The sequence below is a fragment of the Frondihabitans sp. PAMC 28766 genome, from assembly GCF_001577365.1.
Taxonomy (GTDB): domain Bacteria; phylum Actinomycetota; class Actinomycetes; order Actinomycetales; family Microbacteriaceae; genus Frondihabitans.
Genome location: NZ_CP014513.1, coordinates 4133370 through 4248712, shown reverse-complemented (window position 1 = coordinate 4248712; position 115343 = coordinate 4133370). Strand labels below are relative to the sequence as shown.

The window sequence follows — 115343 nt, the reverse complement described above, 5'->3', positions numbered from 1 at the left end:
CGTGGTCACGACGAAGTAGCGGTCGTCGCCCTTCACCGGGCGCAGCAACTGGAAGCCCTCGAAGCCCTTCGAGCCGTCGACGGAGTGCTTGCGCGCCGCGAAGCGCTTCTCGAGCTCGGCTCCGTGGCCCTCGGGGACGTGGATGGCATTGATCTTGACGACGGACATCAGGCTTCCTCTGCAGACGGGGGCGGTCGAACGAACTGTATCCGGCTTGGCTCGGTGTCACCTCATGGTGTCGGGGATGCGGTCGCGGTCGTACGTGATCGTCGTGTACCCGTGCGGCAGGGGCACGCCCTCCGGCGACAGGTTGACCATCACGATCTTGTCGACGGTCAGGATGCTCTGGCGCGTCACCATGTTCCGCACCTCGGCCCGCATCGACAGCGAGGTGCGGCCGAAGTTCGTCGCGCGCAGACCCATCTCGATCAGGTCGCCCTGCTTGGCGCTCGAGACGAAGTTGATCTCCGACATGTACTTGGTCACGACGAAGCCGTTTCCGAGCTGCAGGATCGCGTAGATGGCCGCCTCCTCGTCGATCCAGCGCAGCAGAGACCCTCCGAAGAGCGATCCGTTCGCATTGAGGTCTTCGGGGCGGACCCACTTGCGCGTGCGGAAGGTGATCTCGTCGTCGGGGGTCGCTTGTCCTGACATGTACTCAGGCTAGCGGTCGACCCGGCTGGACCCGCTGCGGGCCCGCTCCCTGGACCGCGAGTGTGTCGTCGGGGTTCAACAGCGAGCAGGTGCCGAGCGAGAGGCAGCCGCAGCCGATGCAGTCGGTGAGCTTCTCGCGCATCCTGGCCAACTCGTCGATCCTGCTCTCGACCGTCGCGTTCCAGGCGGTCGAGATCGTCTGCCAGTCGGCTCTGGACGGCGGCCGGTCGGTCGGCAGCGCCTCGAAGGCGATCGCGATGTCGGCGAGGGGGATTCCGAGCTGCGCGCCGAGACGCACCATCGACACGCGACGAAGGGCGTGGCGGGCGAACAGGCGGCTGCCGCCCACCGTGCGGGTGGAGTGCACGAGCCCCTTCTGCTCGTAGAAGCGTATGGTCGCAACAGTGGCGCCCGAGCGCCGGGCGACCTCGCCGATGGTGAGGGTGTCTTGGCTGCTTTTCGTCACCTGTCGTCCAATTGCCTAGTGAATCCTTTGTGAATCCGCATGAATGCTGGACATCGCTTGACCTCAAGCGCACTTGAGATCCTAGGCTGGAATCACAATCGAGAGAAAGCGACAACCGTGGCTGAATACACCCTGCCCGACCTTCCGTACGACTATGCGGCTCTTGCTCCGCACATTTCGGCTCAGATCATGGAGCTGCACCACGACAAGCACCACCAGACCTACGTCACCGGTGCGAACACCGCGAACGCGCAGCTCGCCGAGGCCCGCGAGTCGGGCAACCTCGGAGGCGTCAACAAGCTCGAGAAAGACCTGGCCTTCAACCTCGGCGGCCACGTCAACCACTCGATCTTCTGGACGAACCTCTCGCCCGACGGCGGCGACAAGCCCACCGGCGACCTCGCCTCGGCGATCGACGACCAGTTCGGGTCGTTCGACAAGTTCACCGCGCACTTCACCGCCACCGCTCTCGGCGTGCAGGGCTCCGGCTGGAGCGTGCTCGCGTACGACGTCCTCGGCCAGAAGCTCAGCATCTTCCAGCTCTTCGACCAGCAGGGCAACGTCCCCTTCGGCCTCGTGCCGCTTTTGATGCTCGACGTCTGGGAGCACGCCTACTACCTCGACTACAAGAACGTCCGCGCCGACTACGTCAAGGCGTTCTGGAACATCGTCAACTGGGACAACGTCCAGGCCCGCTACACCGCAGCAGCCTCCAAGACCCAAGGCCTCCTCGTCTTCTAGGTTGTCGCGTTCCTGCCACGTCAGGATCCTGCGCCCGTCGCCCTCACCGGCGACGGGCGCTTTGCCGTGCGCGCGTACTTTCGCTGTGCGTGTTCTTGCTCGGCCCTGGGCCGAAGCCCTCGGCCGCGCGGTCAGCGGGGCAGGTGCGCGTCGCGGGTGAGAGTCTCGATGCGGTAGAGGCCGGTCGTTGCCGTGACGAAGAGCGTCGTCCCGTCGGGGCCGCCGAAGCACAGGTTCGCTGTGACCTCGGGAACCTCGATGCGGCCGAGCTCGTCGCCCTGGGGCGAGTAGACGACGACGCCGCCCCCGCACGACGACCACACGTTGCCGCGCTCGTCGACGCGGATCCCGTCCGGGCCGCCGGGGCGAGGAGTCGCGAAGACGCGGCAGCCGGTGGCCACCGGGGTCTCGGCGGTCTCGCCCCGACCCGGTGCGACGTCGTAGGCCCGGATCAGGCGCTCGTGGCCGTCGGAGTCGACGACGTAGAGCACGCTCTCGTCGGGTGAGAAGGCGAGACCGTTGGGGCGAACCGCGTCGCGCACGATCGGCACCGCCTCGGACGCCGCGCCCGGTGCAGGCCGGGCCACTCGGAACACCCAGTGATCGCCGTACTCGAGCTCGCCGGGGTGGCCCTCGAGCGGCTGCGTGATGCCGTAGTCGGGGTCGGTGAACCAGATCGCGCCGTCTCGCGCCACCACGATGTCGTTGGGCGAGTTGAAGCGGTGGCCCTGCCATTGCTCGACGACCGGCGTGACTACTCCGTCGCGGTCTCGCTCGACCCGGCGACGGCCGTGCGAGCACTGCAGCACGCTGCCGTCGTGGTCGAGGATGCGGCCGTTCGTGAACTCCACGCCGCTTTTGTAAATGGTCGTCTCGCGGCTGGCCCACGACCACTCGAGGATGCGGTCGCCCTTGATGTCGCTCCAGCGGAGGGACTGGCGGTCGGGCAGCCAGACGGGGCCTTCGGCCCAGGTCGAGATCTGCGACAGCATCTCGAGCGAGGCGCCCTCCGGCAGGAGGCCGAGGGTGGTCAGGGCGGTGCGGGTCATGGGCTCTCCTTCGAACACCCTCGACGCTACCGTGCCGCCGGGGCTGCCGCTTTTGGTCCTGCCCCTGTCGGCAAAACAGGAGTTCGCGCGGGGCGCCGCTCGCTTCGCTGGCGGCCCCAGCCGCGCGGGGCGCGAACTCCTGTTGTGCCGTCAGGGCGGGCCGCACTGCGGCGCGGAGGAGGGTGCTTCGGGGTGTGCAGCTCTCCCGTGAGAGGGGCGGCCGGAGGTGGCTCCCGCGCCGGCGCGGGCCGCCGGGCGGGCCCCTCTGCTGGCGAACCCTCGTGCCCGGGCGGGCCCCTCTGCTGGCAAAAGAGGAGTTCGGGGGTGGCGGCGCCGGGCGGCGGCCCGCGCGCGACGCGCGCCGCCCGAACTCCGGTTTTGCCGACGCGTGGAGCGACCGCGGTCGCGCTCCGCGCGCGTCCTGTCCTCCACATGCCGCCTCGCGTAGCGAGTTCTCCACAGATTGCCGAAGTGGCCCTCGCCGCACCGCGAATCCAGCGATCCTTGTCGCCATGACCAGCATTCACGAGTGGGTTGCCGAGGCAGGCGGGCTGCTGCACAAGCGCGATCTCGTCGCCCGAGGGGCCGGCGACCGCGACCTCACGCGAGCCGTACGAGAGGGCGAAGTGCGGAGACCCCGGCGGGGGTGGTATTCGACCTTCTCGCCCGACGACTTGCGTTTTCGAGCCGCTCGCGCCGGTGGGCGCCTCACCGGCCAGGCCGCTCTCGAAATCTTCGGGGCGTGGACCTGGAATCGCGCGTCGACTTTCTCGGTGTCTGTGCCGGCCCACTCGTCGCGCCTGACAGTCGACCGGAAGGCCGTCGTCGCCTACGACCCGCCGCGGGTCGAGCGCCGCGGCACTGCCAGCGTGGTCGATCCGCGCGACGCACTCGTGCGGGCCCTCGCCGAGGTCGACTTCGAGTCGGCGGTGGCTCTCTGGGATTGGGCGCTGGCGTGCGAGTGGTTCAGCGAGAGCGCCCTCGACGAGGTGGCAGCACTCCTCCCTCTCGATCGGCGGGGGATCGCAGAATGGGGCGACGCAGGATCCGACAGCGTCATCGAGAGCGTCGGTCGCGTTCGTCTCCTCCGCGAGGGTCACACGATCGTGACCCAGCACCCCGTTCCGGGCGCGTCCAAGGTCGACCTCGTGGTCGACGGCACTGTCGCGATCGAGCTCGACGGGCGGGAGTTCCATCAGGACCGCTTCGAGTCGGACCGTCGAAAGGACCTCGCGATCGTGCGGCAGGGCTGGTTGGTCCTGCGGGGCAGCTATTCTATGGTCCGGTACGAGTGGGCGAAGATCCTCGCGGCCGTTCGGTCGGCGCTCGAGCTGCATGTCAGGCCGCTGTCACGGTGGAACGAGGCACGACGGTCGATGCCGCCGGCCGTGACGACCTGGCCTCGACCGCAGGGCAGGCGACGGCTGTGGCGGTGCCGAGCGTCCGCCGGGCTGCGCCGGGTGGCGGAAGGGCTGGGCGCGTGAGCCGCGGAGGACGTCCTCCCGAGCGGGGCGCAGGAGGTCTTCGCGTGAGCGGTGCGGGCATCGCTCGTCGCGAGGCCGGACCGGCTCGGGGCTCAGGCGGGGATGGGCGTCCAGGCGGCCGAGGCGGCCGAGGCGACTACGGCGTCGATGATCCGCGCCGCGCGGAGGCCGTCGGCGAAGGTCGGGAGGCCGTCCGGGGGCTGGCCTCCGGCCTGTGCGGCGCGAACGGCCGCGTAGGTGTCGGCGAGGAAAGCGGCGAAGGCGTCGGGGTAGCCCTGCGGGTGCCCTGCGGGCACGAGGTCGAGGCGGGCCTGGTCGGGCGCGACCGCCCCCGAGGCGCGGTCGAGCAGCCGCGCTCCCTCGTCGGTGCCGATCCACACGGTGTTGGGGTTCTCCTGGTCGAAGACGGCGCTGCCGCGCGACCCGTCGATTTCGACCCAGAGGCGGTTCTTGCGCCCGGCCGAGACCTGCGAGATCACAGTGTTCGCCGTGATGCCCGAGGCCGTGCGGAAAGTGGCGACGGCGGTGTCCTCGGTCGTGACCTCGATGCGATCGGGCTCGCCGTGCGACGCGCGCTCGCCGTGCGATGCGGGCTCGCCGTGCGATGCGGGCTCGCCGTGCGACGCAGACGCAGACGACGCGGCCCCGGCGAAGGACGATGCCGCATACCCGCCGGCGCCCGCCCCGAACGACGGGCCCATCGGCCGGGGCCGGGTCGGATAGACAGTCGTCATCACCGCCGAGACGCTTTCGAACCGCTCGCCCGAAATGAACTCGGCGAGGTCGCACCAGTGCGATCCGATGTCGGCGAAGGCGCGCGACGTGCCGCCGGCCGCGGAATCCACTCGCCACGACGACGACGACGGGTCGAGCAGCCAGTCCTGCAGGTACGAGCCGTGCACGAGCACGACCTCGCCGAATTCGCCGGCCTGTCGGCGGGCCCGCAGCTCGCGCACGAGCGGGTGATAGCGGTAGGCGAACGGCACGGTCGCCACGACCCCGGCGGCCCGGGCTGCCGAGGCGAGCTCGAGGGCCTCGGCCGCGCCGAGCGCCAGCGGCTTCTCGCAGACGACGTGGATTCCGGCGCGGATCACGGCCAGCGCGTACGCGTGATGCGTCGCGTTCGGGGTGCAGATCTGCACGACGTCCGGGCGATCGGCGAGCAACTGGTCGAGCGACGCGTAGCCGGAAGGGACACCCCAGGCGGCAGCGAACTCGAGCGATTTCTCGGGCGAGGATGCGAGCACGCCGGAGACGACGGATCCTGCGTCTCGAGCGGCCCGCCGATGCACTGCGCCGATCATTCCCGTGCCGATGATGGCCACTCGCAGGGCGGAGGGAGTGGTCGGCGAGTCGCTCGGCATGGTTCTCCTTGATAGCAGGCGCCGGCTTGCCCGGCACTGCACTGTGCCGGCCGTCGTCTGATTCGATCTTGGTCAGACTTCTGACGACTGTCAATCAAAAGTACCGATCGAAACGCCAGAAGTGGGCGAGTGGCTGTCACAGGCACGCGAAGCGATGACGTCACACGCCCGTCAGAGTGGGCGAAACACCAGCGCGCTTGAACTTGCCCAGGAGCTATTTCGATTACTGCCGTTCGGACCGGAGCCCCTCGCGTGATCACTTCACCTATCAAACCCACCCACTCGCGGCGACCACCCGACAACCAGACCCGCCGCGCCTTCGAGATGGTGCGCTCGCTCATCCGTTCCGGGGTGCTCGTCAACAGCGAGCAATTCGTCGAGGACGAGCTCGTCAAGAGGTTCGATCTGCCTCGCGTCAGCATCCGCCAGGCGCTCGTGCAGCTTGCGATCGGGGTGCTCGTCATCCGTCAGCGCCACGTCGGCACCCGCGTCAGCTGCTCGTCCTGACAGATCAGGGGCAACAGCGAGATCGCCCTGAAGCACGGGCGCTACGCTCCGAAGCTCGACCCGGTGGTCGCCGCGTCGACGCTGGCCCACGCCACCGAGCACATCGGCATCATCTGCACGGCGTCGACGACGTTCGACAACCCGTACCGGCCGGCCCGCCAGTTGGCCACGCTCGACCACCTCACCCGCGGCCGCATCGGCTGGAACATGGTCACCTCGTCAGAAGACCGTGCATCCCAGAACTTCGGCATGGACAAGCTGCCCGAGCACGACCTCCGCCACGAGATGGCGAACGAGTTCACGGAGGCGGCCGAAGCCCTCTGGACTCGTGAGAGGAGGATGCCATCGTCGCCGACCCCGAGACCGGCTACTACGCCGACTACACCAAGGTGCACCGCGCCGACTTCGAGGGCGAGTTCTACAAGACTCGCGGGCCGCTCAACGTGCCGCGCTCGCCATAGCACTACCCGGCCTACTGCCAGGCCGACGGGTCGCCTGCGGGCCGGGACTTCGCGGCCGAGCACACCGACCTGATCCTGGACATCCCCAATGGGGCCGCGGGCATGAAGGAGTTCCGCGACGACATTCGCCGCCGTGCCGAGGGATTCGGGCGCGACCCCGACGAGATCAAGGTGTTCTTCGTGATCCTGCCGCTGATCGCCGACACGATAGGGCACGCCCAGGAGATGTCGGAGGCCTGGAACGCTCGGGGCGGGACGAACTTCGAGATCTCGATGTCGCACGTCGAAGCGACGCAGGAGATCGACAGGTCGCAGTTCGACCTCGACCAGCAGCTGCCCACCGGCGTGTCGACCAACGGGCACCAGTCGACCCTCGAGAACACGAAGGGTGCCTGGGGCGATAGGACGATCCGCGAAGCCGCGTCGGGTGGGCGCACCTCGTCGGTACCGCTCATCGGCATGGCCGAGTCGGTGGCCGACGAGATGGAGGCGATCATGGCCGAGGTCGGCGGCGACAGCTTCCTGATCCACAACCAGTCGCTCAGCCGTACGTACACCGCCTCGATCATCGACGACCTCGCCCCGGCGCTCAAGCACCAGCTGCTGCGCGACAGCCAGCGCGACATGGGCTGAGCCCGCGGGCTCGTCCTCCCTCCCGAGGCCGACGGCTCTCGTCCCGGCGCTCCAGACCGTGGGCGGGGGCATTCTGCGTGCGCGGTGGTCGCTCCGGTCGGCAAAACCGGAGAAACCCCTCTGCGCGAAGCCCGTGCGGCGATAGTTGGCAGCGGTCGGGCAGAGAGTCCGATTTCTCCAACAGGGCGCGCCCAGGCGGGCCCGGGGGCTGCGCCACACCGGAGGCAAGGGCGGGGCGCCGTGGCGCGGGTGGCGTGCGGCGGGTGGCGGGTGGCGTGGGGCGGACGAGCGTGTTGCGCCTGGGCAGTCTTGTTGGCAAAACCGGAGTATTCACGCGGCGGAGACCTGGGGGTGGAAGCCCCGAAGGCGCTGCCCTGGAATCTCCGGTTTTGCCAACGTCGGGAGCGGGCCGGGCGGCCCGGAGGCGGAGCGGGACGACGACGGGGCGGGAAGCGGAGCGGCCGGGCGGGAAGCGGAGCGGCCGGGCGGGAAGCGGAGCCGCCGGGTGGGGCGGGGCGACGGGTGGGGCGGGGCGACGGGAGCAGAGGGGCGGGGAGGGGCGGGGCGGCGCGCCGGTCAGGCGTGGTCGATGTGCTCGTGCGCGGCGTGCTGCTCGGGCTCGAGCTGGAAGGTGGAGTGCTCGATCGCGATGCTGAAGTGCTCGAGCACGCAGGCCTGCAGGTCGTCGAGGATACGCGGCGCGTGCCCGTCTTCGAAGCAGCCCTGCGAGACGACGACGTGGGCCGACAGGATCGGCAGGCCGGTCGCGATCTGCGACGCGTGCAGGTCGTGCACGGCCCGGACGTGGGGGAGTTCGAGCATGTGCCGGCGGACGTCGTCGAGATCGAGCCCCCGGGGCGTGGACTCGAGCAGCACGCCGGTCGTCTCACGCAGCAGCAGGACGGTGCGGGGCACGATCAGGACGGCGACGAGCATGCCGGCCACGGCGTCGGCCTGCGCCCAGCCGGTGAGGGCGATGACGACGGCCGCGACGATCACGGCGACGGAGCCGAGCGCGTCGTTCACCACCTCGAGGAAGGCGGCGCGGAGGTTCATCGTCGAGTTGCGCGCCGAGGCGAGCACGACGATGGAGGCGATGTTGCCGGCCAGGCCGATGGCGCCGAACAGCAACAGGGAGCCCGACGGCACCGACGGCGGCGCGAACAGGCGCTGCACGCCCTCGACGAACGCGTAGATGCCCACGGCAAGGAGCACCGCCGACTGCCCGAGCGCGGCCAGCACTTCGGCCCGTCGGTACCCCAGGTACGCGACGACGTCGCCGGCCGGGTGATCAACCAGGCCGCGACGAGGGCGGTCGTGAGGCCCGCGACGTCGGTGAGCATGTGGCCCGCATCGACGAGCAGCGCAAGGCTGCCGGTGAGCACCGAGCCGACGATCTCGGCGACCAGGATCAGCGACGTGATGGCGAGGGCTGTGGCGAGCCTCCCGGGGCTCGACGAGGGGGTGCCGTGTTCGTGCGACATGCTCAGCCTTCGGCGGGTGCTGCCGCGGGTCGCCCGAACGAGTCGTTGCGGTCTCGGCCCGCGATGTCGCGCCGGGCGGCGATGTCGTCGCGGCCGGTGCCGGGCTCGCCTTCGGCGGCTGCCGCAGCCGGGCTGCGTCGATCGGCGGGGCCCCTGCCGCTGCCGAGACCTTCGTCATCGAGGCTGCCGTGCACGAGGTCGAGGATGCCGCGCAGCTCGCACGCCTCCACCTGCCCGGGCGCGCTGGCCGCGCCCGACGACCCGAAGGTGAGGCAGGATCCGAACGTCTCGCCGGCCAGGCGCGTCACCACGCCGAGCGCGGCCATCGACATCGTGATGACGGGCCGGTGCGCCTGCTCGCGCACGAACTCCTCGGTCACCGTCAGCAGGGTCAGCACGTCGGCGGGGCTCTGCGGCATCACCGCGAGCTTCAGCACGTCGGCCCCCAGGTCTTGCTGGAGGGCGAGGCGGGCGATCAACTGGTCGTGGTCGGGGGTCTTCTCGAAGTCGTGCGACGACATGACGACCGACACGTCGTGCTCGTGGGCGCCGTTGACGATCTGCTCGAGCATGCCGAGCTCGGTGAACATCTCGACGTCGATGGCGTCCACCTGCCCGGTGGCCACGGCCGAGGCGAGGAGGTCGCGGTAGTGGCGGGGCTCGATGTCGCGGCTGCCGCCCTCGGGTCGCGACCGGAAGGTGAAGAGGATCGGCACGTTTTCGCCCACGCCCTCGCGGACGGCGTAGATGGCGATGCGAACGGCGTCGAGGTCGTCGACGTCGACGAAGTGGTCGATGCGCAGCTCGACGAGGTCGAAGGCCCCCTCGGGCAGCCCGGCGACGGTCTGGCGCAGGTCGTCGACGGTCGACGCGACCAGTGGCACGCAGATCTTGGGGCGGCCGGTGCCGAGTTCGAGCCCGCGCAGCGTGACGGGCCGGATCGTGTCGGTCATCGCACGACCTCGCCCGGGACCGGGAGCGAGACCGGCACACGGACCGGCACCGGCACCGGAGGCACGCCGACGGCGGCGCGCATGTCGCGGCGGATGGCGTCCTCGTCGGGCACCGAGACAGTCTGCGGCAGCCCGGCGAAGAGCCGGATCTGCCCGACGGCCTGCTCGATGAGCATGTCGAGCCCCGAGACGATGAGCCCTCCGGCGTCGGCCCAGCGGGTGGCGAGGGCGCTCGGCCACGGGTCGTAGGCGACGTCGAGCAGCACGGCGCCGGGGCCCGACGGGGTGAGCGGCAGGTCGTCGGCCGCGCCGCCGGGCAGCGTGCTGACGGCGAGGTCGGCCGGGCCCGCATCGGCCAGGCGGTCGAGGGGAAGCGCTTCGAGGGCGACGCCGAGCGAGGATGCCAGGCCGCTCAACTCGGACGCCTTGGTGACGTCGCGCAGGTACAGGCGCACGCGCCCCACGCCGAGCTCGGCGACGGCCGCGAGGGCCGATGCGGCGGTCGCGCCCCCGCCGACGATGATCGTCTCGTCGCCGCGGAGATCGTTCACGTCGGCCAGGCGCGACGACACGGCGCGAGTGATGCCGTCGACGTCCGTGTTGTGACCGGCCAGGTGCCGGGAGCCGTCGACCTGCGACAGGACGACCGTGTTCGCGACGCCGAGCTTCCGCACGAGCGGAGAGGCCTCGTCGAGCAGCGGGACGACCTCGCGCTTGAGTGGCATGGTGAGGCTGAGCCCCCGCCACGACTCGTCGAGCGAGTCGACGAACGGAGCGAGGGCACCCGAGGCGACCTCGGCCAGGCCGTAGTCGAAGGGCAGCCCGAGCCGGTCGTACGCGATGCCCTGCAGCCGCGGCGAGAGGGAGTGCCCGATGGGGGAGCCGAGCACGGCGAGCCGGCGGCGCGCATCCGGTCGAAGCGGGGCTGCAGGCACAAAATCCTCCGGTCGGTGGTGGGAGCGTCAGTTTATCGTCGAGGGCGCGGCGTTATCACGGCGCCGGGGCCCGGGAGCGGGCCGCGAGATCACGGCGCCGGGGCCCGGGAGCGGGCCGCGAGCCGCGTTATCACGCAGGCGACCGGATCCTGCGGCCCGCACCTCGAGGCGTCACCACCGCTTTACACCGGGTGCTCGTCGACGATTCACGCCGTTCGTAGAGTCGCCCGTGATGAGTGCAGATCCGTTTCACCTCGCCTGGCTCACCCCGTTCGAAGTGCCTGCCTGGAAGTCGCCGTGGGCGGAGGGCACCCCGCGGCGAGTCGCAGCGCACCCACTCGAGGCGCTACGTCGACGAGATCGCGTCAGGGCTCGCGCCCGAGCTGCGGAAGCGGGGGCTGATCCGGTCCGACTGCACCGAGGCGACGCCGACGGCGAACCTCGGGGCCATCTGAGCCTCGCGGCCGCATCTTCACGCCTCGGCGAGGCCGCTCGCGATGGTGCGCAGCCGCTCGAGCACCGTGCGCACGGCGGCGCGCTCGAGCGTCTCCGGCCGAGCGAGGCAGTCGATGTGGCGCCCGAGCCCCGAGGGCGACAGGGGCCGGAGGACGAGATCGGGGTGGTGGCGGAGGTCGCTCGTGTAGCGCGGCATCAACGCGATGCAGCCGCTCGCCTCGACGACTCGGGCGGCGACGAAGAACTCGTTGATCCGATGCAGGATGCGCGCGTCTCTCCCTCCGATGCCGGCGATCGCCGCGATCGCGCTCTCGAGCGGGAATCCCTCGTGCACGGCCACCCAGGCCTCGCCGTCGAGATCCGCCGGCTCGATCGTCTCCATCGCCGCAAGCCGATGATCGCGCCGGACGACGAGATCGAGGGGTTCGAACAGCAGCGGTTCGACTCGCACCGTGGCCGGCCACGGCGCGCTTCCCACCAGGCGGTGCGCGATCACGAGGTCGTGATCGGCCGTGAGCGACGGGAAGCCCTCCTGGGCCACGTCCTGATCGCTGAGGCCGACCCGCGGCTGATCGGGGCCGCTCAGCCCGATGATCAGGGGGCCGAAGATCGACAGGGCCGCGCTGTTGAAGGCGGCCACCGTCACCGTGCCGGCAGGCTCGCTCTGGAATCGCGCCACCGCCTGCTCGGCCCGTTCGAACGCCACCTCGACGTCGATCGCGGCGCGCGCCAGCACTCGGCCGGCATCGGTCAGCGTCAGCCGACGCCCGTCCTTGACGGTCAGGGGGACGGATGATCGGCGCTGGAGAGCGCTGATCTGCTGCGAGACGGACGACGGGGTGACCCGCAGCGCGAGGGCCACAGCGGCGATGCTGCCCCGATCGCCGAGCTCTCGGAGAGCGCGGAGCTGACCCTGTTCCATAAGCTGACACTAAACCAACGCGGTGCAAATTCGTGTCTTGTCTTACGAGTCGGGCCGAACGACCATGAAGCCATGGCTGCCTCTCGCTCACGATTCCGCGTCGACCTTCTCCTGCTCGTCGTCGCCGTCTCGTGGGGGTCGACCTACCTCGTGGCCAAGGAGCTGGTCACGCCGAGTTCGGTCGTCGCACTGCTCGCGCTGCGGATGCTGCTGGCGGCCGCGATCATGGCCGGCGTCGTGGGCGTCCGGCGGCAGCGCGTGACGCTCGCGGAGGTGCGCGCCGGCGCGCTGCTCGGTCTGCTGCTGAGCGCGGTGTTCGCGTTCGAGACGTTCGGCATAGCTCACACCTCGGCGACGAACGCCGGTCTCATCATCAGCCTGACGATCGTGTTCACCCCGCTCCTCGACTCCGTCGTCTCGGGCCGTCACCTGCCCGGCAGATTCTTCTCCGCAGCGGGGGTCGCCGTCCTCGGGGTCGTGCTGCTCGCCGGCGACGGCGGTGTCCGCCCGCCCTCGCTCGGCGACCTGCTCGTCCTCGGCGCGGCCCTCGCGCGGGCCGTCTACGTCACGTCGACGCACAGGATCACGATGGCCAGGCCGATGGACACGCTTCACCTCACCGCCGTGCAACTAGCGACCTGCGCAGCCGTCTTCACCGTGATCTCCGTCTTCACGGGCGAGTCGATCCCGAGCTACGTCGTGCGCCTCGACCCGGGCCGCGCGCTGCTCTTCCTGTATCTCGTTGTGGTGTGCACGGTCTTCGCGTTCTTCGTGCAGACCTGGGCGGTGCGTCGCACGTCGCCGTCGCGCGTCGGTCTGCTGCTCGGCACCGAGCCCGTGTGGGCCGCCATCGGCGGAATCGTGATCGCGCACGACCACGTCGCCGCCGTCGGCTACTGCGGCATCGCCCTGATCCTGGCTGCGACGAGCTGGGGTCGGTCCATCGAGCGGCGCCATCGCCTCCTCAGCGACAGGAAGGCGTCGCGGCCGAGCGAAGAGCCGCTGAGCGACAAGCCACTGAGCGAAAAGCCACTGAGCGCATGATCCGAGTGGCTCCCGGCGGGTGGGGCGGTGACCGGCTACGGTCACGCTATGAGTTTTCTCCGAAAAGCCCCGAGCGCGCCGCGCGTTCCGACCCCCGCGTCGGATCCGATTCCGAAGGGGCTCACGATCGGGGCGGGCTTCACCGCCCGAATCCTCATCATCGCAGCGGGGCTCGCGCTCGTGGGAGTGCTCGTCTACGAGCTGTCCGAGATCGTCATCCCCTTCCTCATCGGGCTCATCCTGGCGGCGCTCCTCATGCCGCTGGAGTCTCTCCTGCGTCGCCATCACGTGCCCAAGTGGCTGTCGATCGTGATCTCGCTTCTCGTCGTGGTCGTCGTGATCGCCGGCCTCGGCCTGCTCGTCACGCAGCAGGTCATCTCCGAGCTGCCGGCGCTCGAGAAGCAGATCACCGCGTCGGTGAAGTCGGCGGAGTCGCTCTTGGCGACGCACCCGTTCGGTCTGACCGACGACAAGGTCAACGGCTACGTCAAAGACATCGAGTCGTTCCTCACGAAGAACGCGTCCAAACTCGGGGCGGGGGCCGCCGCCGCCGGCACCTCGGCCATCCACATCCTCGAGGGCGTCTTCATCGCGTTCTTCGTGCTGCTGTTCACGCTCATCGACGGCGGCCGCATCTTCCAGTGGGTCACGGGCCTCTTCCCTCGCCGTGCCAGTGGTCGCATCCACGCCGCCGGTGACGCCGGCTGGCGCACCCTCACGGCCTTCATCCGCGTGCAGCTGGTCGTGGCGGCGACCGACGCCGTCGGCATCGGGCTGGGCGCCTTCATCCTGGGCGTGCCGCTGGCAGTGCCGGTGGCAGTGATCGTCTTCTTCGGCGCCTTCGTGCCCGTCGTCGGCGCGATCGTCGGCGGAATCGCCGCGGTCGGCATCGCCCTCGTCTTCAACGGCTGGCTGCACGCGCTGATCATGCTGGGCATCGTCCTGCTCGTGCAACAGATCGAGAGCCACGTGCTGCACCCGCTGCTGACCGGGTCGGCCGTGAAGGTGCACCCGCTGGGCGTCGTCCTCGGCGTGACCGCCGGCACGACGCTCGCCGGGATCGCCGGCGCCTTCTTCGCCGTCCCGTTCATCGCCACCGTCAACGCGATGGTCGTGGCCGCCTACCACCACGACCCCGACGAGATCACCGGGGCCGGCCACGACCCCGACCCCGAGGCCAAAGAGAGGGACGAGCCGCCTCACCGGGCGGTCTGACCTCACGGCTGGGCCTCGCGTGAGCGGGCCGAGGCCGACAGCGACCGCAGGTGGTCGATGGCGGCGTCGAGCGCGGCCTCGAGGGCGATCGTGTCGCGGCGGGTCTGGCTGAGGAGGAGCCCGCCCTGGACTGCCGCGAGCAGAGCGAGCGCCGAGCGCTCGACGTCGAGACCCGGCGGCAGGATGCCGCGGTCGCGCATGGTCGACAGCCCGTCTCGGAGAAGGCCCTCCCACGCCGCGAACGATCCCTGCAGCGCCTTTCGCGCCACGAGGTCGGTCTCGACCAGGTCGCTCGCGAGACTGCCGATGGGGCAGCCGCCGACGCACTGCTGCGCCTGAAGGACGTCGACGATCATGTTGCGCCACGCGACCAGGCCGTCGAAGCCTTCGACGCGCTCGAGGCTCGACCGATGGATGTCCAGCACCGTCTGGGTCTGGTGGTCGATGACGGCCAGGATCAGCGCGTTCTTGTCGGTGAAATAGTGGTACAGCTGCGAGGTGTTGACGCCGGCCACCTGCTGGATGTCGTCGATCGTGGCGCGCTCGACACCCACCTCGAGCATGAGTCGCGACGCCGTCTCGACGATGCGCTGCCGGGTGGCTCTGCCCTTCGCCGTCAGTGGGCGGCCGCCGACGGCGACGAGTTCGGCAGGAGGCGCGGAGGGCATACAGCCACGATACCGGTTTTAGAGTGGACATTCCATTTTTTGGTCGTCACGATTGGAGCAATCACTCCAATCGAAAGGCTTCACATGACCACGACAGACTTTGCAGGGCAGACCGCACTCGTGACGGGCGGCACCAGCGGGATCGGCCGCGAGGTCGCCCTCCAGCTCGGGGCCGGCGGCGCGCACGTCGTCGTCACCGGCCGGGATGCCGAACGCGGGGCAGCCACCGTGCGTTCGATCGTCGAGGCCGGCGGTTCGGCCGACTTCGTGGCCGTCGACCTCGCCGAGGCGGCCGCCGTCTCCCACCTCGCCGACGAGGCCAGTCGGCTCGGCGGCGGCCACGTCGACGTGCTGGTCAACAACGCGGGCATGTTCCCGTTCGGCCCGACCGCCGAGGTCGACGTCGAGACGTTCGACGCCGTGATGGCGGTCAACGTGCGAGCGCCGTTCACCCTGGTCGCAGCCCTGGCCCCTGCCATGGCCGACCGTGGTCACGGCGCGATCGTCAACGTCTCGACGATGGTGGCCTCCTTCGGCATGAGCGGCATGTCGCTCTACGGCTCGTCGAAAGCGGCGCTGCAGCTCTTGACGAAGGCGTGGGCGGCCGAGTTCGCCCCAGCGGGGGTACGGGTCAACGCCGTGAGCCCCGGGCCGACCCGCACCGAGGGCACCGCAGGGATGGGCGACGGGCTGGATGCGCTCGCCGCCACGACTCCGGCAGGCCGGGTCAGCACGCCGACCGAGATCGCGAACGCCGTCGTCTTCCTGGCCTCGGCTGCGGCATCGAACGTGCACGGCGTGATCCTGCCCGTCGATGGCGGTCGGCTTGCCGTCTGATCGTCGGGTCGTCGGATCCGACGGGCGGGCCTGAGGCGCCGACAATCGGCCTTCGGGCCCGCAAAAACTCAGGCCCGCAGCACGTCGACCATGCGCGACACGGCGAGGCGGGCCTCGGGCAGCACGCCGACCGCGGGGAAGACGTGGAAGCCGCCGCGCGTGATCCGCAGCTCTGCGGGCGTCCCCGCCCGCAGGAGGCGACGGGTCACCTCGTACGCGTCAGCCGCGAGGATGTCGCGGTCGCCCTGGTAGATGTGCACGGGCGCGAGCCCGGCGAGGTCGCCGTAGAGCGGGCTGACGCGCGGGTCGCGCACGTCCAGATCACCCGCCCAGAGCCGCCCGGCCTCGACGAGGCCGAGCGGCGCGATCAGGTGGTCGCGCGGCTCGAGCCGGGCGATGCCGGGGTTCGTCATCGTCACGTCGACCCAGGGCGAGAGGAGCAGGATGCCACGGGGCGCCTCCAGCCCCGCACCGCGATACGCGATCGCCTGGCCGAGTGCCAGGCCACCGCCCGCCGAGTCGCCGCCCAAGAACACGCGGCCGGGGTGCTCGGCGATCGCCTGCCGATAGACGGCCTCGAGCGCCGGATACTCGGTGGCCGCAATGTGCTCGGGGGCGAGCCCGTAGAGCGGAACGTCGATGCTGACGTGCGCTCCCTCGACGAGCCTGGCCAGGAGGTCCCAATGCAGGCCCCGGATCGGGAAGGTGTAGCACCCGCCGTGGGTGTAGATCAGGTGCGCGCGAGGCACCGCACGCTCTGAGTCGTCACGGTGGGCGTGCCGCGGTTCGAGCCGGACGACGCGCATGCCCTCGACCCGGCGCTCCGTCACGTGCGCTGCTCGGCGGGCGGCGTCGGTGACCGGCGCCTCGCCCTTCCGGTCGGAGATGGCTTTGGTGAGCGAGTCGGCCGTGTCGGTCGACCGCGGCAGGAGGCGAAGCAGCGAGCGGACGACCGCGAGGGGCAGGGACATGCGCTCGACCCTAGACCGAAGCCTGATCGGGGTGGCATTAGGTGATTACGACTTTAAGTGATAGGGTCGTGTTGACCTTAACCTCGCGGCGCCTCCTCGGCCGCACGACGAGAGCCGACACCATGTCGCAACAGCACGCCGAAGCCACACCGCAGGGGTCGCCGACGCTCGCCGTGTCGACCGTGATCTTCTCGCTGATGCCCTCCGAAGTCACCGCCCGCATGGCGCTGCACATCCCGCTCGTGCGCCGCATCCGCGACCCCTACCGCGGCCAGTGGGCCCTGCCCGGAGGGCCGCTCGGCGCGGCCGAGGACCTCGCCGAGGCCGCTCGCCGCCACCTCTACGAGACCACGGGGCTGTCGCCCAGCTATCTCGAACAGCTGTACGCGTTCGGGGCGCGGGGGAGGGGTGCGGACGAGCGGGTCGTGTCGATCGTGTACTGGGCGCTGGTGTCGCAGGGCGTGGCTGCCTCGCCTCCTGCGTCGTCGGATCCTGCGCTCGCCGTCGCATCGCCCGCCCCGTCGCTCGTGACGGGCGACCCGAACGTGTGCTGGTTCGACGCCGACGCGCTGCCGAAGCTGGCCTTCGACCACCGCACCATCGTCGACTACGCGCTCTGGCGGCTGCGCACGAAGATCGAGTACAGCCGCATCGCCCATGCCTTCGTCGGCGAGACGTTCACGCTCGCGCAATTGCGAGAGGTGCACGAGGCGGTGCTGGGGCGGTCGCTCGACCCGGCGAACTTCAGACGCATGGTCGAGTCGAGCGACTCCGTCGTCGACACCGGCGAGCGTCTCACCGGCACGGCCCACCGGCCGCCGAAGCTCTACCGCTACGACACCGCGGTCGACCTCGTCGACCCCGACCCGCTCGGCGTCTGACGCCGCGCTTCCTCCCGAACCTGCGAAAGAAGAACATCGATGACCTCCGTCGACACCACGATCCGTCGCATCACGAACGGCGAGCTGCCTGGCGAGGTGTGCGCCACCGACCTCCGGATCGCGCCGTGGAACTTCGACACCGGTACGCCGTCGTACGGCCCCGGCTCGTCGATGTTCGACTCCATCCCGCTGGGGTCGCCGCTGCAGGGCGAGATCCCGCTCGAATACCGCGAGGCGTCGCCCGCCGAGCTCGACCGGCGCATCCGCGCGGCTCGCGAGACGCTCGGCGACCGGGTGCTGATGCTGGGCCACTTCTATCAGCGCGACGAGGTGGTGCAGTACGCCGACTACGTGGGCGACTCGTTCCAGCTCGCCGTCAAAGCCGCGGCGTCTCCGCAGGCCGAGGCGATCGTCTTCTGCGGCGTGCACTTCATGGCCGAGACGGCCGACCTGCTCTCAGGAGCCGACCAGGCCGTGATCCTGCCGAATCTCAGCGCCGGCTGCTCGATGGCCGACATGGCCGACATCGACAGCGTCGAGGCGGCGTGGTCGCAGCTCGAAGACGTCTACGGCGACCTCACCGCCGTCGACTCCGACGGGCGGGTGCCGGTGATCCCCGTCACCTACATGAACTCGGCCGCCGACCTCAAGGGCTTCTGCGGGCGCCACGGCGGCATCGTCTGCACGTCGTCGAACGCCACGACGGTGCTCGAGTGGGCGTTCGCTCGAGGGCGCCGCGTGCTGTTCTTCCCCGACCAGCACCTCGGGCGCAACACCGCCAAGGCCATGGGTGTGCCGCTCGAGGCGATGCCGATGTGGAACCCGCGTCGGCCCCTCGGCGGCTCGAGCGTGCCCCAGCTCGTCGACGCGCAGGTGATCCTGTGGAACGGCTTCTGCTCGGTGCACAAGCGCTTCACCGTCGCTCAGATCGACGAGGCGCGCACGACGCACCCCGACGTGCAGGTCATCGTGCACCCCGAGTGCCCGATGCCCGTCGTCGACGCGGCCGACTCGTACGGATCGACCGACTTCATCGTGAAGGCGATCCAGGCGGCGCCGGCCGGGTCGACCTTCGCCATCGGCACCGAGATCAACCTCGTGCAGCGGCTCGCGGCCGAGTACCCGCAGCACACGATCTTCTGTCTCGACTCGGTCGTCTGCCCGTGCTCGACGATGTACCGCATCCACCCCGGCTACATCGCCTGGGCGCTGGAGGCACTGGTCGGCACGGCTGCACGCCCTTCGGAGGTGCTCAATCGGATCACCGTGCCGGCGTCCGTCGCTGCGCCCGCTCGAATCGCGCTCGAGCGGATGCTCGCCGCGAAGCCGAACCACACGGTGTCGGTGTGAGTGGCGCCGCGTCGGCCGCTCGCCTGCTTGCGCCGCGCAGCATCGTCGTGGTCGGCTCGGGGCTCGGCGGGCTGACCGCCGCGCTCCGGGCCTCGGCTCTCGGGCATTCGGTCACCCTCGTCACGAAGGGCGCCCTCGACGAGAGCAACTCCCGCTACGCGCAGGGCGGCATCGCGGCCGCCGTCTTCGACGACGACTCCGTCGAGTTGCACGTCGGCGACACTCTCGCGGCCGGGGCCGGGCTTTCCGTGCACGACGCCGTCCTGGCGCTCTGCACCGACGGCGCGTTGAGAATTCAGGATCTCGCGCGCTGGGGCGTCGAGTTCGACCGCGCGGAGGTCGGTGGCGGCGCGAATTCCGGTTTTGCCGACGCGGCTCGAGCTGGTGGTCCTGCCGCCGGTGGTGCCGCGGGCTGGGCCCGCGGGCTGGAGGCCGCGCACAGCCGTGCCCGCGTGCTGCACGCCGGCGGCGACGCGACCGGCGCCGCGATCGTCCAGGCCCTGCTGGCCCGCTTAGCCGCCTCCGACGTCAAAGTCGTCGAGCAGGCGTTCGTCGCCGACCTCCTGTTGGCCTCCAGCGACGAGCGCCGCGTCGTGGGCGTCTCGCTCGTCACGGCCGCCGGCGTCAGCGACCTCCGCGCCGACGCCGTGGTGCTCGCGTCGGGTGGGGCCGGGCAGCTCTACGAGTTCACGACGAACCCCCTCGCCGCGACCGGCGACGGCCTCGCCGCGGCCTGGCGGGCCGGCGCACGGGTGCAGGATCTCGAGTTCTTCCAGTTCCACCCCACGGCCCTCGCCATGCCGGGCTCCTTCTTGATCAGCGAGGCAGTGCGCGGCGAGGGCGCGGTGCTGCTCGACGCCGGCGGCCGCCGCTTCATGGCCGCCGTCGACCGCCGTGCCGAGCTGGCACCCCGCGACGTGGTCGCCCGCGGCATCTTCGACATGATGGCCGGCCAGGCGGGGCTTCCCGCCCTGCTCGACGCCACGATGATCGGGGCGGCCGGCCTCGCCCGGCGCTTCCCGACCATCACCGCGGCGATGAGGGCGGCAGGCCTCGACTGGGCGAGCGAGCCGATCCCCGTCACACCGGCGGCGCACTACTTCATGGGCGGCATCGCGACCGACCTCGACGGCCGCACGTCGCTCGAAGGCCTCTACGCCGTCGGCGAGGTCGCCTCGACCGGGGTGCACGGGGCCAACCGGCTCGCGTCGAACTCGCTGCTCGAAGCCGCCGTCTTCGGCTGGCGCGCGGCCACCGCGGTCGGCGCGGACGCGACCGGGTCGTCGGCTTTCGACGACGCGTCGCGGCACGACGCCGTGCGGCCCCCGTCGGTCGACGACGCCGTGCCCGAGCGGGCGGCGCTGCAGAGGCTGATGTGGGGCGCGGCCGGTGTCGAGCGCTCGGGTGAGACCCTCGCCGCCGCGCTCGACGCCCTCGACGAGGGCGAGCTGCCGGAGGCGGCTGCCGTCGGGGCCGCGGCGCCGGTTGGTCAAACCGGAGAATCCGCACGGTCTGGGCACGCCGCCCGGGCTGCCGCGGCGACGCTCCGTCAGAACTCCGGTTTTACCGACGGGGGCGCCGACGGGGGCGCCGACGGGGGCGCTGACGGGGGCGCTGACGGGGGCGCTGACGGGGGCGCTGACGGGGGCGCCGACAGAACCGCTGCGGGCACAGCCCCGCGCACCGCGCTGCTCGAGACCGCCAACCTCCGCGACGTCGCCCGCCTCGTGGTGGCCGCCGCCCTCGCCCGCGAAGAGTCGCGCGGCGCCCACTTCCGCCGCGACTTCGCTCGCACCGACCCGACACTCGCCCGCTCGACCAGCTGGGCCCGAAAGGTGAACGAACATGCTGACCGATGACGCCATCACCGAGGTCGTCCAGAGAGCTCTCCGCGAGGACGCGCCCTGGGGCGACGTCACCAGCGAGGCGCTGATCCCCGAGGAGGCCTCGGCGACCGCGAGCGTCGTGGCCCGTGAGGCCGGCGTGCTGGCGGGCACCCGCGTGCTGCTCTCGGTGGCGCGCGAAGTCGACCCGCTGATCGAGGTGACCTTGCGCGCCGCGGATGGCGACCACTTCGCCCCAGGGCAGACCCTCGCCGAGCTGAGCGGCTCGGCCCGTGGCATCCTGCGGGCCGAGCGCATCGCGCTGAACCTGCTGCAGCGGCTCTCGGGAATCGCGACGCTGACCTCGGCCTACGTCGCCCAGACCGAGGGCACGCGGGCGCAGATCGTCGACACGCGCAAGACCACGCCGGGGCTGCGCGCCCTCGAGCGCGACGCCGTGGTGGCGGGCGGGGGCCGCAACCACCGCTTCTCGCTGAGCGATGCGGTGCTCGTGAAAGACAACCACCTCGCGATCCTGCTGGCCCAGGGGCTCACGGTGACCGAAGCCCTCGTCGACCTGAAGCAGCGGCTGTCGCACACCACCCGCGTCGAAGTCGAGGTCGACCGGCTCGACCAGATCGAGGAGGTGCTCGCGGCCGGGGTCGACACGATCATGCTCGACAACTTCGGGCCCGACGATCTCGTCGAAGGGGTCGCCCAGGTCGCCGGCCGGGCGCTGGTCGAGGCCAGTGGAGGGGTGAATCTCGGCACGGTCGGCAGGATCGCCGCGAGCGGAGTCGACCTCATCTCGGTCGGCGCCCTGACGCACAGCGCCCGCGCTCTCGATCTAGGGCTCGACATCGCCATCGACGTGCCCGCAGGGCGTGCCCCCGCCGGGTTCGCCGCCGTCTGACGCGCCTCGTACTCTCATGCTCTATCTCGACGCCGCCGCCACGACGCCCGTCCGCCGCGAGGCGCTCGAGGCGATGTGGCCGTACCTGACCGGTGACTTCGGCAACCCGTCGAGCCACCACACCGTCGGAGAGTCGGCGGCGCGCGGGCTGGCCCGGGCTCGCTCGCAGGTCGCCGAGATGCTCGGCTGCCGGCCGGCCGAGATCGTCTTCACGGGCGGCGGCACCGAGGCCGACAACCTCGCGATCAAGGGCATCGCCCTCGGCAGGCCGCGGGGGCGCCACATCGTCACGACGGCGATCGAGCACGAGGCGGTGCTCTCGTCGATCGACTACCTGGTGCGCACGCACGGCTTCGAGGTGTCGTTCGCGCCGCTCACCGCGGAGGGCCTCGTGACGCCGGCCGCGCTCGCCGCCGTGCTGCGGCCCGACACCACGCTGGTCTCGATCGCCCACGCGAACAACGAGATCGGAACGGTGCAGGATCTCGAGGCTCTCACGGCCGCCACCCGAGCCCACCGTGTGCCGTTCCACACCGATGCCGTGCAGTCGGCCGGTCAGCTGCCGGTCGACGTCGGCGCGCTCGGTGTGCAGGCCCTTTCTCTCTCGGGCCACAAACTCGGAGCCCCGAAGGGAACGGGCGTGCTGTTCGTCGCCGGCGCGCTGCCGCTCGAGCCGGTGCTGCACGGCGGCGGGCAGGAGCGCGGGCGGCGGTCGGGCACCGAGAACGTCGCGGGGGCGGTGGCGCTGGGCGTCGCAGCGTCGCTCGTGTCGCTCTCGCCGGTCTCGGTCGCTGCGCGCGACGACTTCATCGCCGCTGTGCTGGCGCGGGTACCGGGCGCGCAGCTGACCGGGGCCGACGGCGCGCCCGGCGCCCGGCGCCTGCCCCGCCATGCCTCGTTCGTCTTCCCCGGCACGAGCGGCGAGTCGGTGCTGCTCGAACTGGAGCGGCGCGGCGTGGTGTCGTCGAGCGGCTCGGCGTGCGCGGCCGGCAGCGACGAGCCCTCGCACGTGCTGACGGCCCTCGTCGTTCCGGCGGAGGTGGCGCAGACGGCCGTGCGCTTCACCTGGGCGGCCGACGTGACCGCCGCTCAGCTGCTCGAGGTGGCCGGCCTGCTGCGCGAGTCGGTGGCAGCGGTCCGCTCCATCGTCGCCTGAGCGGCTTTCGTCGCGGAGTCTTCGCGTGCCGCCTGGTCGAGTGCAGCGTCACCCGGGTAGCTTCCCCGTTGATCGAAGTCGGGCTGCGCCGGCCCGTTCACTGCCCCCCTGTTGGCAAAACAGGATTTGACGCTGACCCTCGGGACTTCCGCGCCGACGGCCGCTCGGGCCGCGCGGTTTCTCCTGTTTTGCCAAGGGCCAGGCCGACGCTCCGCCCCGGTCAGCGCCCCGCGGGCGGCGGGCGGGATCGCAGTTCGGCCCGGGTACGGGAGGGTGGCCGGGCCGAACTGCGATCCCGGGGCGGGCCGCCGGTGCCCAGGGCGCAAGCGCCGCGACGCCGAAGCGCCGCTCTAGACGGTGATGGGCGTGCGCTGGTCGACGAGGTCGGCCGCCGCGGCCGCGTCGGCCGTCGCCTCGGCGTCACCGGCCGGCAGCGCCGCCGACCGCCGCACGAAGCGCTTCAGCAGCACGAGCACGGCGGCCGCGACCACGGTGCCGGACAGGATGGCGACGATCCACATCAGCAGGTTGCCGATCGCGAAGAAGACGAAGATACCGCCGTGAGGCGCCTCGGAGGTGACCCCGGCGGCCATCGAGATGGCGCCGGTCACAGCCCCGCCCACCATCGCGGACGGGATGACGCGCAGCGGGTCGGCCGCGGCGAACGGGATGGCGCCCTCCGAGATGAACGAGGCGCCGAGCAGCCAGGCTGCGGCCCCGTTGTTGCGCTCGACCTGCGTGAACCCCCTGCGGTAGAGCACGGTCGACGCGAGAGCCATGGCGAGCGGCGGCACCATGCCGGCGCCCATCACGGCGGCCATGATCTCGAGCGGTGCCGGGTGCGCGGCAGAGCCCGCCGAGAGGCCGGCGACGGCGAACGCGTAGGCGACCTTGTTGACCGGGCCGCCGAGGTCGAAGCACATCATGAGGCCGAGGATGATGCCGAGCAGCACCACGCCGGATCCTGTCAGGGAGTTGAGCCAGAGGCCCAGCTCTTTCGTGATGAATGCGATCGGGCCGCCGAGCACGAGAAGGAGCAGGCCCGAGGCGAAGATCGACGCCAGCAGCGGGATGATCACGACCGGCATGAGACCGCGCACGAAACGCGGCACCTCGAAGCGGCCGATGAACCACGCTGCAAGACCGGCGAGCAGACCGCCGACGAGACCGCCGAGGAAGCCGGCGCCGAGGAAGACCGCGACCGAGCCCGCGACGAACCCGGGCGCGATGCCCGGGCGGTCGGCGATGGCGTAGGCGATGTAGCCCGCGAGCGCCGGCACCAGGAAGGCCAGCGAGAGCTGCCCGATCTCGAAGGCGGCGGCGCCGAGGTACCAGTGCAGCCCCTCCGGCGGCAGGTGCAGCAGGTTGTAGTTCATGAGGGCGTAGACGGCGTTGTTGACCGTATGGCCCGTCGCGGTCTTCGCGATGCTGTCGGTGCCGATCAGGAAGCCCAACGCGACCAGGAGGCCGCCGCCTGCGACGAACGGGATCATGTACGAGACCCCGGTCAAGAGCCACGTCTTGAGCGACGATCCGAAGCCGCGCCGCCCCTGCGCCATGGCCGGCCCCGAGGCGATGCTCGACGAGACACGGGCGGCATGCGGGTCGGAGGCTGCGGCGATGGCCTCCTCGACCATCTTCGTCGGCTCGTCGACGCCGCGCTTGACGGGCCCCTGCACGACGGGCTTGCCCGCGAAGCGCCCCTTGTCGCGCACGTCGACGTCGACGGCGAAGATCACGGCATCGGCGGCCTGGATGACGGCAGGATCCAGCGGGGTCACCTGGCCCGACCCCTGCGTCTCGATCTGCAGGTCGGCTCCGAGCTTGGTGGCGGCCGCGACCAGGGCGTCGGCGGCCATGTACGTGTGGGCGATGCCCGTGGGGCAGGCCGTGACGCCGACCAGCCTGACGCGCGGGGTCGAGGCGGCCCGGTCGGATCCTGCGCCCGCGGCAGCGCCCTCGGTGCCCGCCGCGGCGCCGGCGGCAGCGGCAGCACCTGTGGCAGGAGCCGACGTGCCGGTGACCCCGCGCGCCTGATCGACCTCGCCGCCCACCTCGTCGTCGACGAGCTTGACGATGTCGGCGGGGGTGGCCGCGGCTCGCAGCGCCGCGGTGAAGTCGTCGCGGATGAGCGCCCGGGCGAGAGTCGACAGCACCGTCATGTGGTCGGCGTCGGCGCCCTCGGGCACGGCGATCATGAAGACGATGTCGGCGTCGCCGTCAGGGGCGCCGAACGGGACCTTCCGCGACAGGCGCGAGAAGGCGAGCGTCGGCTCGACGACCGACGCCGAACGGGCGTGAGGGATCGCGATGCCACCGGGCACGCCCGTGCCGACGGACGCCTCGCGGGCGATGGCGTCGGCGGCGAGCGACTCGGCCGACCCGGCGCGCCCGGCGCCGGCGACGCGCGCGGCGAGGGCGTGGATCACATCGGACGACGTGCCCCCGAGGTCTTCGTCGAGCCCGACGAGATCGGTGCTGATGAGTGAGGACATGGGCTGGAGCTCCTTTGCTGCTGCGAATGGGTGGTGCCAGTTCAGTGATGCGACAAGTGGTGCGACGCGTGGGCCTGGGGAGGGTCAGCGCGCCTCGGCGGTGCGGCCGAAGGCGACGACGTCGATCTGCTCGGGGTGGGTCTGGTCGAGGGTCGGCACGACGCTGCCGGGCAGCGACGCCGCGGCCGCCCCGGATGCGACGGCCTGGGCGAGCCGACGTGGTGCGGTCGCGCCCGCCTCGTCGGCGAGCAGGTAGCCCGCGAGCGACGAGTCGCCGGCGCCGACGGTCGAGAGGGCGGTGATGGCGGGGGCTGCGGCGAACCACGCGCCGTCGCCGTCGACCAGCACGGCGCCCTGGGCTCCGAGCGTCAGAAGCACGGCCCCGACACCTCGCGCCTGCAGGAGCCGGGCACCCGCCACCGCGGCGTCGCGATCCGACTCGTAGTGGGCCGGGTCGCCGCCGACGACCTCCGCCAGTTCGTCGGCGTTGGGTTTCACCAGGTCGACGGGCACGCCGGAGTCGAGAAGGCAGCGGAACGGCGCCCCCGACGAGTCGACGGCGATGCGCGGGGCGCGGTCGCCGTGGACGAGCCGCACCGCGTGCACGACGCCGGCGAGGAAGTCGTCGGGCAGCCCGGGCGGAAGCGAGCCGGCGAGCACCAGCCAGTCGGCGCTCGCGGCGTGCTCGACGACGAGGTCGAGCAGTGCGATCGAGTGCGGCCCGAGGTCGGGCCCGGGCTCGTTGATCTTGGTCGTGGTGCCGTCGGGCTCGGTCAGTGTGACGTTCGCTCGTAGCCGCCCGTCGATGGGCAGCGACACCGTGCTCACCGAGCGGGCGCGCAAACCCACCAGCACGGGGTCGTCGAGGGCGCCCGGCAGGATGGCGACGGTGTCGCCTCCTGATGCCGCGATCGCCCGCGACACGTTGACGCCTTTGCCGCCGGGCTCGTCCGTGGTGCGGACGGAGCGTTGCACGGCCCCGCGGGCCAGGGGTGCGGAGAGCTCGATGGTGCGGTCGAGCGAGGGGTTGGGGGTGAGGGTGATGATCACGCGACGATCACCTCGACTCCGGATTCGGCCAGGGCGCCGGCGAGATCGGCCGGCGGCGCGACCTCGGTGATGAGCGTGTCGACCTCGTCGAGCCGGGCGAAGCGGGTGAGGGCTTCGGCGCCGTGCTTGGTCGAGTCCACGACGGCGACGACACGCCTCGCCGCCCGCACGTACGCGGTCTTCACCGCGCCCTCGAGCTCGTCGGGGGTCGACAGGCCGAAGCCGGCGCTGATGCCGTTCGACCCGACGAACGCGATGTCGGGGCGGAGGGCTGCGACCTGCTCGACAGTCGCGGTGCCGACGGCCGCGCTCGTCAGGCCTCGGACGCGGCCGCCGAGCAGCCGCAGGTCGATGTGAGGGCTGTGCTGGAGCATCGCGGCGATGGGCACCGCATTCGTGATGACGGTGAGCAGGCGGCCCGCCTCGGACGGCTGCCACGACGCGAGCTCGGCCGCCACGGCCGCGGTCGTCGTGCCGGCGTCGATGGCGACGGAGCCCACGAACGTCGGCGGCACGAGGTGTGCGGCGGCGCGGGCGATGGCGGCCTTGCCCGGCGTCTGCTGCCCCTGCCGCTCGTCGAAGCTGAGCTCGGAGACGCTCGTGTGGCCGCTTGCGACCGCACCACCGTGCACGCGCTGCAGAAGGCCGGCCTGTTCGAGCGAGTCGAGGTCGCGCCGGATGGTCTCGGTCGTCACGTCGAACCGGGCGGCGAGGTCGGCGACGACGACGCGCCCCTCGACGCGGAGCAGCTCGGTGATCGAGTCGTGTCGCTCCAGTGCGTACATCCGGTGACCTCCGCGTCGCCTACTCGTTGCTTTGCCTGTGCTTGCAGAGACGATATGCCCGAATGACACAGAAAACAAGACAATCGCAGACAATGCCAGATGTGTCGAGTGAGGAACCCCTGCGTACGCTCGAGTGATGACCACCATTTGCACCGCTGACGAGCGCTTCGTCGGCCGCATCGCCGGCGTCGGCACGGCCGCGAAGACCCGCATCGTGATGGGGCTGTGGGCGGAGTCACCCCTCGGCCGCTTCGCCGACGTGATGATCGAGACCGAGGTGGGCCATCGCCTCCTGCTGGCCCCGGGCGACGACGTCGCCGAGTACGTCTCGTCGACCTACACGTTCGACGAGGTGCGGGTCGTGCCGGTCTCGTGGCGCAAGGTCGACGGCGGGCTGGAGGTCGTCGCCGGGCGCGCGGGGGAGGAGCCCCTCTTGCACGCGCGGCTCGGCGTCGGCCGCATCACCTGGCTGGGCGCCCTGCTGCGGGCCGTGCCGTCGGCCTTCGCCACGCGGCCCGGCTGGCTCGGCCTCGTCGACCCGATCGCCCGCATCCTGGTGCCCGGGGCGGCCACAGCCGGCACCGCCGGTCGCGGCCGCCGCGAGTACTACGGCGTCACACTCGCCCGCCGCATCACGTCACTCGAGGCGACGTTCGAGGGGCAGGATCTCGGGGCCCTCGCCCGCCTGTCGCCTCCCGTCCGCTTCGGCTTCGGTTCGGCCCCGGCCACCCCCGCTCTCGTCGACGTCACGACCACCATCCGCGCCGCGCGCCCCTGACGGCCCCGGCCCGCGCGCCCCTGACGCCGCGCGCCCGTGACGCCGCGCGCCCGTGACGCCGCGCGCCCCTGACGGCCGGCGCCCCTGACGCCCCGCCCGCACGCCCGCGCACCGTCGCGCTGCCGCCGCTCGCATCCGGCATTGCACCCCGCGCCGCTCGCCCGCTGCCCGCCCGCGCCGTCGCACCCCGCGCCGCCGCCCCCGGTTGGTACAACCGGAGAATGCGCGCAGCTCGGCACAAGCGGCCGGGCGGTCTCGGCGCACTCTGCGCGAACTCCGGTTTTACCAACCGGCCGGCGCCGGGCGCGAGCCGCCTGCGCGGCCTCGCTGGCGCTGCGCGGCCTCGGCGGCAGCGGCCCGCCGCTCGTCGGAGGACTGGGCCGTTGGTGAAACCGGATTTTCTGCACGCACGGGCCGTGCGCACCGCGGCCCTCGTCGCGGCGGACGGCCTTCCCCTGTTTTGCCAACGGGGCGGGCGGCACCCACCCGGGTGCCGCAATGGAGGCGCGGCGGTGGCGCACCGGGACTGCGCCGGAGTAGACAGGGCGGCAGGACAGTTCGGTGGGCCAGCGTCGTCGTCGACAGCCGCGACGTGCACGCTCTGGCAGCGTGGTGGAGCGAGACTCTCGGCTGGCCGATCACCTACGATGCCGACGACGAGGTCGAGGTCTCGCCGGCCACCACGCTCGACGTGGCCTCGGCGAGCGTGCAACCGAGCCGGCCCACGCTGTCGCCGACGCTCACTTTCGTTTCCGTGCCCGAGGGCAAGACCGTCGAGAACCGCTTGCACGTCGACCTCGCGCCCGGTCCCGACGACGACCAGGCAGCCGACGTCCAGGCGCTCGTCGACCGCGGCGCCACCCGCATCGACATCGGCCAGGGCTCGGACATCACGTGGGTCGTGCTCGCCGACCCCGAGGGCAACGAGTTCTGAGACAGCACTTCGCGCGAGACCCGGGCTTTCGGCCGACTTCCCAGCGCCGCGGCGCGGTGACGCAGGCCGAAATGCCGGGTGTCGCAATGTCGGGCAACACGTCAGGCGGCGGGAGCGGCGCCGATCGTGAACTCGAACGAGCCGATGCCGGCCACGCCGCCGGTGACGGCGTCGCCGGGCGACACAGGGCCGACCCCCGAGGGCGTGCCGGTGAAGATCAGGTCGCCCGGCGCCAGCCGCCACGAGCGGGAGGCCGCGGCGACGATGTCGGCGACGGGCCAGATCATGTCGGCGAGGTCGCCGTCCTGCTGCACGCCGCCGTTGACCGCGAGCCAGATCCGCCCGGCGCCCGGCCCACCTGCCAGAGATGCTGCCGGAATCAGCGGGGTCACCGGGGCCGACGCGTCGAACCCCTTCGACACGTCCCACGGCCGTCGGGTGTCTTTGGCCTGCTGCTGCAGGTCGCGCCGCGTGAGGTCGACTCCGACGCCGTACCCCCACACGTGGTCGAGCGCGGACGTCGCGGGGATCGACGAGCCGCCGACGCCGATGGCGACGACCAGCTCGACCTCGTACTCCAGCCGAGACGTCTGCGTCGGGTAGGGCACCGTGCCCGACGCCGGCAGGATCGCGTCTCCCGGCTTCGAGAAGAAGAACGGCGGCTCACGGTCGGGGTCGCTGCCCATCTCGCGGGCGTGGTCGGCGTAGTTGCGGCCGACGCACAGGATGCGCCGCACCGGGAACAGGTCGGCGGAGCCGGCCACGGCGAGCGACGGGACGGCAGTAGGCGAGAAGACGTAGGTCATGACACCAGCCTGCTACAGCACGCGCAGAGGCGATCCGGCGTCGAACGCCAAGACGTCTTCGACGGCCTCGCCGAAGAAGACGCGGTAGACGTCGTCGACGACGTAGCCGATGTGGGGCAGCAGGATCACGTTCGAGAGCTTCCGCAGAGGGTCGGCCGCGGGCAGCGGCTCGACGTCGAACACGTCGAGGGCGGCACCGGCGAGCGTGTCGACCATCAGCGCCATCAGGAGGGCCTCCCCGTCGATGATCGGCCCGCGCGAGGTGTTGACGATGTACGCGGTCTCCTTCATCGTGGCGAGCTCTTCGGCACCGATGAGGCCGCGCGTGGAGTCGGTGAGGGGCATGTGCACCGAGACGAAGTCGCTGGTCGCGAACAGCTCTTCTTTGCTGACGGCGGTCGCGCCGTGCGCAGCCGCACGCGCGGGGGTGAGGTGTGGGCTCCAGGCGACCACTCGCATCCTGAAGGCGTTCGCGAGCTCGGCCGCCCAGGCGCCCTGCTTGCCGAGGCCCACGAGCCCGAGGGTCTTGCCCTCGATCCGGGTGCCGACGGTGTGCTGCCAGCCGCCCTCGTGCATCGAGCGGTCTTCGGTGATGATGTGGCGGGCGAGTGACACGATGAGGCCCATGGTCAGCTCGGCGACCTCGCGGCCTGATCCGCCGGTGCCGCTGACGACGACGCCCTGCTCGTGAGCTGCCGAGAGGTCGATCGCCGCGTTCGCCATCCCCGTCGTGACGAGCAGCTTGAGGTCTGGCAGCTGCGCCAGCACCGAAGCAGGGAAGGCGGTGCGCTCGCGCATGGCGACGACGATCTCCGACGCCTCCAGCCGGGAGATCAGCTCATCGCCGTCGAGGTGCGTCGTCACGACGTCGATGTCGTGGCTATCGGCGACCGCGCTCCAGTCGGCGGAGGCGAGGGCGACCGACTGATAGTCGTCGAGGATGGTGAGTCGAGCGCGCATGACTCCAGGCTATCGGCCCCTGAGAATTCATTCGGGTACAGACTAGACACACTTGTCTGTCACCACAAAGCGTCATTGTGACCCCAAGGTTGGTCGCCTACCGTTGAACCAACCGATGCCGGCCCATCGGGGCCGGCCGCTCCCTCCGACTCGGAACCCGAACCGACAGGATCCCCTTGCGCGACCAGCGACCCCCTGCCCTCCCCGCACGCGCGGGTCGAGTATCGACAGAGCAGAAGCGATGAGCGCGCCCGAGACGGCCGAGATGTCGCAGGCCGCACCCGTCTCCGGCGCCGCCCGGACGGGCGAGCAGTCGCCTGCCGAGCAGGCTGCCGAGCACGGCACCGAGCAGACCACCGAGCCGACGAACTCCGGCCTCTTCGGCCGCGGCCTGCTCTACGTGGTGGTCTGGTCGCTGCAGCTGCTCGGCTCGACGATCGTGTCGCCAATCCTGGCGCACCTGCTCGGCCCGACCCAGTTCGGCTCGCTCGCCACGGCGATCGCGCTCTACCAGGTGCTCAGCGTCGTGGCCCTCCTGGGGCTCGACCAGGCGCTCGTGCTGCAGCGCGCCGAAGACGGCGACGCCCGTGACTCCCGCGGTCTCGTCGCCGTGGCCGTCGTCATCTCCTTCCTCGTCACGGCGCTCGCACTCCTGACGTCGCCGATCTGGGGCGGTGCCCTCGGCTTCACGGCCGAGCCGAAGCTCGTGATCCTCGTGATCCTGTGGACGGGGCCGTCGGCCGCCGTTCAGGTGATGCTCTCGCTGCTGATCGCCGAGGACCGCCTCCGCACCTTCTCGATCGTCAGCGTGCTGAGCGCCGTCGGCGGCTCGTTCGTCGGGCTGATCCTGCTCGTCACCATCCCCGGCTCCGACGCGATCACCTACGCCTGGGGCGGCGTCGTCTGCCAGTTCCTCGCGATGTTCGTCGGTTTCGCGGTCACGAAGCCCAGGATCCGCGGGCTCTGGCAGTGGAAGGTCACCGGGCGTGCGATCACCCTGGGCATTCCGCTCGCGCTCGGGTCGCTCGCCTACTTCGTGCTCAACGCGGGTGACCGCGTGATCGTGCAGCGCGACCTCGGGGCGACCGAGGTGGGTCGCTACCAGGTGGCCTACGTGGTCGGCTCCGCGGTGATCCTGCTGCTAAACTTCACGAACTCGGCGTGGACGCCGCAGTTCGCGAGACTCCGCAGCGAGGTCGCCCGGTACGCCCTGGCGATGCGGTCGCGCGACGAGCTCTACCGTCTGCTGATGCCGATCACGCTGGCCGTGACCCTCGTGTCGCCTCTCGCGCTGCGGATCCTGGCTCCGGCGAGCTTCAAGCCGAACGACCTCACCCTCGTCGTCTTCATCGTGGCGCTCACCGCCTTCCCGGTCGCCGCGAGCGGCGCCACCGACCGGCTGCTGATCGTGCAGCGGCGCGGCAAGACGCTCGGCGCGCTCGCCGGCGTGGCAGCGGTCGTCAACATCGCCGTCAACCTCGTGCTCGTGCCGATCATGGGCATCACCGGGGCGGCTCTGGCCACGCTCGTGGCGTACAGCGTGCTCGCGATCCTGCAGCTGCGAGCCCTCCGTGGCTGGCGGCGCGGCTCGACCGGGCGTCGAGCGGCGACGAAGCCGCCCTGGCGCGGGCCGTCCGCGACCATCACCCTCATGATCTTCGCGTCCGTGCTCGTCGCCGGCGCCTCCATCCTGCTTCCGCAGACCCTCGCCTGGAACCTCGGGCGCACGGCCGCGGCGCTCGCCTGTCTGCCCTGGTTCCTCGTCCGGCTCCGGTCGGCGCGGAGCGCGGGCGACGCCACCGAATCCACTTCCATCTCTGACGACTCCGACGGTGCGCCCGAAACGCCCGCCGACGTCCACACCACCGGGGGGACCCCAGCATGACCTCACACGACCACGCGGCACTCGAAGAGGCCGGCCCGAAGCCCCGCCGCGTCCTCAACATCGACCTCGCGCAGGGCATCCCCGACATCGTCGGCGACGACCGCTACTCGACGGCCCTGGTGATCGGCTGGCTCGACGAGGTGCCCGTCGGCGCCGTCGACATCGTCCTCGGCGAGACCCCTGACGTCGCCGCCGCGCAGCTCGTCGAGCTGGCCGCGACCCGGCCCCCGACACCGACCGTGACTACGACTCCGGGCTGCCGATGCCGAGCGTCTCGGTCGTGGTCTGCACGATGGTGGCTCGCGAAGACGACCTGCGGCAGCTGCTCACGGGCCTTGCCCGCCAGCAGTACGAGGGCGAGCACGAGTTCATCCTGGTCGACAACCGAGTCGTCGACCCCGAGTTCGACATCCTGCCGGGCCTCCTCGAGCCGTACCCGCACATTCGCGTGGTGCACCAGCGGAAGGCCGGCATCGCGGCCGCCCGCAACGCCGGCCTCGCCGCCGCGCGCTACGACGTCGTCGCCTACACCGACGACGACGTGCGGGTCGACGACAACTGGCTGCGGGTGATCGGCGAGCGCTTCTCGCGCCGCGACCGCATCGACGTGATGACCGGCATGATCCTGCCGGCCGAGCTCGAGACACCGGCGCAGTTCTGGTTCGAGCGCTATTACGGCGGCTTCAGCGGCGAGCGCCTCTTCGCGCCCGCCCTCCTGCGCGCCGTCGACGACGTGCCGCGCCTGATCCGCGGGTCGCGCATCGCGGCGTACGGGGCCGACGGGTTCGAGTCCGCCCGCTTCGCCGTCTACGGCGTCGGGGCGTACGGCGCAGGGGCCAACATGTCGTACCGTCGCGAATCGCTGATCGCCGCGGGCGGCTTCGACAACGCTCTCGGCACAGGCACCCCGGCTCTCGGCGGCGAAGACCTGGCCACCCTGATGACGATGCTCTGGCGAGGCGACAAGCTCGCCTTCGAGCCCGGCGCCGTGGTGCATCACCGGCACCGGCAGTCGCTCCGCGAGCTCGAGAGCCAGCTGCACGGCTACGGCCTCGGCTTCACGGCGTTGCTGTTCGCCCTCACCGCGGCCGATCCGCGCCACCTGCTGGGCCTCGGCTGGCAGGTGCCGCTCGCCTCCGTGACGATGGTCAAGCAGACGATCGGCCGCGTCGTCACCCGCTCGCGCGGCACGGCCGGCCCGCAGCAGACCGCTGTCGAGCAGGCCCTCGACACCGGCTACCCCGCGTCGCTCGTCTTCGACGAGCTCAGCGGCTACCCCAAGGGCCCCCTCGCCTATCTCCGCAGCCGACGCTGGTGGAAGTCGACGCAGGCGCTCAAAGCCGCACCCGAGGTCGTCCGCGAGGGCACCTCGGTCGGCGCGAGGGCGTGACGGTGGTGCTCGATTCGAGGCATGCGACCGCCGGCGGGCACGGAAGCCGCCGGCGCGACCCGCGTGCCCGCTTGCGCATCCTGACGTCGACCGAGTTCTTGGAGCCGGTCGGCGGCATCGAGCTGTGCCTCGACGAGGACACCCGCGCGCTCGTGGCCGACGGCCACGCCGTCGAGATCCTCTATGCGCGTGACGGGTCGATGCGGCGGGGCTTCGAAGCCGAAGGCGTCAGGATGACGGGTCCGTTCTCGTTCCTGTTCCGGCCGAACCACGCGCTGCGCGACCTCGCCCGTTTCGTGCGCGCCGCCCGCGCCGCTCGCCGCTCCCACGCCGACGTGCTCTGGCTCAACCGCCCGGAGTACCTCGTCTGGGGTCAGGTCGTCGCGCGGATCGCACGGCTGCCACTCGTCGTGCACCTGCATCACGCCCCCAATTACAACAACCTCGGCCTTCTCTCGCGGAGGGTCGCCCGGTTCGTCGCCGTCTCCGACTACATGAAGCAGGAGTGGGTCGATCGCGGCATCCCGGAAGACCGCGTCGCCGTCGTGCCGAACGCCGTGCCGCCCGACAAGTACCCCTTCGCCGACCTCTCCGACGAGGCCGAGGCCAAGATCGCCCTCGGCGTCGACCCCGGCACGCGCGTCGCGCTCTACCTCGGCCGCCTGGTCGAGAGCAAGGGCGTGGCGACGCTGCTCGACGCGTGGCGCGGCCTCGGCCTCGCCCCGTCGAAGGCGGTCCTGGTGCTCGCGGGCTCGGACGCCGACGGGCCCATCGCGCAGCTGCTGTCGGCGATGCCCGAGGGCTCCGTGCGCGTCCTGCCCGTGCAGAGCGATGTGCTGCCGCTGCTCACCGCGGCAGACGTCGTCGTCTCGCCCTCGATCGCGCCCGAAGGCTTCGGCCGCGTGCTGGTCGAGGCGATGTCGACCGGTCGCCCCGCCATCGGCACGCGCCAGGGCGGAATGGTCGACGTGCTCACGGGCGAGATGGCGCCGATGCTCGTCATCCCCGGCGACGCGGAGGGCCTGGCGACCCGGCTGTCGCAGCTGCTCGACTGGCACGAGAGCGACCCGCTGCTGGGCCTCCGTTGCCGCGCCTTCGTCGAGACGCACTTCTCGTACGAGAGGCACGTCGACGACCTCGAGAACGTCCTGATGGCTGCGAGCGCAGCCCGGAAAGCACCAGTGAACCGATGACCACCCAGCTCGAAGCGCCCCCCGCGACCGATCCCCGGCCGCGCCTCGCGCCCCTGCGCGCCGCCGAGATCGGCCTCGCCGTCTTCGGCATCGTCGCGGCGGTTCTGATCGGGCTCGACGCCCAGGGCCCCGTCCGTACCATCGTCGTGCTCGTCGCTTTGATGCTGGTGCCCGGCTGGACACTGCTGCGCCGCTTCGCCGCCATCGAACCGGCTGCGCGCGTCGCCCTGACCCTGATCGGCAGCATCCTGTTCGAGACCGTCGTTGCCGTCGGGATGGTGTGGACGCACTTCTGGCACCCGAAGCCCGCCGCCGTCGCGATCCTGGTGATCGCCGCCGTCCTCATCGCGCGAAAGCCCGCAGGCGCGCTCGCCGTCGATTCAGGATCAGGGGCCGAGCTCGACCCCGCCCCCGCCCGCCCGGCGTCGGCCCAGGGCCACCGGCTCGCCCGCCCGGTGCTCGGCGCGTGGATCGCCCTCGCGGTCGCCTTCGTTCTCTGGATCGTCGGCGTCTCGCTGACGAACTCCACGGACCTCGGCCAGCTGGGCCTCCTCGCCGCCTTCCCCGCCGTCTGGTACGTCTCGGTCGCCCTGGCCTTCGCGGTCGTGATGTTCGGCCTCTTCACGAAGCTGCGCTCGCACGGGCTCCTCGCCGGGAGCATCGCGACGCTGATCGTGATCCTCTACGCCTCGGCCGACGTGGTCGAGAACGCACCCCGCCTGCCCTGGGTGTACAAGCACATCGCCGTCACGAACTACATCGCCACGCACGGCAGCGTGAAGCCGTCGATCGACATCTACAACCGCTGGCCGGGCTTCTTCTCGTTCGCCGCCTCTCTCGGCACCTCGATCGGCCTGCCGAACGCGGTCGACTACGCCGCATGGGCCGAGGTCGCCTTTGCGCTCGTCGACGGCCTCCTCGTGCTCGCGATCGCCCGTTCGATCTCGCGCCACCGGCGCTGGGCCTGGACCGCGGTGATCGTGTTCACCGTCGGCAACTGGGTGGGCCAGAACTACTACTCGCCGCAGGCGTTCGCGTTCATGCTCTACCTGACGGCCGCGCTCGTGGCCGTCCACACCCTCGGGGGCGAGCCCCGGCGACCGCTGAGATGGCTCGAAAACGTGCTCGCGACCCCGGCTCGACGGTTTGGTCGCACGATCAACGGCGAGCTGCTGGGCGCGGGCCGGTCGCCCCGTGCACGCGTCCTGGCGATCGTCGCGATCATCGTGCTGCAGGTCGTCATCACGTTCAGCCACCAGCTCACGCCCTACGTGGCGATCCTGGCGCTTCTGCCTCTGCTGGTCTTCGGCTACCTGCGCCCGCTCTGGCTCGCCCTGGTCGTGGTCGTGGTGCCGGTCGTCTACCTGATCCCGAACCTCGGCTACGTCGAGACGAACTTCGGCCTGTTCTCGAGCTTCGATCCCGTCGCCAACGCCAGCACGGCGTCGGTGAGCACGTTCGGCGTCTCGGAGGCGGCGACACTGCAGAGCCACGGTGTCATCCTGCTGACCGGCGTCGCCGTCGTGCTGGCTCTCGCCGGGTTCGTTCGTCGCATCCTGAACGGCCACGTGCGCACGACGCTCGTGGTGGCGTGGCTGGCGTTCGCCCCGGTGTTCACGTTCTTCGGCCAGAGCTATGGCGGCGAGGGCAAGTTCCGGGTGTTCCTCTTCGGCCTGCCGTTCTACGCCATGGGCGTGGCCTGGCTCTTCTGGTCGGGCAAGCGCCCGGCGATCCGCATGACCGGGCTGATCGCCGCGCTCACCGTCCTGCTGATCCTGTTCGTCGGCACCTACTTCCAGCCCGAGGCGAGCCTCCGCATCTCGCGCGCCGACGTCAACGGGGCGCTGTGGCTCGACGCGCACTTCAACGACGACGACACCGTGTTCAGCGTCGACGACACCTTCCCGCTGCTGATCGGGCCGAACTACCCGAAGCAGCTGCTGCGCTACGCCCAGTCGACGGCCATGACCGACGTCAAGAACGAGGACCCGACCAGGGTGAACAACAAGCGCCTCGAAGAGCTCATCGCGCAGCGCTACGACGGCGGCACCACCTGGGTCGCCTTCTCTCCCAATCAGACGCACACGGCCATCGAGAGCGGCACGTTCACCCGAGCCGAGATCACCTCGATCGAGAGCCACATCGCCGCCGAGTCGACCCTGGCCTACAGCCACGACGGCACCGAGATCTACGCGCTGACCAAAAAATGACGCCCTACGTCCGAATTGCGAGGCGCCGCCTGGCGCGCCTCGCAGCGCAAGCCCGAGCGGCGAGGCAGCAGCAGCAGCAGCGGGCTGCGGCCGCCGTGTCGACGCTGCCCTCGGCCTCGGCCTCGGTGTCGGTCGGCGGCACGCTGCGCATCCTCGCGCACCAGGACGACGACCTGCTCTTCCAGAGCCTCAGCCTTCAGGCAGACGTCGACGAGCGCACCCCGATGACGACCGTGTACCTGACGGCGGGAGACGACGACGACGAGGAGTGGTACTGGAAGGCGCGCGAGGCCGGCGTCCGCGCCGCCTACGCCGCCATGCTCGGAGTCGGCGACGTCTGGCTCGACGAGGAGCGCTCTCTGTCCGTCGGACCCGGCGCACCGGCCATCCCGGTCGCGCAGGCGACCCTGGCCGCGGCCCCACGGGTGCGCCTGCTGTTCCTGCGCCTGCCAGACGGCGGCGTCGACGGCGCGGGCGGCCGGCGGTCGGGCGGCGCGAGCCTGCGGCGGCTGTGGGAGGGCGGCCAGTCGACCATCACCGCCGTCGACGGCAGTGCCACCCACACCCTGGCCAGCCTGCACGCCGCGCTGCGTTCGATCATGGACGAGACCCGGCCGACCCGCATCCTGACGCTCGATCACATCGGCGCTTTCGGCGACGGCGACCACAGCGACCACCACGTCGCGGCCTACCTCGCCGAGCGTGTCCATGCCGAGGGGCGGCCGGCCGGGTCGGGCGCGCCGAGCTTCGCGGGGTACCGCGGCTACACGCTCGAGCGCTTTCCTGCGAACCTCAGCTCGAAGCAGATCGCGGCGAAGGAGGCGGCCTTCTTCGTCTATGCGCAATCCGACTGGAAGACCTGCGCCACCGAGCGGGCCTGCATGGTGCGGCCCGAAGGCGCCTGGCTGACCCGCGAGTACGAAGTGAGCCGGGTGACCGCCTAGGGCGTCGGATCCTGCCGCCCTGCGCTTCTGCGCGCCTGCGCGTCTGCGCGTCTGCGCGTCTGCGCGTCTGAGCGTCTGAGTGTCAGGCGTGCTGCCACGCGGCGTCGCGTCGGCTCGCCGCGGCTGCCCCGCCGAACGTCACCACGAGCAGCGCGAGCGCCAGTGCGAGCCCGGCGACGCTGCCCAGCGACAGCACCAGCAGCGCCCCCACGAAGGCGCCCACCAGCATCGCCAGCACCGCGACGATGCGCCGGGAGGCCGTGCGTCGATCGCCCTTCCGCAGGTCCGAGCCGATGCCCGTCAAGGTCATCGTCAGCACAGTGGTGGTCATGTCGGGCACGGCAAGCTGTCGCACGACGGAGTTCTGGAACCCCAGGGCCAGAGCCGCGCAGGCCAGGATCACGACCTGGTCGCCGATCGGCAGGGTGGCCGACCCACGCACCCCGCTGCTCGCCCCCGAGGCCACTGCCGCGATCGCCACCACGAGTGCCGCGGCGAACAGCACGCACTGGATCGCCAGCGAGTTGCGCAGCAGCACGCCGCGGTTCGACGCCGTGCGGGCGATGAGCGAGCCGCCGCCGCTCGCCCCGACGAGGAAGGCGGCCAGCGCCACGAGCGACCCCCAGATCGAATAGCCCGGCGCGCCGGCCAGGGCGAACCCGATGAAGACGACGTTGCCCGTCATGTTGGCGACGAAGACCCGGCCGAGCCCCAGGATGCTGGTGGCGTCGATCACCCCGTGGTGATCGTCAGCACGAGCAGCAGCGCGGGCAGCGGGCCGTGCTTCGGGTGGCGGAGGTAGTCGTCGAGCGCGGCCATGATCGAAGCGTATCGGGAACGATCTCGACTGCTCGGCTGTTGGGGACGGTATGACCAGTGACAGTGATTTCTCGACGCCGCGCCTCTCGATCCTGGACCTCGCGCCCATCGCCCCCGGCGAGACCGTCGCGCAGAGTTTCGAGAACTCCGTCGCCCTGGCGCAGGCCGCCGAGGCTCACGGCTACGAGCGCGTCTGGTATGCCGAGCACCACAACATGCCGACCATCGCCTCGTCGGCGACGAGCGTGCTGATCGGGCACGTCGCGGGCAAGACCTCGACGATCCGCCTGGGCTCGGGCGGCGTCATGCTGCCGAACCACTCGCCGCTAGTGATCGCCGAGCAGTTCGGCACACTCGCGTCGCTCTACCCGGGCCGAATCGACCTCGGGCTCGGGCGCGCCCCCGGCAGCGACCAGGTCACGATGCGCGCGATGCGCCGCGACCCGATGTCGGCCGACTCCTTCCCGCAGGACGTGCTCGAGCTGCAGGGCTACCTCAGCGGCGAGTCGCGTGTCGCGGGGGTCTCGGCGACGCCTGGCGCCGGCACGAACGTGCCCCTCTACATCCTGGGATCGTCGATGTTCGGCGCCCAGCTCGCCGCCGCGTACGGCCTGCCGTACGCCTTCGCGTCGCACTTCTCGCCCGACCTGCTGCACGACGCAGTCGAGTTCTACCGGCGCGAGTTCACCCCGTCGGCGCAGCTCTCGTCGCCGTACGTCATCGCGGGCGTCAACGTGGTCGCCGCCGCCTCGGCCGACGACGCGCAGGCGCAGTTCGACGCCACGCGCCGCACCCGCGTGCGCGGCATGATCTCGCGGACGCCGGGCTCGGCCGAATACACCGACGAGCAGATCGACATCTTCTTGACCACGCCGAACGGGCGTCAGATCGCGAACATGATGAAGTACGCGGCCGTCGGCACCCCTTCGGAGGTGCGCTCGTATCTCGCGGCGTTCGCCGAGTCGGCGCAGGCCGACGAGCTGATCGTCGCGCACCAGTCGCCGCAGATCGCAGGCCGGCTGGAGTCGGTGGCACTCACCGCCGACGCGATGCGCGGCGCCTCCGTCTAGGCGCCGCCCGCCCCGCCCCTCGCGGCGCCCCCCGCCCCGCTGAGCTCGTTGGTAAACCAGGAGTTTCGGGCCGCCACGGCAGCACGCGGCCGAGGAGTCACCCTGCGACCGCGCGAAGTCCGGTTTTGCCAACCTGGGTTGCGCGAGATCGGAGTCGGGCCGTCCGAACGGTGCCGCCCCGGAGATGTGCGGCTGCCCACTTCGGCCGGCTGCGCCCGGTTGGTGAAACCGGACTTCTGGCGCGCGCCGACGGGGGCGGCTGGGCGCGCGACCCCGGCTGCACGCAAACTCCGGTTCTACCAACGCGGCGGCCCCTCGCGGAGGCCGCCCGGGCCAGACCAACGCGCGGGGCCATCTCGCTAGACGAGCGCGCGACTCCAGCCGATGGCGGGCGCGATGTGCTCGGCTACGGTCTCGAGCAGTCGGGCGTTGTAGTCGACGCCGAGCTGGTTCGGCACGGTCAGCAGCAGGGTGTCCGCCGACATCACGGCGGCGTCTTGCACGAGCGCGCCGGCGATCTCGTCGGGCTCGCCGGCGTAGCTCTTGCCGAAGCGCGCGAGTTCGCCGCCGATGTAGCCGACCTGGTCTTCGGCGTCGTCTTGGCGCCCGCCGAAGTACATCCGGTCGATGTCGGTCGTGATCGGCAGGATGCTGCGGCTCACCGACACGCGCGGCTCGCGCTCCCACCCCGCGGCCTTCCACGCGTCGCGATAGATCTCGATCTGCGACGCCTGCAGGTCGCCGAAAGACTCGCCGGTGTCTTCGGTGAGCAGGGTCGACGACTGCAGGTTCATGCCCATCTCGGCCGCCCACTTCGCGGTCGAGCGGGTGCCCGAGCCCCACCAGATCCGCTCGCGCAGCGTCTCCGACTGCGGCATGATCGACAGCCCGCCCGTCTGGCCGCCGGTCATCTCGGGGTTGGCGTGCGCGACGCCCGCTCCCTCGATTGCGCGCAGGAAGACCCCCGCGTGCTGCCGGGCCATGTCGGCATCCGTCTGGCCCTCGGCGGGGACGTAGCCGAACGACTCGTATCCTGCCAGCGCCGTCTCGGGTGACCCCCGGCTCACGCCGAGTTGCAGCCGCGAGTCGCTGATGAGGTCGGTCGCCGCGGCCTCTTCGGCCATGTAGAGCGGGTTCTCGTAGCGCATGTCGATGACACCGGTGCCGAGCTCGATCCGTGAAGTGCGCGCGGCCATGGCCGCCAGCAAGGGGAAGGGCGAGGCCAACTGGCGGGCGAAGTGGTGCACGCGCACGGAGGCGTTGTCGATGCCGATCTCTTCGGCGGCGACGGCCAGCTCGATGGTCTGCGTCAGCACGTCGCGAGCGGTGCGGGTCTTCGACCCGGGAACGGGTTGGTAGTGCCCGAACGACAAGAATCCGATGCGCTTCATGAGCGTCTCAACCGTGCGCCTCAGCGCCTCATTCCCGAAACCATGCATTCGCATGAAAATGGCGCAGGATCAGGATCGGTCGTCTCAGGCCGCGGGGAACCGCCGACGCACGTGGCCGGCCGTGATGTGGGCCCGCCGCTCGACCAGGTCGGTGCGGGGGGCTGTGGCATCGACGTGCATGCCGTAGAGCGGCGCGAGACCGGCCATCGCCTCGTCGACCCGCATGAGGGCGTGCAGCCGGTAGCTGAGCAGGACGTCGTCTCCGCTGTCGGCGAGCTGCTCGTCGAGGGCCGTGAGGAGCGACGCGGAGCTGCGCCACACCGGCGTCGGCACGGGCGCGCCTGACGCGGGCGTTGCACGTGCGCCAGGCCCGGAAGCGGCGACCGCTTCGGACAGCCCCGAGATGGAGCCTCCGAGCACGTCGACGATCTCGCTCAGGCTGGTCGCCCGGTCATCGCTCAGCGGGCGGTGCCGCTCGCCGCGGTAGGCCGCGCCGCGGAGGGTCGAGGCGACGCCGACGAGGGCGGTGCGAGTGCGGTCGTCGCGCCGGCTGCCGCCGCCGGACGTGAAGCGCACCAGTGGCTTCATCACCGATTCGAGCTGGTAGGTGGCCTGGTCGATCGCGCGCGAGGCGCGGCGCAGGGCGGCGGCGCTCTCTGGCCCCGAACCCATGCCGCGCGACGCCTCGAGGAAGCGCCGTACGGTGGCCAGCTGGCGGATCACGGCGCGGCGGATCATGCGGCCGGTCGCGAGCGGCAGGATCACCGCGCTGACGATCACGGCGATCACCGCACCGAGGAGGTTCTCGACGAGGCGGTAGACGATCAAGCCGTCGCTGAATGCGCCCGAGTAGTTGTAGACCTGACAGAGCACGACGACGAGGCCGATCACCCAGAAGGCGTACGAGCGGGTGAAGCCGTACATGCCCGCTACGAGGAAGACGACGACGATCACGAGGGTGATCCACGGGTGCGTCACGCCGACGAAGTGGACGAGCACGATGCCGATGGCCCCGCCGATCACAGTGCCGATGCCACGGTTGACGGTCTTGCGAACCCGGTCGTGGATCGAGTTGGTGCCGGCGAGCACCACCATCACGCCGATGACGCCCCAGTAGAAGCGCTGCCCGTCGAGGGCGAGCGCGATGGGCTCGACGATCGCCACCGCGACGGCCGCCTGGATCGCGGTGCGGAGAGCCGGCGAGACCTTGAGGCGCCGCCACGGGCCGGACATGCCGCCGTCGGCGAGCTCGGCGTTGAGGATGGGTGTCGCGCCCGCCGGGCGGCCCATGAAGAGCACGACGGGCGACTCGAACGGCACGCCCTCGCCGGACGTAGGCAGGCTGCGGCGCACCGAGCGCCACTCGTCGGCGGTCGCGGCGATGTCATCGAGAAGGATGGCGGTGCGGTGCACGGCGTTCGCCCAGCGCGCGTCGGCGACGACCTCGGGGGAGGTGTCGGCCCAGGCGAGCAGGCGGGTCGCAGCAGCGTGGCCTTCGCCGCCGGAGCGCTCGAGGACGAGGCGGATGGCCCGGGCGACGCCGGCGCGCACCTCGGCCGGGGCACCGGCCGATGCCAGCTCGTGGGCGACGCGAGCCAGGCCGTCGATGGCCTGCTCGGTGTCGAAGAGGAGGGAGTGGAGGCGCTCGGCGGTCTCGCCGGTCGCGCCGGAGCCGGGTACGGCCAGCATGCCGTCGGCGATCAGGGCCGCCTCGTGATACTGGCTGCGCCGCCGCCGGAGCCGCACGTGAGCGCGCTTGTCGCGGGACGATTCGTCGAGGACGTCGGCGGACGCCTCCAGGACCCGGGTGCCCCAGGCCAGGAAAGCACGTCGCGACCGCATCAGCGAGCGGTAGGCGTTGGGGTGGAAGATCGCCGACCGGACGATGACCGTCGCGAGCAGCGAGACGGCGAAGATCAGGGCGAGCACCGGGAAGGACGTGAGGGGCAGCGGCAGCAGGAGGCCCACGAGGTAGGCCGCGAAGAGCCCGGCACCGAAGTCACCCACCCAGACGCCGAACCGCGATGCGTAGAACTGGATGAAGAGAAGCAGGATGATCAGCACGAGCTCGAGCACGCGGAACTCGCGGAGGGCGATGCTGCAGAACAGCGCGAGAGCGAACGGCACGTAGAGCGCGGCCGATCGCGCGGCGACGCGACTGGCTGTGGAGTCGACGACGACGAAGCAGCTGAGGAAGGCGGGGAGGGCGCCGAGCATGATCCCGACCAGCGCCGGCAGCCCGAAGATCAGAGCGACTCCGTAACCCGCGGCCATCCCGGCCGGAAGGGTGAAGAGGACGCGCCCGGCGGCGAACATCTTGACCAGGCCGATGTCGTGCATCAGCACGCGGTCCCACGCGCCGAGGCCGTGCCGAAGTCGAGAACGGTCCGACCGGTGATTCGGCGAACCGGGCACCCGTTCGGAGGTCTCCGTCTCTGATCGACTCGACATCAGCTGTTGTCCTTCCCTGTCCGACCTATTCTACTCGGCGCACATGACAGCCGGATTTCGCCAGGGCTAGCGGGCCTCCACCGCCTCGTACGCCCGCCACATCGACGCGTACTTCCCGTCGAGGGCAAGGAGCTCGTCGTGGCTGCCGAGCTCGGCGATCCGGCCGCCGGCGAGCACGCCGATGCGGTCGGCGGCGCGCGCGGTCTGCAGCCGGTGGGCGATCACGACGGTGGTGCGGCCCCGCGACACGCTCTGCATGGCCGCGGTGACACGGGACTCGGTGAGCAGGTCGAGGTTCGACGTGGCCTCGTCGAGCAGCAGGATCGCCGGATCCACGAGTTCGGCTCGGGCGAGCGCGATCAGCTGGCGATGGCCCGCCGACAGCGACCGGCCGCGCTCGGAGAGCTGATGGTGGTAGCCGCCGGGCAGCTCGCCGACGAAGTCGTGCGCGCCGACGGCTCGCGCCGCGGCCTCTACTTCGGCATCCGTCGCCGAGGATCGCCCATAGCTGATGTTGTCGCGGACGCTGCCGGTGAAGAGGAAGGCCTCCTGCGGCACGTAGCCGAGCTGCGTGCGGAAGGCGTGCAGGTCGAGGTGCCGAAGGTCGTGACCGTCGACGAGCACAGCGCCCTCGTCGGGGTCGTAGAAGCGCGCGATCAGCTTCATCACGGTCGACTTTCCGGCGCCGGTCTCGCCGACGAGGGCGATGGTCTCGCCGGGTGGAACCGTCAGGGCTATTTCGTGCAGCGCTTCGGGCGGCTTCGGGTGGAGCGCCGGGGCGAGGGCGATCGAGCGGCGGTCGCTGGGGCCGCGACGCTCGGGGGTGGCGGTCGCCGGGGTCACGAGCGGGTACGAGAACCGGACGCCTCGGAGCTCGAGGGCACCTCGTAGGCGCTGGGGGGTCGTGGCATCCTGCGCCTCGGGGGTGAGCGTCTCGAGCTTCATCAGGTCGCTGATGCGCGACACCGAGACTCTGGTCTGCTGCCATGAGTCGAAGACCTGCGACAGCTGCTGGATCGGCGAGAAGAACATGTCGATGTAAAGCAGGAAGGCGATGAGCGCGCCCGAGGTGAGATGACCGGACGCGATCAGAGTCGCACCCACCCCAGCACGATCACGTCGGCCACACCCGATAAGAACTGCACGAACGGGAAGTAGACGGCGACCAGACGCTGAGCCGCGATGCGGGAGTCGAGGTACCGGCGGCCGAGCCCGTGGAAGTGACGCATCGTGGCGGCCTCGTGCACGAACGCCTGCGATTCACGGACGCCCGAGAGGCTCTCCTGGAAGTCGGCATTCACGATCGCGATGCGCTCGCGGGCCTCGTCGTAGAGCACGCGCGACCGGCTGCGGTACCAGACGGTGCCTGCCGCGAGGGGCACGACCACGCAGAGCACGAGCAGGCCGAGCTCGGTGTTGATGAGCACGAGGGCGACCCGACGCCGACGAACGTGACGATCGAGACGAGGGCCGAAAGCAGGCCGTTCTCGATCAGCGACTCGAACTGGTCGACGTCGGTGGTCATGCGGGTCATCACGCGGCCCGCCATCTCGCGCTCGTAGAAGTCGAGCGACAATCGCTGCAGCTGCGCGAAGATGCGGATGCGCAGGCTCATCATCACGCGCTGGGCCACCCGGCCCGTCACGAACGTCTCGGCCATCCCGTCGAACAGGTCGGCCAGCGTCACCAGCAGGAAGAGGCCTGCGGCCCCGAAGAGCACCGCCTCCGAGCCCTTCTGCACCCCGGAGTCGATGCCGGTCTTGACCAGGGTCGGCCCGAGGAGGCCCGCCACGGCGTCGATCACGACGAAGAGCAGGGCGAGCAGCAGAGGCTTCCGGAACTCGCGCAGCAGTGTGCCGAGCGAGAAGTCACGGTTCTGCACCGTCTCGCGATCGAGGTCGATGCGCGGCTTGTCACGGATGGGCCCGAGAGCCGCCACTCGCGCAAGCAGTTCGGGGGTCGCTGCGAACATGCCCGCCATGCCGCGGCCGCCCCCGCGCCCGCCGCCTCCGCCGAGACCCATGCCGAGGCCGCCGCCCGGGCCGACGGCCCCGCCGGCGCGCCCTGCTCGCGGGTCCGAACCCCAGGCCGCGGCCGTCGTGCCCGAGCCGGCCGCACCGCCGCCGGCGCCTCTGCCCGCAGCGTCCGCCGCCAGCCGGCTCAGCGCGTCGATGTCGCCCGACGCGGCCGCGGCTGCGGTGTCGTCCGTCTCGTCGTCGTCGAGGCCTGTGATCAGCGCGCGATACACCGAACTCGACTTCACAAGCTCGTCGTGGGTGCCCTCGTCGACGACCCGGCCGTGATCGAGCACCAGGATGCGATCGGCCAGGTGCAGAGTCGACTCGCGATGCGCGATCAGCAGAACCGTGCGCCCTTCGAGCTCGTCGCGCAGCGCCTCGTGGATCGACTGCTCGGTCGACGCGTCGATCGCGCTGGTCGCATCGTCCAGGATCAGGATGCGAGGGTCGGACAGGATCGCGCGCGCCAGCGCGATCCGCTGCCGCTGACCACCCGACAGACTCAAGCCCCGCTCGCCGACGACCGTGTCGAAGCCGCGGGGGAGGGCCTCGATGAAGCCCGTTGCGTGGGCGACCTCGGCGGCCTGGCGAATCTGGGCGTCGGTGGCATCCTGCCGCCCGTAGGCGATGTTGGCCCCGACCGAGTCGGAGAACAGGAAGCTGTCTTCGAAGACCATGCCGATGCTCGAGCGCAACGAGTGCAGCGACACGTCGCGGAGCTCGTGGCCGTCGAGCAGGATGCGGCCGCCGACCGGGTCGTAGAACCTCGCCACGAGAGACGCCACCGTCGACTTGCCGCTGCCGGACGGCCCGACCAGTGCGACGCGCTCGCCCGCGCGGATGTGCAGCGAGAGCCCGTCGAGGGCCGCATGCTCGCTGCCGTAGCCGAAGGTGACGTCGTCGAACTCGATGTCGCCGCGGACGTCGTCGAGGGCGGTCGCGTCCGCGGCGTCGCGGATGGTCGGCTCGCGGTCGATCAGCTGGAAGATGCGCTCGATGCCGACCTGCGCCTGCTGCCCGATGGTCAGCACGCCGGCGAGTTGCCGAGCCGGGGCCATGAGGGCCGCGATGTAGCTCGTGAAGGCGAGGAACGTGCCGATGCTGATGCGCCCCTCGAGGGCGAGCCAGCCGCCGAGTGCCAGGACGGCCACCTGCGCCAGGGTCGGGATCGCCTCGAGCAGCGGCTGGAACCGCGACTGGATGCGCACCGAGCGCATCTGCGAGCCGTAGAGCCCCGTCGCGACGTCGGCCATGTGCTCGACCTCGCGCTTCTCGCGGCCGAAGGCCTTGACCACGCGCACGCCGTTCACGTCTTCGTCGACGATTTGCGCGACCTCGCCCTCGCGCTGCTGGGCGTCCCAGGTCGCGGGCAGGATCTTCGCCCGCATGCGGTACGCCGTGAACACCAGCGCCGGAACCATCACCAGGCTGATCACGGCGAGCAGCGGCGAGAGGAAGAACATGACGACGATCGACAGGATCATCAGGATGACGTTGCCGCTCATGATGGGCAGCATGTTGAGGAGGCCCTGCACCAGAGCACTGTCGGAGTTCGCGCGGCTGACCAGCTGACCCGTCGGCATCCGGTCGAGGCTGGCGAAGTCCATGCGCTGCAGGTGGTCGTGCATGTCGTTGCGGAGGTCGTTCTGCACCTCGAGCGCGACCCGGCCGCCGCGGTAGCGCCGGAGGTAGGTGAAGCCGAAGGTCGCGGCCGACAGGGCGATCAGGAGGATCAGCCACGGAACGAGCGGCGACGACTTGGCCACGATGACGCCGTCGACGATCTGCCGGGCGACGAGCGGCACCACCACCTGGCAGAGGCTGCCGAGCAGCGCGGCGGTGAGCGAGATGACGACGCTGCGGCGGTGGCGCAGCATGTAGCGCCAGAGGCGGCGGATCCAGCCTTCGGTGGAGGTGGCGGTGTCGTCGGGGGAGGAGATCGGTGTGCTGTCAGGGCTGCTCACGCGGTGGCCTCCTTCTGGCGGCGCTCGGCGACGGCCTCTTCGACGGCGTCGCCCAGAGCGGCAAGTGACGCGACGAGGGCGTCAGGATCCGGTGCTCGCTCGGCCAGCAATTCGAGCTGCCGGCACATGCGCCCCTCCATCTGGTCGAAGAGCTGCTCGCCCTCGGGGGTCAGCGCCAACGACGTCGCCCGAGCATCGCCTGCGACGGCGTCGCGGCGGATGAGGCCGCGGCGGTGCAGGGAGTCGACCGTGGCGCTGATCGTCGGCTTGCCGACCGCGAGCCGGGCTGCCAGCCGCGAGGCGCGCTCCTCACCGCTCGAGATCGCCGCGAGCACGCGGTAGTCGGCGAAGCTGAGGCCGTCGGAGGCGCGCTCGACGATGCGGGAGGCGCGTGCGAGGGCGCGCACGGCGGAGACGAGGGAGGGCTGATCGAGCATGCCCCCACTCTACGCCGATAGTTCGAGCCCCGAACCATCTTGGGTGAGGCTCGAGTGGGCGTCAGGCCAGCAGAGCGACCGCTCGCGCAATGACCATGCCGATCAGCACGTAGCCGGCGAACGACTCGAGGGCGCACAGCAACTTCGCCCGAGTCGACAGCGGCACCGTCTGCCCGGGCACCACCGCCGTGGCAGCGGTGAGCGAGAACAGCAGGTAGTCGGTGAAGGTCGGCGCCCACGAACGGACCGAGCCGGGGTGCGGCCCGGCGCGGCGGGAGCCAGTGGGCGCTTCGTCCTGCGCGAAGCGGAGGTCGATACGGAGGCCCTGCAGGCCGCCCGCCTCCGAGTCGTCGCGCCGGTGGACGGGGCCGCCCCGGTCGAGGTGCCAGGCCAGCACGGCGAAGCTGATCACCAGTGCGACCCAGGCCTGCAGGGCTGCCAGCAGCAGTCGCGGCCCGTCGTCGTCGTCGCCGTGGGCGAGCAGCACGATTGTTCCGGCGATCGACGCCAGGGCGGCGAGCACGAGGAGGATGGACTCGCCTCGCGCGAGGACACGGCTCCAGCGCGGCTCGCGCGTCAGGTGCACGGGGTTGACGGCCACGAGCACCACGAGCCCCAGGAGCTCGACGCCCGCGATGGCCAGACGCAGGTGCGGATGCACCGTGGCCGGCAGCGTGACCACGAGTGCGACTGCGACGAGCACTGCCACCACCGACGGCCATCGATGCTCGGCGCTGAACCGCCGGGTGTAGTGGGTCACGAACATCGAGCTTAGAGTCGAGCGGCGCTCAGCCCTGGCGCTGTCCGCGGCACGCCGCGCACATCCGGTCGGATCAAGGTCAGTCGACGGGCGAGAACACCAGAGTGCCGTTGTGGCCGCCGAAACCGAAGCTGTTCGACATCACCGGGCCGGGCGTCCACGGTCGGGCCTCGGTGGGGATGTCGAGGTGGATGTCGTCGTCCTGGTTGACGAGGCCGATGGTCGGCGGCACGGTCTTGTGCTTGATGGTGAGCGCGACCGAGACGGCCTCGACCGCGCCGGCGGCGCCGAACGAGTGGCCGGTGACGCCCTTGATGCTCGTGACGATGGGCGAGGACCCTGCGAACACGCGCTCGACGGCCTCGCTCTCGGCGTGGTCGTTGAGGCTGGTCGAGGTACCGTGCGCGTTGACGTGTGCGATCTGGTCGGGGGCGAGGCCTGCGTCGTCGAGGGCGAGCCTCATCGTGCGCTCGGCGCCCGTCCCGTGCGGTGCGGGCGCGGTCACGTGGTAGGCGTCAGCCGTCGAGGCGGCCCCGTCGATCGTCATGTAGACGTGGGCGCCGCGGGCCTGCGCCGCCTCGAGAGGCTCGAGGATGAGCATGCCGGCCGCCTCGGCAGCAGCCAGGCCGTCGCGGTCGCGGTCGAAGGGGCGCGAGAAGCCGGTCTTGGAGAGGGCGCGCATGTTGGCGAAGCCGGCGATGCAGACCGGGGTGAGGCTTGAGTCGGTACCCCGGCGATGACGAGGTCGGCCGTGCCGTGGGCGATCAGACGAGCCCCGGCGGCGATGCCGTCCGTGCCGGCCGCGCAGGCCGTGGAGATCGTGGTGGCGACGCCGCGCAGGCCGTAGCGGATGCTGAGGGCGCCGGCCGGGGCGTTCGGCATGACCATCGGCACGGTGTGTGGCGAGACGAGGCGCTCGCCCTTCTTGTCGAGGATGAGGATCTGCTCGGCGAGGGTCTGCACGCCGCCCATGCCGGTGCCGAGCGACACGGCCACGCGGTCGTGGTCGATCCCGTCGATGAGCTCGCCGGTGTCGGACTCGGCCGGGTAGGGCGCGTCGGCGTCGACCTTCACGAGCCCGGCGTCGCGCAGCGCCTCGTCCGCGGCGACGATGGCCATGCGTGTGACGTTGTCGGCATTCTTGTTGTTCTTATGCGACATCAGTCGTCGCGCATCGAGGGTGTCCAGGTCGACCCGGCGGACGTTGACGTGCGCGGCCGGTTCGAAGAGGCTCTTCCAGAACGCGTCGACACCGATGCCGCTGGGCGTGACGACGCCGATGCCGGTCACGGCGACAGTGCGATTCTGCAGGGGCTTCATGCGTGGGTCTCCTAGAGATGGTGCGGATTGCGTTCGAGCCGCTACCAGTTTGCACTGGGCAGGCACGGCCGACCGGGGCGGAGTCGTCCAACAAACCGACCCTCGATTTGTGGTTGCCGATGGCTCGATGACGAGTCAACATCGCCCGGAATGGGCGACGGCAGCGTCGATCGGGTGCAAAATCGACGTATGGACATTTCTTCGCGAGGAATCCTCTAATGGTTTCGCCGATCATCAAAACGCTCGGCGCCGTCGTCGTCGGAACCCCTGTCGCCGTCGTGCTCGGGCTCACCGCCCGCTCGATCCGCAAGCAGGAGGATGCGTCGGTCCCCGTCGTCCGCACGCAGGAGGCGCCCCTCAGCGTCACCGTCTACAGCAACTACCTCGACAAGCGCACCCACGAGCACCTGCCGCCGACCTCGTTCAAGAAGGGCTACGTCGCCTACGACGTCCACATCGAGAACCACTCGGCAGAGCCGGTGAAGGGCGTCCACGTCGAGCTCCTCGACATCGACGGGGACGTCGTCGGCACCCATCGCCTCGGCGAGGTGGAGGCTTACGGCCAGACCGTCTTCTCCACCAAGCGCTCGTGGACGAGCGCTCTCGAGGCGTCCCGCTCGCGCGCCGTCCCGGTCGCGCCGCGCACCGTCCTCACCTGGCGCACACCGCTCGGCCGACGCCGCACCATCGTCTCGCCGGCCGTCCGGCGAGTGCTGGGGCCGACACCGAGCTCGGTGCGACAGAGTCGCAGGCGCAGGCCTCCGGTGCTCGCCCAGGTCATGAGCTGACCCGAGGGTCCACAGGGCTTCCGCTCAGTCGCGTGCCAGCGGAGGGCGGGTGCGCTCGCTGACCGGGCGGCGACGTCCGTCGGATCCTGTGCTCCGGCGCGGGACGGCGGTGCGCCGCAGCGACCGGATCAGCATGAGGCTCGCGGCCAGCACGACCGCGACTGCGATGAGCAGCGGCGACGACTGTCCCGTCATGAGCGCTCGCACCACGCCGACCACGAGCACCAGCGCCGACGCCGCCGAGAGCACGGCAAGCAGGGTCTGGAATGGCGGACGATCGGACGGGCCGGATGCGGGAGGTCGACGGTCGGGCATCCCGACAGTGTGCACGGTACGGCCGCGCTCGACCAGTGGGCAAAACAGAGGACACCCGAGTGACCCGGGCGCTTCGTTCAGGCGACCGGCTGAGAGATGCGCGCGAGAACCGAGCGGACGAGACCGGTCGCTCGGGCTGGATGCGCTCGACGGGCTCGGCCGGGTCGAGGGCGACCCATTCTTTGACCGAGCTGCGGACGGCGCCTCCGCAGAGGCTGAGCAGCACTTCGGCCTCGGCCCGGTTCGAGCCGAGCCCCGTCGCATCGTGCTCGAGGATGGCGCTCACGGCATCGGTGAGGGTGTCGATCATGCGCGTCATCTGGGCGACGTGGCGGCCGAAGAGCTGCGGGTGCCGCTTCAGCACCTCGTGGCGCTGCTGGTGCAGGGCCTTGCCCTCGATTGACGGGCTGATCAGAGACAGCAGCAGGATCACGGTCGACTCGACCGCGTCGACCCCGTCGTTGCGCATGATGTGCTCGGTGACGACCCCGGGCGTGAGCTCGATGTCGTGGATCCCCAGGATCGCGTCTTCTTTGCTGTCGAAGTAGTTGAAGAACGTGCGCGACGAGACGTCGGCAGTCGAGCTGATCGAGTCGACCGTGGCGTGCTCGAGGCCGTCGCGGAGGACGAGCGTGACGGCCGCCGACTCGAGACGCCGGCGCGTCTCTTCGCGCTTGCGATCGCGCAAGCCGAGGGGTTCGGTCACCATGCCTCGATTATTGCCCGGACTGCAAACTTACGCAAGTGAAAAGGTGCAGTCATGAAAAACAACGGGCGCATGATGCAAAGCGCTCGCGGGGCCGAGGCGGCTTCCCGACCGCGCACGGCCCCGCGAGCGGCGGGGTGAGAGGGCGACGCAGACCCGAAATGCGCGTCGCCGATTCGAATTCACTTCGGAGTCGAGCCCTTGCCCGGTGGGCGCTCCGATGACCCCAGTTCGGGGGGGGGGGGTCAGCTGGCGGGGGTGGCGAAGCCGGCGATGCTCGACATGTTGAGAACGCCGAGGCCGGTGACGTAGTCGAAGCCGTTTGCGGTGTGATAGCTGCCATCGTCGTTCAGCGTGACCAGGTAGCTCGCCGACGAGGTCGAGTAGACCAGCCTCGGGTGGCCGGTGGGGGTCTTCACGTCGAAAAACGTCTTCGGCGCCGACCGGTACAGAGAGTAGAGGATCGGGTTGGCGAATCCGACATGGGCACCGGTGCGCTGCTGCACGGTCGCCATCAGACCGGCGACGAGCGGTGTGGCCAGCGACGTGCCGCCGGCGACGCTGGATGACCAGGCGCCGGTCGCGAGGGTCGAGTTGTTCGTGATCGGGTGGTAGCCGATGCTGAGGCCGGTGAACGGATCGGCGAGCGCCGAGATGTCGGGCCCGACGCGGTAGTCGGACGCCGTCTTGACGTTGACGGCCGAGGCCTGGTAGTCGACGGGCAGGCTCGACCGCTTGAAGACTTTGCTCCACCCGCCACCGGACCCCCCGGAGAAGAGACTGCCGGGAAGCGTCGTCTGATAGTGCGCCTTGGGGGCGGCTTTCGTCGTGACGATCGGGTCGAGCACGTCGCCCCAGCCCAGTTCGAAGGCGCGCTGACCGGTACTCGAGATGCCGAGGCTCGTGCCGCCGACCGAGGTGACCCACGGAGACGAGGCCGGGAAGTTCGCCGACGCATAGCCGAGGTCGGCCTTCTCGTCGCCGTCGTCACCGCTGGCGAAGTAGAGGCCGATCCCCTCGGCCGCGGCCTGCAGCTGGAGGTTGACCTCGCCGTCGATATAGGCCTGGGCGCCCTGGCCTGTCGGCTCGCCGGTGCCGCCGTAGCTGTTGCTGACGACGTTCGCCAGCCCCTGGTCGAGGATCGTGGACAGCGCGAGGTCAGTGCCTGCGCCGCAGTCGCCGGCGCCGGCGTACAGGATTCCCGCGGAGGGCGCGATCGCGTGGACCGCCTCGACGTCGAGGGTCTGCTCGACCTGCCACCCGCTCGGGTAACCGCAGGAGGCCTCGTCGGTGAACGCCGACTTCGACACCGACACGTCTCGGTACTGGGTCGAAGTGAGGAGAGGCTCGCCCTTGCTGCGCGAGTAGGTGTTGACATCGGTGACGGTGGTCGGCGAGTCGTAGGCGTCGATGATGGCGACCGTCTGACCTGCGCCGGCGGTCGCGGACTGCCCGTATGCCTGGCGGATCTGCTTGGGGGTGTACCCGCAGTTGACGGTGCCCGCGTGGGTCTGGCCCCAGGCGGTGGGGATCGTCACCGACCGCTGACCGGAGTAGGTCGAGCAGGGCGCCTTGACGGTGACGCTGCTCGGGGCCACGAGCGACTGCAGGCTCCTCGGCGAGCCGCCGACCGTCTGGATCGAGTTCTGGCCGACGTTCTGGGGGCGGGTGAGCAGTCGCCCCTGGTCGAGCACGATCCCGGAGATGTGTGCCGCCTGCGCGGTGGGCAGCGACGGGACACGCGACGGTGCGATCAGGTGATGCCCCTGCACGTCGTACGTGGCGAGAGACGTGTCGAAGAGCGCGTCGACTGCCTTGACGGTGCCGCGGAAGACGATGTATTGACGGCTCGCCGGGGAGCCGGTGATGGTGATGCCGGTGGGATTCGACGACGACCCGGTGAGCATGTCCCTCTCGCTGTCGAACGAGGCCTGCGTCGGCGCGAACCGGGTGATCCAGTCAGAAGGGCTGAGGTACTGGCGGTATTGCGAGCTCTTGGGGTTCGACACAGACGACGCGAGAGCTTCGGCGCCGGCCTCGTCCTGCAGGGGGAGGAACACCTCGCCCTCGACGACAGTGGTCGGTGAGGTGGCAGTCGTCACGGCGGCCTTCTTGGCCCAGGTCGGCACGGCGCTCGCGAACGTGACGCGAGGGGTCGCGGCGGATGCCTGTGCGGCACCCAGCGCCCCGACGCCGGCGACCGAGAGAGCCGCGACCGCGATCGCGGCCACCGCCCGACGTCGTCGACTGGCTCTCGTGGCATTCGTGGCGCGTGCGTGCTGCATCGGCAGGTCTTCCCCTCAGAAGATGTGACGGGACGACCCCCTCGCCTTCGACGGTAGGTTCTGGGGCGGCCCGAGCACAGTCCCCAGAGGTGGGAACCCCCGGAGAGGGGGCAGGCCCTGGAGGTGTCTCATCATCAGGGATGAAAAGCGGCCCCGGGGCGCCTTCTCGGCCCCGGTCGCCTCTACCGTCGAAGCATGGACAACTCGCCCCGCCTGTTCGGCGCGACGACGCTGCTGGTCTTGCGGATCACGAGTGTCGCCGCCGCCCCCGTGGCAGCCGCCGTCTACCTGGTGCTCTGGAACATCGCCGAGGTGGGCCGCCACTCGCCCCCGAACATCGTGCTGTTCGCGCTCTTCGCGGTGGCCCTCGGCCTGTCGACGTGGATGCCGCGCACGGCGATGGGCCTCGTTCTTGCGATCGGCGCGCTGCAGGCCCTAGGCCTCGTGGCGCCGACCGACGACACCACTTGGCCCGCGTCGCTGGCGATCGCCTTCGTGGTCTTCTTCGTCGGCCTGTTCGCGCGCGGGCTCACGCGCTGGCTCGCCGTGCCGGTGGTCGTGGCCTCGTCGCTGCTGTTCGCGTTCGTGACCGCCTTCCCCACCGACGCGCGGCCGTACCGCTGGGGCTCGTGGGTGGGCGACGGCCCCCTGATCGACAGCCCGCGGCGCGACGCCGAGACGCTCGCGCTCGCTGCCCTCGCCGTCGGCCTGGCGGCGTGGCTGATCGGCATCGCGGTCTCGTCGTTCATCGCCGTGGTCGAGCGGGACGTCGAGCGTGTCGACACGCAGCTCGCCCGGGCGGGCCTCGACCTCCGGATCGCCGACGACCGTGCGCGCATCTCGAGAGACGTCCACGACTCGCTGGCCCACTCTCTCGCCGTGATCGTGTCGCAGGCGCAGGGCGCCGTCGCGCTCGCCGCGAGCCGCCCCGGTGGTACCGCCGGGCCCGCGGGGGCGGGGCCCGCGGGGGCAGGCCTACCGGCGGCAGGATCGATGGAGGCCCGGTCCGTGGAGGCCCGGTCCGTGGAGGCCCGGTCCTTGGAAGCGCAGACGCTCGAGACCGTCGCCGAGGTCGCGCGCACGGCTCTCGTCGACGTGCGGGGCCTCGTCGAGCGCATCCAGACGGTCGACGACGTGATCCTGCCGCGCGCGACGCTGGCCGACGTGCCCGACCTCGTCGAGCAGATGCGTTCTCTCGGCATGTCGATCGACCTCGAGCTGTCGGGAGACGAGCGGATCGCCCTCACCGACGCGCAGCAGGTGGCGGTCTACCGCATCGTGCAGGAGAGCCTGACCAACGCGCTCAAGCACTCCGGCTCGACGTCTCGCGTGACCGTCGACCTCGCGAGCGCCGAGTCGGGGGTGAGCGTGCACGTGTCGTCGAGCGGCGACCAGCCCCTGGTCGACGGGGTGGGCCCGGGCGCCGGCATCGCGGGCATGAAGGAGCGCGCTCGGCTGGCGGGTGGCTGGCTGCGGGCCGCGCCGGTCGGCAAGACCGGAGAGTCGGCGTTCGTGGTGACCGCGTTCGTGCCATCGGCGCGAGGCGGGGTGCAGAATGCCTGATTCGACGACCCGGGTCGTCGTGGTCGACGACCAGCGCCTGTTCGCCTCGGGCATGAGCATGCTCATCGAGTCGCAGCCCGACCTCGAGTGCGTCGGCACGGCGCTCGACGGCCGCGAAGCGGTCGAGCTCGTGGCGCGCGTCGCTCCCGACGTGGTGCTGATGGACATCAGGATGCCGGTGGTCAACGGGATCGAGGCCACGCGCCTCATCAGCGAGGCCGAATCGACCGGCGTCCTCCCCGTCGACGCCGTTCCTCGTGTCGTCGTGCTCACCACGATCAAGAAGGACGAGGCCGTGTACGCCGCCTTCCAGGCCGGCGCGCACTCCTTCCTCACGAAGGACGCCTCGCCCGAGGTCGTGCTGGCCGCGATCCGGGCGGCCGTCACGGGGGCGCCCGCACCGACTGAGGCGGATGCGATCGAACTGGTGCGCGCCCACGCCGACCCGCAGGCCCCCGAGCGACCGGATCCGCTCGAAAGCCTGACGGCGAAGGAGCGCGAGATGTTCGCGCTCGTCTCGCGGGGCCTCAGCAACGCCGAGATCGCGGCAGAGCTGGTCGTCTCGGAGGCCACGGTCAAGAGCCACGTCCGTGCCGTGCTGCTGAAGCTCGGCCTGCGCAGCCGCATCCAGGTGGTCGTCTTCGCCTACGAGAACGCCCTGGTCGACCAGGCCGCCGAAGGAGCGAAATGAAGCACCCGTCCGCCTTCCTCGGCCGCCAGTGGGTCGCCAAGCTCGCCGCCCTCGTGGTCGTCGTGGCCGGCACGGCCGCCATCGCCGTCTCGAACATCCCCGAGCCGGCCGACCAGGCGCTGCCGCACCTGCCGACGAAAGACGTGTCGTCGTGGAGCATGCCGCTCGATCGCTACCTCGTCGTGAACGACGACCAGGAGCACTACGCCGAGCTGCTGCTGCAGTCGAAGTGCGCGGCCGCCCAGGGTGTCCGGATGGACGTGCCGTGGCGCGACGTCACATCGATCGGCGTGCACGGATTCGGCGACGCCGAAGACGCCGGCCTCGGCCAGGACTCGGTCGTGCGGCCCCTCACCGTGGGCACGGCGAAGGCGGTCGGCTACCACCGGGTGCCGACCGACACGCTCTCGAGCGGGCTCTGGGCGGCCTACCTCGCGCGGCCGCCGCTGACGGGTGCGCAGCAGAGGGTCGCGGACTCGTGCCTGACGCAGGTGCGCGAGACCGAGCTCTCGATCGCCCCGCTGTCGGGCAGGGCGCAGGTGGCGAACGCTCTCGCGGTGACGCTGGCGAACCGGGCCCTGCGAGACGCGCGTCGTGATCCTGCCGTCGTCTCTCGAGAGAGGGCCTGGCGCACCTGCATGGCACCGGCCCGCGTCCGAGACCTGCCGGAGTCGCCGGCGCTGATGCCGTCGCCCTCGGTGGCGAACGGGTTCGCGGTGGGGCTGCCGACGGCGCACGTGAGCGCCGGTGAGAAGAGCGTGGCGGTGCAGGACGCCACGTGCATGACGTCGACCGGCTACCGGGCGGCTCTCTACGCCGCCGACTACCGGCAGCAGCAGCGCGTCACGAAGAGCGACCTCGGGGTGCTCGAGGCGGGTGGCGTCGACCAGAGGGTGTACGCGGCCAAGGTCGACCGCGTCATCGCCGCGAACCTGCCGCCGAAGCCGGAGGCGTAGCCCCGCAGACGAGAATCGGCGCAGGACACCGGTGAGAACCGGTGCCCTGCGCCGAAAGTGGTGCTGGCTTCGACCTATGCCGCGAAGGCGAGCTCTCGCAGCTGCACGTCGTGCGCCTGCAGGATCGTGCGCGACGGCTCGGAGACCCAGGCGCGGCCGGGAATGACCCAGCCCTCGGCGCCCGACGCCACGACGCGAGCGCCCGGGGCCACGTGGCCGCCGAGCTCGGAGCGGGCGATGCGGACGACGAATTCGCGCGAGGACTCGTCGACGACGACGAACTCCACGAGGTTGTCGTGGGTGAGCACGGGAGCCGTGGTGACGGTCCCGTCGATCTGGATGAGTGAAATGGTTGTCATGGTGCTGTCTTTCGATGCTGTGCGGCGAGTTCGCGCGGGCACCGGGTGAGGGTGCGGCGCTGTTCGCACACGCCGAGTGTCGGCGTGCTGGTGCGCGGTGCTTTGTGGGCACGAAGCGCGGGTTGGCTCGGTCGGAATGAGACCCATGAAGGTCTGAACGAGCATGTGTTGGCCTGTTGGGCCGACGGCACTGGCTCGGGGCCAGCATGCCTGTCGTGAAACACGCACGTCGTTCAACAAGCACGTCGCGAATGGGTAGATAGTCCACTCAAGCAACTGGATAACGATAGCAGGATGCTGTCGCTCCGTCAAATCTGGTATGACACCCCAGTCAGGGGGTCACGAGTCAGCGGTCGGGCCCGACGGGGGCGGGGTGAGTAGCCCGAGCACGGTCTCGAAGGTGCCGCTCATGTCGATCGCCGGGTCGTGCAGCCACTGCAGCTGGATGCCGTCGCTCACCGCCGTGAGGATGCGCGCGATCATCGCCGGGTCGAGGTCGATGCGGATCTCGCCTGCCTCTTGACGGGCTCGGGCGGCCTCGCCGAGGGTCGTCTCGATCTGGGCGTACCGGTCGTCGATGTAGGCGTGGCCGGGGTGCTCGGCCGCCTCCGACTCGACCACCAGGCGCGAGTAGAGCTGCACGAGGCCCGGCACCTCGGCGTTGTGGCGCAGGGCGCGGGGGAGGAGGTCGATGATGTCGCCGTCGTCGGGCAGGAGGCGGGCCTCGTCGGCGTCGTCGCGCTCGCGGAGCACCTCGACGAGGAGGTCTTCGCGCGAGTCGAAGTAGTGCAGCACTCCGGCCTTCGTGAGACCGACGGCGTCGGCGATCTCCTGGAGCGAGGAGTGGCGGTAGCCCCGTTCGCCGATGACGGCGAGAGCCGCACTCAGGATCTCCGCACGCTTGGCGTCGCCCTTGGCGTAGCGGCGGGAGGGAACAGCACTGGTCACGCGACAAACCTAGCGCCGATAATCCCAACCCGAGGTAGGTTTGTGATGCTAGATTCTTCGACAGGCCGCGTCGAGGTCGACGCCGCCGTGACCCGAAAGGCACCGATGTACGACTCCGCAGAAGAGACCGCCCGTCTCGACGAACTGGCCGCGAAACTGACCCTCGACGAGAAGGTGCAGCTGCTCACCGGGCGCGACTTCTGGACGACCTGGCCCATCGAGAAGATCGGGCTGCGTCGCATCCTGGTGTCGGACGGCCCCTCCGGCGTCCGTGGCGAGGTGTGGGACGAGCGCTCGCCTTCGCTCAACCTCCCGAGCGCGACGGCGCTCTCGTCGTCCTGGGACCGCGCCGTCGCTGCTCGCTACGGTGCCGCGTCCGCTGTCGAGGCCCGCCGCAAGGGCGTCGACGTCGTGCTCGGGCCGACCATCAACCTGCACCGGTCGCCGCTGGGCGGCCGCCACTTCGAGGCGTTCAGCGAAGACCCGCTGCTCACCGCCGAACTCGCCGCGGCCTACGTGTCGGGCGTGCAGGAGAACGGCGTCGGGGCCACCCCCAAGCACTACATCGCCAACGACTACGAGACCGAGCGCTTCACTGCGAACACCGTCGTCTCCGAGCGTGCCCTCCGCGAGCTCTACCTGCTCGCCTTCGAGAAGAGCATCACCGAGGCGCACGCGTGGCTCGTGATGTCGTCGTACAACCAGATCAACGGCACCACCGCCACGAGAGCGAGCTGCTCGAGACGCCGCTGGGCTCCGAGTGGGGCTTCGACGGCGTCGTCGTCAGCGACTGGACGGCTGTTCGCACCGTCGAGAGCGCCAAGGCGTCGCAGGATCTCGTGATGCCCGGCCCCGACGGCCCCTGGGGCGCCGCTCTCGTGGCGGCCGTTCGCAGCGGTGACGTGTCGGAGGCGGCCATCGATCGCAAGGTCATCCGTATCCTGCGCCTCGCTGCCCGTGTCGGCGCGCTCGAGGGCTTCGCACCCGTGCAGGCCGCTCCCGTCACCGTCGAAGACGGCGTCGCGTTCGCCCGCGAGGCCGAGGCCGCCGGCAGCGTGCTGCTCGCGAACCCCGAAGGCACCCTGCCGCTCGACGCCTCGGCACTGGGGTCGGTCGCGCTGATCGGCCACAACGGCCTGCACGCCCGCACCCAGGGCGGCGGCTCGGCCACCGTGCTGCCGACGAAGGTCGTCTCGCCGCTCGAAGGTCTCCGTGCCGCTCTGCCCGGTGCGATCGTCTCGTACTCCATCGGGGCCGTCGTCCAGGAGGGCATCACCGAGCTTCCCCTCGACGACATCGTCAACCCGGCCACGGGCTCGAATGGCATGCTCGTCCGCTTCCTCGACGCCGACGGCACGGAGATGTTCCGCGAGGACCGCCTGGCCACGGCGCTGACGTACTTCGGTGGCGACGCCCCCGTCGACACCTCGGCGGTTGCCGAGATGACGATGACGTGGACGCCGGCCACCACCGGCGAGGCGCTCTTCGGCTTCGCTTCGGTCGGCCACGGGCGCATCTTCGTCGACGGCCGGCTCGTGCACGAAGAGACCTCGAAAGACACCGGCGGCATGGATCTCGGCGCGTCGCTGCTCGCGCCGCCATCGATCGTCACCCCGGTGCAGGTTGCCGCGGGCACCTCGCTCGACGTGAAGATCGAATTCGACATGGGCTCGCGCGACAAGTCGATGGCGGGCGTGTGGAGCATCACGGCGGGGCTCGAAGCCGACAACTCCGACCCGGAGGGCTGATCGCCTCGGCGGTCGACGCCGCAGCGAACGCCGATGTCGCCATCGTCGTCGTGGGCACCAACTCTCGAGTCGAGTCGGAGGGCTTCGACCGCCAGAACCTCGACCTGCCCGGGCGCCAGGACGACCTCGTGCGCGCCGTCGTCGCCGCCAACCCGAACACGATCGTCGTGGTCAACTCGGGCTCGCCCGTCGTCATGCCCTGGCGCGACGACGTGAAGGCGCTGCTGCTGACCTACTTCGGCGGCCAGGAGTACGGCAACGCGCTCGCGGACCTGCTGTTCGGCGCCGTCGAGCCCGGCGGGCGTCTGCCCACGACGTGGCCGGCGCTGCTCGGCGATGTGCCGGTGCTCGACGTCACACCGCACGGCGGCATCGTCGCCTACGACGAGGGCATCCACATCGGCTACAGGGCGTGGCTGCGCTCGGGCCAGACGCCCGCGTTCGAGTTCGGGCACGGGCTCGGCTACACCACGTTCTCGACGGGGTCGCTCGAGGTCTCGCCGTCGGTCTCCGCCCCGTCCGCTCCTTCCGCTTCGGGCGGGGCGCAGGATGCCACGGTGTCGGTCACGGTCACCAACACCGGTTCGCGCCGGGGCAAGCACGTCGTTCAGGTGTACCTGTCGCGCGCCGAAAGCGCGGTCGATCGCCCCGCCCGGTGGCTCGCCGGCTTCGCGCCGGTGATACTCGACGCAGGGCAGTCCCAGGTCGTCACGATCCCGCTGCCGGCGCGTGCCTTCGCCGACTGGGACGAGGGCTGGAACTACGAGGAGGGCGCGTTCGAGGTGCACGTCGGCACGTCGCTCACGGCCACCCCGCTCGAGGCCTCGATCGAGCTCGTGGGGTCGTCAGCGCGGGCCTGAGCGACCATCGGGTGAAGCACTGGCCAATGTCGGCGGTGCGGGGAATACTGACCGGACCGATTGGTTCCACCCCGTACCGACCGACTGCCACGATCACTGACAGGAACACCGTGACGCAACAGACCACCACGACGACCGTGCCCTCCGCCGCCGAGGGTGCCGTGGCGGACGATGCCGCGCGCAACCGCCTCGTGCTGGGGCTTTTGATCGTCTCGGCCTTCGTCGTGATCCTGAACGAGACGATCCTGAGTGTCGCGCTGCCGACGCTGATCATCGACCTCAAGGTGTCGGCCGCGACCGTCCAGTGGCTGACGACGGGCTTCCTCCTGACCATGGCGGTGGTCATCCCGATCACGGGGTTCCTGCTGCAGCGCTTCAGCACGCGGTCTATCTTCATCCTCGCGATGTCTCTGTTCAGTGCCGGCACGCTGATCGCGGCCGTCGCGCCGGGCTTCCCGGTGCTGCTCGTCGCTCGAATCGTTCAGGCGACGGGCACGGCCGTGATGATGCCGCTCTTGATGACGACGGCGATGACGCTGGTGGCTCCTGCCGCGCGCGGTCGCATCATGGGCAACATCTCGATCGTGATCTCGGTGGCCCCGGCCATCGGCCCCACCATCTCGGGTCTCATCCTCAGCGTGCTGAGCTGGCGCTTCATGTTCATCATCGTTCTGCGATCGCCCTCGTCGCCCTGGTCGTCGGCGCGATCAAGATGAAGAACGTCACGGTGCCGCGCAAGGTGCCGCTCGACGTGCTCTCGGTGATCCTGTCCGCGTTCGCGTTCGCCGGGCTGCTCTACGGCCTCTCGAGCGTGGGCGAAGCGGCCTCCGGGTCTCCGCAGCCCGTCCCGCCGCTCGTGCCGGTGATCGTCGGCGTCGTGGCTCTGGCGCTGTTCATCCTGCGTCAGACCCGGCTCGCCCGGTCGTCGGCGCCGCTGCTCGACCTCCGCACCTTCCTGTCGCGCACCTTCTCGATCTCGATCGCGATGATCGCGGTCTCGAGCATCGCGCTGTTCGGCAGCCTCATCATCCTGCCGATCTATCTGCAGACCGTGCTGCACGTCTCGACGCTCGCGACCGGGCTCCTCCTGCTGCCCGGTGGCGTCATCATGGGTGTGCTGTCGCCCGTCGTGGGCCGGCTCTACGACCGCATCGGGCCGACGGCCCTGCTCGTGGTCGGCTCGATCCTCGTCAGCGCGGCGCTCTGGAGCATGGCGATGTTCTTGCGGCAGGGCACACCTCTCTATGTGATCCCGATCGTGCACATCGTGCTGAGCGTCGGGCTCGCCTTCACCTTCACGCCGCTGTTCACGGCGTCGCTCGGCGCGGTGCGGCCCGACCTCTACTCGCACGGCAGCGCCATCCTCAACACCGTGCAGCAGGTGTCGGCGGGGGTCGGCACGGCGCTGTTCGTCACCCTCCTGTCGACGGGTGCTGCCGCGGCGGTGACCCACGGCTCGTCAGCGGTGGCGTCGACGGCGTCCGGTGTGCAGACGGCCTTCTTCGCAGGCGCGATCATCTCGCTCTTCGCCATCGTCGCTGCGTTCTTCGTGCGGAAGCCGGCGCTCGTCGCCGCGACCGAGGAGAGCGTCGCCGCGTAACGACCGCTGCCGCTTCACCTCGCGAGGCGCCTGTCGGGATCCTTCCGGCAGGCGCTTCGTCATGTCAGGGGAGCCTCATCGGGTGTCGAAAGGGTCGTCAGCGAGGCTCGGTGCCTGACCAGCAGGAGGACACCCATGACCGCATACGACGGCCCGATCCGGGGCCACACCGCCGAGCGCGGGCGAGGAGCAGTCACCCGCGCTCTCCTCGGCCGCTCGACCGACCCGCAGTGGATCCGCCCGAGCCTCTGGGGCCTCCTCGTGCTCACGGCCCTGCTGTACCTCGTCGACCTGTCGGCGAGCGGCACGGCCAACAGTTTCTACGCCGCGGCCGTCCAGGCCGGCGCCAAGTCGTGGAAGGCGATGTTCTTCGGCTCGCTCGACTCGTCGAACTTCATCACCGTCGACAAGCCGCCGGCGTCGCTCTGGCTGATGGGACTCTCGGCCCGCCTGTTCGGCTTCTCGTCGTGGAGCCTCCTTCTGCCCCAGGCGCTCGAAGGGGTCGCGAGCGTGCTGCTCGTCTTCCTGGCCGTGCGTCGCACGCTCGTCATGCTCGGTGCGCGGTTGGCGGCGACCGGTGGGCTCCTGGCCGGCCTCGCCCTGGCGTTCACGCCCGCCGCCGCGCTGATGTTCCGCTTCGACAACCCCGACGCGCTGCTGGTGATGCTGATGAGCCTCGCCGGCTACTTCACGGTGCGAGCCCTGCCTCGGGCGAGCGGGAAGTGGCTCGCGGCCGCGGGTCTCGTGCTCGGCTTCGCCTTCCTCACCAAGATGCTGCAGGGGCTCCTGGTGGCGCCGGCGTTCGCGCTGGTCTACCTGCTGGCGGCGCCCGCGTCCTGGTGGCGTCGCATCCTGCACGTTCTCGGGGCGGTCGCCGGAGTCGTGGTGGGCGCGGGCTGGTGGGTGGCAGCGGTGGCCCTTTGGCCGGCCGATGCGCGCCCGTACATCGGCGGATCGACGAACAACTCGGTGCTGCAGCTCGCGTTCGGCTACAACGGTCTCGGGCGGTTCTTCGGGTCAGGATCCGGGAACGGCGGCGGTGGCGGCGCCGGCGGGGGTGGTGCTGCGGGCTCGTCGTTCGGCGGCTCGACCGGTCTGACGCGCCTGTTCTCGAGCGAGATGGGGCTCGAGATCTCATGGCTCCTGCCTGCGGCCCTCGTTCTGATGGTGCTGGGCATCGTCGTTGTTGGGCGGCGCCCGCGCACCGACCTCGTTCGCGCCGGCTTCGTGATGCAGGGCGCGTGGCTCGCCGTGACCGGGCTCGTCTTCAGCTACACGAGCGGCACGATCCATCCGTACTACACGGTGGCACTCGCACCGGCGATCGCCGGGCTCGTCGGGACGGGCGGGGTCGTGCTCTGGCAGGCGCGCGCCACATGGCTGGGGCGACTCGGGCTGGCCGTCGCCGTCGCGGTGACGGGGGCCTGGGCGTTCCACCTGCTCGGGGCGAACGCGTCCTGGCTGCCGTGGCTGCGCTGGGTCGTGCTCGTCGGAGCCATCCTGTCGGCCCTGCTCTTCGTGGTCGGCTCGATCGCGGCGTGGCGGCGGCTGACGCTGGTGGGTGCTCTTGCGGGCGCGCTGTTCGCGCTCTCGGGGTCGGGTGCGTATGCCATCGCGACGGCGTCGGTGGGGCACACCGGGTCGATCCCGAGCGTGGGATCGACGTCGACGAGCGGTTTCGGTGGCGGCGGTGGTGGGGTCGGCGGCGGTGGCTTCGGCGGCGGTTCGGGCGGGCCCGGCAGGTCGAGCGCGGCAGCCGGGGGTGCAGCGTCCGAGGAGTCGGGGTCGTCGGGCACGAAGCCGTCCGGAACCAGGCCGTCGGGTACGCGGCCGTCCGGCACCGGCGGGACTTCGCCGACCGGCTCGAGGGACACCTCCTCCGAGGCGGCGCGCACCGCACCGACCGGTGGCGGTGGTGGGACGACTTCGTCCGCCGCGCTCACGAAGCTGCTCGAGGCGTCCACCGCCCGCTGGGCCGCGGCCGTCGACAACGACCAGTCGGCGGCGACCCTCGAGCTCTCGAGCGACACCGCGGTGATGGCCATCGGCGGCTGGAGCGACGACCCCACCCCCACGCTGGCGCAATTCGAGGCCTCCGTGAAAGCGGGCGACATCGGCTACTACGTCTCCAGCGGCACCGGCGGGGGCATGGGCGGCAGCAGCTCGTCGACCGCGTCGAAGATAGCCGCCTGGGTCGAGTCGCATTACACGGCGAAGACGGTCGGGGGCAGCACGGTCTACGCCCTCAGCAGCCCGAAGTCGTGACTCGCCCCACAGATCGGCCAGCGGGCGGAGTTCGATCAGTGACGAGCTTGTCTCGTGCGGAGACGAATCATCGTGATGCTGAGACCGATGACTGCGACGGCGAACGCCGAAGCCCACGCTGCTGCGCAATGGATGTCCTGCTCGAGCAGAACGGCCCATGGATGCCTTGACCCGTCTGCCCCCACGCCCGCGAGCATGCAGATGATCGCGTAGGCACTCGGCGGTATCCAGGCTAGGGCGAGGTCAAGGAATCCAATGGAGCCGAGGATGATGCCGAGAAGGAGAACCTCGTTCCGCAGAGCGAGCGCAATGGCCGCGTCGGGTGCCTCCATCACGGTTAGAGCGCCCGCGAGCCCCAGGGTGAACGAGCACAGGCAGAGAACCAGCCGTGCGGCGAGAAGACGACGGAGTGGTCGCGTCGATATCGCCGCGATCGGGCCAGCGGGATCGAGAATCAACCCGGATGCGAGACATGCTGCAGTGAGGGGGAGGACAAGAGATGCGGGTACTCGGAAGTCGATCTCGTAGCCGACGCGAAGAGAGAGGTTTTCCCCCCAGCCCGATAGGGCCCCTGCGACGACCATGAGCGGAACGATCGAGTACATCCGAAAACTGGCAACGTGAAAGTTCATCGGAGGGCGCGGAGGTTCGCCTTGCCGGAGCAGAGATTTCGGGTGTTGCCGGCGACCCAGGCGATCTGGTCGGCACGCGGCATCGAGATGAGCTTGTCGTAGGCAGCGCCGCCCCCTTCCCAAGCGTCTGCTGTCTCCCGGCTGTCGATCGCCCAGCCGACAAAGACCAGAGGTGGGCCGTAGACATAGCCGAGCGGGTCGTCCGGCCCGAGCACTCTGCATGCTGCACCGGACTGACGGGAGTCGAGGATGCTCTGTACGAGTTCGCCGAGGTCTCGCTGCTCCCAACCCTGGGCGAAGTCGTCGACATGAAGTTCTACGGTTCCGGGTGTGACGACGCGGCTCACGCCGCGTTGCGTCACCTCGACTCGTTCGAAATGGAAGGGCGTTGCGGTCAACTGCCGTTCGACTGGCCCCAACGCCGTGGAGATCGTGACACGCTCTGGTTCGTAGGCGGGAAGGAGGCACAACTCTGGACCCGACCCGGCACAGTGCAACGAGCCGCTGGCGCGGTCGAGGGAGACGCCGGTCGGTGAACAGATGACTCCGGCGCCCACCACGATCAGGATCGCGGATCCCGAGGCCGAAATGATTGCTGCGACTCGACGCGACCGGGCGACGATGAGGACAGCGATTCCAACCGCGGCCACGCCTGCTGCCGCGAACCAGGTCGTGCGGAGCGCGAAGAGAGAAACGTTCAGGTCGAAATACGGGCCGAGAGAGGCGACGTACAGGGGGGAGAGTACCGGCAGGGTGGAGGTGACGCCTCCGCCGAGAACCAATACGGCGACACCGAAGACGTACGAGCCGATGCACGCGATCGGCGGGGCCCACCACCACGGGACGAGCAACCCGAAGACGAAGCCGACCAGACCCCCGGCGGTCAGCGATGAGACGGATGACAGAAGCCTTGAAAAGTCTGGGTGCCCCGCGGGAACACCCAGCGACCCCCAGGGAATGAGGATGCCGGATACGACGAAGACAGACATGCTCCCCGCCACGAGCACGACGCTGGCCGATGCGGCGAGTGTGGCGCGAACACCTCCGTCAGGGGCGCAACGGATGAGAAGGAAGTACGAGGATTTGCGGATCCGCCCACCCATGAAGGCGGCAAGGCCGCAGAAGAGCGGAATCACCAGCGTGAAGGCGGCAGCCACTGCGCCGGTTCGATCGCGCCAGTCATAAAATCGTGGAGCGGTTTCACCCAAGCCGAGGAGGGTGCCCAGGATGGCGGTCACTCCTAAGGCGGGAAGGACGTGCATTCGACGGGCAATGAGCAAGGCTGCCCCGAGCGCGGTCATAACTTCTCGCAGAGGACGTCGTAGGCAGATTCCCAGATGTCGGCATCATCCGCTCGCGCCCATTGGCCGAACTCCATTTTCGGCCCCGAGAACCTGGCCTGCCCGTCGGTCAGAACGAGCACGCTGTCGGCCACTCTCAGATCAGAGGTGATGTGCGTTGAGAGGAGGACGGTGGACTCGCGCCCGAGATGATCGATCACGTCGAGGATGCTGCGTCGTTCAGAGGGGTCCAGCGCGGCAGTGGGCTCGTCCAGCAGAAGGAGTCGTGGTTGGTGGACGATCGCCTGGGCGATGGCTGCACGCTTTTGTTGCCCGCCAGAGAGTCGTCCCACGGGCATGGACTTCACGTCTCTGAGATGCGTCGCCTCCAGGGCTCGGTCTATCAGCCCCGGCGCCTGACGGGCGCCCATGCCCTTGAGCCAGGCGGCATAACCCACCGATTCGCGAACCGTGAATCCATTGTTGAAAACAGGAGTCTGAGGCTGGTAGCCGAACCAACGTCGCATGATCCGGGTGCCTCGGCGATCTCCGAGACTCACCCCTTCGAAACCGACATCGCCGGACTGCGCTTTGGCGAGGCCCGCCAGAATTCGGAGCAGTGTGGACTTGCCTGCCCCGTTCGGCCCGAGAATGGCGTGAACGCCGCCGCTGACGGCAAAGCTCAAATCGTTCAGCACTTGGCGGCGCCGGCATCGGGCATTCAGCGCTACGACACTCAGCGAGGATGCCCCGTCCCCAGTCACAGGTCAGCCGCCGGTTCCGGCGCAGGTCCTGATGTGCTTGACGCCGCTGTTCTTCGAGCCGCCGTAGTCGACGGTGACACGCGTGTCGTAGTCGGCTTCGGTCTGGTTGTCGCACCGCCGGATCGAATAAGAGAATGCTGCGCCGTTCTGCGGGCCTAGCTTTGCGCCCCAGAAGACTTGAGCATCGGGAATGATCCCCGGAAAACGGTGGAAGACGCGTTGTGTGATCGTGCCTTTCAATCCGACTTGGCACTGCGTGGTGGAGTTGCCCTGGACGCGGCTGCTGACGTTAGTCGTGGTCACGCTCTTGATCGTGCACTGAGTCGCATGAGCGGGGAGTGCTGGTACAAGGAGCGCAGCCCCTACCGCCGCGGCAACGGCGACGCCCGCCAAAGTCGTCTTGATCGTCATTGATATCCCTCCCGGCGAGACCGTCTCGCATAGAAAGGGACGCTAACAGAAAAACCGTATGCACAGTGAAATATGTTTATACCGTGGCACGGGGGCTACGCCGCGATCACCGTCTCCTCTTCGCGGGTGGCGACCGCCTCGTTGGCCAGGCGCACGCGGCGGCGCGAGAGCAGGTGCGTGAGCAGCGTGAGGCCCAGGCCGGCGGCCGCCCACAGCCCGAGGCGCAGCACGTCGAGCCCGAAGCCGTGGCCGGGGAAGTACTGCAGGGTCTGCGCGGCGTCGAGCCATGCGGCCCCGTTCCAGAACGTGTGCAGGCCGGCGAAGAAGCCGGGCATCAGGGCGGGGGCGAAGATCCCGCCCGACGAGGTGAAGTTGAGCATCACGAACAGCGCCGTCAGTGCGGCGGTCGTCCAGTGCCGCAGCAGCGGGTGTAACCCGACCCCGATCAGGATGATCGCCAGCGAATAGAGCCAGCCCAGCAGCCAGATGCTCCCGACCTGCCCGTCGATCACGTGGTAGATCGGCCCGGCCACGGTGAGCGCGATGCCGGCGACGATGCCCGACATCACCACCGAGGTGACGATCGACCACCGGATGCCGAGGCGCGAGGCGAAGGCGGCGACGGCCGCGGCCGTGGCGTACGAGCCGACGCTCAGCCCGACGAGCAGGAAGAAGATGCCCTGCCCGGTCGAATCGTGCGTGCCGGCCGGCACGACGTCGACCACCTGCAGCGGCAGCTTCTCGGCGTAGGCGATCGGCAGGAAGATCTTCTGCACCACGGTCGCGCTGGTGTCCGACGCGGCCGACGACACGAGGAGGCTCGCGCTCGTGGTCGTCGGTTCGTACGCGGCGCTGATGGTGCGGTCGACGATGAGCTTGCGGGCCTCGGCGTCGGTCGCGACGGTGCGCACGCTCAGCTGGCTGGGCGCCTTGTCGTTCAGCGTCTGGGCGAACACCTGGGTGGCGGGCTGCGATCCGACGATCGCGACCGGCAGGTGGTGCGGCGTCGGCTGGTGGAAGGCACCGAGGTAGGCCAGCGACATGCCGACCGCCAAGAACAGGGGCACCAGGATCGCCGCGCCGAAGGCTTTGAAGGCCGCGACCGGCGTGCCGAGGAAGAGCCGTGGCCCGGGGTTCGGCTGCGGCGTCATGCGGTGGCTGACGTGGCCGGGGTCGTGGGAGGTGTGCGGCAGGGGCTCGCGGAGGGCCACGGTCTGCGTGGGTGTGCTGCTGGACACGGTGCTTCTTTCGGAGAGTAAGTGTTGCATCATGCAACAATGCTCAACAGTACACCCGATCGATAGCCTGGTGAAGTGACGGATCAGCGACGAGCCTCCCGCGCCCGGCGGATGGAGGCCGTCTACATGCAGATGGAGACCATCTCCCGGCGCGCCGTCGCGCGGAACCGCCGCACCAGCGCCCCGCTCACCGTCGTCCAGCACACCCTCCTCACCTTCATCGCGAGCACCCGCGACTGCCGTGCCATCGACATCGCCGCGGCCCTCCGGCTCAACCGCTCGACCATCTCGCGCCAGGTAGGCGACCTCGTCGAGCTGGGGCTCGTCGCGGCCGGCGCGAGTGACGCGCACGCGCGCGAGCACGAGGACGCAGGATCGGGCGGCCCGGGTCGCGGTCAGATCCTCGCCCTCTCGGCGCGCGGGTCGGAGCTGCTGCAGCGGTCGCTCGAGGCGAACCACCACGAGCTGGCCCGCCGCCTCGCCGACTGGACCGACGCCGACATCGACGTGCTGGCATCCGGCCTCGAGCGCTTCAACGCCGTCGACGACGAATGATCGACGCCCCCGCCGTCTCGCGTGCACCGCGCGTCGCCGCCCTCCTCGGCCCGGCGCTCGTCGCCGGCGTCGCCTACCTCGACCCGGGCAACGTCGCGAGCAACATGACGGCGGGGGCGTTGTTCGGCTACCTGCTGGTGTGGGTGGTCATCGCGGGCAATGCCACCGCATGGCTGATCCAGTACCTCTCGGCGAAGCTCGGCATCGCGACGGGCGCGAGCCTGCCCGAGATGCTGGGCCGCCGCATCCTGTCGCCCTGGGCGCGCCGCGCCTTCTGGCTGCAGGCCGAGATCGTCGCCATGGCCACCGACATCGCCGAGGTGATCGGCGGGGCCATCGCGCTCGACCTGCTCTTCTCCATCCCGCTGCTGGCCGGCGGGCTCATCACCGGCGTGATCTCGCTGCTGCTCCTCCTGCTGCAGGTGCGCGGCCGAGCGCAGGTGTTCGAGCGCGTCGTCACGGGCATGGTCGTGGTGATCGCCGTCGGGTTCTGCGCCGGGCTCGTGGCATCGCCGCCGTCGTGGGCGGCCGCGGGGCAGGGTCTGGTGCCGCACTTCGAGGGGTCGAAGTCGGTGCTGCTGGCCGTCTCGATCCTGGGGGCGACGATCATGCCGCACGCCATCTACGCGCACTCGGCGCTCGCTCGCGACCGATTCGAAGGGTTGACCGTCGGGCAGCGCACGCTGATGCGGGCGACGAAGATCGACGTGACCGTGGCGCTCGTCGTCGCGGGCACCGTCAACGTCGCGATCCTGCTGGTGGCTGCCGGCACGCTGCGCGGGGTGAGCGGCACCGACACGCTGGAGGGGGCGTACGCAGCCCTGCTGCTGCACCTCGGGCCGCTCGTCGCGACGCTCTTCGCCGTGGGGCTGCTCGCCTCCGGGCTCGCGTCGACGTCGGTCGGGGCGTACGCGGGCTCCGAGATCATGCACGGGCTGCTCAACGTGCGGGTGCCGATCCTGTATCGCCGGATGGTGACGCTGATACCGGCGCTGCTGCTGCTCGGGTTCGGCGTCGACCCGACGCTCGCGCTCGTGCTCAGCCAAGTCGTGCTGTCGTTCGGCGTGCCGTTCGCGCTCGTTCCCCTGGTGCGCTTCACGTCGCAGCGGAGCACGATGAGCGGCCTCCGGAATCGATGGTGGACGACGTGCGCCGCGTGTGTCGCGGCGGTCGCGCTGACCGGCCTGAACATCGTCCTGCTAGTGCTCGTGCTCTGAATTCCGCTTGGGGCGTTGCCCGGGCTGAAGGCCGCGGCATCCTACCCCCCTTTTATCGGGTAGACTGGCAAGACTGCCGAGATGATGCCCGGCAATGGTCGACGCACTCAAATCAAAAGAACATGAGGCACTACTAGATGATTTTCGAAGTAGGGGAGACCGTTGTGTATCCCCACCACGGCGCAGCTACCATCACCGCGGTCAAGATCCGCACCATCAAGGGCGTCGAGAAGAAATACATCACGCTGAACGTCCACGCCAGTGATCTGATGATCGAGCTGCCGGTCGACAACGTCGATCTGGTCGGCGTTCGCGACGTGATCGACGCCAAGGGTGTCGAGGCCGTGTTCGAGGTGCTCCGCAGCGATCACGTCGAGGAGCCCGGCAACTGGTCGCGCCGCTTCAAGGCCAACACCGAGAAGATGGGCTCCGGCTCGGTCTACTCCGTCTCGGAGGTCGTCCGCGACCTGTGGCGCCGCGACCAGGACAGCGGTGTCTCGGCCGGTGAAAAGCGCATGCTGCTCAAGGCCCGCCAGGTGCTCATCTCCGAGCTCGCGCTCGCACAGAAGTCCACCGACGAAGAGGCCTCGGCCGTGCTCGACGAGGTGCTGGCCGCCGTCACGGTGTAGGTTCCTCTCCACGCTCGCAGCCCTCTCGCCCCGTGGGGTGGGAGGGCTTCGTCGTGCCCTGCCGTGGTCTCGCCCGGCGCCGAGGTCGGCGGCAGGCGGCGTTGACGACCCGAGTGCGCGACTCGCCCCTCACTTTCGCCGATCGCCACAATTTGCGCACCCTCGACGAGGCTGAGCGCCGCAAACCCGGGGTTGACGGCGTGTACATCGATGTACATACTGGCTATTACAACGATGTACTCGAAGGAGAACCGCATGCCCCACGCCCGCCTCAGCCTCGACCCCGCGTTCGTCGTGGCCCCCGTCTCGCGCCACACGTTCGGCACGTTCATCGAGCACCTCGGCCGGTGCGTCTACGGCGGCATCCACGACCCGGGCCACCCCACCGCCGACGAAGACGGTTTCCGCGGCGACGTGCTGGAGTTCGTGCGCGACCTCGGCATCTCGACGGTGCGCTACCCGGGCGGCAACTTCGTCTCGGGCTACCGCTGGGAAGACGGCGTCGGCCCGGTCGGAGACCGCCCTGTGCGCAAAGACCTCGCCTGGCACACCACCGAGCCCAACACCGTCGGCGTCGACGAGTTCATGCGCTGGGCGAAGAAGGCCGGCGTCGAGCCGATGATGGCGGTGAACCTCGGCACGCGCGGCGTGCAGGAGGCCGTCGACCTCATCGACTACACGAACGGCACCGGCGGATCGTTCCACTCCGACCTCCGCAAGAAGAACGGCTCGGCCGACCCCTACGACGTGAAGTTCTGGTGCCTCGGCAACGAGATGGACGGGCCGTGGCAGATCGGCCACAGGACGGCCAAGGAGTATGGCCGGCTGGCCTCCGAGACGGCACGGGCCATGCGTCTCGTCGATCCTGACCTCACCCTCGTCGCCTGCGGCTCGTCGGGCTCGTCTATGCCGACGTTCGGCACCTGGGAGCGCGAGGTGCTCGAAGAGACCTACGACGAGGTCGACCTCATCTCGATGCACGCCTACTACTGGGAAGAGGAGGGCGACCTCGCCAGCTTCCTCGCCTCGGGCGTCGAGATGGACCACTTCATCGAGGACGTCGTCGCCAGCGTCGACCACGTCCGCGCCGCAATGAAGCGGAAGAAGCGCATCAACGTCTCGTTCGACGAGTGGAACGTCTGGTACCTCAACGGCGATGCCTCGAAGAACCCGACCGACTGGCCGGTCGCTCCGGTGCTGCTCGAAGACCAGTACAGCGTCGCGGACGCCGTCGTGGTCGGCAGCCTGCTGATCTCGCTGCTGAAGCACAGCGACCGTGTCGCGAGCGCCAGCCTCGCGCAGCTGGTCAACGTGATCGCCCCGATCATGACCGAGACGGGCGGCCGCAGCTGGAAGCAGACCACCTACCACCCGTTCGCTCAGCCGAGCCGGTACGCCACGGGCGACGTGCTGCGCATCGAGGCGCAGTCGCCGGTGCACGAGACGACCAAATACGGTGCCGTGCCCGCCATCGACTCGGTGGCCACTCACGATCCTGAGACCGGCGATCTTGTCGTCTTCGCGATCAACCGGTCGCTCACCGAGTCGATCACCGTCGACGTCGACACCCGGGCGTTCGGCGCCCTGCGACTCGTCGAGGCGACTCAGCTGTCGAACCCCGACCCGTACCTCAAGGTCACGGTCGACACCGCCGACAGCGTCGCGCCGGTGGCCAACCCGAACACCTCGTGGAGCGACTCGACTCTCGAGGTCGTGCTGCCGCCCCTGTCGTGGAACACGGTGCGCCTGGCGAAGGTCTGAGCTCGGCATCGTGGCAGCCACGATGCGCGATGTCGCCCTGCGCGCCGGCGTCTCGATCAAGACGGTGTCGAACTATTTCGCCGACTACCCGCACATGCGCCCCGAGACCCGCGCGCGCGTGGCCGACGCGGTGGCCGCCCTCGACTACCGCATCAACGCGTCGGCGCGGAGCCTCCGGGCCGGCCGCAGCGACATGATCGCTCTGATCGTGCCCGAGCTCGACCAGGCCTACTTCGCCGAGCTGGCGCAGGAGGTCATCGACGCGGCCGAGCCCTTCGGCCTCACCGTGCTGGTCGAGACGACGGCCGGCGACCGGCAGCGCGAGATCGACGCGCTGTCGGGGGCACGGCGCCAGCGGATCGACGGAGCGATCTTCGACCCGCTGGCCCTCGGCCCGAGCGACGTCGAGCACGTCCGCACAGGCTTCCCACTCGTCATCATCGGCGAGCGACAGTTCGACGGGCTGGCCGATCACGTGCTGATCGCCGACCTCGAGGTGGCCCGCGTCGCGATGTCGCACCTGATCGAGACCGGCAGGCGGAGGGTCCTGATGCTCGGCGGGTCGGGGCACTCGCCGTCGCACACGGCGGCGCTCCGGCGACGGGGCTGTGAGATCGCCCTCGCCGACGCGGGGCTTCCCTTCGACGAGCGGTATGTCAGCGCAGCGCTCCCGTGGCACCGCCGCGCCGGCGCCGAGGCCGTCGAGCGCGCCCTCGCGGACGGGCTGGAGTTCGACGCCGTGCTCGGCTTCAACGACGCTCTCGCGCTCGGCGCCCAGTGGGCGCTGATCGAGCACGGGCTGGACGTGCCCCGCGACATCGCCGTCGTCGGCATCGACGACACCCAGGAGGGCCGCTACGCCACCCCGTCGCTCACCACGATGTCGCCCGGTCGAGCGCAGATCGCGCGCCGCTCTGTCGAGCTGCTCGTCGACCGGATAGCGTCGCCCGAGAGGGCGTTCGTCTCGGTCGTCGCCGACTTCGAGCTGATCCGCCGGCGCTCGAGCGGGCGGCAGGATCACGAAACCCCGCTCACCACCCCGAACGAAAGGCCCGATCGATGACGACGTCGTCCACCCCCACCCCTCTCAGCGGCCAGCAGGTGCACCTCGCCCACGGCCGGTACGCGGCGACGATCGCGACCGTCGGGGCGTCGCTTCGCGAGCTGACAGTCGAGGGCCGCAATCTCACCGTGCCATTCGAGGCCGACGCCGTCCGACCCGTCTTCCGCGGGGCGATCCTGGCGCCCTGGCCCAACCGCATCACCGACGGCAAGTACACGTTCGACGGTGTCGACTACCAGGTGCCGCTGACCGAGCCGGGCCGGGGGCACGCGCTGCACGGGCTGCTGGCGTGGGCCGACTACGACATCGTCTCGGCCGACGAGTCGACCGCAGTGCTGCGAGCCGACGTCGTGCCGAGCGACGGTTACCCCTTCCCGCTGACCATCACCGTGACCTACGCGTTGAGCGACGAGGGCCTGTCGACGACGGTCGAGGCGCTGAACACCGGCCGCGCCGCTGCGCCGTACGGCACCGCCCCGCACCCCTACCTCAGCGCGGGCGCAGGCCACGTCGACGACTGGACTCTGACTCTGCCGGCGGGGGAGTACCTCGAAGTCACCGACGAGCGGCTGCTGCCCGAGGGCGTGCACCCGGTGTCGTCGCATCCTGCCTTCGACTTCCGGTCGCCCCGCGCGATCGACGAGCTGTTCATCGACCACGCCTTCACCGGCCTCACGCGCGAGGCCGACGGCACGGCGACCGTCGAGGTGCGGGCCCCCGAGGGCACGGGCGTCAGGATCACGTGGGGCGACGAGTTGCCGTGGGTCCAGGTGCACACGGCCGACCGCCCGAGCCCGCGCTTCACCGTCTCGGGCTGGCGGTCGAGCCGATGACGTGCCCGCCCGACGCGTTCAACTCGGGCACCGACCTCGTGACCCTCGAGCTTGGCGCCACCCACCGGGCGTCCTGGACGATCGCCGACCTCTGACCCGACCGGCTGGCCCCGGCGCGTGCCCCGTGCTCGCCCACGGCCTAGCCGCCCCGTCGGTAGAACCGGAGATCCCGCGCGGGCACCCGCGTGGCCGGGTAACCGTGGCTCGGTGCGGAAGAAAGTCCGGTTTTGCCAACGCGCTGGCTCTGGGGCCGCCGCGTTGGACGTCAGGCGGGCCTCGGAGCCGAGGTGTGACGGTGAGAGTGCGCAAATCGCGGCCCGGCACGAACGTGAGCGGCGAGTTGCGCACTCTCGAGGATCGGAGCGGGTCAACAGCCAGGCTCAGCGGCCGGCGGCGTAGTGGGTCGTGATCTGCGCCGTGGTGAGCACGGTCGAGTAGACCGAGGCGAAGCGCATGCTGCCGGTGAAGAAGTAGTTCGTGCCGGTGCCCGGCCAGCCGCTCAGGTTGTCGTAGCCGACACGCCAGTAGCCGTTGTTGGTCTGCGCCGTCGTATAGGCCGTGTTGCCGGCCACCTTCGCGCCGTCGACGTAGAGCGTCATTCCGGTCGTCGCCGAGAAGGTCGCGACGACGTCGTGCCAGGCGCCGTCGTCGTAGGCGGCCGAGCTGGCGATGGTCTGGAACCCGCCGTTGTAGGTGCCGAAGACGAGCTGCCCCGAGGTGTTCAGGTAGACCTGGCGGTCGTAGGTGCTGGACGCGCCCGTGACCGCGTTGCCGTAGCCGATGAGGCGCCCCGAGGCGACCGTCGTCTTGAACCACACCTCTTCGCTGAACGTCGCCGGCGACGACTGCAGGGCTGACGTCGAGACGTAGCTCGTCGTGCCGTTCAGCACGTAGGCGCCGCCGGTGTCACGCGAGCAGGCGAGGTGAGCCGTCGTCGACGTGGTCATGGTGCCGCGGTAGGTGCCGGGCATGGTGCCGGTGTCGGTGTCGATCGCCGTCGTCGACCCGGAGGCCTCGTTGAGGGGGAGGGTGAAGAGAGCCGACGACCTGTCGTTCGCGAGCGCGGCGGCGCAGGTGAAGAACGGAGCGGTGGCGGCGGTGTCGGTCGAGTTCTTGACCGACGCGACGTAGGCCGAGAACGAGCCCGGGGTGAGCGCGGCAGCGAGGCAGAGCGCCGCGGCGGCGAGAGCTGCGGCGGCGACTGCGATCGTGCGGGGCCGCAGCATCGGGCGGCGGAGACCCAGCCTCACGCGTCGTCCCCGTCGTCGGAGGCGCCGGGCAGCCCGACCACGAAGGTCCAGAGCAGCGGGATGGCGCAGATGGCGAAGAAGGCGATCCACTCGGGCAGGCTCAGGTGCAGGGCCGACGACATCGAGTAGTGCCCGATGCCCGCCTGCGCCGGCACGGTGACGGTGCCGACCTGGCCGGCGACGAGGTTCACGCTCGTACCGTGGGTGGCGGTGGCCGTGATCGGCAGGATCCCGGTCGAGACGACCTGCGCCTCGACCCCGGCCTTCACGGGCGTGGTGGTGAGCACGACCAGGCCGACGAAGGGTCGCAGGATGTAGACGGTCAGCGACATCAGCATCGAGAAGCCCAGGATGCGGAAGGACTGTCGCCTCGTCGGCGTGCGGATGAGGCTCGTCGTGAACATGATGAAGGCGAACCCGACGATCAGGATCGGCAGGCCCTTCACGAGCCAGCCGACGGCCGGGAGGATCGTCGTCGTCTGGCCGATGATGTCCTGCTGGTGGAGGAACCAGCCGTCGGAGGCGCCGTTGATGTCGCCGCGGGTCTGGATGCCCTGGGCGGTGATGCCGACGATGCGGTGGGTGTAGACCTCTTTGGCGTCCGTCGGCGGGTGGAAGGTGATGATGTCGCCGACGTGCAGATCCTGCGCCTTCACCGGTGTGGTCAGCACCAGGGTGCCCACCGGGGCGGTGGTGCCCATCGACGGGGTCTCGACGATGAACCAGCGGCCGCCGTGCGCCTGGAAGAGCAGGGCGACGACGACGATGGCGGCAGCGACGAGAGCCCCCGCCCAGATCAGGAGGGTCGGTGCCCGGCGACCCCGGGGGCGGGTGCCTGCGGCGCCAGCGGAGCCGTGGCTCCGATGCTCGAGACGGCTTCTGCTGCCTCGAGGTTCTGGACGTCGATCATGGGTCTGACTCTCTTGCTGGGTGGGGGCTTCGGCCGGGTGGGGCTTCACGATTGCTCCCGGCGGGGCCGCGGGTCGTCCGGCCCCGACGGGGTGGTGCAGTGACGGACTAGCTGTTGTAGGTCCAGGTCATCGGCTGCGAGACGGACAGGCCCTGGTAGGTGTTGCCGAGGGTCGAGGGCAGCGTGACCGCGATGGTGAAGGCCGTGCTGGCGCCCGGGGCAGCGGCGCCGAGCGGGATGGAGCCCTGCGTTTTGAAGGCGGCCAGCGTGCCGCTGAAGACGGCGGTCGACGTGGTGGTGTTGGTGATCACGACGGTCATCTGCGTGCAGAGGTCGCTGGCGGTGCCGTTCAGGGCGCCGTTGGTGCCCTGGGTGCAGGTGCCGGCGGCGAGGGCGAACGTGCTGGCCGCGACGGTGCCCGTGTTCTTGATGGCGATCGCGGTCGAGACCGTCTGGCCGGGGATCATCGTGGTCGATCCGCCGTACTTGTTGATGGTCGCGCAGGTGGCCGCGTTGGTGGAGACCGTGCCGCCGTCGGTCGAGTTGCAGGTGACCGCGGTGCCGGTGGCCGAGCTGGTCTCCTGCATGGTCAGGGCACCGGAGGCTGTCGTGTTGGAGGTGTTCTGGATACTGGCGACGAAGCCCGACAGCGTGCCGGACATCGAGACGGAGAGGAGGACGGCCCCGAGGACACCGGTCGCGATGGCGAGAGGAGCGAACCGGAGACGCTTTGCCTTCGCCGCGTGCTGGTTGTTGGACATTCGTGAACCCCTTGGTCGTAGTGGTAATCGTCTCGAGTGAGACTCTTGATGAGTGGTTTGTGGGAGCCAGTTGATTGCTCACTTGTGAAGCTACTCAATGATGGGGATACTTGCCCGTCGATTGAAACCCCCACTAGTGGGGCAAAACCGAAAGCCCCTCGCCTGCGAATATTGATCCAGGCAGAAATGCCGCCCTTCCCGTTCCGTCCCTCCTCTAGGAGCAGCCAGTGACCTCCCCTGCATCAGGCGTCGTCGCCGACGACGCCTCCACGCCTTCCCACCTCACCCGCGACACCCCCGTCGTGCGTGAGATCGCCTCGGCGATGGCCGACGCCGACGCCGCCCACCGACGCCTCCGCTCGGTCTTCGCGGCCTCCGTCGGCCTCAGCCCGCTCGAGTTCAACGCCCTCATGCACATCGGCGAGGTCACCGACCTCACCCCCAAGGCGCTCGCGGCCCACCTCGACATCACGACGGGCGCCGTCACGGCCATGACCGACCGCCTCGTCGGCGCCGGCCTCGTCGGGCGCGAGCCGAACCCCGCCGACCGCCGCAGCCTGCTGCTCGCGCTCACCACCACGGGGCAGCGCGCGCGCAGCTCGATGTACGGCCAGTACTACGACGCCATCGCCCGGGCCCTCGAGGCAGGATTCGACGTGGCGGCCGGAGACCTCACCGCCGTGCTCGAGAACACGGCGCGCGCCCTCATCGAGACGTCCGACGCGATCGAGGGCACCCCGACCATTCGCTCGCGGCACTAGCGCCGGCGGCGCCGGCCACCGGTGCCGGCAGGCGCACGCGCGCCGGACGGGTGCGGGCTCCTAGAAGGTGCCGACGTGCTTGGTGCCGGCGGGCTGGCCGATGGCCGCTGCGATGTCGGCGGGAGGGGCACGGCAGTCGACGCGGCCTGGGCGAGCGCGCTCGACATCGAGCCGAGCGGCTCGACACTGCTCGTCTGACCGTTCTTCCACGACGGGCCCTTCGCACTCGCGAGGGCGCCCGGGGTGCTGAACCGGTCGAGCGTGACGTTGTTGCTGCCGCCCCACGCGACCATGGTCGGCTGGGACGACGTCGGCTGCGAGTTGAAGAGGTTGCCGGTGATCGCGAGGTGCCAGTTGTCGACGGGGATGTTCGTCCAGTTGTCGAGCGCGTAGACCTGGAACTGGCCACCGGTGCCGAACGCGTTGTTCGCCACGGTGTCGTTCTGGGTCAGCCAGGTGAAGTCGGGGTCGGGCTCGGGCTGCCTCGGGTCGTGGCCGGGCACGGACAGGTCGGACTCGCGCCGTGAATCCTGCGACAGCTGGACGCCGAACACGCCGTTGTCGCCGATCGAGTTGTTGTAGATCTGCGAGTCGCTCGTGTCGAGCAGGCGGATTCCCGACTTGCCATTCGACGTCGCCGTATTGTCGGCGATGATCGCGCCCGCCGAGATCTCGACCTCGACGCCGTGGCCCGAATTGCCCGAGACGGTGTTGTCGGTGATGTGCGGATCGAGGCACGACTCGTCGAGCCAGAGGCCGAAGCTGTAATTGTCGACGAAGTCGTTGTTCTTGATCACGAGGTCGCGCGATCTCGTGATCTTCACGCCTCCCGAGACCGGCGACTCGTTGAAGTGCTCGTCGTTGGCATAGCTGACGACGCTGTTCGCGAGCGTCGTGCCGTAGGTCGAGTTGCCGCCGAGTCCCTGCATCCCGCTGCGCGTGACGGTGAGGTGGTCGAGCGTGATGTCGTCCGCCTCGAAGTTCATGCCCGTGGTGGCGCTGTCTTCGATGACGATGTTGCGGGCGGTCTCGCCCACACCGCCGAGGCGCAGGGCGCCGCGGACGTTGTAGGGGGTGGCGTAGCGGCGCACGCCGAAGCCCTCGAGCGTCGTGCCCACCGACTTGGCGTAGATGGCCTGCATCTGGTTGCTCGCACGCAGATCGTGGCCCGACGGGTCGGATCCGACGGTGATGGTGTGCGCCGCCTGGTCGACGGCGAAGGTGCCGGGGACGACGGCGGACGGTGCCGCCACCTGCGTCAGCTGGGTGCCGTCGGAGAAGACCATGTCGGCCTGGGCGGCGAGCGGGTAGTGCGCGGTGTCGACGAAGTACGGGTTGTTGGCGATGCCGTCGAGGGTGTCGGCGAAGAAGTGGTCCAGCCGCTCGACGTCCACGTCGAGCCCGTCTTCGTCCAGTTCGTGACCGGCACGGATCCGTCGAGCCAGACGGCCTCGTGCGGGTAGGCCTCGACCGTCAGGTAGGGCTTCGACTCGGGGATGACCACGGACTCGTTGTAGACGCCGGCCCGCAGCACGATCGTCGAGCCGGGCGTCGCCTTCGCGATCGCGGCGCCGAGGGTCTTGAGCGGAGACGTCTCCGATCCTGCCGCCGCGTCGCTGCCGGTCGGCGAGACGAAGACGGCGCCTGCGGGGACGGGGTAGTCGCTGGAGCCGACGGGCAGCGAGCCGCGGTCGCTGGACGTCGGCGGGGAGGCCGGAGGCGACACCGGAGGCACGGTGACCGGAGGGGTCGTGACCGGGGGAGGCGTGACCGGGGGCGTCGGCGGCACGACGGCGGTCGTCGGGTTGCTCGTGACCACGATGGCATCCTCGTCGGTGCCGATCGCGGCCCTGTTCGAGCCGCTCGAGTACTCCCACAGCCCGACGTGGCCGGCCGCGCGGATGCGCTGCGCCGACGAGTCGGTGGTCGTCAGCTGCCAGGAGGGCTGCGCCGCGCCCGCGAGCCACGCACGGGCTTTGATCGTCACCGGGGAGGTGCCGGTGATCTGGAAGTCGGAGGTGATGGCGGTGTTCGTTCCGGCCCGGATCGACAGCAGCTTGCGAGACAGCGTGACCTCTTTGTTGCCCGGGTCGAGGCGCGACACCGTCAGGTCGACGTCTCCTCCGGCGAGCACGTCGAGGCGCCCCCGATAGAGCGAGCCGTTGGTCTGGGTGCGCAGCTGGTAGGCGTGGTAGACGATGGGGGCCTTGCCCGGCATCACCATCGTGCCCTGCATCTCGACGTCGCCGGCCGAGACCGACTTGAGCGTGCTCGTCACCGCCCGGCCCCGTGCGAGATCCCGGATGTGGCCGCGCCCGGAGGAGACCGACAGCTTCGTGGCCTTGTCAGCCACGACGGTGTACGCGCCGCCCTTCGTCGCCGAGCCCCAGCCGTTCGAGACTGTGCGCGAGAACGCGTCGCTGGCGGTCAGCGACGGCGCGGCCTGGGCGACCTGGGTCGAAGTCACTCCGGCGACGACGATGCCTACGACCAGCCCAAGGATCGGAACGACCGGGAAGGCGCGTCGTTTGCGCAGTGCATGGGAGGGCGCCAAGGGGTGCTCTTTTCGTCGCGGGCGTGATCTTTCGAGGAGCCGGAACATATGCTCTGTGCGTCGGGGACGAATCTCAGGGGTAACCACGCATGATAGACCGATTCCACATCACTGTCAGGCATGTGACGGGGGACAGACAAGCCCCCGTCGTGGTGCGCCCTGAAGAGGGGACGCGATCGGGGGAGATGTTCGCCCGTCCGTTCGCCTAGTCTTGTCGCCATGACCGAGACGGTGCTGGTGCGCGAGCGGGCCTCGCGAGCACTCGGTTCACTTGCGGTCCCGGCCACGGCCTCGCGCCTGATCGCGATCATCGCGGTCGTCCTCATTCCCCTGCGCGTCACCCTCCCGCACGAGGTGCCGATCTCGCTCGTGATCTCGGTGATCCTGGCGCCGCTGTGGGTGCCCGCCGTCGCGCGGTTCCGCCTCATGCGGCTCGTCCTGGCCGGGGGCCTCGTAACGCTGGCGTCGGGCTTCGTGCTGGCCTTGGCGCATCAGTCGACCAACGGCGTCGACCGTACCTCGCTGATCTCGTACCTCCTCCTGCTTCTGAACCTGATCACCTCGATCGGGGTGGTGCTCTGGGCACGGACGGTGCTCGACACGCGAACGGTCGCGCTGGTCTTCGGCGTCGGGCTCGTCCTCGGCATCGTGCCGCTCGACTCGCAGTTCTCGGAGAACCCCTGGAAATTCTCGTTCGCCTTCCCCGTCGCCGTCGTCGCGCTGGCCCTGGCGCAGCGGTTCCGTTCGTGGTGGGTCGAGCTACTCGTCCTCCTGGTGCTCCTCGCCTACTCGGCCACGCACGACTTCCGGTCGATGTTCGGTCAGATGCTGCTCGCGGCTGCCATCCTCGCGGCTCAGGTGCCGCTCAAGCGATTCGGCAGGAAAGGCTCGGCCGCACGCATCATCGTCGGTCTCGGTGTCCTCGCGATCCTCGTCTACAACGCCGGTCAGGCGCTCATCCTCGACGGGGCCCTGGGGGCGGCGACGCAGGCGCGCTCGATCGCGCAGATCGACACCTCGGGCTCGCTGATCGTCGGGGGGCGACCTGAACTCGCGGCGACGCTGGCGCTGATGCGGCAGGATCCTGCGGGGTTCGGGCTCGGTGTCAACCTCACGCCCGACCAACTGCTCACGGCGAAGTCGGGGATGGCGTCGATCGGCTACGCGCCGAACAACGGCTACGTCGAGAACTTCATGTTCGGCGGCCACATCGAGCTGCACTCGGTGGTCGGCGACCTGTGGGCGCACTTCGGTGTCGTCGGGTTCGCCTACGCGCTGCTGCTCGCCGTCGTCATGGTCTGGTTCCTCGCCAAGAACATCGCCGAACGGCACGCGACCGGCCTCATGCTGTTCGCCGTCGCGCAGAGCCTCTGGTTCCTGCCGTTCGGTCCGCTCCTGTCGAGCCGCACGTCGATCGTGTTGGCCATCGGGCTCGTCGCGCTGCCGGTAGTGTCGGCCACCCGAGACGGAGCAACCCGTCATCACCGCTATGTCAAGGAGCCGGAATGGCCGACAACGAAGCCGATCGACCCGGGCGAAAGCTCTCCCGCCCTGCCGTAGTCGCCATTGTCGTCGGCGCCATCGTCGTGATCGCGATCATCGTGTTCTTGATCATTGTGATCCCGCAGGGTCGGCCCTCGGCGACCGCACCCACCCGAGCAGCTCGTCGCTCGTCAAGCCCTCGGGCGCCGCCTCGTCGGCCACGCCCGCACCCGCGCCCAGTCGGCCCATCCCGCAGCCGTCGGCCCCCGCGTCGACCGCGCCGCACCACGCCGGCGGAGGCACCGTGCCACTCGACGCGGTTGCGACGCCGAAGCCCGGTGTCGTCGTGCACGTCTCGGACATCCAGAGCGTCGAGGGCAAGGGCAACGGGATCGGCGAGATCTCCGGGCCGGCCATCCGCTTCGATGTGACCGTCACGAACGACGGGTCGACGGCGGTCGCTCTCGACACGGCCGTCGTCAACGTCACCTCGGGCGCGGCTAAGACGCCGGCCGACGAACTCGTATCGGTCCGGACCGGGTTTCCGACCTCGGTGGCCCCCGGGAAGTCCGCCACGGCCGTCTACACGTTCACCCTGGCGAAAGCCGATCGCAAAGACGTGGGCATCTCGTTCGACTACCGGGCGGGCACTCCGGTCGTCGCATTCACGGGCAACGTCCCCGACTGACCCGGTCCTCCTCAAGGGGGACTCGTCTGTACACCCCCCTTCGGGGGGATGTGCCCCGTCCAGGGGTCACCTATAGTCGTGACATCGCTGTGAGACCCGAACTTCTCAGCGAACGTGAACCCGAAATTCACGAAGCATGCACGTGAACCCGAAATTCACGGCTTACCCACCCGAATGAGGCATTCCCATGGGGAAATTCGCGCCGTCGCGTCTGAGCACTGTCATCACAGCTTCCCTTGCTGCAGTAGCGATAGCGCTGGGCGGCATCGCGGCCGCCTCGCCCGCTCTCGCCGACTCGGCGCCCGTGGACCCGACATCGCCGTCGACTCCCACGACCGTCACGGCCGACGCCCTGCCCACTCCGCAGATCGACGGCGTCGTCTGGTCGCAGAAGGTCGTGGGCAACGTCGTCTACGCGGGAGGCAACTGGTCGACGATCCGCCCCTACGGCTCCGCCAAGGGCGTCAATCAGATCTCGCAGCCGGACCTGCTGGCGTACAACCTGACGACCGGCGCCCTCATCACCACGTTCAACCCCCAGCTCAACGGCCAGGTCAAAGCCGTCGCCATGTCGCCTGACAACTCGGTGCTCTACGTGGCCGGGCAGTTCACCACGGTCAACGGGGCGACGGCGACCCGCATCGCGGCTCTCAACCCCGCCACCGGTGCGCTCATCAAGACCTTCTCGGCGGCGCCGAACGCGACCGTCAACGCCCTGGCCACCTACGGCTCGACCGTCTACCTCGGTGGCAACTTCTCGGGCGTCGGCAACTCGACGCGTAGCTACGCCGCCGCCGTCAACGCCTCGACCGGAGCACTCCTCCCGTGGGCGCCGAACATCGCGGGCGGTGGAGTCGCAGCCGTCGCGGTCGACCCCGACGGCTCGAAGGTCGTCGTCGGCGGCCAGTTCACAAGCGTCGCAGGATCCACGAACCCCGGCTACGGCCTCGCCGCCGTCGATCCGACGAGTGCAGCGCTTCTGCCCTGGAACGCCGACAACGTCGTCCAGGATGGGGGCGTCAACGCCGGCATCACGAGCCTCACCGCCGACTCGACGGGCCTCTACGGCTCCGGCTTCGTGTTCGGCGCCGGTGGCAACGTCGAAGGTTCGTTCCGTGCCGATTGGGCTCAGGGCAACCTGACCTGGCTCGAGAGCTGCCACGGAGACACCTACTCGACGGCCGTGACCAACGACGCGGAGTACGTCGCGGGCCACCCCCACTACTGCGGCGATATCGGCGGCTTCCAGCAGGCCGCGAACTCGGCGAACTGGGTCTTCCACCGCGGCCTGGCGTTCAGCCTGGCGGCGACGCAGAAGACGACGGCCGACCCTTACACGCCCGCGTACGCCGACTTCACCGGCACCCCGGCACCTTCGATCCTCACGTGGTTCCCCGACTTCAACACCGGCACGTTCACCGGGCAGTCGCAGGGCCCCTGGAGCGTCGCGGCGTCGTCCGACTCGAAGTACGTCGTCTACGGCGGTGAGTTCACGACTGTCAACGGAGTTGCTCAGCAGGGCCTCACGCGATTCGCCGTCTCGTCGCTCTCGACCAACAAGCAGGGCCCGATGGTGACCGGTGCGAACTTCGTGCCGAGCGTCGTCTCGCTCTCGTCGGGCACGGCCCGCGTCAGCTTCCAGTCCAACTGGGACCGGGACAACTCGAACCTCACCTACAACGTCTACCGCAACGGCGGTGCGACCCCCGTCTACACGACCACGGCGCAGTCGACCTTCTGGCAGCTGCCGACGCTGGGCTTCGTCGACAAGGGGCTGACGCCCGGCGTGCAGTACAGCTATCGGGTGAGCGCCACGGATTCGTTCGGCAACACGGTGAAGGGCGACAGCGCCTACGTCACGATCACCTCGGCGAGCCCCTCGAACTACGTCGACACGGTGTCGTCTCAGGGCGCGAGCTCCCTCTGGCGTCTCAATGAGGCCAGCGGCACAGCCGTGTACGACAACGTCGGCTACAACGACATGACGACCACCGGCACCGTCACCCGTGGAGCCAGCGGCTCGGCCTCCGACGGCAGCAAGGCGACCACCTTCGACGGCAGCACGGGCTACGCGGCGACCAAGACCGCCGTGGCAGGTCCCCAGACATTCAGCGTGGAAGCGTGGATCAACACCACCTCGACCGCGGGCGGCGTGATCGCCGGGTTCGGCGATCAGAACACGACGACGTCGTCCAACTACGACCGCCACCTGTACATGGACACCAACGGCGACGTGAACTTCGGCGTCTACGACGGCAACACCGAGATCCTCACCAGCCCGAAGCCGCTCAACGACGGCAAGTGGCACCAGGTGATCGGCACGCTGAGCCCGGCGGGCGAGACCTTCTACGTCGACGGCAAGCTGGTCGGCACGAATGCGAACATCACGTCGGCGCAGGTCTACAACGGCTACTGGCGCATCGGCGGCGACTCCACGTGGTCGGGTGCGCAGTTCTTCAGCGGCAACATCGACGACGTCTCCGTCTACCCGACCGCCCTCAGCCGCTCGCAGGTGGACGCGCAGTGGGTTGCGGCCGGCAACACATCGACGATCCCCGCCGCCCCGAAGGACGCCTACGGCAGCCAGGTCTTCACCGACAGCCCCTCCCTCTACTACCGCCTCGACGACGCAGCCGGCTCCACCACGGCACACGACTCGAGCCCCTCGGCCATCGACGGCGTCTACTCCGGCGGAGTGACGCAGGGTGCGGCCGGCGCGCTGTCGGGCACCTCCGACACGGCGGCGACCTTCGACGGGTCGTCCGGCCAGGTCGCCAGCTCGCAGAGCTTCAACGACCCGGAGACGTACACCGAGGAGGCCTGGTTCAAGACGACCACGACCACCGGTGGAAAGATCATCGGGTTCGGCAGCAGCCAGACGGGTCTCTCGTCCAGCTATGACCGCCACATCTACATGCAGGACAACGGCCAGCTCGTCTTCGGCACGTACACCGGCCAGGAGAACACGATCACGACGCCCGGCAGCTACAACGACGGAGCGTGGCACTACGTCACGGCGTCGCAGTCGTCGGCCGGCCTCGCGCTCTACGTCGACGGTCAGCTGATCGGCACCAACCCGACGACGCAGGCCCAGGCCTACACGGGCTACTGGAAGATCGGCGGCGACCAGACCTGGGGCTCCTCGAGCCCGTACTTCGCCGGCACCATCGACGAGGCGGCGGTGTACCCGCAGGCTCTGAGCGCCTCGACGATCGCGCAGCACTACGCGCTCGGAACCGGCACCACCGCGACCGTCACGCCGACGTCGTCGTTCACCGCGACGCCGACCTTCCTGAAGGTCGCGTTCGACGGCACCGGGTCGTCCGAGAAGGGCGGCTCGATCGCCTCCTACGCCTGGGACTTCGGCGACGGCGCGACGAGCACCTCCTCGATTCCGTCCCACACCTACGCGTCAGCCGGCACCTACACGGTCAAGCTGACCGTGACCGACGCGAACGGTGTCACCGGCACCTCGAGCCAGCAGGTCGTGGTGACCGCTCCCACGCCTCCCACGGCGTCGTTCACGAGCACGCCGACGAACCTCTCGGCGGCCTTCGACGCCTCCGGGTCGAGCGACACCAGCGGCACCATCACGTCGTACGCCTGGGACTACGGCGATGGCACCACGGGCACCGGTGTCACCTCGACGCACGCCTACACGGCCGCCGGCACCTACACGGTGAAGCTGACGCTGACCGACTCGAACGGCTCCACGGCCTCCTCGAGCGCCCAGGTCTCGGTCACGAAGGCCCTCGTGCCTCCGACCGCCTCGTTCACGGCGACTCAGACCAACCTGGCCGCTGCGTTCGACGCGACCGGCTCGAGCGACACCAACGGGACGATCACGGGCTACGCCTGGGACTTCGGCGACGGAACGACAGGTACCGGTGCGACGCCTGGCCACACCTACGTGGCGGCCGGTACCTACACGGTCAAGCTCACGGTGACCGACAGCAACAAGCTGACGGGCACGGCATCGCAGTCGGTCACGGTCGCCGCAGCGTCCGTCCCGCCGACCGCAGCCTTCACCTCGACATCGAGCGGCCTGACGCTCACGGCCGACGGCACCTCGTCGACCGCGGGCAGCGCGGCCATCACCGGCTACGCGTGGACTTTCGGCGACGGCGGCACGTCCACCTCCTCGAAGCCCAGCCACACCTACGCCTCGGCCGCCACCTACACGGTGACGCTCACGGTGACGGATGCGAACGGCAAGACGGGCACCTCGTCGCAGTCGGTCACGGTCTCGAAGGCGAACGTTCCTCCGACCGCCTCGTTCACCGAGACGACCACGGGCCTGACGCTGGCCTTCGACGCAACGGGCTCGTCGGATCCTGACGGCACCGTCGCCTCGTACGCCTGGACCTTCGGAGACGGCACGACCGCCACGGGAGCCACGCCCAGCCACACCTTCGCCTCGGCCGGCACGTACGCGGTCAAGCTGACGGTGACCGACAACCAGGGGGCCACAGGATCCTCGACGCAGTCGCTCACGGTCGCGGCGCCCACGCCCCCGACGTCATCGTTCACTACCAGCACCAGCGGACTGACGGTGTCGACCGACGCCTCCGGCTCGGCGGCCACGGGCGGCACGATCAGCTCGTACGCCTGGACGTTCGGAGACGGCGGCACGGCGACGGGCAAGACGGCGAGCCACGCGTACACGGCGGCGGGCACCTACACGGTGACGCTCAAGGTGACCGACAGCAACGCGCTCACGAACACGAGCACGCAGTCGGTGACGGTGAGCCAACCCGTGATCCAGCCCTTCGCCCTCGACACCTTCAACCGCAGCGTCACCGGCGGTTGGGGGTCGGCGAACACGGGCGGCGCCTGGACGAAGGCGGGCTCGGCGAGCAACCTGACGGTCTCGAACAACGCCGGCAACCTCCTGCTGCCGACCACGGGTACCCAGATCGCCGCCTACCTCTACGGCCCGTCGCAGACGTCGTCGAACCTGCTCTATTCGTTCACCCTCGCGAAGGCTCCGACCGGAGGCGGCACCTACGTGTCGGCCATCCCGCGTGGCATCTCGACGAACAACGAGTACCGCGCCCAGGTCCGCCTCCTGCCGACAGGAGTCGTGGGGCTGTCGCTCCTCGCCTACAACGGCTCGTCGACGGCCACGACACTGGTCTCTGAGAAGACGATCAGCGGCCTGACTGCCGCAGCGGGCACGAACTACAGCGTGCGGGTCGAAGCGGTCGGCACCTCGCCGACGACGATCCGGGCCCGGGTCTGGGTCACCGGAACGACGGAGCCCACGACCTGGCAGGTCACGACCACGGATTCGACGCCCGCTCTCCAGGCTGCCGGCGGGGTCGGGGTGCTCGGCTACCTGTCGGGCAGCGCGACGAACGCCCCGCAGACGGTGAGCATCAGCCAGCTGAGCGCCACGACGACCCCGTGACGGTGACGGAAGACGCGTCCGTGCGAGTCGCGGAGAGGACTGCCCCCGTGGTGGTGCAGCAGTCCTTTCCGCGGCCTCGGCCGACGACCAATCCGTACCTCGTGATGCTGGCCGAGAGCCTGGCCTCCGTGCCCGGCGTGAGCGTCAAGACGTTCTCGTGGCGCACCGCGCTGCTGTCGCGAGCCGACGTCTTCCACGTGCACTGGCCCGAGATCCTGGTGTCCGGTCAGAGCCCGGTGAAGAAGCTCGTGCGGCAGGCGCTGACCTTGCTGCTCGTCGCGAAGCTCGCCGTGACCCGCACCCCCATCGTGCGCACGCTGCACAACCTCGAGCGGCCCACGGGCATCTCGCGACGCGAGCAGTGGCTGCTCGCCCTCATCGAGCGCCGCACCGCTCTCTGGATCCGTCTGAACGACGACACCCCGGTGCCGAACGGCCGCCCGTCGGTCGTCATCCCGCACGGGCACTACCGCGACTGGTACGGCGTCGACCAGGTCTCTGAGCCGGTCGAGGGGAGGGTCGCCTTCGTCGGCCTCATCCGCCGTTACAAGGGGGTCGAGACTTTGATCGAAGCCTTCCGCGAGCTGCCGGGAGACGTGTCGCTGCACGTGTCGGGTCGGCCGTCGACGCCCGAGCTCGCCGCGGCTCTCGAGGCTCTGGCCGAGCCCGACCCGCGGACCGTGCTGACCTTGCGCTTCGTCGACGACGCCGAACTCGTGCGCGAGATCACCGAGTCGCGTCTCGTGGTGCTGCCCTACCGCGAGATGCACAACTCCGGCGGCGTCCTCACGGCCCTCTCGCTCGGGCGGCCCGTGCTGGTGCCGGCGAACGACGTCAACCGCCGTCTGGCCGCCGAGGTGGGGCAGAATTGGGTCGTGCAGTACGACGGCGATCTCGACCCGAGAGACATCGAGCGCGCTCTCGCCGTCGCGGCCTCGCCGTCGAGCGGCGCACGGCCCGACCTGTCGGCGCGCGAGTGGGACCTCGCGGGTGCGCTGCACACCGAGGCGTACCGGGCGGCCCTCACAGCCGTTCGGCGGCTGGCCTCGTGACCGTCATCGACAGCGTCCGCGCGCGACTCACCCCCGGCGGTCGCGGCGGCAAAGGCGGCTCGGGCGGCCCCGGAGGCAGCGGCGACTCGGGCATGAAGGCAGTCGGCTCGACAGCCATCACCAAGGTGCTCGTCATGGCGCTGTCGGGTGTGCTCGGCATCGTCACCAGCCGCCTGATAATCCACCACTTCGGCACCGGCGCTTACGTGCAGTACGGTCTGCTGTCGTCGTTCCCGTCGCTGCTGCCCTTCGCCGACCTCGGCATCGCCGCCGTCGTGATCAACGCGATCGCAGGATCCGAGAAGCCCCGCACCGACGACAACGTGCGGAAGACGCTGGTCACCGCGCTCCGAATCCTCATGGTCTCGGGCGGCATCATGGTCGCGATCGCGATCGTGATCACTGCGTCAGGGCTTTGGCCCTTCCTCCTCGGCAAAGGCCTGATGCAGGGCGGCAACCTCGTGGCGGGGCTGTGCCTCCTGGTCTACGGTCTCGTGCTGCCTCTCGTGGTGGGCCAGCGCATCCTGATCGGTCTCAAGAAGACCAACGTGCAGGTGGCCAGCCAGGCGGTCGTCGCGCCGGTGATGCTGCTCGTGATCGGCATGTTCGTGCTTTTCTCCGTGCCGGCCGGCTCGTTCCTGTCGGTCGTGTCCTACGTGGCGAACGCGCTGCTCTCAGTCATCTGCCTCGTGATCGCGGCTCGGGCCATCTCACCGCAGTTCGGCGCCTCGCTGAAGTTGGTCTTCAAGCGCCGCGAGTACCCCAGCGTCAAGATCGTGCACGTCGCCTGGCCGATGCTCGTCCAGACCGTCGCCGTGACGCTCGTGCTGCAGACCGACCGGCTGCTGCTCAGCCACGTATCTGGCACGCACGAGCTCGCGCAGTACAACCTGTCGGCTCAGCTCTTCGGCCTCGTCATCCAGACGATCCAGGCCGCGGGCGTCACGTTCTGGCCGATCTACGCGAGAGCGCGGGCCCGCGGGCAGATCCAGTCGCCGATGAAGCCGACGCTGTGGTTCGGCGGCGGCGCAGCACTCGTCGGAATCGCACTGGCCGCGATCTCGCCCCTCCTCGTCGAATTCATCGCGGGCGGCGAGATCCACCTCGGTCTGACGCTCCTGGTCTCGTACATCGTCTTCGTCGCGCTGCAGGGCGCGAAATACCCCGTCGGCATGTACATGACCGACGAGCGCGGCCTGAAGTTCCAGGTCGTGCCGATCCTGATCATGATCCCGCTCAACTTCTTCGTGTCGCTCGCCCTGATCGCACCCTTCGGCGCCGCCGGCCCCATCATGGGCTCGGCCATCTCGGTGGGTGTCTGCCAGGTGATCCCCGACGTCTGGTATGTCCGGCGCGACCTGGCGCGGCGGCGTCGCGAGGCTGCCGCAGCGGTCTCGACGACACCCCCGACGTCTCCTGCCGACGCGCCCGGCCGATGAACGACGAGCGACCCCGCAGCCTGACGATCGCGGTGCTGACCTTCCGTCGCCCACGCGACCTCGACGAGGTCCTTCCCCTGCTCGTCGAGGAGGCCGCCTCGATCGAGACGCTGGGCGTCCCCGCGCGAGTGCTCGTGGTCGACAACGACCCCGAGGCGTCGGCGCGCGAACTCGCCTCGGGCCGCGACGGGGTGGACTACGTGCACGAACCGACGCCCGGCATCGCGGCCGCCCGCAATCGAGCCCTTCGCGAGAGCGCAGGATCCGACCTCCTCGCCTTCATCGACGACGACGAGCGGCCCTCGCGCGATTGGCTCGCATCGCTCGTCGGCCTGCTGCTCGCGCGCTCTGCCGCCGCCGTGGTGGGCCCCGTCGTCTCGCGCTACGACGTCGAGCCCGACGCCTGGATCACGGCCGGTCGTTTCTTCCAGCGGCGGCGACTCGAGACCGGCACCGTGCTCGACGTGGCGGCGACGAACAACCTGCTGCTCGACCTTCGCGTGGTGCGGAGACTCGGCCTCGAGTTCGACCTCTCGCTCGGCATCTCCGGCGGCGAGGACACCCTCTTCACGCGTCAGCTGGTCGGCCACGGCGGGCTCATGCTGTGGTGCGCGGAGGCGACCGTGACCGACGTCGTCCCGGCCGCTCGCGTCACACGGCAGTGGGTGCTTCAGCGCGCCTTCTCGAGCGGCAACGGCTGGAGCGTCACGTCGGTGATGCTCGCCGACCGACCGCGACGCCTCTCGACGCGGCTGCGGATGACGGCGACCGGCGCCGTCCGGGTGGCCGGTGGAGCGGGGCGCCTCGCGGTGGGCGCGGTGACGCGATCGACGGAGCAGAATGCGCGCGGGTCGCGCACGCTCGCGCGCGGAGCCGGCATGGTCTCGGGCGCCTGGGGCCACCGCTTCAACGAATACCGCCGCTGAAGTCGATCGCCGAGTCGGCGACCGGCCGTCGGCAGTGGCCGGATCAGTCCTCGGCGGGGCGGGAACCGCCGCGGGCGGAGGAGGGCTTACGCGGGCTCGTCTGCGGCGTTGTTCGCGGCGAGCGGGCCGACGCGCCGACGCGGGCGTGCTCGGCGGCGGCGCGGTCGTCCGCCTCGACGTCGTCCGTCGACGTCGCGGTCTGACTGCTCGACGACGTTGCCGACGCCCCCGCGGTGGAGGCTGAGGCGGGAGCCGCTGAGGCGGGCGCCGCCGCCGCGCGGGAGCTGGTCGGCGCAGTCGCTCGTGCCGAGCGAACCAGCGCGTGAGAATCGACGAGCACGACGCCGATGGTGGTGGCCTTCACGCCGTCGAGCGAGGTCAGGGTGCGCAGCAGCTCGGGCCGCGTCGTGTGCATGTCGGAGGCGAGCACCAGGGCGCCGTCGGTCTCGCGGACGACCGCGAGCGCGTCGGCGTAGGGGAGGAGCGGCGGGGTGTCGACGATCACGAAATCGTACTGGTCGCGGGCCTCGGCGAGCAGACCGGCGAGGCTCGGCGAACCCAGCACGACGGTCGGGTTGGACGGCACCGCGCCGGTTGGCAGCACGTCCACACCGTTCCACTGCACGACGGCGTCGGCCAGCGACACGGAGCCGCCCAGCACATCGACGAGGCCGTGTGTGCTCGAGACGCCTGTCGCGGCGGCGGTGCCGACGCCGCGGAGGTCGGCGTCGATGAGCAGCACGCGCTGCGACCGCTCGGCCGACGACAGGGCCAGGTTGATGGCGAAGGCGGCGCGCTCTTCGTGGTCGGAGGGCGAGGTCACCGTCAGCGACGTGACGGCCCCGGTGAGGCCGGCGAACTGGAGCGTGGCCCGGATCCTGCGGTAGTCCTCGGCCGACGGGTCGGTCGGAGCGTCGCGCAGGATGATGGCATCGCGGCGCCCGGGGCGCTGGACGCGACCGATCACGGGGGCGTCGGTGAGGGCTTCGATGTCCTGCTCGGAGCGGATGCGCTTGTCGGATGCCGCCCGGGCGAGGGCGATGATCACGGCGATCACCAGGCCGATCAGAAGCCCGGCGACGTCGAGGAGGTGCCGGTCGGGCGACGACGGCGATGTCGGGGCCTGTGCCGGCGTGACGATCGACACCCGCACGGCCGAGGCGCCGCCTTTGCTCGACGGCGCGATGTCGGAGACGACCGTGCGGAGCGAGGCGCTGATGCCGTTCGCGATCCGCGCCGCCTGCGATGCACTCGAATCGGAGACGCTGATCTGCACGATCACGGTGTTGAGGGGGTTGGTGGAGGTGACCTTCTTGGCCAGATCCGTCGTGGTCGTCTTCAGGCCGAGATCGTTGATCACGGGGCGGAGCACAGCGGGCGTCGTGGCGAGTTGCGCGTACGACTGCACCTGGCCCTGCGTGAAGATGGCGCCCTGCTGAAGCTCGGTGGTGTTCGACCCCTGCGCTGCCGTCACGAAGACGCTGGTCGTCGCCTTGTAGGAGTCGGGAAGAGCCTTACCGACGCCGAACGACACGGCCAAGCCGACGATCATCAGCACGACGATGAGGATCCAGCTCTTTCTGAGAGCACGCCAATAAGCCACGGGTTCCATGGAGACCAATCGTTTCGGGTTCGATTGAGCCTCAGCTTACAGAGCCGCTCGAGGCGAGTCGACGGCACGAGAAGACCAGGCCGTCCGCGAGGGCCCCCAGTATGGGGGCTCACGGCGAACTCGGCATCAGCTGTGGGTGAGCGCCGTCAGCCCTCTTCGATGTCGGCGAACAGAATGCGCACGCCACCGGTCGACAGCTCGAACACGGCGGGGAAGAGCGCACCGGCGGCCTCGGTGGCGACGGCGGCGCTGGCCGAGTCGTAGTCGCTGTAATACAGGTCGATGAGGCGATAGGCGGGAGTGTGGCTGCCGTCCTCTTTCGGCCAGACCTTGCTCGTCTCGACCTTCACGATGTCGGGTAAGGCCTTCGCCTTGGCGAGCAGGTCGGGATAGCCCGCCTCGAACGCGTCGGGGTCGGTCGGGTTGTCGATGACGAACGTGATCTTGGTGGGCATGTCGGGGCCTTTCGTTGTCGGTCAGCGGTCATCTCTGTGTACTCCCACGACGCATGTCGCGTCGAGGCCGCTCGAATGATGAACGAAGGTGTCGAAACCGGCATCCTGCAGATGCCCAGCCGTCTGGGCCGCCTGCGCCTTGCTCGTCTCGATCACGACGACCCCGCCGGGCGTCAGCCACTCGCTCGCCCCGTGGGCGATCCGCGCGTGCAGCTCGGTGCCGGTGGCGCCTCCGTCGAGAGCGTGAAGCGGTTCGGCGTCGCGGGCCTCGCGCGGCATGAACTGCACCTCGTCGGAGGGCACGTAGGGCGCATTGGCCAGGATCACGTCGACCCGGCCACGCAGGCCCGCAGGCAGCGCGTCGTACAGGTCGCCCTCGACGACGACGTCGCACGGCCGCACGTTGCGGCGTGCCACCCGCACGGCGCGGGGGTCGATGTCGGCGGCAGTCAGCTCGACCCCGGGGCGCGCGGCCACGAGGGCCGCACCGACGGCGCCCGAGCCGCAGCAGAGATCGACGGCGACAGCGTGCGAGGCCGGGTCGCGGAGCGTGTCGAGCGCGAGAGCGGTCTCGACGACGAACTCCGTGCGCCGCCGCGGCACGAAGACGCCCGCCTCGACCGCGATGCGAAGGCCCCGGAACTCGGCCCAGCCGACGACCACCTCGAGCGGCTCGCCTGCGACGCGCCTCCGGATCATGGACTCGAGGTCGCCCTCCGGATCGCCTGTCGCGGCGCCCAGCAGCACGTCGGCCTCGTCTTCGGCGAACACCGAGCCGGCGGCCCGGAGTCGGGCGGCGATCTCATCTCTCGTCATCGGACGCAGGCACGGTCGGGCACCAGCCAACGATGCCACGATGGAGTCATGCCCGGCGACCCCGTCCTCACCGATCGCGCCACCGCGTCCCTGCTCGGGCTCGCGATCGGCGACGCCCTGGGGATGCCCACCCAGTCGATGTCGAGGGCGCAGATCGTCGCCGACCACGGCCGGATCACCGACTTCGCCGACGCCGGGCCCCACCAGCGCATCGCCCACGGCATGACGGCAGGCAGCATCACCGACGACACCGAGCAGGCGATCCTGCTCGCCCGGATGCTCGTCGACGGCGGGGGCCGCATCGACCCGCGGGAGTTCGCCGACCGCTTGGTCGAGTGGGAGCGCGGCATGCAGGCGAAGGGATCGCTCGACCTGCTCGGGCCGAGCACCAAAGCCGCCGTGACCCGCATCCTCGAGGGTGTCCCGGTCGCCGAGGCGGGCAGCGGCGGCACCACGAACGGCGCCGCGATGCGCATCGCCCCCGTCGGCATAGCGACGCCCTGCGACAACCTCGACGCGCTCGTCGACGCCGTCGTCGAGGCGAGCATGGTGACGCACAACACGGGGCTCGGCATCGCCGGAGCCTCCGCCATCGCCGCCGCCGTCAGCGCCGGGATCGACGGGGCCGGCGTCGGCGAAGCCCTCGACATCGCCACCGCGGCGGCTCGGCTGGGCTCGGCCCGCGGCAGCTGGGCGGCCGGCGGCGACATCGCCGCACGCCTCGGCTGGGCGCGCTCGTGGCTCGTGCGCCTCCCCGCTGACGAGCGCCTCGAGGCCATCGCCGAGGTGGTCGGCACCTCGGTCGCCTCGCAGGAGTCGGTGGTCGCAGCCCTGGCGCTCGTCGCGATCGAGCAGGATCCGTGGGTCACCCTCGGCGACGCGGCCAGCCTCGGCGGCGACACCGACACGATCGGCGCGATGGCCGGCGCCGTGCTGGGCGCGATCCACGGCACTCTCGCTTGGCCGGGCGCCGCCGTCGACACGGTCGCCCGGGTCAACGGCCTCGACCTGCCTCCCCTCGTCGACGGGCTGCTCGCCATCCGGCGGGGCCGAGTCACGCGAGCCTCCGCGGGCGGGCAGACGGTGCCGGTGCGGCCGTCGTGAGCCGCCCTGTGACGGTGTCCGCCGCTCGAGCCCGGGTGACCGAATGACTCGGCTGCTCCACACCGGCAATGCCATCGTCGACGTCGCCCTGACGATCGACTCTCTGCCTGAACCCGGCGGCGACGTGCTGGCTTCGTCGTCGGCCATCACTGCCGGCGGCGCCGTCAACACGATGGTGGCGGCGGTGCGCGACGGTCTGGAGACGCTGCACCTCGGCGCACGCGGCGCCGGCCCGTTCGCCGCCATCGTGGCGCGGGCCCTCGGCGACGCGGGCATCCGGGCCGTCGGCCCGGTGGTCGACGTCGACACCGGCTACTCGGTGGTGCTCATCGACCCGTCGACCGAACGCACTTTCGTCACGCACGTCGGAGCCGAGAGCCGCCTGACCCGCGCCGCGCTCGACGCCGTGGAGGTGCGCGACGACGACATCGTGGTCGTCTCCGGCTACAGCCTGGCGCACTCGCCGGACGTCCTGCCGGGCTGGGTCGCCGCCCTGCCGGCCGGCGTGCGGGTGGTCTTCGATCCGTCGCCGCTCGTCGCGTCGCTTTCGGCGTCCGCCCTCGACGTACTGCTTGCGCGTGCCGACATCGTGACCGCGAATGCGCGCGAGGCGGGGCTGATCGCCGGTGCCCCGCCTGCCGCACCCGCCGCCGGCTCTGCTGCCGACCTCGCGGCCCGCGTCCGCCCGGGGGCCGCCGTCCTCGTCCGCAACGGCTCCGCCGGCTGCTGGCTGGTCGACGGCGGCGCCCCCGTCCTCGTTCCGGGCTTCGCCGTCACCGCGGTCGACTCCACCGGGGCCGGCGACGCCCACTGCGGCGTGCTCTGCGCCGCGCTGTCGCGGGGCGACTCCCTCCCCGACGCCGTCCGTCGGGCGAACGCGGCGGCCGCGCTCGCCGTCTCGCGCCGCGGGCCCGCCACGTCGCCCACCTCCGCCGAGATCGAGGCGCTGCTCGCCCGCTGAGGTCCGCCTCCGGCATCCTGCGCCTGCCTGCCTGCCCGCCTGCCCGCCTGCCCGCATGCCTGCCTGCCTGCCCGCCTGCCTGCCCGCCCTGCCCGCCCGAACCGGCCCGCCCCGCGCGACACTCCTGATTCAGTGGGCAACAGCCGAATCCGGCGGTGCGATGCCGAGCGCGCGGTGCCGAAGGCCGCACCGAGCCGTCGCGGCCGCCCGCCCGCAGCCGCGCCACCGACGCGGCACCCACCCCGGTTGGCAAAACAGGAGTTCGAAGGTCGACCCCGCCCGCTGCCGTGCCCCACGCGAACCCGGACACCGATTCTCCGGTTGTACCAGCGCGCGCTGGGCCGGCACGGTGCCGGTCCCCTCCGACCCCTCCGCCCCCTGCCGGCATGCGCCCCGGCGACCCCACGCCCGAGAGAACGATGCTCGACAACGGGCCCCGGTTGGCAAAACCGGAGTTCGCGCGCCGCCTCCACCCGCAGCCGTGCCCGGCGCCGGCCCAGCGGCGGATTTTCCGGTTCTACCGACAAGCCCGACCGCGGGCGCCCGGCCTGCCGCCGCCAGCGCGAGATCCCGGCGGCCGCCCCGGTTGGTAGAACCGGAGTTCTGGCCTGGCGGTAGCGCCAGCGCCGCTGACCTGACGCGGCCGCCGTCGATTCCCCGGTCTTACCAACGGGCACGGGCACGGGCTCGGCACGTGCGGGGGAGGGCGGGTCGCCACCGTAGACTCGCCCCCGTGGCGAACATCTTCGACGTGGCCAGCGAGGCGGGGGTCTCGCACCAGACCGTGTCGCGCGTGGTCAACGGCGACCCGCGAGTGCGGCCCGCCACCCGGCAGCGGGTGGATGCGGCGATCGCCAAGCTCCACTATCGGCCGAGTGCCGCGGCGCGCGCTCTCGCCAGCCGCAAGACCCGGGCGCTCGGGCTGCTCTCGACGGGCGGCCCACTGTTCGGCCCCTCGAGCATCATGCAGGGGTTCGACGGAGCGGCCCGCGAGGCCGGCTACCAGGTCTCCATCGCGACGATCGCCCGAGCCGACGACGACGCGATGCTTCTTCAGATTCGGCAGGCGGTCGACGCGCTGCTCGGCCAGAACGTCGAGGCCATCGTCGTGATCGCTCCCGACTCGGCGGCGATCGACGCCATCCGGGCGATGCCCGTCAGTGTGCCGCTCGTCGTCGCCGACACGGGGCAGTACGACGGCGTCGTCTCGGTCTCGCTCGACCAGTTCGCCGGCGCGGTGCTCGCCAGCGAGCACCTGGCGAGCCTCGGCCACCGTTCGATCGTGCACGTCGCGGGGCCGTCCGACTGGACCGACGCCCTCGAGCGCGAGCGGGGCTGGCGTTCGGCCTGCGACCGGCTCGGCCTCGACGCTCCCGAGCCCCTCCGCGGCGACTGGAGCCCCGAGAGCGGCTACCGGCTGGGCCAGGGCCTCGCCGACCGCGCCGCCCGGGGCGAGGTCACCGCCGTCTTCTGCGCCAACGACCAGATGGCGCTGGGCCTCCTGCACGCCTTCTCAGAGCGCAGGATCCCGGTGCCCGGCCAGGTCAGTATCACCGGCTTCGACGACGTGCCCGAGTCGCGGCACTTCATCCCTCCGCTGACCACCGTGCGGCAAGACTTCACCGCCCTCGGCCGGCAGATCATGGCGACGGTCGAGTCGCTCGTGGGGGCGGCGGAGGCCGTCGAGCCCCCGCTCGTGCCCGTCCCCGAGCTCATCGTCCGGTCGTCGACCGCCCGAGTGTCCGGCTAGCCGGCGTCACCAGCACCTGAACGTCCCAGGCCCCGAACGAGACCCGAGCGCCGGTGGCGAGAGCCGCCCCCGAGTGCAGATCAGAAGACGAACCACGGCGCGCAACTCTCGACTCGGTCGCTGAACTCGTCGGGGCGGCGCGTGCCCGACGACGTCAGTGTCGTGGGTTACGGCGACACCTATGCCGAGTTGCCCGCGCCGGTGCTGCTGACGACCGTGCACACGACGATCGTCGAGATCGGCCGCATCGCCCTGGCCACTGTCGTCGGCATGGTCGACGGCACGGCGCCCGTCTCGAGCCACCTGCAGCTCGCCACCTCGCTGGTCGTCCGCGAGTCGCCCCCGCCCCGCCCCCGCCCCGCCCTCGCCCCGCCCGCTCGCCGGAACACCCCGTGAGTGCGCAACTCGCGGCTCACTTTCGCCGAACCCGGCGATTTGTGCACTCTCGATGATTCGACTTCCGATGTGAGCGCTCACATGGCAGACTGGCACCGCTCCGTTTCACCGACGACAAGGATGTCCTCATGACCACCCCACCACCGAGCCTCGGCATCGAGTTCGGCTCGACGCGCATCAAGGCGTGCCTCATCGACGAGAACTTCGTCACCATCGCCTCGGGCGGCCACGAGTGGGAGAACGAGTACGTCGACGGCCGCTGGACGTACTCGGTCGAGGCCATCCGCGAGGGCCTTCAGGCCGCCTACACCGACCTCGTCCGCGACGTGACGTCGACGGGTGGCGAGGCTCCGACCACGTTCGGCGCCATCGGCATCTCGGCGATGATGCACGGCTACATCGCCACCGACGCCCAGGGCGAGTTGCTCGTCCCCTTCCGCACCTGGCGCAACTCCTCGACGGGCCCGGCAGCCTCCGCCCTCAGCGAGGCTCTGAGCTTCAACATCCCGCTGCGCTGGTCGATCGCGCACCTCTACCAGGCGGTGCTCGACGACGAGCCCCACGTCGGGCAGATCGCCGGCCTCACCACTCTCGCGGGCTATGTCCACCGGGCCCTGACGGGGCGCGACGTGCTCGGCGTCGGCGATGCGTCGGGCATGTTTCCTATCGACACCGCCCCCATCGATCCTGCGACCCGCGACTACGACCGCCGCATGCGAGACGTCGCGCAGGGCCTCCTGGCCGAGAAGGCTCCGGGGCTCGACCTCGCAACCCTGCTGCCCGAGGTGCTGGTGGCCGGGCAGGATGCCGGGTCGCTCACAGCCCAGGGCGCCGCCCTCCTCGACCCCAGCGGCACCCTGCAGCCGGGGGTGCCGTTCTGCCCGCCCGAGGGCGACGCCGGCACCGGCATGGTCGCGACGAACTCGGTCGCGCCGAAGACCGGCAACGTCAGCGTCGGCACGAGCATCTTCGCGATGGTCGTGCTCGACGAGCCGCTGACGGGCGTGCACCAGGAACTCGACGTGGTGACGACCCCGGTCGGCGACGCGGTGGCCATGGTGCACTGCAACAACGGCGCGAGCGAGCTGGCTTCGTGGGCCCGGGTGTTCGGCCGGTTCGCCGAAGTCGCAGGCACACCTGTGGAGCCCGACGACGTCTACGCCACCCTCTTCGCCGAGGCGCTGGCGAGCGACGCCGACGCCGGCGGTCTCCTCGCCTACAACTACCTCGCCGGCGAGCCCGTCACCGGCGTCGAAGACGGGCGGCCGCTGCTGGTGCGCACGCCCGACAGCCGCTTCACCCTCGGCAACCTCGTGCGCGCCGAGGTCTACGCCGCCTTCGCCACGCTCAGCATCGGCATGGAGGTGCTGGCCGACGAGCACGTGAACGTCGAGCGCCTCCTGGCCCACGGCGGTCTCTTCCGCACCCCGGGCGCCGCCCAGCAGCTGCTCGCCGCAGCCCTGCGCGTGCCCGTCGCCGTCGAGAGCACCGCCAGCGAGGGCGGCGCGTGGGGCGTCGCCGTCCTGGCCGCCTACCTGCGGGCGGCGTCGCAGTCGTCTCTGGCCGAGTTCTTGAACGACAAGGTCTTCGGCTCGGCCGAGGCCGTCGTCGAAGAGCCGAGAGAGGCCGATCTCGTGGGCTTCGCCACCTACCTCGAGCGCTATCGCGCGGCCCTCCCTCTGCAGAGGGCGGCTGCGGGCGCCACCCCGACCACCTCGACAGAAAGCGCGGAATCATGACCCAGCCATCAGGATCCTGGTCACCCGACATCATCGACGCGATCCGGCGCACCCGCGAGCAGGTCGCGTCGCTCCACTCCGAGCTGACGAAGTACGGCCTCGTCATCTGGACGGGCGGCAACATCTCGGGCCGCGTGCCCGGCGCCGACCTCTTCGTGATCAAGCCGAGCGGGGTGTCGTACGACGAGCTGACGCCCGACAACCAGATCCTCTGCGACCTCGACGGCAACGTCGTGCCCGGCACGTCGGGCAGTGACAAGTCGCCGTCGTCCGACACTGCCGCGCACGCCTACGTGTACCGGAACATGCCGGAGGTCGGGGGCGTCGTGCACACGCACTCCACCTACGCCACGGCGTGGGCCGCCCGCGGCGAGGCGGTGCCCTGCGTGATCACGGCGATGGCCGACGAGTTCGGCGGCGAGATCCCCGTCGGGCCGTTCGCGATCATCGGCGACGACTCGATCGGCCGCGGCGTCGTCGCGACCCTCAGCGGGCATCGCTCGCGGGCCGTGCTGATGCAGAACCACGGTGTCTTCACGATCGGCAAAGACGCTCGCGATGCTGTGAAGGCCGCTGTCATGGCCGAGGACGTCGCCCGAACCGTCCACATCTCCCGCCAGCTGGGCGCCCCCATTCCCATCCCCGAGGAGAGCATCGACGCCCTCTTCGATCGCTATCAGAACGTCTACGGCCAGCCCTCGGCTGCCGCCGTGTCGGAAAGGAAAGACTCATGACCCTCTCCACCTCGCTCGAACCGTACGAGGTCTGGTTCCTCACCGGCTCACAGGGTCTCTACGGCGAAGAGACCCTCGCCCAGGTCGCGTCGCAGTCGAAGGTGATCGCCGACGCTCTCGAAGAGAACGACGACATCCCGGTCAAGATCATCTGGAAGCCGGTGCTCACCGACTCCGAGGCCATCCGCCGCCTGGCTCTCGAGGCCAACGCCGACGACCGCGTCATCGGCGTGACCGCCTGGATGCACACGTTCAGCCCCGCCAAGATGTGGATCAAGGGCCTGGACGCGCTGCAGAAGCCGCTGCTGCACTTCCACACCCAGGCGAATGTCGAGATCCCGTGGGCCGAGATCGACTTCGACTTCATGAACCTCAACCAGGCCGCCCACGGCGACCGGGAGTTCGGCTACATCCAGTCACGCCTCGGCGTCGCCCGCAAGACCGTCGTCGGCCACTTCTCCGACCCCCGCGTCGTCTCGCAGATCGCGACCTGGACGCGCGCCGCAGCGGGCTACGCCGCGGTGCGTTCGCTGAAGCTCGCGCGCTTCGGAGACAACATGCGGAACGTCGCCGTCACCGAGGGCGACAAGACCGAGGCCGAGCACGTGTTCGGCGTCTCGGTCAACACCTGGGGTGTCAACGAGCTCGCTTCAGCCGTTGAGGCTGCCTCCTCCGAGGACGTCGACGCGCTCGTGCAGGTCTACCTCGACTCGTACGACGTCGTCGCCGACCTTCTGCCGGGTGGCTCTCGCCATCAGTCGCTGCGCGACGGCGCGGCGATCGAGCTGGGGCTCCGCTCCTTCCTCGAGGCCGGCGACTTCGGCGCCTTCACCACGAACTTCGAAGACCTCGGCGCGCTCAAGCAGCTGCCGGGTCTCGCCGTGCAGCGCCTCATGGCCGAGGGCTACGGCTTCGGGGCCGAGGGCGACTGGAAGACGGCGATCCTGGTGCGTGCCGCCAACGTGATGGGCGCGGGCCTCCCCGGCGGCGCGTCGCTCATGGAGGACTACACCTACAACCTCGTGCCCGGCGCCGAGAAGATCCTCGGTGCGCACATGCTCGAGGTCTCGCCGACGCTCACCGCATCGAAGCCGACCCTCGAGATCCACGCGCTGGGCATCGGCGGCAAGGACGATCCGGTGCGCCTCGTCTTCACCGCCGACCCCGGCCCCGCCGTCGTCGTGGCGCTGTCGGACATGCGCGACCGGTTCCGCCTCACGGCCAACGTGGTCGACGTCGTGAAGCCCGATGCCGACCTGCCGAAGCTGCCCGTCGGCCGCGCCGTCTGGGAGCCCCGCCCCTCGTTCGCCGTCTCGGCCGAGGCCTGGCTCACCGCCGGCGCCGCGCACCACACCGTCATGTCGACCGCGGTCGGCCTCGAGACCTTCGAGGACTTCGCGCTCATGGCCGGCACCGAGCTGCTGATCATCGACGAAGACACGCGCCTCCGCGATTTCCGCCGCGAGGTGCAGTGGAACGCCGCCTACTACCGGCTGGCGCGGGGCCTCTAGCCCCGCTTCCCTCCCGAAAGCGACAACTGAGACGCCACAACCGCGTCCAGTTGTCGCTTTCGGGCGTCGTGGTCGAAGTTCTCCACAGAGCACACCTGGGGCGCAGGATGCCACGCGAGTCGCCTGGCATCCTGCGCCGATGTCTTCCGATGATCTGCCGCCTCTCCAGCGAGCTTCCGCGACGCCCGCGGGCAGTCGCGAACGTCGCGCGCTTCAACGCGGCGCACTGTCGCGCGAGCTCGTCGTGGTCTGGCCGGGCGTCTTCGTCGATGCCGCGGCGTGGCACGGCCTCACGCCGGATGCCCGCTACATCCTGCGGATCCGCGCCGCTGTTCCGCGGCTCGAGCCGCGCTACGTCGTCTCGCACGCCTCGGCACTGGCCGTGCACGGTGTCTCGTCGCTTCGCCCGTGGCCGAGGAAGGTCCACGTGGTCGATCCGAGCGGAGATCGTGGCCAGAGTCGGGGAGGGCTCGCGAAGCACCCGGGGCCGCTGGCGGCGGCCGACGTGTGCCTGGTCGACGGCATCCGTGCCACCGGCCTGGCACGAACCTGCGTAGACCTCGCCCTGGAAGCGCCGTTCGAGGTCGCCGTCGCGGCGATCGACGAATGCCTCCGGCGTGAGTTCGTCACCGGGCACGATCTCGCTCAGCGTCTCGCCGTACGGCCACACGCGCGAGGCCGCGTCGCGGCGCGCCGAGCCCTGGCTTTCGCCAACGCGAAGTCCGACTCGGGTGGTGAGTCCTGGTGCCGCTGCCGCCTCTTCGAACTCGGCACACCGTGCCCGACGCAGCAGGAGGAGTTCACGGACGCCTTCGGGCTGATCGGGTTCGTCGAATTCTGGTTCGCCGAGCAGAGCGTCGTCGTCGAGTTCGACGGCGATCAGAAGTACCTCAACCCTCGGTACACGCGAGGCCGGACCCCTGCCGAGGTCGCGCTCGCAGAGCGGAAGCGGGAGCGACGGCTGCTCGCGCTGCCCGCGTGCGCGAGGTGGTTCGCGTGGAGTGGCGGGACGTGGTGGAGCCGTGGCGGCTCCGTCGCATGCTCGTAGCGGCCGGCGTTCCCGTGCGGTGAGGCGGTGCTCCCGAATGCGACGACTGCACACTGATGCCCGTGCTCACTTGTCGCATTCGGGAGCAACAGAGGCCGGCAGGCGGGCGTCGTTTCTCTCCCAGCGAACTTGTCTATGCTCTGAACGTGCTCGTCCGTTCCCCTCTGCGCCCCGAACGAACCACGGTGGTGCTCTGGTTCGTCATGATCCTCACGCACGTCGTCATCTTCGTGGCGGTTCTGCCCGAGATGCTCGAGGGGCAGTTCGTCGGCGATGTCAACGTCTACAGCAACTGGGCGACGAAGGCCCTCGAGGGCGGCGGCTGGCCCGTGTTCGCCCACGACTGGGTGTACCCGGCGGGGGCGCTGCTGCCGGTGATGCTGCCGAAGGTCTTCGGGCCGCACCTCTATCAGGTCGTCTGGTTCGTGCTGATCCTGATCGCCAACTCGGTCGCGCTCTGGGGGCTCATCCGCTGGGGCCGCAAGCTCCGCAACCAGTCGGCCGCGATGTTCTGGGTCTTGACCATCGCGATCATGTCGCCGGTGGCCCTTCTGCGGCTGGAGGGCTTCACCGCCCCGGCCGTGATCATCGGCCTGCTCTTCCTCGCGACCAGACCCAAGATCGCCGGTGTGCTGCTTGCCGCGGCGACCTGGATCAAGGTGTGGCCGGCCGCAGTGCTGGTGTCGATCGTGATCGTGTCGACCAAACGCTGGCTGGTCGTCGCCATGGGTGCCGTCGTCACCGTCGTGGTCGTCGCCGTGGTCTGGATCGGCGGAGGCATCCACCACATCACAAGCTTCGTGAACGCCCAGAACGGCCGTCCGCTCCAGATCGAGGCGACTCTCTCGACCCCCTGGCTGTGGATGGCCGTCTTCCATGTGCCGGGCGCGCACCACATCCATGACACCGCTCTCGTGACCGAAGAGATCACGGGGCCCGGCGACAAGTGGATGGTCGACAACGGCACGTACCTGATGCTCGGCGTGCTCGCCGCCATCATGGTCGTGCTGGTCATCGCCACCAAGCGGCTGTCACGTCTCACGCACCCGATGGGCAAAGAGGTCGACCTCGTGCTCGTCGGCGCCTTCGCCCTGGCCTCGGCCTTCATCGTCTTCAACAAGGTCGGATCGCCCCAGTACATGCTCTGGCTGACGCCGATCGTCGCCGTCGGGCTCGTGATCCGGCCGCCCGACTGGAAGGTGCCCGCGATCCTGATGATCCCCATCGCGGTGCTCACCACGCTGGTCTTCCCGTGCTTCTACAACTCGCTGCTCGACCTCGACCCGCTTCTGGCTGCCATCCTCGGCGCGCGCAACCTGCTGCTCGTGGTCGTGCTCGGCTGGTCGGTCGTGAAGATCTGCTCGGCGGCCTTCGTGACGCACCCGATCCCGCTCGGCACGCGCCCGCTGGGCACGCCGATCCGCAGCACGAGCTACTGAGGCCCAGGCCCAGGCCCAGGCCCTGGCCCGAGCGCCCGCGAGGCCGAGCCTCAGGCCGCCGAACGAGCCCCGGCGGCAACACCGGCGCCGCCGGCGAATCCCGCGTCGCGCACCGCCTGGAAGGCCTGCTCGAGGTCGTGACGGATGTCGCGGATGCTCTCCAGCCCGACCGAGAGCCGGATCGTGCCCTGCGTGATGCCGCGCTCGAGGCGCTCGTCTTCGGTCAGGTGCCCGTGGATGGTCGACGCGGTGTGGATCGCGAGGGTGCGGACGTCGCCGAGGTGCGTCATCGTGCTGACGAGCCGGAGGGAGTCGATGAAGACGCGAGCGGCATCGCGGCCGCCGTCGAGCTCGAAGGTGACCACGGCGCCCTGGCCCCGGGGAAGGTAGCGCTGCGCGCGGGCGTAGTAGGGGTTCGAGACGAGGCCCGGGTAGTCGACGGACACCGTGGCATCCTGGTGCTCCAGCCACTGGGCGACCTCGAGGGCGTTCGAGACGTGGCGCTCCATGCGCAGCGACAGGGTCTCGATGCCCTGCATCAGCTGGAAGGCGCTCATCGCCGGCAGTGTCGGGCCGAGGTCGAGGGCGGCGGCGGTGCGGAGGTAGGCGAGGAAGGCGTACGGGCCGAAGCGCTCGACGTACGACGTGGCCCCCGCGCGCCGGTCTGGGCGATGTGCGGGTAGCGCGACGGGTCTGCGCTCCAGTCGAACGCTCCCGAGTCGATCACGACGCCCCCCAGCACCGCGCCGTGGCCCGAGAGCCACTTCGAGGTCGAGTGGATGACGATGTCGGCGCCGTGCTCGATGGGCCGGTTGAGGTAGGGGGTCGCGACGGTGTTGTCGACGACGAGCGGCACGGCGGCCGCATGGGCGATGCGGGCGAGGCGCTCGAGGTCGACGACGTCGTTCTTGGGGTTGGGGATCGTCTCGGTGAACACGGCCTTGGTGGTGGGCCGGATCGCGTCGTTCCAGGCCTCGTCGGAGGCGTCGGCCGCGATGAGCTCGACTTCGATGCCCTGCCGGGCCAGGGTGCGGGCGAAGAGCGTCTTCGAGCCCTCGTAGAGGCTGGAAGTCGCCAGGATGTGATCGCCCGAGCTCGCGAGAGCCCCCAGCGTCAGCGCGATGGCCGCGGTGCCGCTCGCGGTGAGGAGCCCTGCGATGCCGCCCTCGAGGTCGGCGAGCCGCCGGGCCACCGCCGCGTTCGTCGGGTTGTCGGTGCGGGCGTACGCGTTGCTCTGCACGCTGCCGTCGAACCGGCCCTCGCCGTCGTCGAACGACTCGAACACGAACCCCGCCGATTGGTACACCGGAAGCACGCGCGCCCTGAAATCGCTGTCGAGGCCGGTGCCGGCGTGGATCTGACGCGTCTCGAAGTCGAACTCGGGGTGGGCATGGTCTCACTCGGCTTTCTGGGCAGGATCCGCGGTGCGTGCGGAATCCCAGAAGGCTAACCGAGCGGCCTGGAGCAGAGCCAGGTCGGCGTCACACGCGTTCATTCGAGGTGCCGGCGTCGGCGTCGAGCGTCGACGGTCGCGGTCAGGCTCTCGTGGAGACGGTCGCCGTCAGGCGCTCGTGGAAAAGGGCGAGCGGGCCGTCGTAGTACGCGGCGAGGGCTGTGGCCGCCCCGTCGCCGTCGCGGCGCTGCACGGCTTCGACGACACGCAGCAGCACCTCGTCGGTCTCGCGCGCCGGGATCAGGTGCGCGAACTGCCCGACCACGCGCTGCAGCGTCGGCCGCAGACGGTCGACGGTGCGGATCAGCGGAGCGTTGGCCAGGGAATCGACGAAGACGCGGAAGAGGCCGGCGTCGCCCCGCCCGACGAACACGGGCTCGGGGTCGACGATCTCTCTCGACCCGAGGTTCGTCGACCAGGCGACCATGCCGGCGATCGCCTCGTCGGTCATCAGTGACACGCCGAACCGCGCCGCGAAGACGTAGAGGGCGCGGGCGGTGTCCTGCGAGTCGAAATAGCGGTCGAGGTCGATCTCGGTGACCCGGGTGAACAGGTTCGGCACCGTCTCGACGAGGCGCACCTGCGTCAGCCGCTGCAGGGCGGTGCGCACCGTCGCGCGGCTCAGGCCGAGGTTCTGGGCGAGGTCGAGGTCGTGGATGCGCTGGCCCGGGGCGAGGTAGCCGCGCACGATGTCGTCGCGCAGCCGGTCGAAGACGTCGTCGGTGAGGAGGCGACGGGTCGGCAGGCGCTCGGGCGCCCGGTCAGGAACCGGCATCGGGCGTGATCCCATACATGTCGTAGTACTCGAAACCCGTCATCGTCTCGACGAAGCTCTGCATCGGGCCGCCGAGGAAGGCGCGGATCTCGGCCTCGAAGCCGTTCACGTCGTGGTCGCGGCAGCGGCGGATGACGCTGGTGAAGAAGACGGTGATCGGCTCGCTCTTCATGAAGCCCTTGTAGCGGTTGACGCCGAGCTGCAGCAGCGGGTCGTGCACGGCGATGGTCTCGAGCAGCACGCGGTTGCGGCAGTGCGCGAGGATGGTGCCGACGAACCGGTCGACGACGGTCGGCCCCACGGGGAAGGCGGTCGGGTCGAAGTCGCGCTGCGCGTCGCGGAGGGCTTCGAGCAGGGGCAGCTCGTCGGCCGGGAAGTCGCGGATGCCCCAGTGCATGCCGCGCGTGACGAGGGTCGCCCAGACGGCGGTGCTCTCGGCGTAGAGGCGCGGCGTGACCTCGGCCACCTTCGTGTAGCGGTTCGGCGCCATGTCGACGAGGCCGATGTCGGCCAGCTGTGTGAGCGCCTCGCGGATGGGGGCGCGGCTGGTGCCGAGCCACGCGATCAGCTCGTCGTCGCGGAGGCGGGCACCGGGGGCGAGCGTGCCGTCGAGGATAGCGCGCATGATCTCGCCGAGGACGCGCTCACGGAGCAGGGTCCGAGCGGTGGGGGCGTCGCTCACTCGTAGGGCCGTCCGTTCGCCGCCGGGCCGAAAGAGAATGGGCGGGAGTCTCTTACCCGAATAAAAGAGCTCCCGCCACCGCCGGATCAGTGGCGTAATCAAAATAGTAATCAGATCACCACGCCGAGGGCAACGTTTCGTAGAACATTCTTGCCGGTATTTTTACGACGGTCGTCGTTCTGTCGGACAGATGCCGGACACACGCGGCACTCCGGCGTCAGGCGGCGGCGACGCTGGCCAGCAGGAGGATCGGGCGGTGGTCCGATTTGCCCTGCGGCAGCGACAGCACGCTCGCGATGGTCATGCCCATCGTCGTCGCGAAGTCGAAGTGGCCGCTGAAGCCCGGGCGCGCGTACGTCGGCTCTTCGGTGATCGAGAGCTCGTAACCCGTCTTCTGCAGGTACCGCCGCAGCCCCTGCCGGAACCACGGGTAGTTGAAGTCGCCGACCATCACCGTCGGCACGCCGTTCGCGAGATCGCTCAGCTTCTCGTGCGCGAGCCCGATCTGCTTGCGCCGCAGCGCGTTCGAGGCGGTCAGCGGCGCGGCGTGGAAGTCGGCGATCACGATCTCCTGGCCGGTCGTCCTGTCGCGCAGGCGGGCGGCGAGCAGCCGCTCGTGGGCCGGTTGCATGACCCGGTCGTGCATCGACTTCATCAGCGCGTAGAGGCTGGTGCCGAGCAACTCGAAGCGCTCGGGTCGGTAGTAGAGGGCGAGCCCCAGGCGATTGGTCTTCGTCGACGCCGCCAGGGTCAGCCCCAGGATCTCGTTCGGGATGTCGGTGCTGTCGCACTCCTGCAGGCAGAGCACGTCCATCGCATGGGTGTCGACGAGTTCGGTGAGCTCTCCGATCGCGAGGTGCTCGCGAAGGTTGTAGCTGACGATTCTCAGATCGGATTCCATCTGCTCATCCTGGCCCGCCGGTCTTGTCGGGGTCCCAGGATCCTGATCCTGAACGAGAACGCCACGCACGTCGGCCTCCCGGCCTACCGTTGCCCCCATGGTCAACACATTCGACGGCAAAGTCGCCCTGGTCACCGGCGCCGGCTCGGGCATCGGCCGCGCGGTGGCCCTCTTGCTAGCCCAGGGCGGCGCTCGTGTCGTCGCCACCGACATCCGGCAGGATCCCGTCGACGCGGTCGTGCACGAGATCGTCGCGTCGGGCGGCCTCGCTGCCGCGTTCGTCGGCGACTCGTCGGACCCCTCGTCGGTCGAGGCATCCGTCGCGTTCGCCGTCTCGACTTACGGCGCCCTTCACCTCGCGGTGAACAACGCCGGGATCGGCGGGCCGCAGGGCCTCGCCGGCGACATCGACATCGCCGGCTGGCAGAAGGTGATCGACGTCAACCTGAGCGCCGTCTTCTTCGGCGTCCACTTCGAGATCCCGGCCATGCTCGCGGCCGGAGGCGGCTCGATCGTCAACGTGTCGAGCATCCTGGGGCTCGTCGCCGAGCCGACGGCCGTGCCGTACACGGCTGCCAAGCACGGCGTCGCCGGTCTCACCAAGGCGGCAGCCGCCGGGTACGCGGCGCAGGGCATCCGGGTCAACTCGATCCACCCCGGCTACATCGACACGCCCTTGCTGGCGAACCTGCCGAAGCCCGCCTACGACGGCCTCGTCGCGAAGCACCCGATCGGCCGCCTCGGCACCGCCGACGAGGTCGCCCAGGTGACGGCCTTCCTGCTCTCCGACGCCGCGTCGTTCGTCACCGGCTCGCAGTACACGGTCGACGGCGGCTACACCGCCCTCTAGGGCGTCTTTCTGCATTTCACACTCCTGATTTGACACGTGCGTGTCAAGCTCGGAATACTCCTCAGCGAGGTGGAACCTCCCGTCTGGGGGTTCCACCTCGGCCCTCTGCAGCGGCAACTGCGAGGGCGTCCCGAGCGCGGAAGCGCCGTGCTCGAAAATCAGGAGAACTGAAATGCAAAACAATTCTCCGCGGACACGCGGGCGTCCCGGATCCTGTTGGCCGTCATGGTGGTTCTCGGCGCCGGGACGGCCGTCATCTCGTCCCAGTCCGACCCGACCCTCAGTGACTTCCTCGGCGCCGCCGTCCTCCCGCTCCCGCTCTTGCTGCCGATCATCGCGATCCTGCTCGTGACCGGCGACTGGACTCAGCGCGGGGCGATGACGACCTTCGCGCTCGTTCCTCGCAGATCGATCGTGCTGGCTGCCCGGGCTCTCGCCGCGATGATCGTGGTGGTCGCAACGATGGTGGTGCTCACCGTGCTTTCGGCTGTGGCCTTCCTGCTCGTCCACCCGCAGAATCTGCCGCGCACAGACTGGAGCGATCTGCGAGAGACGCTGTGGTCGATCCTGGCGATCTCGTTGGCTGCGGCACTGTCCGGGGTCGCCATGGGTTCGCTCCTCCTCATCACGCCACTGGCGATCGTCGTGACGATGATCGTGCCCATCACGTACGAGCTCGCCATCGGCGCACGTTTCCCCGGCATCGCCCCGTGGGTGTCGAGCCTCGCGTTCAGCACCTGGCTGGCCGACCCGCAGTGGTCATGGCTCGCCTCGAGCGACACGACGACGGGGTTGGGGCCGGCCCTCTGCTCTCTCGCGCTCTGGACAGCGCTCCCGCTGAGCGTCGGCTGGTTCCGGCAGCTCCGCAAGGAGGTGGCTTGAGCGATCCCGTCGAGGCTCCCCGCCGCCGCCTCGACGCGATCCGGTTACGGTCTGCCTCGGCTGTCCTGCTTGCTCTGGTCTCGCTCGGCCTCACGCTCGCCGGCGTGAAGCTCTCGCTGCTTCCCATCGTCGTCGGGATCGGGCAGATCACCCACGGCGCCGAGGTCCGCGAGCGGAGCGAGCCTCCGCTCGCCTTCCTCCTGATGGTTCCGATCGGCATTGCGATCGCGGCGATCCTGCTGCATCGCGGCTGAAAGGGGTGACTGGCCGCGGCACCTCCCGGCGGCCACCGGCACCTCGCCGAGGCGCGGTGCCGGGCGTCGCGCGAAGGCGCGACGCTTAGCGGGCGGCGGCGGCGGCGGTCGCGGCGCCCGCTGCGGAGGCGGGGCCGGCGGCCTCGATCACGACGGCGCACTTCTCGCCGAACGCGACCTGCATGAGCTCGTCGGCGTCGCGATCCTGGCCGTAGACGCTCGGCAGCTCGATGCCGAGCAGGACGCTGAGCAGCATGCCGCCGCCCAAGAACTGGTCGATCTGCTCGGGCGAGAAGCCGGCCTCGTCGCGCAGCAGCCGGTAGATGCCGACGAAGCCCTCGCGAGCGGCCGCCCCGATCACGGGATCGTTGCCCGAGACGAACGCGTGCAGCAGGGTGCGGTGCACACCCTCCTTCTGCACGAGGTCGACGAACGCCCCACCGAGCCGCTTCTCGCGGCTCGTGCCGTCACCCGGGTCGGGGAGGGCTGCCCGGAAGGCGTCGAAGAGCATCGCGAGGGCACGGTGCACGACCTCCAAGAAGAGCTTCTCTTTCGAGCCGAACATCCGCACGACGTACGGCTGGCTGATGCCCGCGGCCCCCGCTACCTGGTCGGTGGTGGTGCCGTGGTAGCCGCGCTCGCCGAAGACGGCCGTGGCCGCATCGAGGATCTGCTCTCGCCGTTCGGCCGCTGAGAGGCGCGGGGTCGAGGCCGAAGGCACTACTGCGGAATCCATGCTTGACAGGTTATCAGTTGATTACTTAGTGTCTAGTAATCATCCGATTACAACCGTGATCCGGATCCCAGAACTCGAATGGAGCCGTGCCGTGCCGACTGCAACCACCGCCCGTCGCATCCCCGTCTGGCTGGCCATCACGGCCGCCAGCCTGCCCATGTTCATGGCCACCCTCGACAACCTCGTGGTCACGAGCGCCCTCCCCGTCATCCACGAGAAGCTCGGATCGACCGTCGAGAGCCTGCAGTGGATCACCAACGCCTACACGCTCTCGTTCGCAGCCCTCATGCTGCTCGCCGTGAGCCTCGGCGACAGGATCGGCAGGCGTCACCTCTTCATCGCCGGTCTCGTCGTCTTCACCGGGGCGTCCGCGTTCGCCGCTCTCAGCACCACGACCGCGGCCCTCATCACGGCTCGCGCCCTCGAAGGCGCCGGAGCCGCGGCGATCATGCCGCTCTCGCTCACCCTGCTCGTCGGATCCGTGGGCACGAAGGCCCGCCCCCTCGCCATCGGCGTCTGGGGCGGCGTCTCGGGCCTCGGCGTCGCGCTCGGCCCGTTGATCGGCGGCGCGGTCGTCGAGGGCTGGAGCTGGGAGTCGATCTTCTGGCTCAACGTCCCCGTCGGAATCATCGCGATCCCGCTGGCGCTGTTCGCCCTGCCGAACAGCCTCGGCGAGCGCGTGCGGGCCGACCTCCTCGGCGTCCTGCTGGCCGGTCTCGGCATCCTGGGCATCGTCTTCGGGATCGTGCGCGGCAACGACGCGGGCTGGTCGAGCGCGCAGGTGCTCGTCGCGCTCATCGGCGGCGCCGTGCTGATCGGCCTGTTCATCTGGCGTGAGTCGCGAGTGGCTTCGCCTCTGCTGCCGCTGCGGCTCTTCCGCGACCGCAGCTTCACCCTCGCGAACCTCGTCGCCATGACGTTCAGCTTCGGGGCGTTCGGGTCGGTGTTCATCCTGATCCAGTTCTTGCAGGTGGTTCAGGGCAAGACGCCGCTCGAGGCGGGCGTCGCGACGATGCCGTGGACTCTTGCGCCGATGGTCATCGCCCCGCTGACCGGCTTCATCGCGCCGCGCGTCGGCACCCGCCTGCTGATCGTCTCGGGCATGGTGCTGCTCTCGGGCGGCCTCTTCGAGATCGCTTTGACGATGTCGGCCGGTGTGGGCTACCTGACGCTGCTGCCCGGATTCCTGCTTGCGGGCATCGGCATGGGGCTCGTCTTCGCGCCGCTGTCGACCGCGGTGCTCGTCAACATGAAGCAGGACGACCAGGCCAAGGCCTCCGGTACCAACTCCACCCTGCGCGAGATCGGCGTCGCCCTCGGCATCGCCGTGCTGACCGCGGTCTTCACGGGGGCCGGCGGGCAGCTGACGCCGACCGGCTACGTGTCGGCTGCGGCGCCGGCCGTGCTGGTGGGGGCGAGCGTGCTGCTCGCGTCGGCGCTGTTGGCGCTGCTGCTGCCCTCGGGCATCGTTCGTGGTCGCCGCTCGGGGGCCGACGGCGACGCTGCTGCTGCTGCCGCTGGCCTCGCCGCCGAGTCGCCCCTCGAGCCCGTGACCGCCGGCTGACCCGCGTCGCGCGCCAGCCCTTACCTTTTCGGCACGTCCTCCCCGTCACGACGCAGAGGACGTGCCGAAAAGGTAAGGGTGGGGAGGGGCCGGGCGGCACAATGGGAAGGTGAGCACCACCGACCCGAACACGTCAGACCCGAACACGTCAGACCCGAGCACTACCGACCCGACCGCCCTGACCACCCTCCACGTCGAGTGGGACGACCCGCGGGCCGTCGCCCTCCGCGAGGCGATGGACGTCGAGATGACCGCCCGCTACGCCGACAAAGACGTCTTGCAGACCGTCGAGGCTCAGGATCGCCGGGCCGCGGCTTTGGCGGTCGACCCGGCTTCGGTGCTCGACACGATCCT

The 115343-nt window shown here is 70.2% G+C and carries 96 protein-coding genes and 8 pseudogenes (2 of these 104 cut by a window edge); 55 read left to right on the top strand and 49 right to left on the bottom strand.

The genetic code is table 11. The features are described from left to right. The 3 genes in view from AX769_RS20245 to soxR are tightly spaced (at most 57 nt apart) and all read right to left on the bottom strand, a layout consistent with a single transcriptional unit that may run on beyond the window. Positions 1-168, bottom strand: the 5' portion of a protein-coding gene (locus AX769_RS20245) for an antibiotic biosynthesis monooxygenase (protein ID WP_066282752.1). Its footprint begins 192 nt before the window's first position; only the first 168 of its 360 coding nucleotides appear in the window; the start codon lies at positions 166-168; its stop codon lies off the left edge, out of view. Between the two features lie 57 nt (positions 169-225). Further along, positions 226-654, bottom strand: a complete 429-nt coding sequence (locus tag AX769_RS20240) for an acyl-CoA thioesterase (RefSeq protein ID WP_082763969.1) — start codon at positions 652-654, stop codon at positions 226-228. Between the two features lie 4 nt (positions 655-658). Beyond that, on the bottom strand, positions 659-1120 hold the full coding sequence (gene soxR / locus AX769_RS20235; RefSeq protein ID WP_066282749.1) for a redox-sensitive transcriptional activator SoxR: 462 nt from the start codon (positions 1118-1120) through the stop codon (positions 659-661). 117 nt (positions 1121-1237) lie between these two features. On the opposite strand from soxR, the gene AX769_RS20230 reads away from it, so the two are divergent. Next, entirely contained in the window at positions 1238-1861 is a 624-nt protein-coding gene (locus AX769_RS20230) for a superoxide dismutase (protein ID WP_066282746.1), read from the top strand. Between the two features lie 131 nt (positions 1862-1992). Here AX769_RS20230 and AX769_RS20225 read toward each other — a convergent pair whose 3' ends face one another. After that, positions 1993-2910: an SMP-30/gluconolactonase/LRE family protein gene (locus AX769_RS20225; protein ID WP_066282743.1), complete on the bottom strand. Its 918-nt coding sequence runs from the start codon at positions 2908-2910 to the stop codon at positions 1993-1995. 512 nt (positions 2911-3422) lie between these two features. On the opposite strand from AX769_RS20225, the gene AX769_RS20220 reads away from it, so the two are divergent. After that, positions 3423-4394, top strand: a complete 972-nt coding sequence (locus tag AX769_RS20220) for a type IV toxin-antitoxin system AbiEi family antitoxin domain-containing protein (RefSeq protein ID WP_066282740.1) — start codon at positions 3423-3425, stop codon at positions 4392-4394. A 92-nt stretch (positions 4395-4486) separates the two neighbouring features. Here AX769_RS20220 and AX769_RS20215 read toward each other — a convergent pair whose 3' ends face one another. Beyond that, positions 4487-5758 carry a Gfo/Idh/MocA family protein gene (locus AX769_RS20215; protein WP_066282737.1) on the bottom strand — a complete coding sequence of 424 codons (1272 nt, stop codon included), beginning with the start codon at positions 5756-5758 and terminating at the stop codon, positions 4487-4489. Positions 5759-6010: 252 nt separating this feature from the next. On the opposite strand from AX769_RS20215, the gene AX769_RS20210 reads away from it, so the two are divergent. From AX769_RS20210 to AX769_RS25805, 3 genes and pseudogenes are all read left to right on the top strand, one after another. Beyond that, entirely contained in the window at positions 6011-6265 is a 255-nt protein-coding gene (locus AX769_RS20210) for a GntR family transcriptional regulator (RefSeq protein WP_204249263.1), read from the top strand. Between the two features lie 63 nt (positions 6266-6328). After that, positions 6329-6799, top strand: a complete 471-nt coding sequence (locus AX769_RS26145) for an LLM class flavin-dependent oxidoreductase (RefSeq protein WP_204249261.1) — start codon at positions 6329-6331, stop codon at positions 6797-6799. Continuing rightward, positions 6793-7359, top strand: a pseudogene (locus tag AX769_RS25805) (hypothetical protein); the annotation flags it as partial. The gene AX769_RS26145 and the pseudogene AX769_RS25805, both read left to right, overlap by 7 nt. A gap of 576 nt (positions 7360-7935) precedes the next feature. On the opposite strand, the pseudogene AX769_RS20195 reads toward AX769_RS25805, so the two are convergent. The 4 genes and pseudogenes from AX769_RS20195 to AX769_RS20180 all read right to left on the bottom strand — a co-directional run bounded on the left by AX769_RS20195 (position 7936) and on the right by AX769_RS20180 (position 12109). Further along, positions 7936-8843: pseudogene (locus AX769_RS20195) on the bottom strand (cation diffusion facilitator family transporter). A 2-nt stretch (positions 8844-8845) separates the two neighbouring features. Then, positions 8846-9796 carry a type I 3-dehydroquinate dehydratase gene (gene aroD, locus AX769_RS20190; protein ID WP_082763968.1) on the bottom strand — a complete coding sequence of 317 codons (951 nt, stop codon included), beginning with the start codon at positions 9794-9796 and terminating at the stop codon, positions 8846-8848. Next, positions 9793-10731: a shikimate dehydrogenase gene (locus AX769_RS20185; protein ID WP_082763967.1), complete on the bottom strand. Its 939-nt coding sequence runs from the start codon at positions 10729-10731 to the stop codon at positions 9793-9795. Before AX769_RS20185 ends, aroD begins: the two co-directional genes overlap by 4 nt. Positions 10732-11203: 472 nt before the next feature. Further along, positions 11204-12109 carry a LysR family transcriptional regulator gene (locus AX769_RS20180; protein ID WP_066282722.1) on the bottom strand — a complete coding sequence of 302 codons (906 nt, stop codon included), beginning with the start codon at positions 12107-12109 and terminating at the stop codon, positions 11204-11206. A gap of 72 nt (positions 12110-12181) precedes the next feature. On the opposite strand from AX769_RS20180, the gene AX769_RS20175 reads away from it, so the two are divergent. Beyond that, positions 12182-13153, top strand: a complete 972-nt coding sequence (locus AX769_RS20175; protein ID WP_066282720.1) for a DMT family transporter — start codon at positions 12182-12184, stop codon at positions 13151-13153. Between the two features lie 48 nt (positions 13154-13201). Further along, positions 13202-14368: an AI-2E family transporter gene (locus AX769_RS20170; RefSeq protein WP_157887748.1), complete on the top strand. Its 1167-nt coding sequence runs from the start codon at positions 13202-13204 to the stop codon at positions 14366-14368. 2 nt (positions 14369-14370) lie between these two features. Here AX769_RS20170 and AX769_RS20165 read toward each other — a convergent pair whose 3' ends face one another. Then, the gene (locus tag AX769_RS20165; RefSeq protein WP_066282711.1) at positions 14371-15036 is read right to left on the bottom strand and encodes a TetR/AcrR family transcriptional regulator; all 666 of its coding nucleotides are present in this window, start codon (positions 15034-15036) and stop codon (positions 14371-14373) included. An 84-nt stretch (positions 15037-15120) separates the two neighbouring features. Between AX769_RS20165 and AX769_RS20160 the strand changes: the two genes are divergently transcribed. Next, a complete protein-coding gene (locus AX769_RS20160) occupies positions 15121-15873 on the top strand; it encodes an SDR family NAD(P)-dependent oxidoreductase (RefSeq protein WP_157887747.1) in 753 nt (250 codons plus the stop codon). 68 nt (positions 15874-15941) lie between these two features. Here AX769_RS20160 and AX769_RS20155 read toward each other — a convergent pair whose 3' ends face one another. Continuing rightward, the gene (locus AX769_RS20155; protein ID WP_066282709.1) at positions 15942-16844 is read right to left on the bottom strand and encodes an alpha/beta hydrolase fold domain-containing protein; all 903 of its coding nucleotides are present in this window, start codon (positions 16842-16844) and stop codon (positions 15942-15944) included. A 122-nt stretch (positions 16845-16966) separates the two neighbouring features. Here AX769_RS20155 and AX769_RS20150 point away from each other — a divergent pair, with 122 nt between their 5' ends. Genes AX769_RS20150 through AX769_RS20130 form a run of 5 tightly spaced genes read left to right on the top strand, consistent with a single transcriptional unit; the run spans position 16967 to position 22967 of the window. After that, positions 16967-17725, top strand: a complete 759-nt coding sequence (locus tag AX769_RS20150) for an NUDIX domain-containing protein (protein ID WP_066282706.1) — start codon at positions 16967-16969, stop codon at positions 17723-17725. 39 nt (positions 17726-17764) lie between these two features. Beyond that, positions 17765-19075 (top strand): quinolinate synthase NadA, encoded by a 1311-nt coding sequence (gene nadA / locus AX769_RS20145; protein ID WP_066282704.1) that lies wholly within the window; start codon positions 17765-17767, stop codon positions 19073-19075. Next, a complete protein-coding gene (gene nadB / locus AX769_RS20140) occupies positions 19072-20934 on the top strand; it encodes an L-aspartate oxidase (RefSeq protein ID WP_239451871.1) in 1863 nt (620 codons plus the stop codon). The genes nadA and nadB overlap by 4 nt, the downstream gene beginning before the upstream one ends. Further along, on the top strand, positions 20921-21811 hold the full coding sequence (gene nadC / locus AX769_RS20135; RefSeq protein WP_066282701.1) for a carboxylating nicotinate-nucleotide diphosphorylase: 891 nt from the start codon (positions 20921-20923) through the stop codon (positions 21809-21811). Before nadB ends, nadC begins: the two co-directional genes overlap by 14 nt. Before the next feature lie 16 nt (positions 21812-21827). Then, the gene (locus AX769_RS20130; RefSeq protein ID WP_066282697.1) at positions 21828-22967 is read left to right on the top strand and encodes a cysteine desulfurase family protein; all 1140 of its coding nucleotides are present in this window, start codon (positions 21828-21830) and stop codon (positions 22965-22967) included. Positions 22968-23317: 350 nt separating this feature from the next. On the opposite strand, the gene AX769_RS20125 is transcribed toward AX769_RS20130, so the two are convergent. From AX769_RS20125 to AX769_RS20115, 3 genes are all read right to left on the bottom strand, one after another. Beyond that, the gene (locus AX769_RS20125) at positions 23318-25462 is read right to left on the bottom strand and encodes a fructose-specific PTS transporter subunit EIIC (RefSeq protein WP_066282694.1); all 2145 of its coding nucleotides are present in this window, start codon (positions 25460-25462) and stop codon (positions 23318-23320) included. Between the two features lie 84 nt (positions 25463-25546). Beyond that, entirely contained in the window at positions 25547-26512 is a 966-nt protein-coding gene (locus AX769_RS20120) for a 1-phosphofructokinase family hexose kinase (RefSeq protein ID WP_066282692.1), read from the bottom strand. Beyond that, complete coding sequence (locus AX769_RS20115) at positions 26509-27297, bottom strand: DeoR/GlpR family DNA-binding transcription regulator (protein WP_066282687.1); 789 nt, start codon at positions 27295-27297, stop codon at positions 26509-26511. Before AX769_RS20115 ends, AX769_RS20120 begins: the two co-directional genes overlap by 4 nt. 136 nt (positions 27298-27433) lie before the next feature. Between AX769_RS20115 and AX769_RS20110 the strand changes: the two genes are divergently transcribed. Next, the gene (locus AX769_RS20110; protein ID WP_066282683.1) at positions 27434-28075 is read left to right on the top strand and encodes a hypothetical protein; all 642 of its coding nucleotides are present in this window, start codon (positions 27434-27436) and stop codon (positions 28073-28075) included. A 592-nt stretch (positions 28076-28667) separates the two neighbouring features. Beyond that, positions 28668-29009 (top strand): VOC family protein, encoded by a 342-nt coding sequence (locus tag AX769_RS20105; protein ID WP_239451870.1) that lies wholly within the window; start codon positions 28668-28670, stop codon positions 29007-29009. Between the two features lie 101 nt (positions 29010-29110). Here AX769_RS20105 and AX769_RS20100 read toward each other — a convergent pair whose 3' ends face one another. Together AX769_RS20100 and AX769_RS20095 are read right to left on the bottom strand one after the other, a co-directional pair. Continuing rightward, positions 29111-29815 (bottom strand): fumarylacetoacetate hydrolase family protein, encoded by a 705-nt coding sequence (locus AX769_RS20100; protein ID WP_066282681.1) that lies wholly within the window; start codon positions 29813-29815, stop codon positions 29111-29113. Positions 29816-29827: 12 nt separating this feature from the next. Continuing rightward, the gene (locus AX769_RS20095; protein ID WP_066282679.1) at positions 29828-30775 is read right to left on the bottom strand and encodes a D-2-hydroxyacid dehydrogenase family protein; all 948 of its coding nucleotides are present in this window, start codon (positions 30773-30775) and stop codon (positions 29828-29830) included. Positions 30776-31016: 241 nt separating this feature from the next. Between AX769_RS20095 and AX769_RS20090 the strand changes: the two genes are divergently transcribed. The 5 genes from AX769_RS20090 to AX769_RS24305 all read left to right on the top strand — a co-directional run bounded on the left by AX769_RS20090 (position 31017) and on the right by AX769_RS24305 (position 38397). After that, complete coding sequence (locus tag AX769_RS20090; RefSeq protein WP_066282678.1) at positions 31017-32660, top strand: lipopolysaccharide biosynthesis protein; 1644 nt, start codon at positions 31017-31019, stop codon at positions 32658-32660. 262 nt (positions 32661-32922) lie between these two features. Beyond that, a complete protein-coding gene (locus AX769_RS20085) occupies positions 32923-34050 on the top strand; it encodes a glycosyltransferase family 2 protein (RefSeq protein WP_066282677.1) in 1128 nt (375 codons plus the stop codon). A gap of 2 nt (positions 34051-34052) precedes the next feature. Continuing rightward, the gene (locus tag AX769_RS20080) at positions 34053-35243 is read left to right on the top strand and encodes a glycosyltransferase family 4 protein (protein WP_157887745.1); all 1191 of its coding nucleotides are present in this window, start codon (positions 34053-34055) and stop codon (positions 35241-35243) included. Further along, positions 35240-37453: a hypothetical protein gene (locus tag AX769_RS24310; protein WP_066282671.1), complete on the top strand. Its 2214-nt coding sequence runs from the start codon at positions 35240-35242 to the stop codon at positions 37451-37453. Before AX769_RS20080 ends, AX769_RS24310 begins: the two co-directional genes overlap by 4 nt. Further along, positions 37450-38397 (top strand): PIG-L family deacetylase, encoded by a 948-nt coding sequence (locus AX769_RS24305; RefSeq protein WP_066282669.1) that lies wholly within the window; start codon positions 37450-37452, stop codon positions 38395-38397. Before AX769_RS24310 ends, AX769_RS24305 begins: the two co-directional genes overlap by 4 nt. A gap of 82 nt (positions 38398-38479) precedes the next feature. Here the strand turns inward: AX769_RS24305 and AX769_RS20065 are convergent, their stop codons facing one another. Beyond that, positions 38480-39133, bottom strand: a complete 654-nt coding sequence (locus AX769_RS20065; protein ID WP_204249259.1) for a DUF1275 family protein — start codon at positions 39131-39133, stop codon at positions 38480-38482. A gap of 133 nt (positions 39134-39266) precedes the next feature. Here AX769_RS20065 and AX769_RS20060 point away from each other — a divergent pair, with 133 nt between their 5' ends. Continuing rightward, complete coding sequence (locus AX769_RS20060) at positions 39267-40286, top strand: LLM class flavin-dependent oxidoreductase (RefSeq protein ID WP_066282666.1); 1020 nt, start codon at positions 39267-39269, stop codon at positions 40284-40286. Positions 40287-40645: 359 nt separating this feature from the next. Here the strand turns inward: AX769_RS20060 and AX769_RS20055 are convergent, their stop codons facing one another. The 8 genes and pseudogenes from AX769_RS20055 to AX769_RS26140 all read right to left on the bottom strand — a co-directional run. Next, on the bottom strand, positions 40646-41677 hold the full coding sequence (locus AX769_RS20055; RefSeq protein ID WP_066282664.1) for an LLM class flavin-dependent oxidoreductase: 1032 nt from the start codon (positions 41675-41677) through the stop codon (positions 40646-40648). A gap of 84 nt (positions 41678-41761) precedes the next feature. Next, on the bottom strand, positions 41762-44017 hold the full coding sequence (locus tag AX769_RS20050) for an FUSC family protein (protein ID WP_157887744.1): 2256 nt from the start codon (positions 44015-44017) through the stop codon (positions 41762-41764). Positions 44018-44194: 177 nt separating this feature from the next. Next, positions 44195-45232, bottom strand: coding sequence for an ABC transporter ATP-binding protein (locus AX769_RS24860; protein ID WP_204249257.1), 1038 nt, complete (start codon positions 45230-45232; stop codon positions 44195-44197). Next, positions 45217-48023, bottom strand: a pseudogene (locus AX769_RS20045) (ABC transporter ATP-binding protein). The gene AX769_RS24860 and the pseudogene AX769_RS20045 overlap by 16 nt, the downstream one beginning before the upstream one ends. 83 nt (positions 48024-48106) lie before the next feature. Continuing rightward, positions 48107-48547 carry a MarR family winged helix-turn-helix transcriptional regulator gene (locus AX769_RS20040; protein WP_066282657.1) on the bottom strand — a complete coding sequence of 147 codons (441 nt, stop codon included), beginning with the start codon at positions 48545-48547 and terminating at the stop codon, positions 48107-48109. 61 nt (positions 48548-48608) lie between these two features. Next, entirely contained in the window at positions 48609-49307 is a 699-nt protein-coding gene (locus AX769_RS20035; RefSeq protein ID WP_157887743.1) for a hypothetical protein, read from the bottom strand. 79 nt (positions 49308-49386) lie between these two features. Further along, positions 49387-49908, bottom strand: a complete 522-nt coding sequence (locus AX769_RS24850; RefSeq protein WP_066282653.1) for a beta-ketoacyl synthase — start codon at positions 49906-49908, stop codon at positions 49387-49389. Between the two features lie 30 nt (positions 49909-49938). Then, positions 49939-50426: pseudogene (locus AX769_RS26140) on the bottom strand (beta-ketoacyl synthase N-terminal-like domain-containing protein); the annotation flags it as partial. Positions 50427-50845: 419 nt separating this feature from the next. Between AX769_RS26140 and AX769_RS20020 the strand changes: the two are divergent. Further along, the gene (locus tag AX769_RS20020; protein WP_066282650.1) at positions 50846-51415 is read left to right on the top strand and encodes a hypothetical protein; all 570 of its coding nucleotides are present in this window, start codon (positions 50846-50848) and stop codon (positions 51413-51415) included. On the opposite strand, the gene AX769_RS20015 is transcribed toward AX769_RS20020, so the two are convergent. Together AX769_RS20015 and AX769_RS20010 are read right to left on the bottom strand one after the other, a co-directional pair. After that, positions 51405-52439 (bottom strand): TetR/AcrR family transcriptional regulator, encoded by a 1035-nt coding sequence (locus tag AX769_RS20015; RefSeq protein WP_066282647.1) that lies wholly within the window; start codon positions 52437-52439, stop codon positions 51405-51407. The genes AX769_RS20020 and AX769_RS20015 overlap by 11 nt on opposite strands. A 242-nt stretch (positions 52440-52681) precedes the next feature. Continuing rightward, positions 52682-54721: a protease pro-enzyme activation domain-containing protein gene (locus AX769_RS20010; protein WP_082763964.1), complete on the bottom strand. Its 2040-nt coding sequence runs from the start codon at positions 54719-54721 to the stop codon at positions 52682-52684. Positions 54722-54916: 195 nt separating this feature from the next. Between AX769_RS20010 and AX769_RS20005 the strand changes: the two genes are divergently transcribed. The 3 genes from AX769_RS20005 to AX769_RS19995 are packed head-to-tail and all read left to right on the top strand — an operon-like array spanning position 54917 to position 57931. Further along, positions 54917-56284 carry a sensor histidine kinase gene (locus AX769_RS20005; RefSeq protein WP_066282642.1) on the top strand — a complete coding sequence of 456 codons (1368 nt, stop codon included), beginning with the start codon at positions 54917-54919 and terminating at the stop codon, positions 56282-56284. Continuing rightward, a complete protein-coding gene (locus AX769_RS20000; protein WP_066282640.1) occupies positions 56277-56975 on the top strand; it encodes a response regulator transcription factor in 699 nt (232 codons plus the stop codon). The genes AX769_RS20005 and AX769_RS20000 overlap by 8 nt, the downstream gene beginning before the upstream one ends. Continuing rightward, a complete protein-coding gene (locus AX769_RS19995) occupies positions 56972-57931 on the top strand; it encodes a hypothetical protein (RefSeq protein WP_066282637.1) in 960 nt (319 codons plus the stop codon). Before AX769_RS20000 ends, AX769_RS19995 begins: the two co-directional genes overlap by 4 nt. Before the next feature lie 74 nt (positions 57932-58005). On the opposite strand, the gene AX769_RS19990 is transcribed toward AX769_RS19995, so the two are convergent. Together AX769_RS19990 and AX769_RS19985 are read right to left on the bottom strand one after the other, a co-directional pair. Beyond that, entirely contained in the window at positions 58006-58290 is a 285-nt protein-coding gene (locus tag AX769_RS19990; protein WP_066282635.1) for a hypothetical protein, read from the bottom strand. 339 nt (positions 58291-58629) lie between these two features. Continuing rightward, positions 58630-59238: a TetR/AcrR family transcriptional regulator gene (locus AX769_RS19985; RefSeq protein WP_066282628.1), complete on the bottom strand. Its 609-nt coding sequence runs from the start codon at positions 59236-59238 to the stop codon at positions 58630-58632. A gap of 105 nt (positions 59239-59343) precedes the next feature. On the opposite strand from AX769_RS19985, the pseudogene AX769_RS24530 reads away from it, so the two are divergent. From AX769_RS24530 to AX769_RS19970, 3 genes and pseudogenes are all read left to right on the top strand, one after another. Beyond that, positions 59344-61846, top strand: a pseudogene (locus AX769_RS24530) (beta-glucosidase). A gap of 26 nt (positions 61847-61872) precedes the next feature. Then, a pseudogene (locus AX769_RS19975) lies at positions 61873-63446 on the top strand (MDR family MFS transporter). Positions 63447-63581: 135 nt separating this feature from the next. Further along, positions 63582-65711, top strand: a complete 2130-nt coding sequence (locus AX769_RS19970) for a glycosyltransferase family 39 protein (RefSeq protein WP_082763963.1) — start codon at positions 63582-63584, stop codon at positions 65709-65711. A 35-nt stretch (positions 65712-65746) separates the two neighbouring features. On the opposite strand, the gene AX769_RS19965 is transcribed toward AX769_RS19970, so the two are convergent. The 5 genes from AX769_RS19965 to AX769_RS19945 all read right to left on the bottom strand — a co-directional run bounded on the left by AX769_RS19965 (position 65747) and on the right by AX769_RS19945 (position 70036). Next, on the bottom strand, positions 65747-66316 hold the full coding sequence (locus AX769_RS19965) for a hypothetical protein (RefSeq protein WP_066282625.1): 570 nt from the start codon (positions 66314-66316) through the stop codon (positions 65747-65749). Between the two features lie 23 nt (positions 66317-66339). Beyond that, entirely contained in the window at positions 66340-67500 is a 1161-nt protein-coding gene (locus AX769_RS19960; protein ID WP_162269025.1) for a hypothetical protein, read from the bottom strand. 140 nt (positions 67501-67640) lie between these two features. Further along, positions 67641-68321: an ATP-binding cassette domain-containing protein gene (locus AX769_RS19955; RefSeq protein ID WP_066282621.1), complete on the bottom strand. Its 681-nt coding sequence runs from the start codon at positions 68319-68321 to the stop codon at positions 67641-67643. Positions 68322-68390: 69 nt separating this feature from the next. Next, complete coding sequence (locus AX769_RS19950; RefSeq protein ID WP_157887738.1) at positions 68391-68798, bottom strand: hypothetical protein; 408 nt, start codon at positions 68796-68798, stop codon at positions 68391-68393. A 95-nt stretch (positions 68799-68893) separates the two neighbouring features. Continuing rightward, positions 68894-70036, bottom strand: a complete 1143-nt coding sequence (locus tag AX769_RS19945; protein WP_066282612.1) for a hypothetical protein — start codon at positions 70034-70036, stop codon at positions 68894-68896. A 75-nt stretch (positions 70037-70111) separates the two neighbouring features. Between AX769_RS19945 and AX769_RS19940 the strand changes: the two genes are divergently transcribed. The 6 genes and pseudogenes from AX769_RS19940 (at position 70112) to AX769_RS19915 (ending at position 76189) form a co-directional block, all read left to right on the top strand. Then, positions 70112-70591: a MarR family winged helix-turn-helix transcriptional regulator gene (locus tag AX769_RS19940; protein WP_157887737.1), complete on the top strand. Its 480-nt coding sequence runs from the start codon at positions 70112-70114 to the stop codon at positions 70589-70591. After that, positions 70588-71808 (top strand): Nramp family divalent metal transporter, encoded by a 1221-nt coding sequence (locus tag AX769_RS19935; RefSeq protein WP_066282603.1) that lies wholly within the window; start codon positions 70588-70590, stop codon positions 71806-71808. The genes AX769_RS19940 and AX769_RS19935 overlap by 4 nt, the downstream gene beginning before the upstream one ends. Positions 71809-71945: 137 nt before the next feature. Further along, positions 71946-72437, top strand: coding sequence for a CarD family transcriptional regulator (locus tag AX769_RS19930; protein WP_066282601.1), 492 nt, complete (start codon positions 71946-71948; stop codon positions 72435-72437). 255 nt (positions 72438-72692) lie between these two features. Further along, positions 72693-74198 carry an alpha-N-arabinofuranosidase gene (locus tag AX769_RS19925; RefSeq protein ID WP_066284095.1) on the top strand — a complete coding sequence of 502 codons (1506 nt, stop codon included), beginning with the start codon at positions 72693-72695 and terminating at the stop codon, positions 74196-74198. A 10-nt stretch (positions 74199-74208) separates the two neighbouring features. Continuing rightward, positions 74209-75261, top strand: coding sequence for a LacI family DNA-binding transcriptional regulator (locus tag AX769_RS19920; RefSeq protein WP_239451869.1), 1053 nt, complete (start codon positions 74209-74211; stop codon positions 75259-75261). Continuing rightward, positions 75258-76189: pseudogene (locus AX769_RS19915) on the top strand (aldose 1-epimerase family protein). The gene AX769_RS19920 and the pseudogene AX769_RS19915 overlap by 4 nt, the downstream one beginning before the upstream one ends. Positions 76190-76474: 285 nt before the next feature. On the opposite strand, the gene AX769_RS19910 reads toward AX769_RS19915, so the two are convergent. Genes AX769_RS19910 through AX769_RS19895 form a run of 3 tightly spaced genes read right to left on the bottom strand, consistent with a single transcriptional unit; the run spans position 76475 to position 79015 of the window. Further along, positions 76475-77344, bottom strand: coding sequence for a LamG domain-containing protein (locus tag AX769_RS19910; RefSeq protein ID WP_239451868.1), 870 nt, complete (start codon positions 77342-77344; stop codon positions 76475-76477). After that, positions 77341-78303, bottom strand: coding sequence for a signal peptidase I (locus tag AX769_RS19905; protein WP_082763961.1), 963 nt, complete (start codon positions 78301-78303; stop codon positions 77341-77343). The genes AX769_RS19910 and AX769_RS19905 overlap by 4 nt, the downstream gene beginning before the upstream one ends. A 58-nt stretch (positions 78304-78361) precedes the next feature. Then, positions 78362-79015 (bottom strand): hypothetical protein, encoded by a 654-nt coding sequence (locus AX769_RS19895; RefSeq protein ID WP_066282580.1) that lies wholly within the window; start codon positions 79013-79015, stop codon positions 78362-78364. Positions 79016-79242: 227 nt separating this feature from the next. On the opposite strand from AX769_RS19895, the gene AX769_RS19890 reads away from it, so the two are divergent. After that, a complete protein-coding gene (locus AX769_RS19890) occupies positions 79243-79776 on the top strand; it encodes a MarR family winged helix-turn-helix transcriptional regulator (protein WP_066282577.1) in 534 nt (177 codons plus the stop codon). On the opposite strand, the gene AX769_RS19885 is transcribed toward AX769_RS19890, so the two are convergent. After that, positions 79773-80762, bottom strand: coding sequence for a right-handed parallel beta-helix repeat-containing protein (locus AX769_RS19885; protein ID WP_239452068.1), 990 nt, complete (start codon positions 80760-80762; stop codon positions 79773-79775). The two genes, AX769_RS19890 and AX769_RS19885, sit on opposite strands and share 4 nt — an antisense overlap. A gap of 272 nt (positions 80763-81034) precedes the next feature. Then, positions 81035-82330, bottom strand: coding sequence for a DUF1565 domain-containing protein (locus AX769_RS25505; protein WP_157887736.1), 1296 nt, complete (start codon positions 82328-82330; stop codon positions 81035-81037). Positions 82331-82549: 219 nt separating this feature from the next. On the opposite strand from AX769_RS25505, the gene AX769_RS19880 reads away from it, so the two are divergent. Then, entirely contained in the window at positions 82550-83890 is a 1341-nt protein-coding gene (locus tag AX769_RS19880; protein WP_066282573.1) for a hypothetical protein, read from the top strand. A 51-nt stretch (positions 83891-83941) separates the two neighbouring features. Here the strand turns inward: AX769_RS19880 and AX769_RS19875 are convergent, their stop codons facing one another. Continuing rightward, positions 83942-84115, bottom strand: coding sequence for a hypothetical protein (locus AX769_RS19875; protein WP_157887735.1), 174 nt, complete (start codon positions 84113-84115; stop codon positions 83942-83944). Between the two features lies 1 nt (position 84116). On the opposite strand from AX769_RS19875, the gene AX769_RS19870 reads away from it, so the two are divergent. From AX769_RS19870 to AX769_RS19850, 5 genes are all read left to right on the top strand, one after another. Further along, complete coding sequence (locus AX769_RS19870) at positions 84117-84500, top strand: hypothetical protein (RefSeq protein ID WP_157887734.1); 384 nt, start codon at positions 84117-84119, stop codon at positions 84498-84500. Positions 84501-84687: 187 nt separating this feature from the next. Beyond that, positions 84688-89910 (top strand): PKD domain-containing protein, encoded by a 5223-nt coding sequence (locus tag AX769_RS25860; RefSeq protein WP_066282567.1) that lies wholly within the window; start codon positions 84688-84690, stop codon positions 89908-89910. Between the two features lie 47 nt (positions 89911-89957). Beyond that, positions 89958-90962 (top strand): glycosyltransferase, encoded by a 1005-nt coding sequence (locus AX769_RS19860; protein WP_239451867.1) that lies wholly within the window; start codon positions 89958-89960, stop codon positions 90960-90962. Continuing rightward, positions 90959-92401: a lipopolysaccharide biosynthesis protein gene (locus AX769_RS19855; protein WP_239451866.1), complete on the top strand. Its 1443-nt coding sequence runs from the start codon at positions 90959-90961 to the stop codon at positions 92399-92401. The genes AX769_RS19860 and AX769_RS19855 overlap by 4 nt, the downstream gene beginning before the upstream one ends. Further along, positions 92398-93327 (top strand): glycosyltransferase family 2 protein, encoded by a 930-nt coding sequence (locus AX769_RS19850; RefSeq protein ID WP_066282565.1) that lies wholly within the window; start codon positions 92398-92400, stop codon positions 93325-93327. Before AX769_RS19855 ends, AX769_RS19850 begins: the two co-directional genes overlap by 4 nt. Before the next feature lie 43 nt (positions 93328-93370). On the opposite strand, the gene AX769_RS19845 is transcribed toward AX769_RS19850, so the two are convergent. The 3 genes from AX769_RS19845 to AX769_RS19835 all read right to left on the bottom strand — a co-directional run bounded on the left by AX769_RS19845 (position 93371) and on the right by AX769_RS19835 (position 96210). Then, positions 93371-94939 (bottom strand): polysaccharide biosynthesis tyrosine autokinase, encoded by a 1569-nt coding sequence (locus AX769_RS19845; RefSeq protein ID WP_066282563.1) that lies wholly within the window; start codon positions 94937-94939, stop codon positions 93371-93373. Positions 94940-95085: 146 nt separating this feature from the next. Then, positions 95086-95394, bottom strand: a complete 309-nt coding sequence (locus AX769_RS19840) for an ethyl tert-butyl ether degradation protein EthD (RefSeq protein ID WP_066282562.1) — start codon at positions 95392-95394, stop codon at positions 95086-95088. Positions 95395-95415: 21 nt separating this feature from the next. Further along, on the bottom strand, positions 95416-96210 hold the full coding sequence (locus tag AX769_RS19835; RefSeq protein ID WP_066282556.1) for a putative protein N(5)-glutamine methyltransferase: 795 nt from the start codon (positions 96208-96210) through the stop codon (positions 95416-95418). Positions 96211-96258: 48 nt separating this feature from the next. Between AX769_RS19835 and AX769_RS19830 the strand changes: the two genes are divergently transcribed. The 9 genes from AX769_RS19830 to AX769_RS19790 all read left to right on the top strand — a co-directional run bounded on the left by AX769_RS19830 (position 96259) and on the right by AX769_RS19790 (position 106892). Further along, positions 96259-97314 carry an ADP-ribosylglycohydrolase family protein gene (locus tag AX769_RS19830; RefSeq protein ID WP_066282550.1) on the top strand — a complete coding sequence of 352 codons (1056 nt, stop codon included), beginning with the start codon at positions 96259-96261 and terminating at the stop codon, positions 97312-97314. 43 nt (positions 97315-97357) lie between these two features. Beyond that, entirely contained in the window at positions 97358-98275 is a 918-nt protein-coding gene (locus AX769_RS19825; protein ID WP_066282546.1) for a PfkB family carbohydrate kinase, read from the top strand. A gap of 733 nt (positions 98276-99008) precedes the next feature. Further along, entirely contained in the window at positions 99009-100025 is a 1017-nt protein-coding gene (locus AX769_RS24840; RefSeq protein WP_239451865.1) for a substrate-binding domain-containing protein, read from the top strand. A 141-nt stretch (positions 100026-100166) separates the two neighbouring features. After that, on the top strand, positions 100167-100421 hold the full coding sequence (locus AX769_RS19815; protein WP_066282541.1) for a substrate-binding domain-containing protein: 255 nt from the start codon (positions 100167-100169) through the stop codon (positions 100419-100421). A gap of 128 nt (positions 100422-100549) precedes the next feature. Beyond that, a complete protein-coding gene (locus AX769_RS19810; RefSeq protein ID WP_066282539.1) occupies positions 100550-102160 on the top strand; it encodes a xylulokinase in 1611 nt (536 codons plus the stop codon). Next, positions 102157-102894 carry an L-ribulose-5-phosphate 4-epimerase gene (locus AX769_RS19805; RefSeq protein WP_066282538.1) on the top strand — a complete coding sequence of 246 codons (738 nt, stop codon included), beginning with the start codon at positions 102157-102159 and terminating at the stop codon, positions 102892-102894. The genes AX769_RS19810 and AX769_RS19805 overlap by 4 nt, the downstream gene beginning before the upstream one ends. Next, a complete protein-coding gene (araA, locus tag AX769_RS19800; RefSeq protein WP_066282537.1) occupies positions 102891-104405 on the top strand; it encodes an L-arabinose isomerase in 1515 nt (504 codons plus the stop codon). Before AX769_RS19805 ends, araA begins: the two co-directional genes overlap by 4 nt. Before the next feature lie 139 nt (positions 104406-104544). Further along, entirely contained in the window at positions 104545-105453 is a 909-nt protein-coding gene (locus tag AX769_RS19795) for a hypothetical protein (RefSeq protein ID WP_066282531.1), read from the top strand. Between the two features lie 146 nt (positions 105454-105599). After that, positions 105600-106892 (top strand): glycosyltransferase 87 family protein, encoded by a 1293-nt coding sequence (locus tag AX769_RS19790; RefSeq protein ID WP_157887733.1) that lies wholly within the window; start codon positions 105600-105602, stop codon positions 106890-106892. A 50-nt stretch (positions 106893-106942) separates the two neighbouring features. Here the strand turns inward: AX769_RS19790 and AX769_RS25800 are convergent, their stop codons facing one another. From AX769_RS25800 to AX769_RS19765, 5 genes are all read right to left on the bottom strand, one after another. Next, entirely contained in the window at positions 106943-107449 is a 507-nt protein-coding gene (locus tag AX769_RS25800) for a PLP-dependent transferase (protein ID WP_066282526.1), read from the bottom strand. Beyond that, positions 107446-108207, bottom strand: a complete 762-nt coding sequence (locus tag AX769_RS25795; protein ID WP_255359408.1) for an aminotransferase class V-fold PLP-dependent enzyme — start codon at positions 108205-108207, stop codon at positions 107446-107448. The genes AX769_RS25800 and AX769_RS25795 overlap by 4 nt, the downstream gene beginning before the upstream one ends. A gap of 220 nt (positions 108208-108427) precedes the next feature. Next, entirely contained in the window at positions 108428-109120 is a 693-nt protein-coding gene (locus AX769_RS19775) for a GntR family transcriptional regulator (RefSeq protein WP_066282522.1), read from the bottom strand. Continuing rightward, positions 109107-109802, bottom strand: coding sequence for a GntR family transcriptional regulator (locus AX769_RS19770; protein WP_066282517.1), 696 nt, complete (start codon positions 109800-109802; stop codon positions 109107-109109). Before AX769_RS19770 ends, AX769_RS19775 begins: the two co-directional genes overlap by 14 nt. Before the next feature lie 217 nt (positions 109803-110019). Beyond that, positions 110020-110703 (bottom strand): endonuclease/exonuclease/phosphatase family protein, encoded by a 684-nt coding sequence (locus AX769_RS19765; RefSeq protein WP_239451864.1) that lies wholly within the window; start codon positions 110701-110703, stop codon positions 110020-110022. Positions 110704-110800: 97 nt separating this feature from the next. Here AX769_RS19765 and AX769_RS19760 point away from each other — a divergent pair, with 97 nt between their 5' ends. The 3 genes from AX769_RS19760 to AX769_RS19750 all read left to right on the top strand — a co-directional run bounded on the left by AX769_RS19760 (position 110801) and on the right by AX769_RS19750 (position 112689). Beyond that, positions 110801-111553, top strand: a complete 753-nt coding sequence (locus AX769_RS19760; RefSeq protein WP_066282515.1) for an SDR family NAD(P)-dependent oxidoreductase — start codon at positions 110801-110803, stop codon at positions 111551-111553. A 225-nt stretch (positions 111554-111778) separates the two neighbouring features. Further along, positions 111779-112435, top strand: coding sequence for a hypothetical protein (locus AX769_RS19755; protein ID WP_066282513.1), 657 nt, complete (start codon positions 111779-111781; stop codon positions 112433-112435). After that, entirely contained in the window at positions 112432-112689 is a 258-nt protein-coding gene (locus AX769_RS19750; RefSeq protein ID WP_066282509.1) for a hypothetical protein, read from the top strand. Before AX769_RS19755 ends, AX769_RS19750 begins: the two co-directional genes overlap by 4 nt. Before the next feature lie 85 nt (positions 112690-112774). Here the strand turns inward: AX769_RS19750 and AX769_RS19745 are convergent, their stop codons facing one another. Then, positions 112775-113425, bottom strand: coding sequence for a TetR/AcrR family transcriptional regulator (locus AX769_RS19745; RefSeq protein WP_066282507.1), 651 nt, complete (start codon positions 113423-113425; stop codon positions 112775-112777). Positions 113426-113516: 91 nt separating this feature from the next. Between AX769_RS19745 and AX769_RS19740 the strand changes: the two genes are divergently transcribed. After that, on the top strand, positions 113517-114989 hold the full coding sequence (locus AX769_RS19740) for a DHA2 family efflux MFS transporter permease subunit (protein ID WP_239451863.1): 1473 nt from the start codon (positions 113517-113519) through the stop codon (positions 114987-114989). Between the two features lie 235 nt (positions 114990-115224). Next, positions 115225-115343: pseudogene (locus AX769_RS26135) on the top strand (hypothetical protein) (its annotated part continues 97 nt past the right edge of the window); the annotation flags it as partial.

Excerpts from the sequence above, each read along its gene's own strand:
- AX769_RS20240 (WP_082763969.1), bottom strand. The coding sequence starts at position 654 with ATGTCAGGACAAGCGACCCCCGACGACGAGATCACCTTCCGCACGCGC.
- AX769_RS20225 (WP_066282743.1), bottom strand. The coding sequence starts at position 2,910 with ATGACCCGCACCGCCCTGACCACCCTCGGCCTCCTGCCGGAGGGCGCC.
- AX769_RS20220 (WP_066282740.1), top strand. The coding sequence starts at position 3,423 with ATGACCAGCATTCACGAGTGGGTTGCCGAGGCAGGCGGGCTGCTGCAC.
- AX769_RS20215 (WP_066282737.1), bottom strand. The coding sequence starts at position 5,758 with ATGCCGAGCGACTCGCCGACCACTCCCTCCGCCCTGCGAGTGGCCATC.
- aroD (WP_082763968.1), bottom strand. The coding sequence starts at position 9,796 with ATGACCGACACGATCCGGCCCGTCACGCTGCGCGGGCTCGAACTCGGC.
- AX769_RS20180 (WP_066282722.1), bottom strand. The coding sequence starts at position 12,109 with ATGGAACAGGGTCAGCTCCGCGCTCTCCGAGAGCTCGGCGATCGGGGC.
- AX769_RS20175 (WP_066282720.1), top strand. The coding sequence starts at position 12,182 with ATGGCTGCCTCTCGCTCACGATTCCGCGTCGACCTTCTCCTGCTCGTC.
- AX769_RS20170 (WP_157887748.1), top strand. The coding sequence starts at position 13,202 with ATGAGTTTTCTCCGAAAAGCCCCGAGCGCGCCGCGCGTTCCGACCCCC.
- AX769_RS20165 (WP_066282711.1), bottom strand. The coding sequence starts at position 15,036 with ATGCCCTCCGCGCCTCCTGCCGAACTCGTCGCCGTCGGCGGCCGCCCA.
- AX769_RS20160 (WP_157887747.1), top strand. The coding sequence starts at position 15,121 with ATGACCACGACAGACTTTGCAGGGCAGACCGCACTCGTGACGGGCGGC.
- AX769_RS20155 (WP_066282709.1), bottom strand. The coding sequence starts at position 16,844 with ATGTCCCTGCCCCTCGCGGTCGTCCGCTCGCTGCTTCGCCTCCTGCCG.
- AX769_RS20150 (WP_066282706.1), top strand. The coding sequence starts at position 16,967 with ATGTCGCAACAGCACGCCGAAGCCACACCGCAGGGGTCGCCGACGCTC.
- nadA (WP_066282704.1), top strand. The coding sequence starts at position 17,765 with ATGACCTCCGTCGACACCACGATCCGTCGCATCACGAACGGCGAGCTG.
- nadC (WP_066282701.1), top strand. The coding sequence starts at position 20,921 with ATGCTGACCGATGACGCCATCACCGAGGTCGTCCAGAGAGCTCTCCGC.
- AX769_RS20130 (WP_066282697.1), top strand. The coding sequence starts at position 21,828 with ATGCTCTATCTCGACGCCGCCGCCACGACGCCCGTCCGCCGCGAGGCG.
- AX769_RS20125 (WP_066282694.1), bottom strand. The coding sequence starts at position 25,462 with ATGTCCTCACTCATCAGCACCGATCTCGTCGGGCTCGACGAAGACCTC.
- AX769_RS20115 (WP_066282687.1), bottom strand. The coding sequence starts at position 27,297 with ATGTACGCACTGGAGCGACACGACTCGATCACCGAGCTGCTCCGCGTC.
- AX769_RS20110 (WP_066282683.1), top strand. The coding sequence starts at position 27,434 with ATGACCACCATTTGCACCGCTGACGAGCGCTTCGTCGGCCGCATCGCC.
- AX769_RS20100 (WP_066282681.1), bottom strand. The coding sequence starts at position 29,815 with ATGACCTACGTCTTCTCGCCTACTGCCGTCCCGTCGCTCGCCGTGGCC.
- AX769_RS20095 (WP_066282679.1), bottom strand. The coding sequence starts at position 30,775 with ATGCGCGCTCGACTCACCATCCTCGACGACTATCAGTCGGTCGCCCTC.
- AX769_RS20090 (WP_066282678.1), top strand. The coding sequence starts at position 31,017 with ATGAGCGCGCCCGAGACGGCCGAGATGTCGCAGGCCGCACCCGTCTCC.
- AX769_RS20085 (WP_066282677.1), top strand. The coding sequence starts at position 32,923 with ATGCCGAGCGTCTCGGTCGTGGTCTGCACGATGGTGGCTCGCGAAGAC.
- AX769_RS24310 (WP_066282671.1), top strand. The coding sequence starts at position 35,240 with ATGACCACCCAGCTCGAAGCGCCCCCCGCGACCGATCCCCGGCCGCGC.
- AX769_RS24305 (WP_066282669.1), top strand. The coding sequence starts at position 37,450 with ATGACGCCCTACGTCCGAATTGCGAGGCGCCGCCTGGCGCGCCTCGCA.
- AX769_RS20060 (WP_066282666.1), top strand. The coding sequence starts at position 39,267 with ATGACCAGTGACAGTGATTTCTCGACGCCGCGCCTCTCGATCCTGGAC.
- AX769_RS20055 (WP_066282664.1), bottom strand. The coding sequence starts at position 41,677 with ATGAAGCGCATCGGATTCTTGTCGTTCGGGCACTACCAACCCGTTCCC.
- AX769_RS20050 (WP_157887744.1), bottom strand. The coding sequence starts at position 44,017 with ATGCACGACATCGGCCTGGTCAAGATGTTCGCCGCCGGGCGCGTCCTC.
- AX769_RS20040 (WP_066282657.1), bottom strand. The coding sequence starts at position 48,547 with ATGCTCGATCAGCCCTCCCTCGTCTCCGCCGTGCGCGCCCTCGCACGC.
- AX769_RS24850 (WP_066282653.1), bottom strand. The coding sequence starts at position 49,908 with ATGCTCATCCTCGAGCCTCTCGAGGCGGCGCAGGCCCGCGGCGCCCAC.
- AX769_RS20020 (WP_066282650.1), top strand. The coding sequence starts at position 50,846 with ATGGTTTCGCCGATCATCAAAACGCTCGGCGCCGTCGTCGTCGGAACC.
- AX769_RS20015 (WP_066282647.1), bottom strand. The coding sequence starts at position 52,439 with ATGGTGACCGAACCCCTCGGCTTGCGCGATCGCAAGCGCGAAGAGACG.
- AX769_RS20010 (WP_082763964.1), bottom strand. The coding sequence starts at position 54,721 with ATGCAGCACGCACGCGCCACGAATGCCACGAGAGCCAGTCGACGACGT.
- AX769_RS20005 (WP_066282642.1), top strand. The coding sequence starts at position 54,917 with ATGGACAACTCGCCCCGCCTGTTCGGCGCGACGACGCTGCTGGTCTTG.
- AX769_RS20000 (WP_066282640.1), top strand. The coding sequence starts at position 56,277 with ATGCCTGATTCGACGACCCGGGTCGTCGTGGTCGACGACCAGCGCCTG.
- AX769_RS19995 (WP_066282637.1), top strand. The coding sequence starts at position 56,972 with ATGAAGCACCCGTCCGCCTTCCTCGGCCGCCAGTGGGTCGCCAAGCTC.
- AX769_RS19990 (WP_066282635.1), bottom strand. The coding sequence starts at position 58,290 with ATGACAACCATTTCACTCATCCAGATCGACGGGACCGTCACCACGGCT.
- AX769_RS19970 (WP_082763963.1), top strand. The coding sequence starts at position 63,582 with ATGACCGCATACGACGGCCCGATCCGGGGCCACACCGCCGAGCGCGGG.
- AX769_RS19965 (WP_066282625.1), bottom strand. The coding sequence starts at position 66,316 with ATGTACTCGATCGTTCCGCTCATGGTCGTCGCAGGGGCCCTATCGGGC.
- AX769_RS19950 (WP_157887738.1), bottom strand. The coding sequence starts at position 68,798 with ATGACGATCAAGACGACTTTGGCGGGCGTCGCCGTTGCCGCGGCGGTA.
- AX769_RS19935 (WP_066282603.1), top strand. The coding sequence starts at position 70,588 with ATGATCGACGCCCCCGCCGTCTCGCGTGCACCGCGCGTCGCCGCCCTC.
- AX769_RS19930 (WP_066282601.1), top strand. The coding sequence starts at position 71,946 with ATGATTTTCGAAGTAGGGGAGACCGTTGTGTATCCCCACCACGGCGCA.
- AX769_RS19925 (WP_066284095.1), top strand. The coding sequence starts at position 72,693 with ATGCCCCACGCCCGCCTCAGCCTCGACCCCGCGTTCGTCGTGGCCCCC.
- AX769_RS19895 (WP_066282580.1), bottom strand. The coding sequence starts at position 79,015 with ATGTCCAACAACCAGCACGCGGCGAAGGCAAAGCGTCTCCGGTTCGCT.
- AX769_RS19885 (WP_239452068.1), bottom strand. The coding sequence starts at position 80,762 with ATGAACTTCGAGGCGGACGACATCACGCTCGACCACCTCACCGTCACG.
- AX769_RS19880 (WP_066282573.1), top strand. The coding sequence starts at position 82,550 with ATGACCGAGACGGTGCTGGTGCGCGAGCGGGCCTCGCGAGCACTCGGT.
- AX769_RS25860 (WP_066282567.1), top strand. The coding sequence starts at position 84,688 with ATGGGGAAATTCGCGCCGTCGCGTCTGAGCACTGTCATCACAGCTTCC.
- AX769_RS19850 (WP_066282565.1), top strand. The coding sequence starts at position 92,398 with ATGAACGACGAGCGACCCCGCAGCCTGACGATCGCGGTGCTGACCTTC.
- AX769_RS19845 (WP_066282563.1), bottom strand. The coding sequence starts at position 94,939 with ATGGAACCCGTGGCTTATTGGCGTGCTCTCAGAAAGAGCTGGATCCTC.
- AX769_RS19840 (WP_066282562.1), bottom strand. The coding sequence starts at position 95,394 with ATGCCCACCAAGATCACGTTCGTCATCGACAACCCGACCGACCCCGAC.
- AX769_RS19835 (WP_066282556.1), bottom strand. The coding sequence starts at position 96,210 with ATGACGAGAGATGAGATCGCCGCCCGACTCCGGGCCGCCGGCTCGGTG.
- AX769_RS19830 (WP_066282550.1), top strand. The coding sequence starts at position 96,259 with ATGCCCGGCGACCCCGTCCTCACCGATCGCGCCACCGCGTCCCTGCTC.
- AX769_RS19825 (WP_066282546.1), top strand. The coding sequence starts at position 97,358 with ATGACTCGGCTGCTCCACACCGGCAATGCCATCGTCGACGTCGCCCTG.
- AX769_RS19810 (WP_066282539.1), top strand. The coding sequence starts at position 100,550 with ATGACCACCCCACCACCGAGCCTCGGCATCGAGTTCGGCTCGACGCGC.
- AX769_RS19805 (WP_066282538.1), top strand. The coding sequence starts at position 102,157 with ATGACCCAGCCATCAGGATCCTGGTCACCCGACATCATCGACGCGATC.
- araA (WP_066282537.1), top strand. The coding sequence starts at position 102,891 with ATGACCCTCTCCACCTCGCTCGAACCGTACGAGGTCTGGTTCCTCACC.
- AX769_RS19795 (WP_066282531.1), top strand. The coding sequence starts at position 104,545 with ATGTCTTCCGATGATCTGCCGCCTCTCCAGCGAGCTTCCGCGACGCCC.
- AX769_RS25800 (WP_066282526.1), bottom strand. The coding sequence starts at position 107,449 with ATGAGCGCCTTCCAGCTGATGCAGGGCATCGAGACCCTGTCGCTGCGC.
- AX769_RS19775 (WP_066282522.1), bottom strand. The coding sequence starts at position 109,120 with ATGCCGGTTCCTGACCGGGCGCCCGAGCGCCTGCCGACCCGTCGCCTC.
- AX769_RS19765 (WP_239451864.1), bottom strand. The coding sequence starts at position 110,703 with ATGGAATCCGATCTGAGAATCGTCAGCTACAACCTTCGCGAGCACCTC.
- AX769_RS19760 (WP_066282515.1), top strand. The coding sequence starts at position 110,801 with ATGGTCAACACATTCGACGGCAAAGTCGCCCTGGTCACCGGCGCCGGC.
- AX769_RS19755 (WP_066282513.1), top strand. The coding sequence starts at position 111,779 with ATGGTGGTTCTCGGCGCCGGGACGGCCGTCATCTCGTCCCAGTCCGAC.
- AX769_RS19745 (WP_066282507.1), bottom strand. The coding sequence starts at position 113,425 with ATGGATTCCGCAGTAGTGCCTTCGGCCTCGACCCCGCGCCTCTCAGCG.